The sequence below is a fragment of the Bailinhaonella thermotolerans genome (assembly GCF_003594875.1).
GTDB classification, from domain to species: Bacteria; Actinomycetota; Actinomycetes; order Streptosporangiales; family Streptosporangiaceae; genus Bailinhaonella; species Bailinhaonella thermotolerans.
On sequence record NZ_QZEY01000007.1, the window covers coordinates 1 to 113516 of the forward strand.

Genomic DNA, 113516 nt, shown 5'->3' on the forward strand with positions numbered 1-113516 from the left:
GGAGCCCTTGGTGGACCCGGTCAGCAGCGCCTTCTCACCCTTCACAGCCTTGGCCGCGGCGGCGGCCTTGGCGGCGTGCGCGGGGGCGTGGGCGGGGGTGTGGGCCACAGCGGCGGACGCGGCGGTGGCGGTGCCGAGGCCGGCGGTGAGGGTCAGACCCAGGACGGTGGTGGCAATGGTGCGCTTACGCATGGCGGAACCAGTCCTTACGAGACGGGGGGAAAGCGGGGGAAGCGGGCCGCGCCTCGAAAAAAGGGGGGGATTCGAGGGGCCGGGTTCGGCGCTCTCAGCTCGTCATGGCCGGCGCCGGAGACCGGGGCAAAGACCCCGGTCGATATCGCCCACATGCGGGGCGATGTACCTATCTACAACACCCCACCCACCCCATATGTTCCCCACGCCCACCCCAAACCCCCACGTCAACCACACCCCGCCTACGCACCGCGTCACAGCCGCTACACCCCCACTCCGACGTCGGCGAAGCGCCCCCGCGAGGGTGGACGGCGAGGTTCTACGGGCCTGGCCGAGGCGGCCTCTGGTGGAGGGATCAAGGTCGGGGGCCGCGCCGGCCGTACGAAAAGCTCAGGAGCGGAAAAAGCGAGAGGTTTTCGCGATGGGGACGTGGTTGTTTCTGCCCGCCCGCTTTCGCTCGTCTGGGTCTCGTGTTACGTCTGACGGATGAGGGAGCGGCATGGGGAGCATGACCTCGCGATCGATCCGGTTGCGCGGCGGGTGCTGGAGCGGGCCGAGGTCGAGGGGATCGAGCTCATCCGGTTCCTGTACGCCGATCACGGTGGGGTGATCCGGGGGAAGGCGTCGTCGCGGTCGCGGCTGGCGGAGCGGATCGGCACCGGGATCGGGCACACGGTGGCGATGATGGCGATGTCGATGCTGGACACGCTCCAGGACGTGGAGGGGCTGGGTCCGGTCGGCGAGGTGCGGATCGTGCCGGACCCGTCCACGTTCGTGCCGCTGCCGTACGCCCCGGGGGCGGCGGCGATGCTGGCCGACCTGCGCCTGCCTGACGGCTCGCCCTGGGAGGCGTGTCCCCGGACGTTCCTGAAGGACGCGGTCGCGGAGCTGGCCCGGGAGGGGTACGCCCTGGTGGCGGCGTTCGAGCCGGAGTTCACGCTGGGGCGGCGGCTGCCGGACTCCGCCGGCGGGCCGGACCGGCTGGTGCCGCTGGACGACAGCCTGTGCTACTCGACGACCGGGTTCGACCTCGCGCACGACTACGTGATCAAGCTGATGCGGGCGCTGGAAGCGCAGGGGATGCGGGTCGAGCACTACTACCCCGAGCTGGGGCCCGGGCAGCAGGAGCTGTCGATCCGGCATGCCGCGGCGTTGCGGGCGGCGGACAACCAGGTGCTCTACCGGGAGACCGTGCGCGGGATCGCGTTCCGGATGACGCTGTGGGCCTCGCTCGCGCCCAAGCCGATCCCGGGCCAGGCGGGGAACGGCGCTCACCTGCACCTGTCGCTGTGGGACGTGGGCGAGTCGGGGCGGGCGGGGCCGCACAACCTGTTCAGCGCGCCCGGCGACCGCCACGGGCTGTCGGCGACCGGGTACCACTTCATCGGCGGGCTGCTCGAACACCTGCCCGCGCTCACCGCGCTCACGAGCGGCACCGTGAACGGCTTCCGCCGCCTCGCGCCCCAGACCTGGGCGAGCGCCTACCGCTGCTACGGCCTGGACAACCGCGAGGCCGCCGTCCGCATCTGCTCACCGGTCGGCGCGGGCTCGGTGAACCTGGAGTTCAAGCCGTCCGACTCCTCCGCCAACCCCTATCTCTCCCTCGGCGCGGTGATCCACGCCGGCCTGGACGGGGTGCGCCGCGGGCTGGACCCCGGCGAGCCCATGACCGTGGACCCCGCCACCCTCACCGAGGCCGAACGCGCCAAGCTCGGCGCCACCCGCCTCCCCACCTCCCTGGACGAGGCCCTGGACGCCCTGGAGGCCGACGACCTCCTCATGTCCGCCCTCGGCCCCCTCCGCTCCCGCGCCTACCTGACGGTCAAACGCGCCGAGGCGAAGGCCTTCGCCGCCCACGACACCGCCTACGAGACCTTCCACCACTTCACCAAGTTCTAGGACCCCCGGCCCCACCCACGCGCTCCGCCCTCGCGGACGTTCGGCTCTGGACGAGGCCGCCCCGCCCACGTGCTCCGCGCTCGCGGGCGTTCGGCCCTGAACGAGGCCGCCCCGCCTGGGGCTTGGTCCGCTCATGCCGTACGGCCTCGGCCCGGCGGTGGAGGGCCCTCCGCGTGCCGCGCCGCGCGGCTCCGCTGCCGCGCGGCGGCGTACGACGCGGGGGCCGCGGGGCGGGTGGTGGGGGTGGGACGGGCGGGGAAGGTCACGAGGGAGTGACTCGGGTTACGAGATGTGGGGGTTGGCCGATAGCGTGCGCTCTTTAGTGCGTTTGTTTGGATTTGAGGCTCAAGGACGCTCATGACCAACCCCCCGCAGTTCCCGCCGCAACCTGGCCAGCCCTCTCCGGGGCAGGGGCACCAGCCGCAGCAGCCCTACCCGCCGCAGGGTGGCCAGGGCGGGCAGGGGTACCCTCCACCCGGCCAGCCGTACCCGCCGCAGGCTCCGTACCCGAACCAGGGCGGCCAGCCTCACCCCGGCGGCCAGCAGTACCCCCAGCAGCCCCCGCCGCAGCAGCCGTACCAGCCGCAGCCGCAGCAGGGCGGTTCGCCGTACGGCCCGCAACCAGGCGGCGACCCCTACGGGCCGCAGCAGGGCCGTGATCCGTACGGCCGTCCCCAGGACCCGTACGCGCCCCCGCCGCAGGGGGGCCAGCCTCCCCAGGGCGGTCAGCCTCCGCAGGGCGGTCCCCAGGGCGGGGACCCGTACGCGCGTCCCCCGCAGGGCGGCGATCCCTACGCGCCGCCGCAGCAGGGCTCCGATCCTTACGGCCGCCCGCAGGACCCGTACGCCCGGCCGCCCCAGGACCCGTACGGCCAGGGCGGGGCGCCGTACGGCGGCGCGCCGGGCGGCGGGCCCTACGGCGGGCCGGGTGGACCGGGTGGACCGGGCGGGCCGTACGGGGGGCAGCAGCAGCCGTGGCAGCCCCCGGCCGACTCGGGCCGCGGGCGCGGCGGGGCGCGCGCGGTGAAGTCCGCCGGCAAGACGGTCGCGCTGCGGATCGTCGCGGCCCTGGTCGGCCTGATCGTCGTGGGCGTCGGCGGGTTCGTGATCAAGAACCTGACCGGCGACGCCTCGACCGCCAAGGTCGGCGACTGCATGTCGCGCGAGGGCAGGGACGAGGTCAAGGTCGTCGAGTGCAGCGACCCCAAGGCCGTCTTCACGGTCGGGGCCAAGATCGAGGGCAAGACCGAGACCGAGTTCTCCACCGACGAGCGGATCTGCGCCGCCGCCCCCGGCGCCACCCAGCGCTACTGGCAGGGCAAGCGCGGCCGCGCGGGCTACGTGCTCTGCCTCGTCCCCAAGAAGTGACCCGCGTACGGCTCACGCCCGCCTGACACCGCGCGGCTCGCGTGCGGCACGGCTCACGCCCCGCCGGGCCCTCCGCAGCCGCGCGACGCCGTACGGCTCGCGCTCGGGGATCGCCCGGGCGGCGCGTGCTCAGGTGGTGCCGGGACGGCCCGGGAGCGCGGAGGGCCCGGGTCGGGCGGATGCGGGGTGGGGCAGGGCGCGGGCCTCGTCGAGGGTGAGGGCCGCGCCTTCGGCCGCGAGGCGGGCGTGGTCCTCGTCGCCGGGGGCCGCGCGGGAGCGGGACCGGCGCGGCCTCGCCCTGCCGGTGCGGACCGGGCAAAGATGAGGGAGAATGTCCCTATATGGCCTATTTCGCCTGCCGAGGCTGCCGGCAACCGCTCACCCCGCACCTGGTGGAGGTACGGCTGCCGCCCCTGGTCCCCGGTGAGAACGAGGCGGGCCGGATCCGCCCGCCGCGCGTGCCCCGGGGCGCCTGGGCCCTGAACCTCCACCCGGACGAAGGGCTCTACGAGCCCCGGGGCGTGGTGATCCACCCCGGCGACATCACCGGCACCCGCCGGCACCCCGACCCCGACCGCCTCGGCGTGGCGTGCTGCCGCGGCCCCTCCGGCACGGACGGCCCGAACCTGATCTGCTCCGTGTGCGAGGCCGACGTGGCCGCCGAGCAGGGCGACTGCTGGACCCAGAACCAGGTCGTCCTGGACCTCCCCCGCGTGATCCACTCCTTCACCGAGGACCCGGACCTCTGACCGCCCCGGCCTCCCGTACGACCTGAGTCCCGCCCCCGCACGGCCCAATCGCCGCCATGTCGCGCGGGCCGCCCGCCGTACTAGCCGGGCAGGACGCCGGGGCGGGGCTCGCGCCGCCAGGGCCGGCCGTACGTCGCCGACCGCAGGACCCACTCCACCGGGCCGTGCCGGTGCCGCCGCGTCCACCACGCGCTCACCGCGAGCTGCGCCGCGTAGACGATCACCGCGAGGGCGAGCACCACCACCGGCCTGAGCTGGTCGTACAGCGCCAGGCCGTACCCGGTGAACACCAGCGCCCCGACGACGGACTGCGCGACGTAGTTGGAGGCCGCCAGCCGCCCGGCCGGGGCGAACACCAGCCCGGCCCGGGGACGCCGCCGGACCACGCGCAGCAGCGTCGCGCAGTGGGCGGCGGCCAGCGCCGGCCCGGCCAGCACGTTCACCACCAGCACGGACAGATCGCTCTGGCCCCCCGCCACGATGACCACCGCCGCGGCGGCCCCCGCGGTGAACCCGATCACCTGAGCGCGCCCGAGCCACCGGTCCGGCGTGTCCTCCAGCAGGCGCGCCCGCCCCGCCGCCAGGCCGAGGAAGGCGACCATGAGCACCATGATCACGTTCGACAGGATCCCCGTCGGCAGCCAGGCCGGGTCCGCGTTCGCCAGGAACACGTCGGAGAAGTGCCCCCGGAAGGCGTCGAACGGCTCCGCCGTCTCGGGCGACCAGGGCGGCCCCGCGGCCTCGCCGATCTCGGAGGGCTCCCCGTCCCGGGGCGCGACGAACTCGGGCGTGATGATCTGGTCCTCAGCCGGCCGGTCGGGCACCTCGCCGCCCTCCGCGCCCCCGGCCCCCAGGCACGCGAGGAGCGCGGACCCGCCGGCCAGCCACGCCACCGGCAGGGCGAACAGGACGCCGCCGGTGATCGCCGCCGTCCGCGGCCGCATCCGCCGGGCCACCAGCAGGATCAGGCCCACCACGGCGTACGCCGTCAGGATGTCCCCGTCCCAGATCAGCAGCGCGTGCGCCAGCCCGACCGCGAACAGGGCCGCGCACCGCCGCAGCGTCCGCGCGACCACCGAAGCCCCGTCCCGCGCGGCCGCCTCCATCTGGAGCGCGAAGGAGTACCCGAACAGGAACGAGAACAGCACGTAGAACTTCCCGGTGAACAGCACGTCCACGACCGCCCGCGCCGCGTCGTCCACCGACCCCGGCGACCCGCCCGCTCCCTCGCCCCACTCCGACGTGGCCATGATCTGCAGATTGACCACGAGAATCCCGAACACCGCGAACCCTCGCAGAACATCGAGCTCAAGGATTCTGCGCCCAGGAGGAGTAATCACCGCCCAAATGTAAAGTCAACCCCCACCCCGCGCACCCCCACCCAGCGCCCCCTCCCCGTTACCCCCCATCCAGCGCACCCCACCCCGCACCCCGCTCCCCCGCACACCCATCCCTCGCGGTGATCACCCGATTCGCGCACAAGATGTTCGAAACCCCATGATCACGACGAGGAGCGGCGTCGGCGGCCGGAGGCTGAGGGCCGGTGTGACGGGGGGCGGGTGTCTCGGGGAGTGACACGGGACGGTGCGGTCGCGCAGGTCACCGGTAGCATCTGGGCGTGAGCAAGGAGAGGGCGCGGCGGAGGGCCGAGCGCGAGGCCGAGCGGGCCCGCGCGATGGCCGAGCGCGCCCGCAGGGAGGAGCGCGTCCGGCGGCGCCGGGAGCTGCGCGCCCGCGTGCGCGGCGCGCTGCCGCGGCGCGTGCGCGTGGCCAGGCAGCGCGGGCTGCTGGCGCGGCGGCGCAGGAGCCAGAACGCCGTGGCCGTGGTGCTCTTCCTGTTCGTGCAGGTGGCGGGCTGGTTCCTGCTCGACGGCTGGGCCGCCCGCATCGCCCTGTTCCTGTTCTCGCTGCTGTTGCTCCCGGTGTTCGTCACCCTCGCCTTCGACCGGAGGTCGTAAGAAATGTCGCTTGAGCTCCTGCCCGCCGTGGACGTCGCCGACGGGCAGGCCGTCCGTCTGGTCCAGGGCGCCGCCGGCACCGAGACGTCGTACGGCGACCCGCTCGCCGCCGCGCTCGCCTGGCAGGAGGCGGGGGCCGAGTGGATCCATCTGGTGGACCTGGACGCGGCGTTCGGCCGGGGCTCGAACCGCGAACTGCTGGCCGACGTCGTCGGCAGGCTGGACGTGAAGGTGGAGATGTCGGGCGGCATCCGCGACGACGAGTCGCTGGCGAACGCCCTGGCCACCGGCTGCCGCCGGGTGAACATCGGCACCGCGGCGCTGGAGGACCCCGCGTGGGTCGCCAAGATCATCGCTGAGCACGGCGACAGGATCGCGGTCGGCCTGGACGTGCGCGGCACCACGCTCGCCGCCCGCGGCTGGACCCGCGACGGCGGCGACCTGTGGGAGGTCCTGGCCCGGCTCGACTCCGAGGGCTGCCCCCGCTACGTCGTGACCGACGTGACCAAGGACGGCACGCTGCGCGGCCCCAACCTGGACCTGCTGCGCGAGGTCTGCGCCCGCACCGACAAGCCGGTGGTGGCCAGCGGTGGCGTGTCCAGCCTGGACGACCTGCGCGCCCTTTCGTCCCTCACCCCGATCGGCGTCGAGGGCGCGATCGTCGGCAAGGCGCTGTACGCCGGCGCGTTCACCCTCGAAGAGGCGCTGGAGGCGGTCCGTTGAGCGTCGCCGTACGCGTGATCCCCTGCCTGGACGTCGACGCCGGCCGCGTGGTCAAGGGCGTCAACTTCCGGGGCCTGCGCGACGCGGGCGACCCCGTCGAGCTGGCCCGCCGCTACGACGAGGAGGGCGCCGACGAGCTGACCTTCCTCGACATCACCGCCTCCTCGGGCGAGCGCGAGACGATGTTCGACGTCGTACGGCGCACCGCCGAGCAGGTCTTCATCCCGCTGACGGTCGGCGGCGGCGTGCGCTCGGTCGAGGACGTGGACCGGCTCCTGCGCACCGGGGCCGACAAGGTCTCCCTGAACACCGCGGCGATCGCCCGTCCCGAGCTGCTGTCGGAGGCGTCGGAGCGCTTCGGCGCCCAGTGCGTCGTGCTCTCGGTGGACGCCCGCCGCGCCGAGGGCACCGCGTCGGGCTTCGAGGTCACCACCCACGGCGGGAGGCGGGGCACCGGCATCGACGCGGTGGAGTGGGCCGCCCGCGCCCAGGAGCTCGGCGTCGGCGAGATCCTCCTCAACTCGATGGACGGCGACGGCACCAGGGCCGGCTACGACCTGGAGATGATCCGCGCCGTCCGCGCCGCGGTGACGCTGCCGGTCATCGCCAGCGGCGGCGCGGGCAGGCTGGAGGACTTCCCCCCGGCGGTCGAGGCCGGCGCCGACGCCGTCCTCGCGGCCAGCGTCTTCCACTTCGGCCAGCTCAAGATCTCCGAGGTCAAGGACACCCTCCGCGAAGCGGGCCACCCCGTCCGCTGACGGCGCCCCGAAAACATGTCGTGATCTTGCGATTCCGCCCCGCCGGGGGCACCACCCGGCGCCCGAAGGCGTGGGGCGGGAATCGCAAGATCACGACGAGGGTATCGGCAAGGAGGTCAGAGGGTCCCGAGCCAGTTGCGGAGGAGGGCCTGGCCGGCGTCGCCCGACTTCTCCGGGTGGAACTGGGTGGCCATGAGCGGGCCGTTCTCCACCGCCGCGACGAAGTCCACGCCGTGGTGGGACCAGGTGACCTTGGGCCTGGCGAAGCCGGGGCCGGGTTCGAGCTCCCAGTGGCGTACGCCGTAGGAGTGCACGAAGTAGAACCGCGTCTCCGGGTCCAGGCCCGCGAACAGGACCGAGTCCTCCGCCGCGCGCACGGTGTTCCAGCCCATGTGCGGCAGGACCGGGGCCTCCAGGCGGTCCACCGTCCCCGGCCACTCGCCGCAGCCGTCGGTGACCCGGCCGTGCTCCACGCCCTTGCCGAACAGGATCTGCATGCCCACGCAGATGCCCAGCACCGGGCGGCCCCCCGACAGGCGGCGGGCGATGATCCGGTCGCCGTGGACGCCCTTGAGGCCGTCCATGCAGGCGGCGAACGCGCCGACGCCCGGCACGACCAGGCCGTCCGCCTCCAGCGCCGCCGACATGTCGGACGTGACGGTCACCGCCGCGCCCGCCCGCTCCAGCGCGCGCTCGGCCGAGCGCAGGTTGCCCGACCCGTAGTCGAGCACCACCACGTCAGGTTTCACCATCGGAGCACCCCCGCCACGATCGCCAGTACCGCGCCGAGGCCGAGCACCACGGCGAACAACCTGATCCCCATCCGGATGAACGAGACCACGCCGCCGATCAGGAACAGCCCCAGGAAGATCAGGGCGATGGCGACCCAGTTCTCGGTCACAGCACGCCCTTGGTGCTCGGCACCCCGCTCGCGCGCGGGTCCGGCTCCGACGCCTCGCGCAGCGCCCGCGCCAGGGCCTTGAACTGGGCCTCCACGATGTGGTGGGCGTTGCGGCCGTACGGCACGTGCACGTGCAGGCAGATCGCCGCCTGGGCGACGAAGGACTCCAGGATGTGCCGGGTCATCGTGGTGTCGTACTCCGGCCCGATCATCGGGGCCATGCCCTCGGGCTCGGTGTGCACGAGGTACGGCCGGCCCGACAGGTCCACCGTGACCTGGGCGAGCGACTCGTCCAGGGGGCACGACGCGGACCCGAACCGCCGGATGCCCGACTTGTCGCCCAGCGCCTCGCGGAACGCGGCGCCCAGCGCGAGCGCGGTGTCCTCGATCGTGTGGTGGGCGTCGATGTGCAGGTCGCCCTGGGTCTTCACGGTGAGGTCGAACAGGCCGTGCTTGCCGAGCTGGTTGAGCATGTGGTCGTAGAAGCCGACGCCGGTGGCGACCTCGACCCGCCCGGTGCCGTCGAGGTTCACCTCGACGAGCACGCTCGTCTCCTTCGTCGTCCGCTCGACGCGTCCCGTTCTCACTGGATTACCTCCGTCAGGGCCGCGCGGAACGCGGCCATCTCCTCCGGCGTGCCGATCGTCACGCGCAGCCAGCCCTCCGGGCCGACCTCGCGGATCAGCACGCCGCGGTCGAGCAGGCGCCGCCACACGTCGTGGCGGTCCCCGAACTCGCCGAACAGCACGAAGTTCGCGTCCGAGTCGGCGACCCGGAGCCCCCGCCCGCGCAGCCACTCCACGGTGGCGTCCCGCTCGGCGCGCAGCGCGTCCACCGTGCCCAGCAGGGTCTCGCGGTGGGCCAGCGCCACCCGCGCCGCCGCCTGGGTCAGCGCCGACAGGTGGTACGGCAGGCGCACGAGCAGCAGCGCGTCGATCACGGCCGGGTGCGCGGCGAGGTACCCCACGCGGGTCCCGGCCATCGCGAACGCCTTGGACATCGTGCGGGTGACGATCAGCCGATCATGCCCCGGCAGCAGCGACAGCGCCGAGGCCGTGCCGGCGCGGGCGAACTCGGCGTACGCCTCGTCCACGACCACCATGCCGGGGGCGACCGCCAGCACCTCGGCGATGACGTCGAGCGGCAGCGCCGTGCCCGTCGGGTTGTTCGGCGAGGTCAGGAACACCAGGTCCGGCTCGTGCGCCTCGATCACGGCGATCGCGCGGGCCGGGTCGAGCCCGAAGTCCGCCTCCCGCTCGGCCGCGATCCAGCGGGTGGACGTGGACCCGGCGATGATCGAGTGCATGGAATAGGACGGCTCGAACCCGAGCGCGCTCCGCCCGGGCCCGCCGAACGCCTGCAGGATCTGCTGGATGATCTCGTTGGACCCGTTGGCCGCCCACAGGTTCTCCGCGGTCAGCCCGTGCCCGAGGTAGTCGGCCAGGTCCTTGCGCAGCTCCACCGCGTCCCGGTCCGGGTAGCGGTTCAGGCCCGCCCCGGCCCGCCGTACGGCCTGGGCCAGGTCCTCGACCAGCTCCGGGGTCGGGGGGTATGGGTTCTCGTTGGTGTTGAGCTGCACGGGCACGTCGAGCTGCGGCGCGCCGTACGGCGAGCGACCGCGCAGGTCGTCGCGGATCGGAAGGTCGGACAGACCGGTCACGAAGGGATCTCCCAGTCGAAGCGAGCGCGTACGGCGGCGCCGTGGGCGGGCAGGTCCTCGGCGTCGGCGAGCACGCAGACGTGCGCGGCGGCCTCGGCCAGGGCCTCGCGGGAGTACTCCACGACGTGGACCCCGCGCAGGAACGACTGCACGCTGAGGCCGCTGGAGTGGCACGCGCAGCCGCCGGTGGGCAGCACGTGGTTGGACCCGGCCAGGTAGTCGCCGAGGGAGACCGGCGAGTGCGGCCCGACGAAGACCGCGCCGGCGTTGACCACGCGCGCGGCGACGGCGGCGGCGTCGGCGGTCTGGATCTCCAGGTGCTCGGCGGCGTAGGCGTTGACGACCTTGAGACCGTCGTCGATCGAGGAGACCAGCACGATCGCGGACTGGCGGCCCCCGAGGGCGGCGGCGACCCGCTCGGCGTGCTTGGTGCGGGCGACCTGCTCGCGGAGTTGCTCCTCGACCGCGTCGGCCAGCGCGAGGGAGTCGGTGACCAGCACGGACCCGGCGAGGGTGTCGTGCTCGGCCTGGCTGATCAGGTCGGCGGCGACGTGCACCGGGTCGGCGGTGGCGTCGGCGAGCACGGCGATCTCGGTGGGACCGGCCTCGGAGTCGATGCCGACCCGCCCGCGCAGGTGGCGCTTGGCGGCGGCGACGTAGATGTTGCCCGGCCCGGTGACCATGGTGACGGGCGCGCAGTCCTCGGTGCCGTAGGCGAACATGGCCAGGGCCTGCGCCCCGCCCACGGCGTAGACCTCGTCCACGCCGAGCAGCGCGCACGCGGCCAGGATGGCCGGGTGCGGGGCGCCGGTGTCCCGCTGCGGCGGGGAGGCCAGCGCGATCGAGCCGACCCCGGCGATCTGCGCGGGCACCACGTTCATGACCACGCTGGAGGGGTAGACGGCGAGCCCGCCCGGGGCGTACAGCCCGACGCGCTCGACCGGGATCCACCGCTCGGTGACGGTCCCGCCCGGCACGACCCGCGTGGTCACGTCGGTGCGGCGCTGGTCGGCGTGCACGAGCCGGGCGCGCCGGATCGACTCCTCCAGCGCCGCGCGCACGGCCGGGTCCAGCCCGCCGAGCGCCGCGGCCAGCGCCGCCGCGGGCACCCGTGCCGTCTCCAGGTCCACCCCGTCGAAGCGGGCGGTCAGCTCCCGTACGGCCGCGGCCCCGCGATGATGCACGTCCTCGCAGATGGGCCGCACCTTCTCCAGGGCGGCCTCGACGTCGAAGTCGGCTCGGGGCAGCACGTCGCGCAGGTCCCCGGGCAGGGAGCCGCGCAGATCGATACGGGAAATCACCCAAGTCAGTCTACGGACCCGTCCACGTCCCCGCCGAACCCGTCCGCCATCCGGACCGGACGCGTGTCCGGGGCGGCGCCGGCGGGGGTTCTAAGCTTGGTCTGTGAGCGAGCGGCTGGCGATCTTCCCGTTGGGGACCGTGCTGTTTCCCGGCGTGCCGCTGCCGCTGCACGTCTTCGAGGAGCGGTACCGCCTGCTCGTGCGGCGGTTGCTCGGTTCCCCCGGGCCCCGGCGGTTCGGCGTGGTGTCGATCGTGCTGGGGCACGAGGTGGGGGCGGGCGCGGCGCGGGAGCTGGCGAGCGTGGGGTGCGTGGCCGAGGTCCGCGAGGTGGAGGAGCTGCCCGACGGGCGGTTCCGGGTGTTCGCGGTGGGCGGCGAGCGCTTCCGCGTCGGCGAGGTGGACGCCTCGGGGCCCTACCTCGAGGCCGGGGCGCACTTCCTGCCCGAGGAGGCGGGGCCGGGGGCCGACGAGCTGGCCCGGCGGGTGACCCCGGCCTTCCGGCGGTACTTCTCCGGCCTGGCGCGGGTGCGCGGCGAACCGGCCGTGACGCCGCCGGTGCAGCTGTCCGACGAGGACCTGCCCGCCGACCCGATCGCGCTGTCCTACCTGGTGGGGGCGGGGCTGCTGGTCGGGCGGGCCGTGAAGCAGCGGCTGCTGGCCGCCGGGACAGCGGCCGAGCGGCTGGCCGCCGAGCTGGAGCTGCTCGGCGCGGAGACCCGGCTGCTCACGTCGCTGCCGTCGGTGCCCGTCGCCGACTTCCTCGACAAAGGCGTCAACCCGAACTGAGACGCCGGCGCTGCCGCCGATGCCGCCGCGGGCCCGGCGCCCCGGAGCCCGCACATGATCAAGAAGTCCGCGAACGAAACCTCTCGACCAAGGGAGCCGACCGAGTTGAGCAAGCGCAAGACCGCCGGGGGCACCCCGGCGACCGTGGCCCTGACCGACGCCGGAGCCGAGTTCACGCTGCACCCGTACGAGCACGACGCGTCGGCCCAGGCGTACGGCGAGGAGGCCGCGGACGCCCTCGGCCTGCCGTACGACCGGATCTTCAAGACGCTGGTCACCGAGGTCGAGGGCGAGCTGGTGGTGGCGGTCGTGCCGGTGTCGGCCAAGCTCGACCTGAAGGCGCTGGCCGCGCACCGGGGCGGCAAGAAGGCCATGATGGCCGACGCGGCGAAGGTGGAGCGCGTGACGGGATACGTCGTCGGCGGCATCAGCCCGCTCGGCCAGCGCAAGGCCCTCCCGACCGTCGTGGACGAGTCCGCGCTGAACTTCGAGACGATCTTCTTCTCGGCCGGCCGCCGCGGCCTGCAGATCGAGACCGCCCCGCGCAACCTCATCGACGTCGCGGGCGCCACCACCGCCCCGATCGCCCGCTGACCCGGGAGGCGGGGGGCGGCGGCCCGGCTCAGGAGGCGGGAAGGGGCGGCGGCCCGGCTCAGGAGGCGAAGAACTTCGTCAGGACCGGCGCGATGGCCTGGGGCGGGATGTCGTGGGGCTCGTCCGGCAGGGACACCAGCGTGCAGTCGGGGATCACCTTCGCCAGCTCCCGCACCCCGGTGGCGAGCCAGGGGATGGACCCGCCGACCCCCACCAGGGCGGGCGTGCGCATCCCGGCGAGCAGTTCCCTGGGCATGGTGAAGTCGCCCAGCACGGCGGCGTCGTAGACCAGACCCTGCGCGTGCTCCTCCATCGCCGTCCAGAACGGCTGGCCGCGCATCGGCCCGATGTACTCGGCCGGGACGAGGACCACCTCGGTCATCCAGTATTCGAGCGCGTCGCCCCGCCGCCCCTCGGCGATCATCCCGGCGACCCGCGCGCCCCAGTCGGCGGGCACCGGCGGGCGCGCGTCGCCGACGACGTACGGCGGCTCCCAGGCCGCCACCCGCGTGATCGGCAGGCCGCGGGCGGCGGCCTCGAGCGCCATGCTCCCCAGGCCCGAGCTGCCGTAGACGCACGCGCTGCCGCCCGCCGCCCCGATGACCGCCGCCAGGTCCTCGAACTCGCGGTCCGCCGAGTGCGGCTCGGTGAACCCGCTCTCGCCCCGGCCGCGCCGGTCGTAGACGTACACGCTGAAGCCGCCGGCGAGTTCCCGGGCCAGCGGCAGCTCGCTCTCGTGCGTGGAGGGCCCGCCGCCGATCAGCACGACGGGCGGCCCCTCCCCCAGCCGCTCGTAGGCGATGGGCGTTCCATCCCTGGACGTGACCGTCCGCATGGTTCCTCCGGTGGATCCGATGATCGTCGTCGACCCCCGAGCCCTGCCGTTCTATCCCGGCCCGCCCGGACGCGTCCAGCGCCGGCGGCCGGTACGTCCGGCCGAGGCGCGTCCGAGGTCCCTAGGGCGTCTCGTCCTCGATCCCGTACGGCTTGCGCCGGCGCGACGCCCGGTAGGCCGCCAGCGACTCCAGCGCCCCGAACGTGATCACCGACAGGAGGGACCAGGACAGCAGCACCCCGGTGGCGCGCAGGTCCAGCGGCCCGGGGATCTGCGCGCCGAGCGCGGTGGCCCGCCGTACCGTGGCCTGGTCCACCCACTGGCCCAGCCAGTACGCCACGAAGGCGGCGAGCAGCCCGCCGGCCGTGAGCCCGAGCAGCACCGCGACGGGGCGCTCGCTCAGCCGGTAGGCCACCAGCCCGCACACCAGCCCGGCCAGCCCGGTGATCGCCGCGAACCACCCGTCGGCGGCGATCAGGGTCTGCGTCCCGGGGTCGGCGAGCACCGGCCCGCTCCTCGTCACGACGTACGGCGGGCGCGGCGCCGCCCAGGCCCACAGCGGGCCCGCGACGGTCCCCAGCAGCGTGAGCGTGATCATGGTCACGCCGAAGGCGCGCGCCTGCCGTATCAAAGCCGCCCCATCAGCACCAGAGGTCCCAGAACTGCCCGATCCTATCCAGCTCACCCCGCGTGGCACAGTCGTTCACCCGTGTGTCCCCTCCGCGTGCGCTTATGACCCGCGCGAGCCCAGGCCGTAAGCTCGGGAGCATGGTTGAACCGAGCACGACGACCGAAGAGGTTTGGCGCATCGAGCCCTCGGGCCGCCTTCAGGGGGACGTCTTCGTCCGCGGCTCCAAGAACGCCGTCACCAAGCACATGGTGGCGGCGATGCTGGGCAGGGGCGAGAGCACCATCCACAACGCGCCGGAGGTCGGCGACGTCGGCATCACGTCGGCGATGCTGGAATCCCTCGGCATCGCGGTGGAGGCCAAGGGCGACACGATCAGGATCACGCCGGGGGACACGATCGAGTCGCGGGTGCCGCTCGCGTTCACCGGTTTGAACCGCATCCCGATCCTGATGCTCGGCCCGCTGCTGCACCTGACCGGTGAGGCGTTCGTGCCGCTGGTCGGCGGGGACCCGATCGGGCAGCGCCCCGTCGACTTCCACGTGGAGGCGTTGCGGGCGATGGGCGCGGAGGTGGAGCTGGGCGAGGCCGGGATCACGGCCAAGGCGTCCCGGCTGCGCGGCGCCCGCATCGAGCTGCCTTACCCCAGCGTGGGCGCGACCGAGACGATCCTGCTGTCGGCGGTGCTCGCCGAGGGCAAGACGGTGGTCCGCAACGCCGCCATGGAACCCGAGGTGATCGAGCTGGCGCTGTTCCTGCAGCGCATGGGCGCGCTCATCGAGCTCAGCCCGGACCGCCGCATCGTGGTCGAGGGCGTGCCGCGCCTGCACGGGGCCTCCACGCGGCTGGCCGGCGACCGGCTCGAGGCGTTCTCCTACCTCGTGGCGGGCCTGATCAGCGGCGGCGAGGTCCGGGTGCACGGCTGCCACCAGGACCGCCTGGTCACCGCCATCACGACCCTGGCCCGCATGGGCGCGCAGTTCCACATCACCGACGACTGGATCAGCGCCTCCGCGCCCGAGCGGCTGCGCGGCGCCCCGGTGCAGACCGGCACCCACCCGGGGTTCATGACCGACTGGCAGACCCCGCTGATGGTGCTGTTCACGCAGGCCGAGGGCATGTCGGTGCTGCACGAGACCGTCTTCGACAACCGCCTGGTCTACGTCCCGGCGCTCCAGTCGATGGGCTGCGAGATCGAGGTCTTCTCGGTCTGCCTGGGCGGCCCGGCCTGCCGCTTCCACGACTCCAACTCGCTGCACTCGGCGATCGTGCGCGGCGTGAGCAAGCTGCGCGGCGCCGACGTCACCCTCCCCGACGTGCGCGCCGGGTTCTCCGCCGTCCTCGCGGCGGCGGTGGCCGAGGGCTCGACCACCCTGCGCGGGGTGCGCCACATCGAGCGCGGCTACCACCGCCCGTTCGAGCAGTTCACGTCCCTGGGGCTGCGCATCCAGAAGGACCAGGCGCCGGTCCACGCCGGTTCCTGATCCACGGCCCGCCGCGGCGGCCGCTCCCCGGCGGCCGCCGTCCCGCGCCTGCTCCTGGAGCCCGTCCCGGGCCCACTCCTGGAGTCCGCCCCGCGCCTGCTCCTGGAGCCCGTCCCGGGCCCACTCCTGAGGTCCGTCCCGCGCCTGCTCCTGCGGCCCGTCCCGGGCCTACTCCTGGAGCATCGGGCGGGCGGCCGGGGGCTGGACCTGGGGGTTCAGCGGGCCCAGCGCGGCGTAGCCGGGGTTGCGCGCCAGGTCGTCGCGCCCGATCGCCAGGTACGCCAGGGCCACGGCCGACCACGGCGCCCACGGCCCGGCCAGCCGCAGCGGCGCGTCGCCGTTCGCGAACGTGAACACCACCGAGTAGCTCTGCAACTCCGGCGAGATCTGCACGATCCGCCCGAGCTCGTACCCCGACCAGATCCCGTCCACCAGGCAGATGATCCCCGCCCGCGTGATGAACGTCCGGGCGGCGTACGGCTGCCGCCACTGCGGCGCGGACATCCGCTCGGCCCGCTTCGCGGCGATCTGGTTGCCGATCATGCTGCCGACGGCGGTCGCCATCATCCGCCCCGGGGTGTTCCCCATGATGAACGTCGTCTGCGAGGCCGGCCGCACGTTCGCGGCGTGGAAGCGCGAGTGCATCAGGACCAGGTCGGCGAAGATGTCCACCGGCGCCGGCAGCCGGAGCCCCACCGGCGGCGCCATCACCTGCAGATCGCCCCCGGCCACAAGGTGCCGCCGCAGATCACTGGCAGCTCGCCACCCCTGCTCATGCTCACCCGGCCGCCACACGACCCCTCCCACCGCTGAGAACCGTCCACCCGGAATCCGCGAAATCATAACCACGGTGATCCACGCCGTGAAAGTGATCGGGTACCACCAGCAGGCCGGAGGGGCCGGGTCCTCAGCGCGCCCCGTCGCCGCGCCTCTTCTCCCCGATCCTGGCGGGGCGGTTCCGTTCGCGGGATTTCACGCCGGCGGGGCGGCCGTGGCGGGCCCTGCCGTGACGGTCTCCGGTGCGGTTGGCGGGGCCGGGGGCGGTTGGTGCCTCGTCTTCGCCACCGGGGGCCTGGGCGGGGGTGTCCTGGCCGGGGTCGGCGCCGTCCTGGCCGGTGCCGGGGTCGTCGCCGGTCTCGGTCCGGTCCCGGTCGTCGCGGTCGTCGTCGCGGTCGTCGTCGCGGTCGTCGTCGCCCGCGGCGTCCGAGCGTTCGTCCTCGTCCCGGCGCTCGTCTCCGTCTGCTTCCTCCTCCTTGAGGCCGGGGGTGTGGCCGCCGCCGAAGCGGGACTGGTTCGGCGGGTGGAAGCCGGTGGCGGGGGTGCCGGCCAGGGCCTCGCGCATGGAGTCGAGCCAGATGGGGCCGGGGAGGGAGGAGCCCTGGACGTTGCCGTAGTGCCGGCCGCCGATGGTGACGTCCACCAGGGGATGGCGGTAGGCGCCGCGGATGTCCCCGACGGCGACGGCCGCGGCCAGGTCGGGGGTGTAGCCCGCGAACCAGGCCGAGGTGTAGCCGTTGTTGGTGCCGGTCTTGCCCGCCGCGTCGCGGCCGAGGTCCTGCCCCTTCATCGTGCCCTTGTCGAAGACGCCGCGCAGGACGTGGCTGACCGCGTCGGCCACCTCCGGGTCCATGGTCTGGCGGCAGTACGGCGGCACGCGCGTGCGGCGGCCGTCGCGTTCGACGATCTCGGTGATGGCGGAGGGGGCGCAGTACCTCCCGCGAGCGCCCAGGGCGGCGAACGCGGACGCGACGGTGAGCGGGTCCATCTCGTTCGAGCCGAGGGTGAAGGTGGGGACCTCGGACAGCGGCGCGCCGTCCGGGCGGCGGATGCCGAGGGAGCGCGCAGTCCTGACCGTGTCGCAGAGGCCGACGCGGCGTTCCAGCTCCATGAAGAAGACGTTCACCGACTTCCAGGTGCCGGTGGAGAGGCTGTGGGGGCCCGCGTCGCCCTCGCCCCCGGCGTTCTTGATCACGACGCCGGGGGCGTTGACCTTGCGGCCCCGGCAGTTCGTGAAGCCGTGCGAGGGCACGAACCCGGCGGACGTCGTGAACCCCTGGTTGAAGCGCCACCCCTCGGCCAGCGCCGTGGCCAGCGTGAACACCTTGAACGTGGACCCGGCCTGGAAGCCCTGCCCGCCGCCGTGCGCGGCGTCGGCCGGCAGGTTGTAGGTGGTGTACGGCCCGTCGTTGCGGTTCTGGCTGTTCAGGCCGTACCGCTTGCTCCCCGCCAGCGCCAGCACGCGCCCGGTGCCCGGCTTGACCATGGCCTCGGCCGCGACCACCGTGTCGGACGCGTGCACCCGCTCGCGGATCGCGCGCTCGGCGGCCTTCTGCGTGCGCCGGTCGAGCGAGGTCCGCACCACCAGCCCGCCCTGCCGGAACCGCTGCCGCCGGTCCTCCGGGGTCCGCCCGAACGCCGGGTTGGTCAGCAGCTCCCGCTGGACGTACAGGCAGAAGTACGGGAACTCGCTGCGGGCGCACCCGCCCGGCTGCCGCGTGATCCGCAGCCCCAGCGGCGCCCTCCGCGCCCGGTCCTCCTCCGCGCGTGAGATCCACCCCAGCTCGGCCATGCGGCCCAGCACGAGGTCGCGCCGCTCCCGCAGCCGCGTCCGCTGCCTGTCCCCCAGCGTCGGGTCGGTGAGGAACGGCTGGCGCACGGCCCCCGCGATCGCCGCCGCCTGGGGCAGGTCCAGCTCGCTCGCGTCCCGCCCGAAGAACCGCTGGGCCGCCGCCTGCACCCCGAACGCGCCCCCGCCGAAGTAGGCGATGTTGAGGTACCGCTCCAGGATCTGGTCCTTGGTGAGCTCCCGCTCCGTGGCCAGGGCGTACCGCAGTTCGACGACCTTGCGCGAGAGCCTGGGCGCGGTCGCCTGGGCGCGTTCCTCGTCGGTCCGCGCGCTCTCCAGCAGCACGTTCTTGACGTACTGCTGGGTCAGGGTGGAGCCGCCCTGCCGGATCCCGCCCGAGGTCAGGTTGCTGATGCCGGCCCGCAGCAGCCCGCGGTGGTCGAGCCCGCCGTGCTCGTAGAACCGCGCGTCCTCGATCGCCAGCATCGCGCGCCGCATCACCGGCGCGACCAGCCGCAGCGGCACCGACTGGCGGTTCTGGTGGTAGAACTGCGCGAACTGCCGCCCGTGCGCGTCCAGCAGCCGGATCCGCTCCGACACCCGCCGGGCGCTCAGGCTGACCCCGGGATCGATCATCGCGCGGGCCCCGTCCCGCGCCACCACGCCGCCCGTGACGAGCCAGGGCGCGACCAGCGCGGCCAGCAGCAGCCCGGTCCCGCCCGATAGCAGGACCAGCCGCCCCAATCCGCCCGGAAACCCCCGGCTCCCCCGCCGTTCCACAGCGTCAGCCTAGGCCCGCCCGCTGCCCCCCACCTGCCCATCCCGTGACCTCATCAGGCCCTTGACCAGCCCTTCCCCCAACCCGCCGCAAACCCTCCCCCCTCTCCCCCGCCCCCCGCGTGCCCCGCCCCCGGCCGAACCCCGCCCGAGATTTTCCCCATTCCGGATTGCCAACCTCTCGCCTGATTCACCCCACAAAGAACCAGCCCGAGGGAGACCTCCCGTGATCCCGCGATCGCGCGCCGCCGTCGCGTCCGCCGGGGTCCCGGGCATGGGGCGCGATCGCGAGATCATCGGCACGCGGAGAGTGCCCCCTCCCGGGCGCGGGCATGCGGATGCCGTACGGCCCGAGCGGGGGGCTCAGGCCGTACGGCGGGGCGGTGGGGTCAGCCGGCCTCGGCCTCGGGTTCCTCGTCCAGGTCCGGGGCCGGGTCCGCGGTCCGGTCTCGCTTGGCGGACTTGCGGGGCCGGCCCCGGCGGGGGATGCCGCCGGCGTTGTCCGGGAGGCGGTTGGCCTCGGACAGGGCGCGGCGGAGGAGGAACTCGATCTGGGCGTTGGTGCTGCGGAGCTCGTCCCCCGCCCAGCGCGCGAGGGCGTCGTGGATCGCGGGATCCAGGCGGAGGAGGACGCTCTTACGTTCAGCCACGATCAGTGGTACAGCGATCCGGTGTTGACGACGGGCTGGGTCGCGCGGTCCGAGCACAACACGACGAGGAGGTTGCTCACCATGGCCGCCTTCCGCTCCTCGTCCAGCTCGACGATGTCCTGTTCGGCCAGGTGGTCGAGAGCCAGCTCGACCATGCCGACCGCGCCCTCCACGATACGCTTCCTGGCCGCCACGACGGCGCTCGCCTGCTGCCGCTGGAGCATCGCGCCGGCGATCTCCGGAGAGTACGCCAGGTGGGTCAGCCGCGACTCGATGATCTTCACCCCGGCGGACTCGACGCGCGCGCCGATCTCGGCGGAGAGGCGCTCGGTGATCTCCTCGGCGTTGTCGCGCAGCGACAGCTTCTGCTCGTCGTCGTGGGAGTCGTAGGGGTAGCTGGTCGCGATGTGGCGGACCGCCGTCTCGGTCTGGATGCCGACGAACTCCAGGAAGTCGTCCACCTCGAAGACCGCCTGGGCGGTGTCCTCGACCCGCCACACGACCACGGCGGCGATCTCGATCGGGCTGCCGTCGGCGTCGTTGACCTTCATGACCGCGGTCTCGTGGTTGCGGATCCGGGTGGAGACCTTGCGGCGCACGGTGAACGGGTTGACCCACCGCAGGCCCTCGGTGCGGATCGTGCCGGTGTAGCGGCCGAGGAACTGCAGCACCCGCGCCTCACCCGGCGCGACCTGGGTGAGCCCGGCCCCGACCAGGACCGCCGCGGCCAGCAGCAGCACGCCGACCACCATCAGCCACAGGCCCATCGGGGCGGACCCGCCCGCGAGCACGGCCACGCCCCAGACCAGGAGCGCGATCGCCACGACGGCGGCCACGGCGACGAGCCCGAACACCGGCAGCCCGGAGGTGCCGAAGGCGGCCCGCTCCCGGATGCGGGGGCGCGGCATCTCGACCGGGACGTCGGGGGCGTCCGTCACGCTCATCGTTTTCTCCTTCTTGTCGAACCTGTTAGCGCGAGCCTAGCATTGTGATATCACTTTTTCCAAGCACCCGCCCGACGCCGACGAGAGGGGACGGGGATGCACCTCGCACAAGCCGAACACGTGACCTGCCGATTCGGGGCCGTGACGGCCCTGGACCGGGTGTCCGTCGAGATCCCCGAGGGACAGTTCCTCGGACTGCTCGGGCCCAACGGCGCGGGCAAGAGCACGCTGATCAACCTCTTCGCCGGCCTGCGCCGCCCCACCTCGGGCCGGGTACGGCTGGGCGGCCGCGACCCGCGCCACCCCGCCGCCCGCAGGCACACCGGGACGACGCCGCAGGAGACCGGCCTGCCCGCCGCGCTGCGGGTGGGCGAGTGCGTGGACTTCGTCGCCGCGCACTACCCCGACCCGATGCCGCGCGGCGAACTGCTGGAGCGGTTCGGCCTGACCGGGCTGGAGCGCCGCCAGACCGGCGGGCTGTCCGGCGGGCAGCGGCGGCGGCTGGCCGTGGCCCTGGCGTTCGCCGGGCGGCCCCGCCTGGTATTCCTCGACGAGCCCACCACCGGCCTGGACGTGGAGGCCCGCCACGCGCTGTGGGAAGGGGTGCGGGCGTACCACGCCGAGGGCGGCACGGTCGTGCTCACCAGCCACTACCTGGAGGAGGTGGAGGCGCTGGCCGAACGCGTGCTGATCCTGGACCGGGGCCGGGTCGTCCGCGACGGGACCGTCGAGGACATCCGCGACGCCGTACGGATCCGGAGGGTCACCCTGCGCGGGGTCTTCCCGCTGCCGCCGCTGTCCGGGCTGGCCGGGCTGGAGCAGGAGGGCGACGTGACGACCCTGCTCACCGCCGACGTGGACGCCCTCGTCCGCGAACTCGTCGCCGCCGGCGTGCCCCTGGCCGACCTGCGCGTGGACGCGGGCTCCCTGGAGGACGCCTTCCTCGCCATCACCAGAGCCGAATCGGAAGGGATCTCATGACCTCCCTCGCCCTCGCCCACGCGAAGTACGGCCTGCTCGAAGTGCTCCGCACGCCCGCCCTGCTCGCCGTGATCCCGGCCGGGCCCGCCGCGGGCATGTTCTTCTTCGTCGTGCCGAACGTCGGCGGCGACCCCGCCGCCGCGACCGCCATCTCCGGGTCGATGGCGACCTTCACCGCCCTGATCACGTGCCTGGTGTACCTCGGCATCCAGATCTCCGAGACCAGGAACGGCCCGTGGTACCCCTACCTGCGCACCCTGCCCGCCGGGCCCGCGCCCGGGTTCGCCGGCCTGGCCGCCGTCAGCCTGGTCCTGGTCGTGCTGCTCGCGGCGATTCCGGTCGGGCTGATCGCGGCGCTCTTCACCCCCGCGACCGCCTCCCCCGCGCGGCTGCTCCTGGCGCTCGGCGCGCTCACGCTCGGCACGGTCCCGTTCGCGCTCCTGTCCCTCGCCATCGCCCACGCGCTCCCGCCCAAGGCCGCGACGGCCGTGGCCAACGTCGTGATGATCCCGCTCGCGTTCGGGGGCGGCCTGTTCCACGATCCGCGCCACCTGCCGGAGTTCATCGAGACGATCTCCCCCTACCTGCCGACCCGCAGCGCGGCCGAACTGGTGTGGAGCGCCCTCCTGGGCACCCGCCCCGCGGCCGTCCCCCTGATCAGCCTGGCCGCCTGGACCCTCGCCCTCGCCGCCGCGGCCCTGTGGGCCCACCGCCGCGACGAGACCCGCCGCTTCCGCTGACCCGGGCCGAAAGGGAGAAGGGGGCGCCCTGGGCGGGCGCCCCCTTCCGGGTCAGCGGTCCTTGCGGAGCCAGCGGGTGATGCCGAGGGTCTCCAGGAACGGCAGGTCGTGGCTGACCACGACCAGCGCTCCCCGGTAGGCCGACAGCGCCTGGGAGAGCTGGCGGACGCTGGCCATGTCGAGGTTGTTGGTCGGCTCGTCCAGCAGCAGGAGCTGCGGGGCGGGCTCGGCCGACAGCAGCGCCGCCAGGACCGCGCGGAACCGCTCGCCACCCGACAGGGTGCCCGCGAGCTGGACCGCCCGGTCACCCCGGAACAGGAAGCGCGCCAGCCGCGCCCGGACCTCGGTCACCGGGGCGTCCGGGGCGAACCGCCGCACGTTGTCCAGCACGCTCAGCGACTCGTCCAGCAGGTCCAGCCGCTGCGGCAGGTACCGCACCGGCACCGCCGCCTCGGCCCGCCCGATCACCGGAGCCCCGTCCCCCGGCGTTCCGTCGCCCGGCGTTCCGTCGCCCGGCGTTCCGTCGCCCGGCGTTCGGCGCTCCCCGCCGGGCTCCGCCGCGCCGTACGGCCCGCCGCCGGGCGCCGTGCCGTACGCGGACATGATCGCGCGCAGCAGCGTGGTCTTCCCGGCGCCGTTGGGGCCGGTCAGGGCCACGCGCTCCGGGCCCCGCAGGACGAGCTCCTCGATCGCCTCGGCCTCGGAGTCGGGACCGCCACGCAGCTCGGACAGGCCCGGCACCCCCGCGAGGGTGAGGACCGTGCGTCCCGCGGGGACCTCGGTCTCCGGCAGGGACACGCGGATCTCGCGGTCGTCGCGGAGCGCCAGCTCCGCCTCGCTCAGGCGCTCGCGCGCCTGGTCGAGCTTCTCGGCGTGCATGTTCTTGTGCTTGCCCGCCGCGACCTGCGCCTGCCGCTTCCGCTCCTGCATGACGATCTTCGGCTCGCGCTTCTGGGCGTACATCTTGTTGCCGTAGCGAACCCGCCGCGCCAGCTTGACCTGGGCCTCCTCCCACTCGCGCTTCTGCCGCTTCACGTCGCCCTCGGCGACCCTGACCATGCGCTCGGCCGCCTCCTGCTCGGCGGCGAGCATCTCCTCGTACTCCGACAGGTTCCCGCCGAACACGCGGACGTCCCCGTCGCGCAGGTCGGCGATCTGGTCCACCAGGTCGAGCAGGGCGCGATCGTGGCTGACCACCACCAGCACCCCGGTCCAGGACTCCACCGCGGCGTACAGCCGCCGCCGGGCGTCCAGGTCCAGGTTGTTGGTCGGCTCGTCGAGCAGCAGCACCTCCGGCCGCCGCACGAGCAGCGCCGCCAGGCCCACCATGACGATCTCGCCCCCGGACAGCGTGTCCGCCGTACGGTCGAGCCCGACGTGGTCCAGGCCGAGCCGGTCCAGCTCGGCCCGGGCGCGCTCCTCGACGTCCCAGTCGTCGCCGATCACCTCGAAGTGGGCGGGCGAGACGTCCCCGCTCTCGATCGCGTTCAGCGCGGCGCGCTTCTCGCTGATCCCGAGCAGGTCGGACACGTCGCGGCCGGTGGTGAGGGGCAGGTTCTGCGGCAGGTAGCCGACCTCGCCCGCCACGCTGATCGACCCGGAGGACGGGCGCAGCTCCCCGGCGATCAGCCGGAGCAGGGTCGACTTGCCGGAACCGTTGACGCCCATGAGGCCGGTACGGCCGGCGCCGAAGGCGACGTCGAGGCCGGACAGGACCGGGGTCCCGTCGGCCCACTCGAAGGACACGTCGTCACAGACGATGGAAAAAGACATAAGGGCGGCTCCTCACCGTGTCTGGAAGTTTCAGGACACGTGGAGACACCGCGCGCGCAGGCCGCCGTACCGGATGGCCGGGAAGAGGATCGGGCGCCGTCCGCGGGAAGCGGAGAGAACGAGGCGTGGACGATCGTCTGAGGTCGGGCGTGCGCACAGCAAGGGGGCGCGGCGTCTCGGCCTCAGATCTCCAACAGATTCACCTCGTAGGACGGCGACAAAGCTCGATCAACGTACTCTCCAACCGCCGACCCGTCAAGAGCATTCCCCGAAATTCTCCAACCCTCGCCGTGATCACGCGGTTCTGAACACACGCTGTGCGTGAAACCGCATGATCACGGCGCGGCGGACCACGCGAACGACGCGCCCGGGAGCGGGGGTCAGGCGCCCAGGCAGGCGGGGCCGAGGAGTTGCTTCAGGTCGCCCATGAGGGCGGGGGACGGGGTGACGCGGAGGCGGTCATCCAGGCGGACGACCGTGGTCTTGGCCCCGTTGTGGAGCTGGAGGTGGACCTCCGTCGTGCCGGGATGGGTCGTCAGGACCTCCTTGAGACGGCCGACGACCGGCGGGGTGCAGCGCGCCGTGGCCAGGCTGACGACCAGCGGACCGCCCGCCTCCTGCGAGAGGTCGGGCGCCGTCATCTCCATCGCGATCAGCTTCGGGGTGTCCTCGCGCTTGTCCAGGCGGGCCTTGACCAGCACGATCGCGTCCTCGGCGAGCACCGTCGCGCAGAGCTGGTACGCCGAGGGGAAGATCATCAGGTCGATCGCGCCTTCGAGGTCCTCCAGGGTCACCATGACCCAGGTGTCGCCCTTCTTGGTGACCTTGCGCTGCAGGCCCGACAGGATGCCGCCCACGGTGACGATCTGCCCGTCGGCGCGGCCCTCGTCCTGGAGCGAGGCGATCGAGCAGTCGGCCGCCTTGGCCAGGATGTGCTCCACGCCGAAGAGCGGGTGGTCCGAGACGTACAGGCCGAGCATCTCCCGCTCGAACGCCAGCAGCGTCGTCTTGTCCCACTCCCCCGGCGGGATCTGCACGTCGAAGGTGGCGTCCTCGGAGCCCTCCACCGCGCCGAACAGGGAGTCCTGGCCGATGGCCTCGTTGCGCTTGATGTCGATGATCGCGTCCACGGCCTGCTCGTGCACCATGATCAGGCCCTTGCGGACGTGCCCGAGCGAGTCGAACGCGCCCGCCTTGATCAGCGACTCGATGACGCGCTTGTTGCAGACGATCGGCGGCACCTTGCGCAGGAAGTCCTTGAAGTCGGCGAACCGGCCCTTCTCGGTGCGCGCCGCGATGATGCCGTCCACCACGTTGCCGCCCACGTTGCGTACGGCCGAGAGCCCGAAGCGGATCTCGTCGTCGCCGCGCGGGGCGAAGTTGAACTCCGACTCGTTGACGTCCGGCGGGAGCACCTTGATGCCCATGCGGCGGCACTCGTTGAGGTAGAGGGCCGACTTGTCCTTGTCGTCCTTGACCGAGGTGAGCAGGGCGGCCATGTACTCGGCCGGGTAGTTCGCCTTGAGGTAGGCGGTCCAGTACGAGACGAGGCCGTATCCGGCGGTGTGCGCCTTGTTGAACGCGTAGTCGGAGAACGGCAGCAGGATGTCCCACAGCGCCTTGATCGCGCCGTCGGAGAAGCCGTTCTCCTTCATCCCCGACTCGAAGGTGGCGAACTGCTTGTCCAGCTCGGCCTTCTTCTTCTTGCCCATCGCGCGGCGGAGCAGGTCCGCGCCGCCGAGCGAGTAGCCGGCGACCTTCTGCGCGATGGCCATGACCTGCTCCTGATACACGATCAGGCCGTAGGTCGTGTCGAGGATCTCCTTGAGCGGCTCCTCCAGCTCCGGGTGGATCGGGACGATCTCCTGCTGGCCGTTCTTGCGGAGCGCGTAGTTGGTGTGGGAGTTGGCGCCCATCGGGCCGGGCCGGTAGAGCGCCAGGACCGCGGAGATGTCCTCGAAGTTGTCGGGCTTCATCAGCCGCAGCAGGCCGCGCATGGGCCCGCCGTCGAGCTGGAACACGCCCAGGGTGTCGCCGCGCGCCAGCAGCTCGTAGGTCGGCTTGTCGTCCAGCGGGAGCTTGAGCAGGTCGAGCTCGACGCCCTTGTTCCTGGCGATCGCCTTGAGGGCGTCGTCCATGATCGTGAGGTTGCGCAGGCCCAGGAAGTCCATCTTGAGCAGGCCGAGCGTCTCACACGTCGGGTAGTCGAACTGCGTGATGATCGCGCCGTCCGCCTCCCGCTGCATGATCGGGATGTGGTCGGTCAGCGTCTCGGCCGACATGATGACGCCGGCGGCGTGCACGCCGGTCTGCCGGATCAGGCCCTCCAGGCCGCGCCCGAGGTCCATGACCTGCTTGACGTCCACGTCCTCTTCGTAGAGCCGCCGCAGCTCGCCCGCCTCGGCGTAGCGCGGGTGGTCCTTGTCGAAGATGCCCGAGAGCGGGATGTCCTTGCCCATGACGGCGGGCGGGAACGCCTTGGAGACGCGGTCGCCCAGGGCGTACGGGAAGCCCAGGACGCGCGAGGCGTCCTTGATCGCCGCTTTCGCCTTGATCGTGCCGAAGGTGGCGATCATGGCGACCTTGTCGGAGCCCCACTTCTCCGTGACGTACCGGATCACGTCACCGCGCCGGCGCTCGTCGAAGTCGATGTCGATGTCGGGCATCGAGACGCGCTCGGGGTTGAGGAAGCGCTCGAAGATGAGGCCGTGGGGCAGCGGGTCCAGGTCGGTGATCCCCATGGCGTACGCCACCAGGGAGCCGGCGGCGGAACCACGGCCGGGGCCGACGCGGATGCCGTTGTTCTTGGCCCACATGATGAAGTCGGCGACGACGAGGAAGTACGAGGGGAACCCCATCTGGAGGATGACGTCCATCTCGTACTCGGCCTGGCGGCGGTGCTCCTCGTCGTAGCCGTCGGGGAAGCGCCGGTCCATGCCCGCCCAGACTTCCTTGCGGAACCAGGACTCCTCGGTCTCGCCCTCGGGCACCGGGAAGCGCGGCATGAGGTTCTTGAACTCGAACATGCCGCCCGTGTCGACCTTCTCGGCCACGAGCAGCGTGTTGCGGCAGCCCTCGGCCCAGATGTCGGAGGAGTCCACGCCCCGCATCTCGTCGGCGCTCTTGAGGTAGTAGCCGGAGCCGTCGAAGCGGAAGCGGTCGGGGTCGGAGAGCTGCTTGCCGGTCTGGATGCACAGGAGAGCGTCGTGGGCCGCGGCCTCGCTCTCGTGCGTGTAGTGCGAGTCGTTGGTGACGATCGGCGGGATGCCGAGTTTGCGGGAGATCTCGATCAGGCCGTCGCGCACCCGGCGCTCGATGTCCAGGCCGTGGTCCATCAGCTCCAGGAAGTAGTGCTCCTTCCCGAAGATCTCCTGCGCCTTGGCGGCGGCGGCCAGCGCCTTGTCGAACTGGCCCAGCCGCAGCCGGGTCTGCACCTCGCCGGAGGGGCAGCCGGTGGTGGCCATCAGGCCCCCGGCGTGCTCGGCGATCAGGTCCAGGTCCATCCGGGGGTACTTGACCGCGTAACCCTCGGTGTAGGCGCGCGAGGTCAGCCGGAACAGGTTGTGCAGGCCCTCGTTGTTCCGCGCCCAGATCGTCTTGTGGGTGTAGAGACCGCCGCCGGAGACGTCGTCGCGCTTCTGGCTCGGCTCGCCCCAGTGGACGCGGGCCTTGTGCATGCGCGACTCGGGCGCGACGTAGGCCTCGATCCCGATGATCGGCGTGACCCCGGCGTCGCTCGCCTTCTTCCAGAAGTCGTACGCCCCGTGCATGTTGCCGTGGTCGGTCATCGCGATCGCCGGCATCTTCTGCCGTTCGACCTCGGCGAACAACTGCTTGAGCCTGGCCGCGCCGTCGAGCATCGAATACTCGGTGTGAACGTGCAGGTGCACGAACGACTCGGCCATGTGGGCGACCCCTCCTCTGGTACCGCGCTCCGCTGCCCCCGAAGCCTAATCCGAACCGCGGGCCGCCGCGCCCGGCGACGCGCATTGGAACAAGTTCCACTCCAGCCCCGCGGGCCCCGGCCGCCCGGCCGCTTCGCGGTTCCCGCTGGACTCACGAACCCGCACGTGACAACGTGTTCCACTCGGGGTGCCGGGGCAGGGGTTCACGGGATTCACGAGGGGGCACGGGGTGGCGGAGGGGCGGAGCGACCGGGTCGCGCTGACGGTCCTCGGGGCGTTCGCGGCGTTGTCGGGGCTGCTGTGCCTGGTGGAGGCGGGCGACGCGGGCGTGGGCTATCTCGGGCCGCTCGTGCTCGCCGTGGGGATCGGCGCCGGCTGGCACGTGGCGGGCGTGCGTCAGCGCGTCGCCGCGCGGGAGAGGAAGGGCACGGCCTGGATCCTGCCCGTCGTCGTGTGGACGGGCGCGGCGCTGGGGATCGCCGCGGTCCTCATCCGGTACGCCGTGCCAGCGCCGGAGGGCATGAACCCGCGCGACGTGGCCAACCGGCTGCCCCAGCCGTACGGCGGGTACGCCCGGGCGCTGGGGTTCGCGCTGGGCGCGCTGTTCTGGCACTTCGTCCTCGGGGCGTACCTGCGGAGCCGCCGCCTCGCCGCCGCGGGCCCGGACGGCCCGGGCCGCCGGGGCCGCGCCGGCGACCCGGACGACCCGCACGACCCGGACGACCCGGACGACCCGCACGACCCGCACGACCCGCACGACCCGGACGACCCGCACGACCCGGACGATTCGGGTGGCCCGGACGATTCGGGTGGCCCGGGCGGCTCGCGGGCCGTACGGCGGGGCGCGGCGGCGGAGCCGGGGCGGGCGGTCAGGAAGAGGCGCGGAGGGACTGGACGTGCCAGCGGCCGTCGAGGTGGTGGACCCGCAGGGGGCGGCCGAAGCAGGCGCTGAGGCCCTCGTCCGTGATGGTCTCGTGCGCCTTGCCCGCCGCCAGGACCCGGCCCCCGCGCAGCAGGAGGGCGTGGGTCGTGGTGGACGGGACCTCCTCCAGGTGGTGGGTGACCGTGATCGTGGTGAGGTCGGGCCGGGACCCGGGCAGCGCCTGGAGTGAGTCGAGCAGGTCCTCGCGGGCCGGCAGGTCGAGACCGGCGAACGGCTCGTCCAGGAGCAGCAGCGCCGGGTCGGGCATGAGCGCGCGGGCGACGCGGACGCGGGCGCGCTCGCCCTGGGAGAGCACCCGGAAGGGCCGCTCCGCCAGCGCGGCGCACCCCAGGTCGGCCAGCAGGCGGCGCGCCCGGTCGCGGGCGGCGTCGTCGTAGCGGTCCCACAGGGGCAGGCTGGTGCCGGTGTGCCCGGTGAGCACGACCGTGTGCGCGGTCGCCCCCTCCCCTTCGAGCAGTTCCTCGTCCACCAGGCGCTGACTGGCCGCGACCAGCCCGATGTGGCTGCGCAGTTCCCGCAGGTCCACCCGGCCGAGGCGGCGGCCCAGCACCTCGGCGGTCCCCGACGAGGGGTGGCGCACGGCCGAGGCCACCGACAGCAGGGTCGTCTTGCCGGCGCCGTTGCCGCCCAGCACCACCCAGTGCTCGCCGTACTCCACCCGCCAGGTGATCTCGTGGAGGAGGGTGCGCCCGGTCACCCGTACGGACACGCCGGCCAGGTCGAGGGCGGGGCCCGAGGGGGAGCCGGAGGGAGGACTGCCGAGATTTGGTGGGTTTTCCAGCATGCGCCGATCTTATTGACGGCACAGTGGGTAATGTCCCCGTCGCGAAGCGTCATGGCGAGGGGGGATCCGATGAAGAACGAGCCGGTCGCGGCCACCGACCGGGGGTACGCTCCCGCCCTCGGCAACCGCCAGGTGCAGATGATCGCGATCGGCGGGGCGATCGGCGTCGGCCTGTTCCTCGGCTCCGGCGGCCGGTTCCAGCAGGCCGGGCCGGGGCTCGTCCTCGCGTACGCCATCGCCGGGTTCGCCGCGTTCTGCGTGATGCGGGCGCTGGGCGAGCTGGTGCTGCACCGGCCCACCTCGGGCAGCTTCGTCGAGTACGCCTACGAGTTCATCGGCCCGTGGGCGGGCTTCGCGGCGGGCTGGATGTACTGGGTGAACTGGGCGTTCACCGGGGTCGCCGAGCTGACCGCCATCGGGATCTACGTCCACAAGTGGCTGCCCGACCTGCCGCAGTGGATCACCGCCCTGGTGGCGCTGGTCGCGGTGCTCGCGGTGAACCTGCTGTCGGTCAGGCTGTTCGGCGAGCTGGAGTTCTGGTTCTCGGTCCTCAAGGTGACCGTCATCGTGCTCTTCCTGGTCACGGCCGTCTTCCTGGTCGTCACGACCGCCAAGGTGGACGGCGGCTCGGCGGGCGTGTCCAACCTGACCTCCCACGACGGGTTCTTCCCGCTCGGCCTGGCGCCGGTCCTGATGAGCCTGCAGGCCGTCGTGTTCGCCTACTCCGCGATCGAGATGGTCGGGATCGCCGCCGGGGAGACCAAGGACCCGCGCAAGGTCCTCCCCCGCGCGATCAACGGCGTGATCTGGCGGATCGCCGTCTTCTACGTCGGCTCCATCCTGCTGCTGGCCATGGTCCTGCCCTGGACGCTGTACGGCGAGGCCGAGAGCCCCTTCGTCACCGTGTTCTCCCGGCTCGGGGTGCCGCACGCGGGCGACGTGATGAACCTCGTGGTCATCACCGCCGCCGCGTCCTCCTGCAACTCCGGCCTGTACTCCACCGGGCGCATCCTGCGGGCCATGGCGCTGCGCGGCGAGGCGCCGAGGCTGACCTCCCGGGTCGGCTCCCGGCACGTGCCGTACGGCGGGATCCTGCTCACCGCCTGCGTCTACGTCGGCGGCGTCGTGCTGTACTACCTGGTCGGCCCCGACACCTTCCACATCGCGACCGCGGTGGCCTCGCTCGGCGTGCTGTCCACGTGGGGCACGCTGGTGTTCTGCCAGATGCGGCTGCGCAAGGCGGCGCTGCGGGGGCAGCTCCAGCGCCCTTCCTTCCGGCTGCCGGGCGCGCCGGTGACCGCCTGGCTGACGCTGGGCTTCCTGCTGCTGGTGCTGGTGCTCATGGCGTTCGCCGACCTGCCCCAGCGCATCGCGTTCTGGTCGCTGCCGGGCCTGGCCCTGGTCATCGCGATCGGCTGGCGCGTGGTCTCCGCCCGCCGCGCCACCGCCGAGGCGGCCGGGTCCTCCGGGCGGCCCGGGCGGCCCGGGCGGGCCCGGCGGCCTGCCCGCCCGGCTCGACGGCACGGCCCTGGACGCCGCCAACCCCGCCAAGCCCCCCGAGGGCGACGCCCTGGCCTGACCCGGCACGCCGGGCCGGCCGATCCCGTACGGCTCGCGCCGCCACCCGCCCCGGCGCGGCACGGCCGCGGCGCGGCACGAGCGCGGCGCGCCGACCGTACGCCGGTGCCGGGGCGCGCCGGCCGTACGCCGGGGCGGGGGAACGCGGACGGAACGCGGACCGGGCGCGGGCGGGGCGCGGGCGGGGCGGTCAGGCGGCGGGGCCGGACTCGGCGAGGTCGAGGCCGGCCTCGATGACCGCGTTCATGATCGGGGCGAGGCGGCGGACCCCGAGGCGGGGGGCGCGGACGGCCATGGCCTCGACGAGGCGGCGCTCGCGGTCCATGTCGCGCCCGGCGAAGCCGCCCACCGGCTTGAGCCGCTGCACCACGCCCGCCAGCTCGGCGCGCCGCTCCAGCAGCGTGGCCAGCGCGGCGTCCACCCGGTCGATCGCGCCCCGGGCGGCGAGCACGGTGGCGGGGGCCTCGGGCCGGGCGAGCGCGCCGAGCACGGTCACCGCGTCGCGGGCGGGGGCGGCCGGGACCCCGGCGGACAGCAGCAGCCCGTCGGCCCCCGCGGCGATCGCGGCGGCGGCCAGGGCCGCGTCGCCGTCGAGGCGGGCCAGCACCGGGCGGCCGGAGCGCTCGCGGGCCGCGCGCAGCAGCGCCAGGTCCAGCGCCACGTGGGCGTGGTGGGTGCGGGTGCCGCTCTCGCAGAGCACCACCCGGTCGTTGCCCTCGGCCACGCAGTACTCCACGATGGCGAGCCACTCGTCCAGGGTCGCCGCCGGGCCGCGCTCGACCAGCACCGGCAGCCCGAGCCGGGCGACGGCGCGCACGAGCTGGAAGTCCTGCATCCAGGCGGCTCCGATGACGACGCCGTCGGCGAGGTCGGCGATCGCGGGCAGGTCGGCGGCCGAGAACGGCTCGGCCAGCAGCGGCCCCGCCCAGCCCGTGCGGGCCGCGCGGATCGCCTCCTCCGCGCTCACCCCGCCGTGGTGGTCGCGGAGGCTGAGCCAGAGCGCGTCGCCGCCGCCCGCCGCGCCGGGCAGATCCCCGGCGATCACGACGGCGGGCCCGTCTCCGCCCACGGCGAGCGTTCCCAGGCGTACGGCGGCGCGGTCTGTCTCGACTGCGGAAGGCGCTGTAGACATCGGATCCTCTTTCGGGGGACGGCCGGCTCCCCTGACCGGAGCCGGCTCTGGACACATTCGCTGGAAACAGTCCTGAGAAACACGAAGGGCAGAGGCGTTCTCGCCTCTGCCCTCAGCCGGCTCCGGGTGGTCGTCAGCTCACGTTCGCACGACCGGCTCTCCCGGAGCCGGCCACATAAACGCGAAGTAACGGGTCACGACAGCCACTCTAGGCCACCTCCCCGCGTGTCTGCCACTTGCTGGTACACCTGTCCCAGAATATGAACGCCCGTCGTCGCCGCCGTTCGGCAGGCGGCCGTGGGTATGGGACGATTCTTACCGTTCCTTACTAGTCCTTGGTTCTTCATGGCCTGAGGGGGTACACGGCCGGGTGATGTCCGAGTCTCGGATGGACGGGCGCGTCGTCGCCGGTCGTTACCGCCTCGCCGAGCCTCTCGGCAGGGGCGGGATGGGCGTGGTCTGGCGGGCCCACGACGAGGTCCTCGACCGCGTGGTCGCGGTCAAGGAGCTGCTGATCCCTCCCCAGATCACCGACGAGGAGCGGAGCAACTTCAACCGGCGCACGCTGCGCGAGGCGCGGGCCGCCGGCCGGCTGAACCACCCCGGTGTGATCGTCGTGCACGACGTCATCGAGGAGGACGGCCGCCCCTGGATCGTGATGCAGCTCGTCGACTCGCGGTCGCTCGGGCAGATCCTCAAGGACGAGGGGCCGCTCCCGCCGGGGAAGGTCGCCGACATCGGCCTGCAGGTGCTGGGCGCGCTCAAGGCCGCCCACGACTCGGGGGTGCTGCACCGCGACGTCAAGCCGGAGAACGTGCTGATCTCCGAGGACGGCCGGGTGGTGCTGACCGACTTCGGCATCGCCACGATGGAGGAGGAGACCTCCCTCACCCGCACCGGCACCCTGCTCGGCACGCCCTCCTACATCCCGCCCGAGCGGGTCAGGGGCGGCGCGGCGCAGCGCGAGTCGGACCTGTGGTCGCTGGGCGCGACGCTGTACGCCGCCGTGGAGGGCCGCCCGCCGCACGACCGGGGCAGCCCGCTGCCGACGATCGCGGCGGTGCTGAACGACGAGCCCGACCCGCCCAAGCTGGCCGGTCCGCTGGCGCCGGTGCTGATGGGGCTGCTGCGCAAGGACCCCGAGCAGCGCATGGAGTTCGCCGAGGCCGCGCGCCTGCTCGCGCTGGCCCGGGGCGACTCCCCGCAGCGCGCCACCCGGCCGATCTCCGCGCCCGCGCCCACGTCGGTGCTGCCCGGGGCCGGGGAGGAGGCGCGCAAGCGTCCCCTGCTCGCGCCGTGGCGGCGCGCCCCCGAGGCGGCCGCCCCCGCCGCCGCCTCCGCCGCGGCGGCGTCCGCCGCGCCCGCCCCGCCGTCCCCCGCGCCGGAGGCCGCTCCCGGCGACGCGAAGCCGTACGGCGAGACGCCCGCCGCGCACCGCGAGTCGCCGACCCGCCCGAGCCCGCGCGGGGAGGAGGAGTCCCCGGCGAGGCCCGCCCCCGAACCCGCGCGGGCGACGCCGCCCGCCCCCGCCGTACGGCCGGAGAAGGCGGCCGACGAGCCGCCGGCGCGCCGCGACACGCCGCCGGAGCCCGTGGAGCCGCCGGAGCGCACGGGCGCGAGCCCGCTGCGGCGCGGCCTGTGGGTGGCGGTCCCGGCGGCCGTGCTGGTCGCGGTCATCGCGGGGTACCTCGGCGTGAAGTCGGCCCAGGAGCAGCCGCGGAGCAACGCGACCCAGCCGGCGGCGACGAGCCCCGCCCAGCAGCCGCCCGCCGGGGGATCCCCCTCGAGCCAGGCGGCCCAGACCGCGTCCCCCGCGCCCACGCCGACCCCGTCGCCGAAGGACGAGGGCGTCCCCGAGGGCTGGCGGATCCACAAGGACCGGACCTTCTCGGTGGCGCTCCCCAAGGACTGGCGGGTCTGGAAGCGCAGCGGGCCGCAGACCTTCTTCCGCGACCCCGATGACACCAGCCGCTACCTGCTGATCGAGTACACCACGAACGTCAAGTCCGACCCCGTGAAGGACTGGAAGGACCAGGAGCCGGTCGCCCGGCCCCGGTTCCCCGGGTACAAGCGCATCCGCATCGACCGCGTGGACTACATGAAGGAGGCGGCCGACTGGGAGTTCACCTTCGACGGCCGCGGCGGCCGCACGAGGGTGCTCAACCGGGGCTTCGTGGCCAACGACACGTACGGCTTCGCGATCTACTGGAGCGCGCCCGAGCGCACGTGGGAAGAGGACTACCACCACTTCGAGACGTTCGCCCGCACGTTCAAGGCGGCGGGCGACTGAGCCGTGGCCGACTCGGCCAGGTACTGGCGGCACCCCGGGGTCCCCGGGGTCGATCTGCTGCGCGCCCGGTACGTCACCCAGGTCTTCGGGCGGCACACGCACGACACGTTCGCGATCGGGTTCATCGAGTCCGGGGTCGAGGAGTTCGCCTACCGGGGGACGACCCACCGCGCCCCGCAGGGCAGCGTCGTGCTGGTCATGCCCGACCAGGTGCACACCGGCCACGCCGGGACCCCGGACGGCTGGCGCTACCGCATGCTCTACCCGTCCGTCGAGCTGATCGCCTCGATCGCGGGCACGCGCGGCGTGCCGTACTTCCCTGACGCGGTGGCCCACGACCCGGCCACGGCGCTGCTGCTCGGCTCGGCTCACCGCGCGGCCGAGGTCGGCGACCGGCTGGCCGCCTCCACCCTCGTGCGCGGCGCGTTCGCCGAGCTGCTGCGCCGCCACTCCGCGCACCCCCCGCCCGCCGAGGCGCGCCGCCCGGGCTCGCGGGCCGTACGGCTGGCGCGCGAGCTCCTGCACGAGCGCCTGGTCGCGCCGCCGTCGCTGGAGGAGCTGGCGTCGAGCGTGGGCGCGCGGCCGTTCCCGCTGCTGCGGGCGTTCAAGGCGGTCACCGGGCTGCCCCCGCACGCCTACCTCAACCAGCTCCGCGTGCGGCGGGCCCGCGAGCTGCTGGACGCGGGCCTGCCGCCCGCGCGGGTCGCGGCGGAGGTGGGGTTCGCCGACCAGGCGCACCTGACGCGGCACTTCAAGCGGGCGCTGGGCGTGCCGCCGGGGGCCTACCAGCGCAATATCGTTCAAGACGGGCTTTCCGGGCGTCCGTAACCTGCGGGTATGAGTGAAGTCTCGTCCGCGCGGCGGGACGGCATCGGAGTCGGCGTCGCGGTCGGCGTGTCAGGGGTCGCGTTCGGCTCCGCCGCCGTGACCGCCGGGCTCGATGTCGCCCAGGCCTGCGTGCTCAGCCTGTTCGCGTTCACCGGGGCGTCCCAGTTCGCGCTGGCCGGGGTGGTCGGCGGCGGGGGGAATCTGGTCGCGGGCACCCTGGGGGCGCTCCTGCTCGGGGCGCGCAACACCTTCTACGGCCTGCGCCTGGCCGACCTGCTCGCGGTGCGCGGGCCCCGGCGCTGGTTCGCCGCGCACGGGGTGATCGACGAGACCACCGCCGTGGCCACCGCCCAGCGCACCCCCGAGGGCTCGCGGGCGGGGTTCTACGCCACGTTCGCGGGGGTCTACGTGTTCTGGAACCTGACGACGCTGGCCGGGGCCGCGTTCACGCGCCAGATGGCCGACCCGTCCCTGCTCGGGCTGGACGCGGTCGGGCCCGCGACGTTCCTGGCGCTGCTGTGGCCCCGGTTCCGGGAGCCGGGCACGCGGCAGATCGCGGTGCTGGGCGCGGGGATCGCGCTGCTGTCCACCCCGTTCCTGCCGCCCGGCGTGCCCGTGCTGCTGTCGGCGGTCGCCGTGCTGGCCGGGTTCCTGAGGAGCGGGACGCGGGGCCCCGGGCGGGACCTCGCCGAGAAGGAGTCGGTGTGAACCTCTGGATCGCCGTCATCGCGACCTGCGTCGGCTGCTACGCGCTCAAGATCGCGGGGCTGGCCGCGCCCCGCCGGCTGCTGGACCACCCGGGCGTGCGGCGGTTCGCCGCGCTGGTGCCGATCGCGCTGCTGTCGGCGCTGATCGTGGTGCAGACGTTCGGCCAGGGCCAGTCGCTCACGCTCGACGGGCCGCGCCTGGCGGGGCTGGGGGCGGCGGTGGCCGCCCTGCTGCTGCGCGCGCCGTTCCTGGTCGTGCTGCTGGTGGCGGCCGCCGTCACCGCGGCCGTCCGGCTGCTGGTCTGACACCCCGGCGCGGACCCCGGCGCGGGCGGGCCCGCGGTCAGAGCTCGCGGGAGTCCTCGGCGGCGCGGAAGGCGGTGTCGAGGGCGGCCCGCAGCCGCGCGTCGCCGGGATGGTGGCCGGCCACCGTCGGCCCGTCCTCCAGCGTGATGTGCAGGTGCCGGCTCGCCATGAGCACCCGCACCGGCCGGGCCAGCAACTGCCCCGCCAGGTGCGCGGCCTGGTTCAGCACGACGTACTGCTCATGCCCGGCGTATCCGGCGCAGACGCCGCCGCTCCGGTCGAGCTCCCGGGCGAGGAGGCGCGCGAGCGCTCCGCACTGCTCCACCGTGCCCTCCGACATGTCCGTGCACGATCCGGCCACGCGGTCACCTGGCACTCCCGGCCCCTCGCCCCGGTGCCACGGCTCCGGGCACGGGCGTGGCCGGACGCGCGGCGGCGGCGTGAGGGGTGGCGCTCCGGGGCGTACACGCGCACCGGTTGGACACCCGACGTTACGGCATGAGCACTACTCGTGAAAAGCCCCCGACCAGCGGCGGGCTACGATTCGTCGCGCACGAGTTCCAGCGCGCGGGCCAGGTCGGCCGGGTACGGGCTCTCGAACGTGACCGGCTCCCCGGTCGCGGGGTGGTCGAAGCCGAGGCGTACGGCGTGCAGCCACTGCCGCGTCATGCCGAGGCGCGCGGCCAGCGTGGGGTCGGCGCCGTACTGCAGGTCGCCCACGCAGGGGTGCCGCACCGCCGACATGTGCACGCGGATCTGGTGGGTGCGGCCGGTCTCCAGCCCGATCTCCAGCAGCGACGCCGCCCGGAACGCCTCGACGGTGTCGTAGTGCGTGACGGACGGCTTGCCGCCCGCCACCACCGCGAACCGCCCGTCGCCCGACGGGTGCCGGTCGATCGGCGCGTCGATCGTGCCGCGCAGCGGGTCCGGGTGCCCCTGCACCAGTGCGTGGTACCGCTTGGAGACGGTCCGCTCCTTGAACGCCCGCTTGAGCCGGGAGTACGCCGTCTCGCTCTTGGCCACCACCATCACGCCGGTGGTGTTCGCGTCGAGCCGGTGCACGATGCCCTGCCGCTCGGCCGCGCCGCTGGTGGCGACCCGGTGGCCCGCGCCCAGCAGCCCGCCGAGCACGGTCGGCCCGGTCCAGCCCACGGTGGGGTGCGCGGCCACGCCGATCGGCTTGTCCACCACCAGGATGTCGTCGTCCTCGTACAGGACGGTCATGCCCGGCACCGGCTCGGGCACGGCGACCACCGGCGCGGGCGGCGGCGGCAGCGTCACGTCCAGCCACGCCCCGCCGGACACGCGGTCCGACTTCGAGCTCGGCACGCGCCCGTCCACGAGCACGTCCCCGGCGGTGATCAGCTCCGCCGCACGGGTCCGCGACAGCCCGAACAGCCGGGAGAGGGCGGCGTCGAGCCGCTCCCCCTCCAGTCCGTCGGGCACCGGAAGGCTACGGTGATCGCTCAAAACTCTCCGCTCGTCTTTCCCTCGGCACGGCTCGCGCCGCGCCCGGGCGCGCCGTCCGCGCCCGCCTCGTCCGTACGGCTCGCGCCCGGCCCCTCCCCCGGCGCACGGCCCGGGGCGGCCTCCCCGGCCGCGCGGCCCGCGTCGTCCCCGGCGGCGGCGCCGTCGCCCGCGCCGGGCGCGCCGTCACCGTCGCCGGTGTCGCGGGTGCCGTCGAGCTGGTAGCCGCGCCAGGCCAGGAAGACGGCGAGCACGCCGCCGCAGACGATCGCCGAGTCGGCCAGGTTGAACACCGGCCACTTCGGCAGCTCGATCCAGTCCACCACATGTCCCTGGAACGGCGACGGCGGACGGAAGATCCGGTCCACCAGGTTGCCGACCGCCCCGCCGAGCAGCAGGCCCAGCGTCAGCGCCCAGGGCAGGCTGCGCAGGTTGCGGGCGTAGCGCAGGATCGCGATCACGACCCCGATCGCGATCAGCGTGAGCACCAGCGTGAAGCCGGTGCCGATGCTGAACGCCGCACCGCTGTTGAAGGTCAGGGTGAGCTGGAGGATCTCCCCCAGCACGGGGATCCGCTCGCCGGGCTCGACGTTCGCCAGCACGATCTCCTTGCTGGTGAAGTCGAGCGCCAGGGCGACGGCGGCGGTGACGCCGAAGACGCCCAGGCACCGGCGCCGCTTCGAACGCGGCCCGGTGCCGGCGGAGTGCGGCCCGGGGGCTTGCGCGCCCGGGCCCTGCGTGGTCGTGTCCTCGCTGTTCAGCGGCGTTCCTCTCGTTGCTTGCAGGATACGCACAGCGTCGCCCTGGGGAACGCCTGCAGGCGCTCCTTGGCGATCGGATTGAGGCACGACTCACAGGCCCCGTAGGTGCCGGCGAGGATGCGCTCGATCGCGCGCTCGTTCTGGGCGCGCAGCTCCCGCGCGTTGAAGGCGAGCGAGATCTCGTGCTCCCGCTCGAAGGTCTTCGCCCCCGCGTCCGCCTGGTCGTCTCCGGCGCCCTCGGTCATGTCCCCCGACGCGATCCCGGATTCCGCCCGCGCGATCTCTGCGTTGAGCTCGGCGATCTCGACTTCGAGACGAGACCGCACCTCCGCGAGCTCCTGCTCGGTCCACCCCGATGCGGTGCCCTCGTTCACCGTAGTGGCCATGATGTCCCCCTTGTTGCTGATCACGCCGCTTGGCAGTGCGGGCAGCATAAGTCGCCCCGAAATGCTACGGCAAACGACTCGCCCGCGGCTTCGTCGGCGGCCCCCCGATCACCCGCGCGGGCCCTCGACCCCGACTATTTCTCCCGCATATGACGTCGGAAACCCTCTCTTCCCGCCCGCCTCCGCGCCCCCCGCGGCGGGTCCCGGGAACGGCGGGCGGGCTCACGCCGTACGGCCGCCGGGACGGGACACGCGCGGATCGGGGGGATATGGGGAAGCGGCGGGCTCGCGCGTGCGTTATCGTCTCTGGGGTAAGACTGCAAGGCGTTGATGGGGACGAGTACCTCTCGAACAGCCGCCACGAGCGATCCGGGGACGGTGTGAGCCCGGAGGCCGGCCCGGGAGGGAAGATCACCCCGGAGCCGCTGGGAGAACGGCGCGCCACGCGCTCAGTAGATCCGGCAGCAGGCGCACTCAAACGAGTGGGCGGGGCGGCAGCCCCGTCAAGGAGGGTGGTACCGCGGGAACGGCTGGTCTCCTCGGAGAACCAGGCGCTCTCGTCCCTCCGGGTCCACGGCACATCACCAGTGGAGGGTCCACCCGTCATATGTCAGGTCAGTATTTCCGCCCGCTTCCCGCGCAGGTAGACCTGCCCGCGCTCGAACGCGAGACGCTGGAGCGCTGGGACGCCGACAAGGTGTTCGAGCGCTCGCTGGAGCGGACCGCCGGCAACTCCCCCTGGGTCTTCTACGAGGGCCCGCCCACCGCGAACGGCATGCCCGGCGTGCACCACGTCGAGGCGCGCGTCTTCAAGGACCTGTTCCCCCGCTACAAGACCATGCGCGGCTACAGCGTGGCCCGCAAGGCCGGGTGGGACTGCCACGGCCTGCCCGTCGAGGTCGCCGTCGAGAAGGAGCTCGGCCTCTCCGGCAAGAAGGACATCGAGGAGTACGGCGTCGCGGAGTTCAACGCCCGCTGCCGCGAGTCCGTCCTGCGGCACGTGGACGCCTTCGAGGCCCTCACCCGGCGCATGGGCTACTGGGTGGACATGTCCCAGGCGTACAGGACGATGGACCCCGAGTACGTCGAGGCCGTCTGGTGGTCGCTGAAGGTCATCTTCGACCGGGGCCTGCTGGTCCGCGACTACCGCATCACGCCGTACTGCCCGCGCTGCGGCACCGGCCTGTCCGACCACGAGCTGGGCCAGCCCGGCGGGTACGAGACGGTGACCGACCCGTCCGTGACCGTGCGCATGCCGGTCAGGACCGGGCCCGTCGAGGGCGCGGACCTGCTCGTCTGGACCACGACGCCGTGGACCCTGGTGTCCAACACCGCGGTCGCCGTGCACCCGGACGTCACCTACGTGGTGGCCGAGCGGGACGACGCCGACGAGGACGAGCGGCCCGTCGTGGTCGCCGAGCCGCTGTTCGCGCAGGTGCTCGGCGAGGGCTGGAGCGTGCAGCGGCGCCTGCCCGGGCGCGAGCTGGAGGGCTCCTCCTACGAGCGCCCCTTCGACTTCGTGGAGATCCCGGACGCCCACCGGGTCGTGCTCGCCGAGTTCGTCACCACCGAGGACGGCACCGGCCTGGTGCACATGGCCCCGGCCTTCGGCGCCGACGACATGCAGACCGTGCGCCGCTACGGCATGCCCGTGGTCAACCCGATCGCCGCCGACGGCACCTTCCTCCCGGACGTGCCGCTGGTGGGCGGGCAGTTCTTCAAGAAGGCCGACCCGCTGCTGGTGGAGAGCCTGCGCGAGCGCGGGAAGCTGTTCCGGGCCAAGACCTACGAGCACTCCTACCCGCACTGCTGGCGCTGCCACACTCCGCTGCTCTACTACGCGCTCCCGTCCTGGTACATCCGCACGACGCAGCTCAAGGAGCGGCTGCTCGGCGAGAACGAGCGCACCAACTGGTTCCCCGCCACGGTCAAGGAGGGCCGGTACGGCGAGTGGCTGCGCAACAACGTGGACTGGGCGCTGTCCCGGTCGAGGTACTGGGGCACGCCGCTGCCGCTGTGGGTCTGCTCCTCCGACGAGTCCCACATCACCTGCGTGGGCTCGCTGGCCGAGCTGGGCTCGCTCGCCGGCCGGGACCTGTCCGCGCTCGACCCGCACCGGCCGTACGTCGACGACGTGGTCTTCCCGTGCCCGAGCTGCGGTGAGGAGGCCAAGCGCGTCCCGGACGTGATCGACGCCTGGTACGACTCGGGCTCGATGCCGTTCGCCCAGTGGGGGGCGCCGCTGCGCAACGCCGAGGCGTTCGACAACGCCTACCCGGCGCAGTTCATCTGCGAGGCCATCGACCAGACGCGCGGGTGGTTCTACTCGCTCATGGCCGTGGGCACGCTGGTGTTCGACCGCTCGTCCTTCGAGAACGTGCTCTGCCTGGGCCTGATCCTGGCCGAGGACGGCCGCAAGATGAGCAAGCACCTGGGCAACGTGCTGGAGCCCATCCCGCTCATGGACAAGCACGGCGCCGACGCGCTGCGCTGGTTCATGGCCTGCTCCGGCTCCCCCTGGGCGCCGCGCCGCGTGGGCGACGCGATCCTGGAGGAGGTCGTCCGGAAGGTCATGCTGACCTACTGGAACACCGCCTCGTTCTTCGTGCTCTACGCCAACGCCACCGACGCGGCCGACCCGGACGCCCGCCCGTGGACGCCGACCCGGCTCGCCGAGGCCCCGCCGTACGCCGAGCGGCCGCTGCTGGACCGCTGGATGCTGGCCGAGCTGCACCGCACGATCACGGTGGTCACCGAGGCCCTGGACGCGTTCGACACGGTGGCGGCCGGGCGGCGGCTGACGGAGTTCATCGACGACATGTCGAACTGGTACGTCCGGCGCTCGCGGCGGCGGTTCTGGGCCGGGGCCGCGTCGGCGGACTCCCTGTCGGCGTTCGCGACGCTGTACGAATGCCTGGAGACCGTGACGAAGCTGATGGCCCCGATCGCGCCGTTCACCACCGACTACGTGTGGGACGTGCTGCGCGGCGTGGACGCCCCCGCCTCGGTGCACCTGGCGACGTGGCCCGAGGCGAACCCCGAGGCCCTGGACCCGGAGCTGTCCGAGCGGATGGCGCTGGTGCGCCGCCTGGTGGAGCTGGGCCGCGCCGCCCGCGCCACCTCCGGCGTCCGCACCCGGCAGCCGCTGGGCCGCGCCCTGGTCAGCGCGCCGGGCTGGGACACCCTCCCGGAGTCGCTGCGGGCCCTGGTCGCCGACGAGCTGAACGTGGCCCGGCTCGACGACCTGTCCCAGGTCAGCGCGGACCTCGTGACGTACACCGTCAAGCCCAACTTCCGGGCGCTGGGCAAGCGCTTCGGCAAGGACACCAAGCAGGCCGCCGGCGTGATCGCGAACGCCGACCCGGCCGCCGCCGTGCGCGCGCTGCGCACGACGGGCACGCTCATCGTGGGCGAGCTGGTGTTCACCCCGGAGGAGGTCGTCGTCACCGAGCAGCCCCGCGAGGGCTGGGCGGTGGAGACCGCCGCCGGTGAGACCGTGGCGCTCGACCTGGCGATCACGCCGGAGCTGAAGGCCGCGGGCCTGGTCCGCGAGGCGATCCGCCTCATCCAGGACGCCCGCAAGTCCAGCGGCCTGCACATCACCGACCGCATCGCCCTGTGGTGGACCGCCACCGACGGCGAGCTGGCCGCCGCCCTGCGGGCGCAGGCGCGGACCGTCGCCGCCGAGGTCCTGGCCACGGTGTTCGAGGAGGGCCGCCCGGCGGGCGAGTCCCCCGAGCCGCTGTACGAGCACCACGACCAGGAGGCGGGCCTCACGTTCCGCTTCCGCCGCAACCCGGCCTGACGGCCACCCGGAGGCCCCGGTCACCCACGCGGTGACCGGGGCCTCCGCGCGTCCCCGCCCATCCCCACGCCGGCCCCGCCCGCGCCGTACGCCGGGACGGCGGACGGCGGCCCGCTCATGCCGTACGGCGGGGCGGGGGCGGCCCGCTCGTGCCGTACGGCGGGAAACGGGACAGCCCCGCACAGGCGAACCTGTGCGGGGCTGTGCCGCGCTCTCGTGAACCGGACGGTCCATGTGCCGGGCTCGGGGGCGTCCGCGTCCCACCCCGACGCGGAATCCCCTCTGGGCCGGGTGATTCCTCCCCTAGCCGACCTTGGCCCGGTCGTTCTGGCAGACGGAGCACTGGCTGAAACCCTCGGCCAGCGCCTTCTCCAGCGGCATGGACTGCACCTTGTCCTCGTCGGCGCCCTTGAGGAGGGCGCAGCCGAGATTGTGGTACCGGCGCGTTCCGGTGATGATGCGCACCGTGTCGTCCGGCTCCTCCGGCTTCTCCGGCTCCGCGGCCTTCTCCTCCCCGGGGAGGTCGGCGGCCGTGTCGCCGTCGTCGCTGATCCGGTCGCCCGGTCCGGAGACCTCGTCCCCGTGGTCGGACTCCGCGGCGTCCCGGCTGGGCGCCTCGTCGTCGGGGACCTGGGATGCGGGGTCCTGGACGTCCCGGTCGTCCCGGTCGTCCTGGTGTTCGTCGCGGGCGGTGGCGTCCGGGGCGGACCCGGACTCCACGGCGGCTCCGGAGACCCCCTCCTGTGCCTCCGCCTCCGCCTGCTCGGGCTCTCGGGCGTCACCCCGGTGCCCTTCGCCGTCCCGCGAACCGTCCTCGGCCTGGACGCCGGTCCCGGCCTCGGCCGGCCTCCCCGCCTGGGCGTCGGTCTCGACCTCGGGCCGGGCCTCTGCCCTGGCCCCGGTCTCGGACCGATCCCCCGGCTTCTCCTCCGCCTCGCCCGCCGGAGTCTCCTGCGAGACCTCGGCGCGCTCGCCGGCCCGTCCGATCGCGTCGACCACCTGGGTCTCCGCGGCCGCCTCGTCGGCCTGCGGCGCCGGTGTCTCCACCGCCGCGGGCACGGCAGGGGGCGGCACCACGGGAGGCGCGCTCCTGCGCGGCATCGGAGCCGGGCGGCGGACGGCCGCCGGGTTCGAGCCGAGCACCGAGTCGGGGTGGCACGCCGTGCAGGCGCTGAACCCCTCCTCGATCGCCTCCTCGTAGGTCAGCTCCTCGTGATCCCGTCCGGACAACTGACGGCAGGTGTCCACGTGGTAGCGCTTGCGTCCCGGGATGACCAGCACGATGGCGTCCGGGGGCACGGGGCCCGCCGGAGCCGGCGCGGGCGCCGGGGCGGCCTGTCGCGGTGGCATCGGCTCCGCCGCCGGAGGCGGGCTCACCACGGTGGCGGTGGCCGGAGGCAGGCTCGCGGGCACCGGCACCACGGTCGCCGGCGGGGGCATCGGAACCGCCTGGGGGGCGGCTTTCTGCCCGTTGCCGAACAACTCGCCACGACGGAGGAAGGCGCCGATCAACAGGAACATCGACGACGCCACGCTGACCGCGATGGAACCGATGACGAGGAAGGGCTTCCCCATCAGGACGCCTGCGATCAGCAGACCGATCGCCGCCACTACGAGGACCGCGCTGATAAGGATCACGGGGGGCTCCAGGAACGGGTCTGTCTACGAAGCGGTTGACCCGATACCTTACCGGCGATCGTGCGGCGGGTTGTCGGCCGTCTGGAAGGCGCCGGTGTGCTGCGGAGGCTCGGTCACGAACGGGTTCGGGCCGCCGGGAAGCGAACCCTGGCCGTTGCGCGCCTCGGGGTGCTGCAGACCGCCCTGCATCGACGGACCGCCGTGGCCGAAGCCGGAGTCGGCGCCGCCCGCCTCGAGCTCCCGGAGCTGCGTCTCGAGGTAGACCTTCAGCCGGGCGCGGTACTCGCGCTCGAAGGCGCGCAGTTCCTCGACCTTGCGCTCGAGCTCGTCGCGGGTCTGCACCAGCGAGCCCATGGCCTGGCGGTGACGCTCCTGCGCGTCGCGCTCCAGGGTCTCGGCGCGCCCTCGGGCGTCACCGATGATCTGCTCGGCCTGGCGGCGGGCCTTGCCGAGGATGTCGTCGGCCTCGCGCCGCGCGCGGGTCACGGTCTCGTCGGCCTCGCGGCGGGCGTCGGCGATCGCCTGGTCGGCGGTCTGCTGGGCCAGGGCGAGAACGCGGGCGGCCGTGTCCATGTTGTCCTCGGCCGGCGGCATGCCCATGCCGACCGGAACCGGCTCGGGCGCCTTCATGGGCTCCGGAGCCTTCATCGGCTCGGGGGCCTTCATCTCGGGCTTGGGCTCCACCACGGGGGCGGGCGCCATGCTCATGCCGCCGGGGACCTTGCCCCGGAGGCACTCGGCGAGCTTGGCCCGGAGTTCCTCGTTCTCCTGGATCAGGCGGTCGAGCTCGGCCTCGACCTCGTCGAGGAAGGCGTCAACCTCTTCCTCGTCGTACCCCGGCCTCAGCCGGGTGGTACTGAACTGCTTGTTCCGCACATCGGCGGGGGTCAGCGGCATGTTGGTCTCCTTGGCGCGCTCGGAGGTTACCGAAGCGACGGTACCCGATCAGAGCGCGGACACGACTTGGATCATGACCAAGACCACAATGAACAGCACTGTGAAGCTCAGGTCAAAGGCCACCGTACCCAACCGTAGCGGCGGAATGAAACGGCGGAGGAACTTCAGCGGAGGATCGGTCACGGTGTACGTGGCCTCGGCCAACACCAGGACGCCACCCCGAGGACGCCAGGCGCGCGCGAACGCCTGGACGGTTTCGAAGATCATCCTTCCGATCAGCAGCAGAAGGTACATGTAGAGGAGGAAGACCAGGATCTGTACTACAACGCCCACGGTCGTGCCCCGCCTCCGATGCCCTGCCGCCGCCCCTGTGGCTGGTCGCTGCTCATAGATGGAACTCTAGCTCTGATTGAAGAAGCCGCGTTCCGCGATACGGGCTTTGTCCTCGGCGGTCACCTCGACATTGGCTGGGGACAACAGGAACACCTTGTTGGTAACACGTTCAATGCTGCCATGTAGGCCAAAGACAAGACCTGCCGCGAAATCCACGAGCCTCTTCGCGTCGCTGTCCACCATCTCGGTGAGGTTCATGATCACCGGGGTGCCCTCGCGGAAATGCTCGCCGATGGTCCGCGCCTCGTTGTAGGTGCGCGGGTGCAGCGTGGTGATACGCGCGAGATCGGTCGTACGCCGCTCCAGGGTCGCCGTGGCCCGCCGCTCGACGGGCATGACGGTTTCGGGGGACTCCTCGTGCACCTCGGGCACGCGCACGACGTCGTCGCCGAGCCGCCGCGACTCGTCGTACTTCTCGTAGTCGTCGTACTCGTCGTATTCGTCGAACTTGTCGTAGCGGTCGTCCTCCACGAGACCGAGATAGACCGCCATCTTGCGCATCGCGCCTGGCATCGTGCTCGTCCTCCGTCGTCTGTCTCAGCCTGAACCTGGGCGGCCCAGCGGACACCACTACTTGGATACGAAGCCTCCAAGGTCCCCTTGGACGGACATTACCTGACGAACGGCTTGCGACGGCCGAGCAACGCCGTACCGATTCTCAGGTGTGTCGCGCCGTGGGCCACGGCCTCTTCCAGGTCCCCGCTCATCCCCGCCGAAATGACCCGCGCGCCCGGGTGCTCCTCCCGTACGGCCCGCGCCACCTCGGCCAGCCGCCCGAACGCCTTGCCCGGGTCGCCGCCGAGGGGGGCCACCGCCATCACCCCGCCCAGGGCCAGGCCCTCGGCGCGCGCGATCGCGCCGGCCAGCCGGAGGGCGTCCTCAGGGCGCACGCCACCGCGGTCCGGGTCGTCGTCGAGCGCGACCTGGACCAGGCAGCGCAGCTCACGTCCCCCGTGACGCCCCGCCGACACCGCGGCCCTGCTCAGGGCCCCGACCAGCCGTTCCCGGTCCACAGAGTGCACCACATCGGCGTAGGAAGCCACTGAACGCGCCTTGTTGCTCTGTAACTGGCCCACGAAATGCCAGGTGAGCGGGAGATCGGCGCACTCGGCGGCCTTCGGCGCGGCCTCCTGGTCGCGGTTCTCCCCCACGTCGGTCACGCCGAGCCCGGCGAGGAGCCGTACGTCGGACGCGGGATAGGTCTTGGTCACGGCGATCACCGTGACCTCCTCGCGGGCTCGCCCGGCCGCCGCGCAGGCGGCGGCGACGCGGTCTTCCAGGGCGGCGAGGTTGCGGGATAACTCGTCTCTTCTCACTTTTCCAGCCACACGTATCCGGCGAACCGCCCGGTGAGGCGGTCGCGCCGGTGGGAGTACAACTCGGGTGACTCCATCGTGCAGCGTGCGTCGTGAGAGATCTCACCCACCCCCGCCTTGGCGAGCTGCTCGGCGACCCCGGCCCGGATGTCCAGGCCCGGCGTCCCCGCGCGGGTGGTGGCCCAGGCGGCGGGCACGGCCCGCGCGACGTCCTCGCGCATCTCGGCGGAGACCTCGTAGCAGTCTCCGCAGGCGCAGGGACCGATCACGGCGATCATCCGCTCGGGGCGGGCCCCGGCGCGGACCATCTCCTCGACCAGCGCGGGCGCCACCCCGGCGGCCATGCCGACGCGCCCGGCGTGGGCGGCACCGACCACCCGGGCCACGGGGTCGGCGGCGAGCACGGGCGCGCAGTCGGCGGCCAGGCTGCCCAGCGCCAGGCCGGGCTCGGTGGTCACCACCGCGTCCACCTCGCCGGGGCTCGCCGTGCCGTCCACGCGGACCGCGTCGGCGCTGTGGATCTGGCGCATCCACACGACCCGCGCGGGGTCCAGGCCGTGCGAGGCGGCCGCCCTGCGCCGGTTCTCCAGCACGGCCTCCGGGTCGTCGCCGACCGATCCGCCGAGGTTCAGGCTGTCGTACGGCGGCGCGCTGACCCCGCCGTGCCGGTCCGTGAAGAACGCGCCGACCCCCGGTCCCAGGTAGACCACCCGCGGCCTACTTGAGGAAGTCGGGGACGTCGAGGTCGTCGTCCTCCTCGAACACGACCGGGCGGCGGCGCGCGGGCTCGGCCGGGACGCGGCTGCCGCCGAGGGGCGACTCGCCGGTGGCCGGGCGCGGCACCGAGGCGTGCGCCGTGTGCGTGGTGTGGGCGGGCTGCGTCTCGGCGGGCTTGGCCTCGGCGGGCTCCGGCTCGGGCGCGGGCGTGGTCTTCAGCTCCGGCTCGGCCTCGGGCTCGGGCTCGGCGACCGGCGACGGCGCGGCGGCGAGGTTGCCGGTGACCGGCAGGCCCGGGCCGCCGTGGGCGGACGGGCCTGACGGGCCTGACGGGCCGGACGCCTGCGGCGAGGACGGCTGCGGCAGCGGCGACACCGAGGACACCGGCGCGGCGGGCTGCGGCGCGGCCCGGAACGGGCCCGCCTGCCCGGTGGCGGGCTGGGCGGGCTCGTGGCGGACCGGCTCGGGCTTGTTCACCGGGGCCGAGACGGACGGCGCGGGCGGAGCGGCGGCCGCGCGCGGGGCCGGCGCCGAGGGGCGGGTCTCGCGCAGCGGCGGCATCACGGTCTTGACCGGGGCCACGTCGTCGAAGCCGGCCGCGATCACCGTGACGCGCACCTCGTCGCCGAGGGCGTCGTCGATGACCGCGCCGAAGATGATGTTGGCGTCGGGCGCGGCGGCGTTGGACACGAGCTGGGCGGCCTCGTTGATCTCGAACAGGCCCAGGTCGGACCCGCCGGAGATCGACAGCAGCACGCCGTGGGCGCCGTCGATGCTGGCCTCCAGCAGCGGGCTGGAGATCGCCATCTCGGCCGCGGCCACGGAGCGGTCGTCGCCGCGGGCCGAGCCGATGCCCATGAGTGCCGAGCCCGCCCCGGACATGACCGACTTCACGTCGGCGAAGTCCAGGTTGATCAGGCCCGGCGTGGTGATCAGGTCGGTGATGCCCTGGACACCGGACAGGAGGACCTGGTCGGCCGCCTTGAACGCGTCGAGCACGCTGACCTGGCGGTCGCTGATCGACAGCAGGCGGTCGTTCGGGATGACGATGAGGGTGTCCACCTCGTCGCGCAGTGTCTCTATGCCGGCCTCGGCCTGCATCGCGCGGCGCTTGCCCTCGAAGCTGAAGGGGCGCGTCACGACGCCGATGGTCAGCGCGCCGAGGCTGCGGGCGATGCTGGCCACGACGGGCGCGCCGCCGGTGCCGGTGCCGCCGCCCTCCCCGGCGGTGACGAAGACCATGTCGGCGCCCTTGAGCACCTCTTCGATCTCCTCCCGGTGGTCCTCGGCCGCCTTGCGGCCGACCTCCGGGTTCGCGCCCGCCCCGAGCCCGCGCGTGAGCTCCCGGCCGACGTCGAGCTTGACGTCGGCATCGCTCATGAGCAGCGCCTGGGCGTCCGTGTTTATCGCGATGAACTCGACGCCCTTGAGGCCCTCCTCGATCATCCGGTTGACGGCGTTGACTCCGCCGCCGCCGATGCCGACGACCTTGATGACCGCGAGGTAATTCTGCGGTGCTGCCACGACGAGGGGCCTTTCCGCTAGCTAACTATCAATACGTACAAGGTGCGGTTCACCGGGCGGTGGGCCGCACCCCGAAGGTCTTTGGTCCGTCTGATTCTCAACTCTCACCCTCAAGTTGAGATTTAGAGTTATGTCAACCTGAGGATTGATACGGACAGTAGGGTTGCCGCCTCCCCAGGGTCAACTAACCACGCACGAACCGCCCCGGCGTGTCGCGGACTGCCCTCTTTGCGGACTCACCCGAAACCCCCGTCGCCAGGTGCCGAATCGCCGTCTCCACGCGGCTCCCGCCGCCCTCGGGCCCGGCGGGGACCCGCGGGGCGCTCCATGCCGGCCCGGTGGTTCACCGTACCGACACGACCTCGGGAGCGCTGACGTCGAACGTGCGGCCCCGGTGACCCAGGAGCCGCGACAGGATGCGCAACTTCTCCTCCGCGCGCTCGGCGCCGCCCCAGACCACGGCCCTGCCGTCCCTGAGGACCAGCCTGACGCCCTCTGGAGACGGTACCTGGATCTCGTCCACCCGCGCACTGAAATCCCTTGGCAGAGAGGCGATGACGGCCAGCCCGGTCCTGGTCTCGGCGCTCTCCGGGGAGAGCCGCGGCACCACGAGCGCGGGGAACGGCGGGCGCACCTGGCGGACCTCCAGGACCACGCCGAACCGGTCCACCAGCCCGTACCGGTCGCTGATGCGCGTGGTCAGGACCGGGGTCCGCTCGCGTACGGCGATGCGCACGGTGCCCGGCCAGCGCCGCTCGACGCCGACCTCCTCCACGCGCCGGATCCCGGCCACCCTCCGGCCGATCTCGGCGGTGTCGAGCCAGACCATCGGGGTGCCCGTGGCCACCCCGGAGGCGCGCACGACCTCCTCGCGCGCCAGCCGGTCCAGCCCGCTCACCTCCACGGCGCGCACGGCGAGCAGGTCCGAGAAGCACACCGCCCACACGATCGCCCCGGCGGGCACGAGCACGGCCAGGATCCCGAGCGCCCACTTCAGCCGCCGCCCCACGCCCGCCTCCCCTCACCGTCCGCCCCCGCCGCCGGTCGCCCGCTCTCCGCCCGCGCCGGGGCGGGCCGGAGCCGCGCGACCGGCGCGCGGGGGGTTCGTCGTCCACGAAACCGCATCCGGGCGAGTCAGCGGGCGAGCGCCTCGACGATCAGCGGGCCGAGGTCGGTGACGTCGCCCGCGCCCATGGTGAGGACGATGTCGCCCTCCCGCGCCAGCCCGGCGACCGTCTCCGGCACCCGCGCGCGGTCCGGGACGTAGGTCACCCGGTCGTGCGGGACCTTCTCGGCCACCAGCGCGCCGCTGACGCCCGGCTCGGGGTCCTCGCGCGCGCCGTACACGTCCAGCACCACGGCCTCGTCGGCCAACCCCAGGGCGGCCCCGAACTCCTCGGCGAAGAACCGCGTGCGGCTGTACAGGTGCGGCTGGAAGACCGCGACCACCCGCCCGGCGTCCCCCACCACGTCGCGGGCGGCCCGCAGGTCCGCCGACAGCTCCGTGGGGTGGTGGGCGTAGCTGTCGTAGACCGACACGCCCGCGGCCGAGCCCTTGGCCTCGAACCGCCGCTTGGCGCCCGTGAACGCCGCCAGGCCGTCCCTGATGCCCTCGAACGGGAAGCCCAGCTCCACGGCCACGGCGACCACGGCGGTGGCGTTGACGGCGTTGTGGCGGCCGGGGACGGTGAGCGAGAAGTCGCCCAGCCCCTCGATCGCCGCCGACACCCCGAACCCGCGCGGCGCGACGCCGGTCACGCGGTAGTCGGCGCCGGGGCTCTCGCCGTACGTCCTGACCGTGAGGCCGCGCGCGCGGCCGACGTCGGCCAGCGCGGCCGAGCCCGGGTCGTCGGCGCAGACCACCAGCAGGGAGCCGACCCGCTCGACGAACCGCTCGAAGCTCGCCACCACGGCCGACACGTCGCCGTAGTTGTCCAGGTGGTCGGCCTCGACGTTGGTCACCACCGCGGCCTCGGGGGCGAGCATGAGGAACGAGCCGTCGCTCTCGTCGGCCTCGGCCACGAACACGTCGCCCGCGCCCTCGTCGGCCCCGAGCCCGGTCGTCACGAGCTGGCCGCCCACGACGTAGGACGGGTCGGCCCCGCACTTCTGGAGCGCCACGGTGAGCATCGAGGTCGTGGTGGTCTTGCCGTGCGTGCCGGCGATCGCCACGCCGCGCCGTCCGGCCATGACCGAGGCGAGCGCGGCGGCCCGGGGCAGCACCCGCAGGCCGCGCCGCAGGGCCTCGCCCAGCTCGGGGTTGGAGTCGCGGATCGCAGTGGAGACCACGACCGTGTCGGCGTCGCCGACGTGGGAGGCGGCGTGCCCGACGTGGGTGACCGCGCCGAGGGAACGCAGCTCGGCCAGGACGGCGGACTCGCGGGCGTCGCTGCCCGAGACGAAGACGCCGCGTTTGAGCAGGATGCGCGCGATGCCGGACATGCCCGCGCCGCCGATGCCGACGAAGTGCACCCGGCCGAGTTCCTCGGCGGGCACCGGGCCCACCAGCTTGACCAGGCTCATCGGTGGTTCACCACTCCTCGTGTGCTCATGGGGAGCGACCGGCTCATCCGCCGGCCCGGCCCGCCCGGACGATCTCGATGACGCGCCGGGCGAGCGCCACGTCGGCGTCGCGGCGGCTCATGCGCGCGGCGGCGTCGGACATGGCGGCCACCCGCTCCAGGTCGGCCAGCACCGGCACCAGCTCGTCGCGGACCCAGTCGGGCGTCAGGTCGGCGTCGTCGACCATCAGCCCCGCGCCCGCCTGCACGATCGGCATGGCGTTGAGCTTCTGCTCGCCGTTGCCGTGGGGCAGCGGGACGTAGGCCGCGGGCAGCCCGACGGCGGTCAGCTCCGCGCAGGTCATGGCCCCGGCGCGGCACACCGCGAAGTCGGCTGCGGCGTAGGCCAGGTCCATGCGGTCGATGTAGGGCAGCGTGACGTACTGCGGGCCGCGGCCGGTCGGCAGCGGCTCCTCGACGGTGTTCTTGGGGCCGACGACGTGCAGCACCTGCACCCCGGCCTGGCGGAGGTACGGCGCGGCGCCCAGCAGCGCGCGGTTGAGCGAGCGGGCGCCCTGGGAGCCGCCGAACACCAGCAGCGTGGGCCGGTCGGTGTCGAGCCCGAAGTAGGCGCGGGCCTTGTCGCCCATGGAGAGCCGGTCGATCCCGGCGATCTCGCGGCGCAGCGGGATGCCGATGTACTCGGCGTGGGGCAGCACGGCGTCGGGGTGGCCGGTGAACACGTGGTCGGTCAGCCGGGCGCCGAGGCGGTTGGCCAGGCCCGGCCGGGGGTTGGCCTCGTGGACGACCAGCGGCACGTGACGGCGGCGCGCGCCCAGGTAGGCGGGGGTGGCGACGTATCCGCCGAAGCCGACCAGGACGTCGGCCTCCACGCGGTCGAGCACCCCGGCGGCGGCGTTGATCGCGCCGGCGAGGCGCCCGGGCACGGCGAGCAGCCGCGGGGTGATCGCGCGGGGCAGGGGGACGGCGGGGATCAGCGCGAGCTCGTAGCCGCGGGCGGGCACCAGGCGGGTCTCGAGCCCGCGCTCGGTGCCGAGGCAGGTGATGCCGATCCCGGGGTCCTCCCGGCGCAGCGCGTCGGCCAAAGCCAGCGCGGGTTCGATGTGTCCAGCCGTCCCGCCGCCGGCGAGGACAACCCTCATTTGGGGCTCCCTGTTCTCTGGTTACTCGGTTTCTGCTTTCCCAGGCCCAGCCAGCTTAGAGCCCGCAGCACCGGTCCGGGTGCACGAGCGGCAAGAGCCTCCTGGGCCCCGGGCTCGCGTTTGGCGAAGGAGAGCAGCATGCCGAGGGCGGCCAGGGTGGGGAGCAGGGCGCTCCCGCCGTACGACACGAGCGGGAGCGGGATGCCGGTGACGGGGAAGACGCCGATGACCGCGCCGATGTTGACGATGGCCTGCCCGGCGATCCACGCGGTCGCGGCGGCGGCGGCCAGCCGCATGAACGGGTCGTTGACGCGCTTGGCGACGCGCAGGCCGGTGTACCCGAGCAGGCCGAACAGCCCGACGACGATGAGCGTGCCCATCAGGCCCAGCTCCTCGCCGATGATCGAGAAGATGAAGTCGCTCTCGGCGTGCGGCAGGTAGTTCCACTTGGCGCGGCTGGCGCCCAGGCCGGTCCCGAACCAGCCGCCGGAGCCGAGCGCGGTCAGGCCCTGGACGAGCTGGTATCCCTCGTCCGTGGCGACCGCCCAGGGGTCCCAGAAGCCGGTGAGCCGGTCCATGCGGTACGGCTCGACGACGATCATCGTGGCGGCGGCCAGGGCGAGCACGCCGAGGATGCCGGCGAAGATCCGGATCGGCGCGCCGACGACCCACAGCAGCGACAGGAAGATCAGCATGAGCACGAGCGTGGTGCCCAGGTCGCGGCCGAGCATGACCAGCACGGCCAGCAGCCCGGCGCCGGGCATGAGCGGGATCAGCAGGTGCCGCCACTCCCCCAGCAGGCCGAGCTGCTTCTTGCGGGCCAGCAGGTCGGCCCCCCACAGCACCAGGCCGAGCTTGGCGGGCTCGGAGGGCTGCACGTAGATGGGCCCGAGGTCGATCCAGCGGGTCGCGCCGAGCGCGGTCGTGCCGACCCCGGGGATCAGCACGAGCACCAGCGCGAAGATCGCCAGCGCGATCACCGGGTAGGCCACCATGCGGAAGACCCGGACCGGCAGGCGCGAGCAGATCCACATCAGCGGCACGCCGAGCGCCGCCGAGAACGCCTGCTTGGTGAACATGGCGAACGGCGACTGCGCCCGCTCCATCGACGGGATGCTGGAGGCCGACAGCACCATCATCAGCCCCAGCCCGAGCAGCAGCGCGCTGCACCCGACGATGAGGTAGTACGACGTCAGCGGCCGGTTCATCAGCTCGCGGAGGGTCGCGACCTGCTCCCGCCAGCCGGGCCTGCCGCCGCGCGCCACCGCGCTCATGCGGTCTCCGCGGCGCCCGTCTCCCCGCCCGCCGGCGCCGGCCCTTCCTGGAGTCTCCGCACGGCCCCGGCGAAGGCGTCCCCGCGCGCGCCGTACCCGGGGAACATGTCCATCGACGCCGCGGCGGGCGCGAGAAGGACGGTGTCCCCGGGGGAGGCGAGCCGGGCGGCCTCGATCACGACACGATCCATCGCCCCAGTGTGGGTCTCCGCGACCTCGATCACGGGGACATTCGGGGCGTGTCTCTCCAGAGCCTCGCGAATCCGCTCCCGGTCGGCCCCGAGGAGCACCGCGCCGCGCAGCCGGGGCGCGGCGTCGCGGACGAGGCCGTCCACGTCCGCGCCCTTGAGCAGTCCCCCGGCCACCCACACGACCGAGGGGTACGCGGCCAGCGAGGCCGCCGCCGCGTGCGGGTTGGTGGCCTTGGAGTCGTTGACGTACGCCACCTCGGCGACCTCGGCGACGTGGGCGACGCGGTGCGGGTCGGGCGTGAAGGCGCGCAGGCCCTCGCGCACGGCCTCGGGCGGCACGCCGAAGGCGCGGGCCAGGGCGGCGGCGGCCAGGGCGTTGGCGACGTTGTGCGGCGCGAACGGGCGCACGTCCGACAGGCTCGCCAGCTCCTCGGCGGTGCTGACCGGGTCGGGCGTGAACGCGCGGTCCACGAGCAGGTCCTCCACGACCCCGACCTGGCCGGGCGCGGGCACCCGCAGCGTGAACCCGACCGCCCCGGCGTACGGCGCGGCCAGCTCGGCCACCTGCGGGTCGTCGGCGTTGTAGACGACCGTCCCGGCGCGCTCGTAGACGCGGGCCTTGGCGGCGGCGTACGCCTCCGGGGAACCGTGCCAGTCCAGGTGGTCGGGCGCGAGGTTGAGGATCGCGGCGGCGCGGGGCGCGAGACTGGCGGACCAGTGGAGCTGGAAGCTGGACAGCTCGACGGCGAGGACGTCGTGGGGCTTGCGCACCGCGTCGACGATCGGGGTGCCCACGTTGCCGACGGCGACGGCGTCGTGCCCGGCGGCGGTGAGCATGGCGGTGAGCATGCGCACGGTGGTGGTCTTGCCGTTGGTGCCGGTCAGGGCCAGCCAGGGGGCGGCGCCGGGACCGCGCAGCCGCCAGGCCAGCTCCACCTCGCCGATGACCTCCACGCCCCGGTCCCGCGCCTCGCGCAGCAGCGGGGTGTCCGGCCGCCAGCCGGGGGAGGTGACGACCAGGTCCGTGTCGTCCGGCAGCCCGGTGGCGTGCTCCACGCCCAGCTCGCGGGCCCGCTCGGCGGCGTCGGCCCGGTCGTCGAAGGCGCGGACGACCGCCCCCCGCTCGGCGAGCAGGCGGGCGGCGGCCGTGCCGGAGACGCCGAGGCCGGCCACGAGCACGCGGCGGCCGGCCAGTGGGTCGTGCGTCACTTGGGCATCCACTCCACGTAGAAGGCGCCGAGGCCGATGGCGGCGCACAGGGCGGCGATGAGCCAGAACCGCACGACGATCGTGGTCTCGGCCCAGCCGGACAGCTCGAAGTGGTGCTGGAGCGGGGCCATCTTGAACACGCGCTTGCGGGTCATCTTGAAGAAGCCCACCTGGATGATCACCGAGGCGGTGATGATCACGAAGAGGCCGCCCAGGATGAGCAGCAGGAGCTGGGTGCGGGTGGTGACCGCCAGGCCGGCGAGCACGCCGCCCAGGGCCAGCGAGCCGGTGTCGCCCATGAAGATCCGGGCGGGGGGCGCGTTCCACCACAGGAAGCCCACGCAGCCGCCGAGCACGGCCGCCGCGACGACGGCCAGGTCGAGCGGGTCGCGCACCCAGTAGCAGTTGGGGCCGAGCACGGCCTCGCAGCTGTTGCGGAGCTGCCAGTTGCCGATGAGCACGTAGGACGCGAGCACCATGACCGCCGCGCCCGACGCCAGTCCGTCCAGGCCGTCGGTCAGGTTCACGGCGTTGGAGATGCCCGCGATCAGGATCAGCGCCCAGATCACGAACAGCGCCACGCCGATCGGCGGCCCGAAGTCGCGCAGGAACGACAGGTACGGCGCGGCCGGCGTGGTCCCGTAGGAGTTCGGGAAGCGCAGCACCAGGATCGCGAAGACGACGCCGACGAGCACCTGGCCCATCAGCTTGGCGCCGCTGCGCAGGCCCAGGCTCCGCTGCTTGTAGATCTTGATGAAGTCGTCGAGGAAGCCGACCGCGCCCAGGCCCGTCATGAGGAACAGCACGAGCAGGCCCGACGCCGTGGGCGGGGTGCCCGAGGCTAGGTGCGCGACGCCGTACCCGATCAGCGACCCGACGATGATCACGGTGCCGCCCATGGTGGGCGTGCCGCGCTTGTCGTGGTGGCCGGACGGGCCCTCCTCGCGGATCATCTGGCCGTATCCGCGGCGAGAGAACAGCCGGATCGCGAGCGGCGTGCCGATTAAGGCGAGGACGAGCGCCACCGCCGCCGCGATGAGGATGTCCCTCACTGACCGACCTCCAACAGACTCTGGGCGACCCGTTCCAGGCCCGCGACGCGGGGGCCCTTCACGAGCACGACATCACCGGGACGCAGTCTGCCGGAAATCTCGGCGGCGGCCGACTCGACGTCGGGGACGTGGACGGCGTCCGGGGCCCCCGCGAGCATCGGCTCCGCGCCTTCCCCCACGATGAACAGCGCCTCCAGGCCCTGGGCCGCGGCGTGCGCGGCCACCTCCTCGTTGAGGGCGTCGGCCTCGTCGCCGAGCTCCTGCAGGGCGGCGAGGACGGCGTACTTGCGGCGGTCGCCCGCGATGCCCTGGAGCGCGGCGAAGGCGGCGCGGACCGAGTCGGGGTTGGCGTTGTAGGCGTCGTTGATCACGGTCACGCCGTCGGGGCGCTCGCGCACCTCCATGCGCCAGCGGCTGCGCGGCTCGGCCTCCGACAGCACCGCGGCGATGTCGGGAGCGGCCATGCCCAGCTCGTGCGCCGCGGCGGCGGCCGCGAGGGCGTTGAGCACCGCGTGGGAGCCGTGCAGGCGCAGCGTGACGGGCGCGCGCCCGCCGGGAGTGACCAGGGTGAAGGAGGCGCACCCGCGGGCGTCCAGGGTCTCGTCCTCGGCGCGCACGTCCGCCTCCGGGGACCGGCCGAAGTACGTCACGCGGGCGCGGGTGCGCGAGGCCATGGCGCGGACGAGGTCGTCGTCGTGGTTCAGCACGGCGGCGCCGTCCTCGGGCAGGGCCTCGACCAGCTCGCCCTTGGCGCGCGCGATCTGCTCCTTGCCGCCGAAGACGCCCAGGTGGGCGGTGCCGACGTTGAGCACCACGCCGACGCGCGGCGGGGCGATGCGGGCCAGATAGGCGATGTGGCCGACGTTGCGGGCGCTCAGCTCCAGCACCAGGTAGCGGGTGTCCGCGTCCGCGCGGAGCACGGTCAGCGGGTGCCCGATCTCGTTGTTGAACGAGCCGGCGGGCGCGATCGCCGGGCCCAGGCGCTCGGTGAGCTGGGCGAGCAGGTCCTTGGTGGAGGTCTTGCCGGCGGACCCGGTGACGCCCACGATCGTGACCTCGGGCAGCTCGCGGACGACGGCCGAGGCCAGCGCGGCCAGCGCGGCCTGGACGTCCTCGACGACCACGCAGGGCACGCCGACCGGGCGCGTGCACAGCACGCCCGCCGCCCCGGCCGCCACCGTCCCGGCGGCGAAGTCGTGGCCGTCCACGCGGGCGCCCTTGATCGCGACGAACAGCGCGCCCGGCGCGGCCTCGCGCGAGTCGATCACGACGGGACCGGTCACGAGGACGCCGGGGTCCTCGGTGACGCCTCCCGTGACCTCCGCGATCCGGCCCAGCGTCAACGGGATCACCTGGACATCCTCCTTTGAATCGATTCGCGGACGACCTCCCGGTCGTCGAAGGGCAGCACCTCGCCGGCGACGTACTGCCCCTGCTCGTGGCCCTTGCCCGCGACGACGATCACGTCGCCGGGGCGCGCCCGCTCCACGGCCAGCTCGATCGCGGCGCGCCGGTCGGGCTCGACCACGATGTGCGCGCGCTCGCCCTCGGGCACCTTGGCCGCGCCCTCCAGCATGCTCGCCAGGATCTCCAGCGGGTCCTCCGAGCGCGGGTTGTCGCTGGTGAACACCGCGCGGTCGGCCAGCCTGGCCGCGGCCTCGCCCATCAGGGGGCGTTTGCCGCGGTCGCGGTCGCCGCCGCAGCCGAGCACGATCACCAGCTCGCCCGCGGTCACCTCCCGCAGCGAGTTCAGCACCGACTCGACGGCGCCGGGCTTGTGAGAGTAGTCCACGACCGCGGCGAAGTCCTGGCCGGCGTCCACCCGCTCCATGCGGCCGGGCACCCCGGCCAGCGAGCCCACGCCGGTGACGGCGGTCTGGAGCGGGATCCCGGCCTCGACCAGCGCCACGATCGCGCCGAGGGCGTTGGCGACGTTGAAGGGGCCGGGCAGCGCGATCGACGCGTCGGCCTCGACCCCGCCGGGGCCCACGACGCGGAAGGTGCTGCCGTCGGCGCCCAGCCGCACGTCCTCGGCCCGCCAGTCGGCCTCGGGGTCGCCGGTCGCCGAGATCGTGGTCATCGGGATCTCGGCGACGCGCTTGAGCTGCCGGCCGTGCGCGTCGTCGATGTTGGTGACGCCGCAGCGGGCGTGGCCCAGCTTGAACAGGCGCGCCTTCGTCTCGAAGTAGTCGCGCAGGTCCTTGTGGAAGTCCAGGTGGTCCTGGGAGAGGTTGGTGAACAGCGCCACGTCGAAGGAGACGCCCGCGACCCGGCCCAGGGCCAGCGCGTGGCTGGACACCTCCATCGCGGCGGCGGTCACCCCCTCCTCGCGCATCCGGGCGAACAGGCCGTACAGGTCGCACGCCTCGGGCGTGGTCAGCGAGCTGGGCACGCGCTTGCCGGCCACCCGCATCTCCACGGTGCCGACCAGGCCCGTCTCGTGCCCGGCGGCCCGCAGCCCGGCCTCCAGCATGTACGCGGTGGTGGTCTTGCCGCTGGTGCCGGTCGCCCCGATCAGCAGCAGGTCCCTGGCGGGATCGCCGTACACCCAGCGGGAGACGGAGCCGATCACGGCGCGCGGGTCCGGCACGACGAGCACCGGCACGCCGGTGGCCTCGGCGGCGGTGCGGCCGGCCTCGTCGGTGAGGATCGCGGCGGCGCCGGCCCCGACGGCCTGCGCGGCGAAGTCGGCGCCGTGCGCGTTGCTGCCGGGCGCGGCGATGTAGAGGTCCCCGCGCTCGACGCGGCGCGAGTCGATCGTGACCCCGGTCACGGCGCCGCGGGGCAGGGCGGATATTCCGAGCACTCCCGCGAGGCCCGACAGCGGGCGGGCCGGAGTGGTGGACGGTCGTAGTGGCGAGGGCGGTTGCACGGCGGAGAGCGTACCCCTAGTCGTCAGCGGGCGGCGTGAATGCGCAGGGGTGGCGCGGCGGTTCCCGTGGGGGGAATTTTCCTGGTCTTGAGCGCGAACGACGTCACGTCCCGGAACACCGGGGCGGCGACGTCCCCGCCGTAGTAGCCCTTCTTGGGATCTTGGAGTACGACGAGCGTGACCAGGCGCGGGTCGTCCGCCGGGGTGAAACCGGCGAACGAGGCGGTGTACCCGTGGTAGCCGCCGCGATCACTGTCGTACCGCTGGGCGGTGCCGGTCTTGCCGGCGATGCGGTAGCCGGGGATGCGCGCGGCGGCGCCCGTGCCCTCCGAGGAGTCGGTGACGCCCTCCAGCATGCGGGCGATCTCCCTGGCCGTGCGCTCGCTGATCACCCGGTGCCGCTCGGCGGCCGGGGCGGGCGTGAACCGCTTCCTGCCGTCCACGGTGCCGGCGACGAGCTGCGGCTCCACGCGCACGCCGCGGTTGGCGATCGTCTGGTAGACGCTCGCCATCTGCATCGCCGTCACCGACACGCCCTGCCCGAACGCGACCGTGCAGACCTGGCTGCCCGACCACGTCTCGGGCTTGGGCAGCAGCCCGGCGGCCTCGCCGGGGAAGCCGAGCCCGGTCTTGCGCCCGAACCCGAACTTGCGCATGAAGTCGTACAGGCCCTGCTTGCCGACGCGCTCGGCCGCCTGGAGCGTGCCCACGTTGGACGAGGTGGCCAGCACCCCGGCGAACGTGAGGTGCTGCACCGGGTGCGGGTGGGAGTCCCGCAGCACCCGGTCGGCGCACTTGTAGCGGTCGGGTACGACGAACGTCGTCTCGGGCCGCACGCCCGCGGTCTCCATCGCGGCCGCGGCGGTGATCACCTTGTTGGTGCTGCCGGGCTCGAACACCTCGGCCAGGGCGCGGTTGCTCAGGCTCTCGGCGGGCGCCTTCTCCCAGTGCTCCAGGTCCAGCCCGGGGGCGTTGGCCAGGGCGAGCACGTGGCCGGTGCGGACGTCCATGACGATCACCGTGCCGCTGCGCGCCTGGGTCTTCGCCACCTGCTCGGAGATCGCGCGCTGGGCCTCCCACTGGATGTCCCGGTCCACGGTCAGCCGGACCTCCGTGCCGGGCACGGCGGCCTGCTGGCTGCTGCGGGTCATCGGGATGCGGTGGCCCTTCTGCCCCTGCTCCACGCTCTGGCGGCCGTCCTGGCCGCGCAGGGTGCTGTTCCAGGCCGCCTCGATGCCGCCCAGGCCCGTGCCGTCCTGCCCGACGTAGCCGATCAGGTCGGCGGCGAGCTTGCCGTCGGGGTAGACGCGGCGGTAGGTCGGCTCCGAGCCCACGCCCCGGATCTTGCGGGAGATCAGCGCGCTGGCCACGCCGGGCTCGACGTTCCTGGCCACGACCTGGTACTGGCTCTCGGTCCGGCCCAGCTTCTCCAGGATCGGGCCCGGCGGGATGTTCAGGGCGCGGCTGAGCAGCGCGGCGACGGCCTGCCGCTTGTCCGCGCTCACCATGGTCGGGTCCACGAAGATCGTGCGGGCGTCGGCCGTCATCGCGAGCACGTTCCCGCCGGCGTCGCTGATCGTGCCGCGGCGCGCGGGCACCACGGCCTCGGTGTTGCGCTGGCGCTCGGCCCGGTCGGCGTACACCTTGGAGTCCAGCCCCTGGAGCTGCACGAGCCGCCCGGCGAACAGGCTCAGCACGAAGGCCATGGCGAGCATGCCGGCGTTGATCCGCCGATGCGAGCTGCCCAGCCGCAGCACCGGCCTGCGCTTCGGCGGCCTGGGGGGCTTCGGCGGCTTCGGCGCCTTGCCGGGAGGGGGCGTGCGGCGCCCGCCGCCCTGTCCCCCGCCGCCCTGTCCCCCGCCGCGCGAACCCCCGCGGGGCGCGGCCGTACGCGAGCCGTCGCGCGGGGAGCCGCCGCGGGACGAGCCCGCCGGGTCGCGGCGTGAGGCGCCGGGGCCCTCCCGCCGGGGCGGGTCGGCGGGCGGCTGCCGCCGGGGCGGCTCCGGGCGCGCGGAATCGCCCCGCGGGTCCCGGCCGGAATCACGGCCGCCCGGATCACGGCCGGGGTCGCGGCGCGGGGGCTCGCGGCGCGGCGGGGCGCTGCGGGGCCTGCGGCCGCCGGGCGGGCCCGACGCGCCTCCGCCCCGGCCCGGCCCCGAGCCGCGCCCTCCCGGATCCCTCACGGGCCGGTGACCCTCTCGGGCGCGCCGCCGTTCCCCGTCGTGCCGGCGCCGCCGGTCGCCCGGGTGGCGGCCCGGCCCTGGTCGTTCTTCACGCCGTCGTTCTTCACGCCGCCGATCTTCTCGCCGGTCCGCCCGTCGACGAATTGCGGGGGCGTCTTGGCGCTGGGCCGCAGGCCGGACTCCAGCGCCTTGTCGGCGATCCGCTGCGAGGTGTTCAGCTTGTCGTTGTCCTGCTGGAGCTTCTGCTGCTGGAGGCCGAGCTGGTGCACCTCGCGCGCGAGGTTCTGGGCGCGGATGGAGTCCTGCGCCAGCACGGTGTTGATCAGGAGCAGGCTGACCAGCCCGCCGCCGAGCAGCCCGAGCAGCAGCAGCACGAACGGCGTGCGGGGCGAGCCGCCCCGGCCGGGCCGCGACGTCCCGTCACCCGCGGCGCCCCGCCGCGTGGCGTCGCGCCGCTTGGCCGGGCGGGTGACCGTGGTCTCGGCGGGGGCCTCGGCGACCCCGGCCCGCGACCCGAGCATCGACGCGGACGACGACCGCCTGCGCGCGGCCGTCTCGCGGGCCCCGGTCTCGGCCGCGGAGTCGGCCCGCGCGGCCGTACGGCGCGGCGCGGCGGCGGCCGGCCGGCGGCGCGCGGCCTCCTCCGGCGCGGCGGAGCGGGCCGCCGAGCGCGCGGACGGCGCGCGCCGGGACGAGGCCGTCGTCTTGTTCTCCCCTTCGGCGCGGCGCGGCGACGCGGCGGGCGCGCGGCGGAGCGGCGAGGAGCCCCCGGCCGGGGCCGCGGCGGAGCGGCGCTCGGCGGAGGCGGGCGCCGGGGAGTTCCCCCGGCGCGCGGTCCCCTCGGCCGGCGTGCGGCGGGACGACGCGGCCTGCGGCGCGGCGCGGCGCGGCGTCGCCTCACGCGAGGACGCCGGCGCCCCCGGGGTCCCGGCGGACGCGGCCGGCGTGCGGCGGGACGCTCCCCCGGCCGGGACGCGCCCGGCGGACCCGGTGGACTTGGCGGACCCGGTGGACCTGGTGGACCCCGTGGACCTGGCGGACCCGGAGCCGCCCGTCGCGGCGGCGTCCGCGGACCTGGCGGCGGCCGTACGGCGCGGCGCGGCCTCGGCCGCCCGGCGCTGGGACGGGACCTCGGGAGGTTCGGAGCGCGTGCGCGCCTGGCGGGGCACGCGGCCGGCCACGTGGCCGCCCTGCTGGGCGCGGGGCACGGCGCGGCGGGGCCGCGCGGCGGCGCGCCTCGCGCCGGTGTCCGAGGCGTTGTCCAGGTCGGCGTCCAGGTCCATGTCCACGTCAATCACGAATCCTCTCGGCGGCCCGCATGCGGGCCGAGGCCGCGCGCGGGTTGCGCTCGACCTCTTCCTCGCTCGGCGGCTCCGCGCCCCGGGTGAGGAGGCGGAACCGCGGCTGGTGCTCAGGCAGGGGGACGGGGAGCCCGGGCGGGCTGGTGTCACGGGTGCGGGCGGTGAGGACCTGCTTGGTGATGCGGTCCTCCAGGGAGTGGTAGGAGAGCACGACGACCCGGCCGCCCACGGACAGCGCGTCCAGGGCGGCGGGCAGGGCGCGCTCCAGCGCGGTCAGCTCGGCGTTGACCTCGATGCGCAGCGCCTGGAACGCCCGCTTGGCGGGGTGGCCGCCGGTGCGGCGCGTCGCGGCCGGGATGGACTCGCGCACGATGTCGGCCAGGCGCGCGGTCGAGGTGATGCGCTCGCGGGAGCGTTCGCGCACGATCGCCTGCGCGACGCGGCCGGCGAAGCGCTCCTCGCCGTACGTGCGCAGGACGCGCGCCAGCTCCCCCGCCGGGTAGGTGTTGACGACCTCCTCGGCGGTGAGCGGCTGCGTGCGGTCCATGCGCATGTCGAGCGGCGCGTCGTAGGAGTAGGCGAAGCCGCGCCCGGCCTCGTCGAGCTGCGGCGAGGAGACGCCCAGGTCGAACAGCACGCCCTGGGCGCGGCGCCCGCCGAGGATGTCGGGCAGCTCGTCGGAGACCGCCTTGACGATCTCGACGCGGTCGCCGTACGGCGCGAGGCGCTCGGTGGAACGTTCGATGGCGAAGTCGTCGCGGTCGATGCCGATCAGGCGCAGCCGCGGGTGGGCGCGCAGGAGGGCCTCGGCGTGGCCGCCGAGGCCGAGATTGGCGTCTACGAGGAGCGGACCCGCCCCCGGTGAGTCGTCGGCGGGCGGGCCCGCGCTGAGCGCGGGGTCGAAGAGGTCGAGGACGCGGTCGAGCATGACCGGAACGTGGCTGGCCCCGTTCGAGTCGTCACCGGTGCTGGCGTGCATTGATTACCCCCTTTCGCCGCCGTGCTCGCGGAAATGCGGCCTCCCGCGCCGTCGGCTCGATCCGAAAATGTCTGGGCCCCCACCCCGCCGCCCGGCCAGGTCCCCATCCGCGTCCCCGTCTCGTGTCGCCACCTGACACCGGGGAAGGTGCATCAGGAGGCACGTGAGCGCGGGTGGAGACCTCGCCGAACGACGTCGAACCGACGAGCGGTGTCTCAAAGAACCCCGGGCAGCACCTCCTCGGACAGATCGGCGAACGCCTGTTCCTGGTCCGAGAGATAGGCCTCCCACGCCTGGGCGGCCCAGATCTCCAGCCTGGTGTTGGCGCCGATGACGGCGCAGTCACGGGTGAGCCCGGCGTAGTCGCGCAGGCTCGGCGGAATGGTGACACGTCCCTGCTTGTCGGGCTTCTCATCGGAGGCGCTGGCGAAGAAGACGCGGCTGTAGTCACGGACCGCCTTGGCGGTGACCGGAGCCGTGCGCAGGGCGTCGGTGATGCGCTGGAACTCCTCCACGGGGAAGACGTAGAGGCAACGCTCCTGCCCTTTGGTGATCACAAGTCCCTCCGACAGCTCCTCGCGATATTTCGCCGGCAGGAACAGCCGTCCCTTGTCGTCCAGGCGCAGGTTGTGCGTGCCGAGAAACATCGGCAACACCTCCCGCGCCTCGTGGAGCAGTCAGCGCATGTGTCCCCTGTCCTCCACTGCGCACCACCATACTCCACTCTCCCCCACCGTCAACCAATCAAACGCCCCGGCGTGGCCGTACTGGTCCGGAAAAGTGCAGGTCAGAGGCGGTGGAGCGAAGTGGAGCGGCCGGAGGCCCCGGCGCGTCGCGAATAGCGCGATATCGGGGAGTTCGCCGTGAAACCCGTCACAACGTACTGTCGGTACACACAATTGATAGAGACGGATCTCCGCGACGCCATCGCGCGCACGGAATTGCACCCCCCAGGAGGCCTGGTGGCAGTCGGCTCACAGGACGGCACGCCTCACCTGAACGCCCCGGCGCATCTGAATGCCCCCATAAGCGCGCCGGGCCTGGGCGGCCCGCTGGACGAGCTCGCGGACACGGCACGGCGCATCCACGACGCGATCGAGTCGGTGATCGAGGGCAAGAGCGCGGCCGTACGGCTCACGCTGACGGTGCTGCTGGCCGAGGGGCACCTGTTGATCGAGGACGTGCCCGGGGTCGGCAAGACGATGCTGGCCAAGGCGCTGGCACGTGCCATCGACTGCCCCGTGCGGCGCATCCAGTTCACGCCCGACCTGCTGCCCAGCGACATCACCGGAGTGAGCGCCTACAACCAGCAGCTCCGGGAGTTCGAGTTCAAGCCCGGCCCGGTGTTCGCGAACATCGTGGTGGGCGACGAGATCAACCGGGCCTCCCCCAAGACCCAGTCGGCGCTGCTGGAGTGCATGGAAGAGCACCAGGTCACCGTGGACGGCGTGACCTACGAGCTGGAAGCCCCCTTCATGGTCATCGCGACCCAGAACCCCATCGAGATGGAGGGGACGTACCCGCTGCCGGAGGCGCAGCGGGACCGCTTCACCGCCCGCATCGCGATGGGGTACCCCGAGCCGGCCGCCGAGCTGGAGATGCTCGACGTCCACGGCTCCTCCTCCCCCCTGGACAAGCTCCAGCCGGTCGCCACCTCCGCCGAGGTCTACCGGCTGATCGAGGCCGTGCGCGGGGTGTACGTCGCGCCGGGCATCCGCCGGTACGCCATCGACCTGGTCACCGCGACGCGGCAGACGCCCGAGCTGCGGCTGGGCGCCTCCCCGCGAGCCACGCTGCACCTCGTGCGCGCCGCGCGGGCGCACGCGGCGCTGTCCGGGCGCGACTACGTCATCCCCGACGACCTCCAGGACCTCGCGGTGCCCGTGCTGGCCCACCGCCTGCTGCCCAGCTCCGAGGCGCAGGCCGGGCGGCGGCACCCCGAGCAGGTCGTCGTCGACCTGGTGCGCCGCGTCCCGGTGCCCGAGCGGTCATGAAGGCCGGGCTCGGCGCCCTGACCGTCCGGGGCCGCTCGTTCCTGGCGGCCGGCGTCGCCGCCCTGGCCTCCGCGTTCATCCTGGGCGAGCAGGACCTGCTGCGCATCGCCGTGCTCATCGTCGCCCTCCCGCTGCTCGCGGCCCTGACCGTGGTGCGCACGCGCTACCGGCTGGGCTGCGGGCGGCGGCTGGAGCCCGCGCGCACCCCGGTCGGCACGGAGACGACGGTGACGCTGCGGCTGGACAACGTGACGCGGCTGCCCACCGGCCTGCTGCTCATCGAGGACCAGATCCCGTACGCCCTGGGCGGCCGCCCCCGGTTCGTGCTCGACCGGATCGAGCCGCTGGGCACGCGCGAGATCTCCTACCGGGTCCGGTCGGACGTGCGCGGCCGGTTCCGGATCGGCCCGCTGACCGTGCGCATCGCGGACCCGTTCGGGCTGGTCGAGCTGGTGCGGTCGTTCAGCGTGACCGACGACCTGATCGTCACGCCGGAGGTCGTCCCGCTGCCGCACGTACGGCTCAGCGGGGAGTGGACCGGCGGCGGCGAGAGCCGTACCCGCAGCGTGGCCGCGGCCGGGGATGACGACGTGGCGCCCCGGGAGTACCGGCAGGGCGACGACCTGCGGCGGGTGCACTGGCGGTCCACGGCGCGGCACGGCGAGCTGATGGTGCGCCGCGAGGAGCAGCAGTGGCAGAGCCGGGGCGCGCTGCTGCTGGACACGCGCCGGCACGCGCACCGGGGCGAGGGCCCGGGCTCGTCGTTCGAGGTGGCCGTCTCGGCGGCGGCCTCGATCGGGGTCCACCTGTCGCGGGAGAGCATGGGCATGCGGTTCGTCACCGACGCCGGGGGGGTGCACCTGCCGGACACCCAGCCGGGCGGGGCGCTGCTGGACACGCTCGCCGTGGCGCGGGCCTCCGGCAACCGGGACCTGTCGGCCGGGATCGCCGCGCTGCGGCAGGGCGGCGGCGACGGGCTGATCGTGGCGGTGCTCGGGCAGCTCGGCGCCGAGGAGGCGCGGGCGCTGGCCCGGGTCCGGCACGGGACGATCACCGGCGTCGCGGTGCTGCTGGACGTGCTCACCTGGTCCGACCGCGCCGGGCAGCACGGGTCGCACGAGATCGCGGCGACCGTGCTGCGGGACGCCGGGTGGCGCGTGGTGGAACTGTCCGCCGGCGTGCCGCTGGCGTCGGTGTGGGCCGCGGCGGGCGGTGACGGGCGCGTCTCCTCCGCCCCGTCCGGGTCCCCGCTGGCGGGCGGCTCGCCGTACACCGATCTGGGGAGCGCGCGATGAGGTTGCCGATCACGGCCGGGGTGGCGACGGCGGCGGTCGCGCTCTCGTTGTATCCCCTGTTCGACGGGTGGAACTGGCTGTGGTCCGCGCTCGGCGCGATCGTCGCGGTGATCGCGGCCGCCACGCTGACCGCCCGCGCGCCCGTGGCCGCGCCGTTCGCGCCGATCGCCGGGGTCGCGGGGCTGCTCCTCTACCTGACCGCCTCGTTCACGGCCAAGCACGCCTTCCTGGTGTTCGTGCCCACGCCGTCGTCGCTGCGCGCGCTCGCCCGCATAGCGGCGGCCGGGTTCCAGGACATCCAGCGGTTCGCCGCGCCGGTGCCGGAGAAGACCGGCGTGGTGCTGATCGCCGCGGCGGGCGTGGGCCTGATCGCGCTGCTCGTGGACATGTGCGCCGTACGGCTGCGCCGGGCCGCGCTGGCCGGGCTGCCGCTGCTGGCGCTGTTCACCGTGCCGGCGGCGGTCCTGCCGGACGCGGTGCCGTGGCCGGTGTTCGTGTTCGGCGCGGCGGGGTTCATCGCCCTGCTGATCGCCGACGGGCGCGAACGCCTGGGGCAGTGGGGCCGGCCGGTGCTGCTGCACCGGACCCACCGCGCCGAGCGGGCCGACTCCACGCCGCTCGGGGTCGCGGGCAAGCGCATCGGGTTCGCCGCCGTCGGCCTGTCGCTGGCGGTGCCGTTCCTCACGCCCGCGCTGGAGCCGAGCCCGCTGTTCGGCTTCGGCGTCGGCGGCTCCGGGCCCGGCGGGAACACGATCACTATCCCCAACCCGATCGTGGGGCTGCGCGGCACGCTCACGCTCCCGGCGAGCGCCACGGTCCTGACGTACAAGTCCAGCGACAACAAGCCCCGCTACCTGCGCATGCACTCCCTCGACAAGTTCGACGGGGTGAACTGGACGATGACGCCCGCCGACGGCCGCGCCGAGCACCGGGTCGCCGACTCCGACGTGCCGGAGCCCGAGGGCCTGAGCACGCAGGTCCCGGTCACCCCCGTGACCACCGAGGTGAAGGTCGCGGACCAGGTGCCCGAGCTGCGGTTCCTGCCCCTGCCGTACCCTCCGCGCCGGGTGCGCGCGGACGGGGACTGGCGCGCCGACCCCCGGACGCTGGTGGTGTGGTCCTCGCGCGCGGAGGCCGGCGGGATGACGTACCAGGTGGAGAGCCTGGACGTGAAGCCGACCGCCGAGCAGCTCCGCGCCGTCGGGCGGCCCCCGCGCGACGTGCAGCGCAGGTACTCCTTCACCCCGGAGGTGTCGGAGGAGTTCCGCGCGCTCACCAGGAGGGTGGTCGCCGACGCGGAGACGCCGTACGAGCAGGCGATGGCGCTCCAGCGGTTCTTCACGGGCTCCGGCGGCTTCACCTACAGCCTCCAGGTGCCGGAGGGGCACAACGCCTCGGCGCTGGAGGAGTTCGTGATGCGCAGCCGCACGGGGTACTGCGAGCAGTTCGCATCGGCGTTCGCGCTGATGGCGCGGCTGCTGCACATCCCCAGCCGGGTGGCGGTGGGCTACACCGGCGGCTCGCTCGCCGGGGGCGTGTTCGAGGTGCGGACGCACGACGCGCACGCGTGGCCGGAGCTGTACTTCGACGGCATCGGCTGGCTGCGTTTCGAGCCGACCCCGAGCGGCGCCACCGGCCAGGGCACGGCGAGCCCGCCGGACCACTCCCTGCCGGTCACGCCGACCGGCGACGCGACCTCCTCCCCCACCACGCCGGAGGACACGGCGAGCGCCGCCCCCGCGACGCCCGGCGTCCCCCGGGGCGACAACGACCCGGACGCGCGCCGGGGCCGCGACGACCGCGGCGACGGCCTGCTCGGCCAGGACGCCCTCCAGGAGGAGGGGCTGCCGGTCGCGGCCCAGGTCGGCCTCGGCCTGCTCGCGGTGCTGCTGGTCGCGGCCCTGCCCATCCCGTTCCGGCTGGCCGTACGGCAGCGCCGCAGGCTCGCCGGGACGGTGCACGCGGCCTGGGACGAGCTGCGGGACACGCTGGAGGACCTGGGGATCGCGCGGGAGCCCAACGAGAGCCCGCGCGCCCTGGCCCGCCGGCTGACGGAGGCCCTGGGCCTGGACTCGGACGCGGCGGACGCCCTGCGCCGCCTCGCCGAGGCGGAGGAGCGCCTGCGCTACGCCCGCGCGGGGATCCCGCAGCGCGTGGCCCCGGGCGACCTCCCGCTGGTCCGCGCCGCGCTTCTCGCGGCGGCGACCCGCTGGCGCCGGGCGCGGGCGTTCGCCGCCCCCGCCTCGACCCTGCGCCGTCTCCGGGGCCTGGGCACCTATCTCCTGGACGCCTTCGACCGCCTCGACAACATCCGCATCCGTCCCCGCCGCACCTGACCCCTCTTCGCGGTGATCATGCGGTTTCGAGCACATCATGTGCGCGAAACCGCAGGGTCACGGCGAGGGGGGCTGGCGCGTCCGCCGTCTCGCCGCCGCCAGGTGGGACCGATGGCCGCCGTACGGCCGAAGGCCCCCGCCTTCTCTCTTTGTGAGAGGGCGGGGGCCTTCGGGGTGGTTCGCGGGCCGGGGATCGTTCCGGGACCCCGGCGGGTGACGACGCTCGCGCCCGCCGTACGGGAGGGAGGCCCGGGGGCCGCCGCGCGGGGGGCGCGCTCGGTTTGGGGGGATATGGGAGAGTGGCCGCGGGGTTAGGCGCGGAAGAGCGCGGTCCGGCGGAGATCGTCTCCGGGGAGACGGTCCGCCGGATCACAGATGGCGGTCAGCGCTCCTCGTGGCGGCGCCGCCAGCGCTCCTCCATGCGTTCCATGAAGCCTGGGCGCTGGGCGCGCTGGCGACCGCCGGGCTGGCGCGGCTGGTCCGCCGCGTCGGCCCCGAGGCCGTTCATGCGCTTCCAGCTGGACAGGCCCCACAGACAGCACACCAGCATGACCACGAAGCCGCCGACGCCGAGCGGGATGTTCTGCACGACGACGCCCACCATAAGAATCACAACGCCCAGCACGAAGCCGATCGACGCCTTCACGAGCCGGCGCTTGTAGTGGTGGTGCGGGTCGGTCACCCGAACCGCGTTGGCGAACTTCGGGTCCTCGGCATAGAGGGCCTGCTCGATCTGTTCGAGCAGACGCTGCTCGTGCTCAGACAGCGGCACGGCGCCTCCCAAGGACGGCCCCTGGACGGGGAACACGGTGACGGACAGGGTGCGTCCGAACCTCGCGGTCGGTTAATCCCCAGAATACGGGCCCGTAGACACCCGCGAAAGAAAACCTCTGACAACCGGCCGACACCGGTCCAAGCCCCCGCAACCTAGAAGTCATCCCCGCCCCAGCCGTGGTTCGTCGTCACCCTCGCGACGGACGAGCGCCGCCGGCCGTACGATGCCCGCGCCGAAGCGGCGGACGGCCTGGTCGACGGCGAGTTCGGCCTCGCGCCAGCCGGCCTCCCGCTCGCCCAGCGCGAGCTGGCGGGCGGAGTGCTCGGCGGGGACGAGGTTCTCCACGCGGACGCCGACGAGGCGCAGGCGCACGCGCTCGAGACCGGCGGCTTCGTACAGGGCGCAGGCGGCAGAGTAGATCTCCTTGGCGATGTCTGTCGGTTCCCGAAGCGTACGCGATCGATTGATGGTGGAGAAATCGGATCGTCGCAACTTCACACTTACGGTCCGGCCGACATGGCCCGCGGCGCGCATGCGGGCGGCCACGCGCTCGGAAAGCCGCAGCAGCTCGCGGCGGATCGCCTCGGGGTCGTCCACGTCGTAGGAGAACGTCTCCTCGGCCCCGATGCTCTTGTCCGGCTGGTGCGGCGTGACGGGCCGCTCGTCCCTCCCCCAGGCGAGCGCGGCCAGGTGGCTGCCCACGGCGACGCCCAGCTCGCGCTGGAGCGTGGTGGGCGGGATGCGGGCCAGGTCGCCCACGGTCTTGATGCCGAGGCGGCGCAGGGCCTCCTCGGTGCGCTCTCCCACGCCCCACAGCGCCGCGACGGGCAGCGGGTGGAGGAAGTCCACGACGCCGTCCGCGGGGACCACGAGCATGCCGTCGGGCTTGGCCTGCCCCGAGGCCAGCTTGGCGACGAACTTGCTGCTCGCCACCCCCACCGAGCACGTGATGCCGAACCTCTCTGCCACCTGCGCCCGGATGAGCGCCCCGATCCGGGCCGGGGAGCCCAGCCGCCGCCGCGCGCCCCCCACGTCGAGGAACGCCTCGTCGGTGGAGAGCGGCTCCACCTCCGGCGTGATGGACCGGAAAATCTCCATCACGCCTTTGGAGATCTCTCCGTATTTGCCATGACTCGGGGGAATTATCACCGCATGAGGGCACATCCGACGCGCCCTGGTCATCGGCATCGCCGAGTGCACGCCGTAGGCCCGGGCCTCGTAGGTCGCGCTCAGCACCACCCCGCGCACGCCCGGGGACCCGATGATCACGGGCCGCCCCTTCAGCTCGGGGCGCTCCAGCAGCTCCACGCTCGCGAAGAACGCGTCCATGTCGACGTGCAGGATGTGGCACCCGGTGTCGTCGGCCGGCCGCCCCCCGGCGGGGCCGAGCCGTGGCACCTGCTGCTTCCGCGACATGCCCCCAGTCTAGAACACGCGTTCGATGCTCAGGAGATGGTCCACTCCCGGACCTTCCCGTCCGCGCCGCCCGCGATCAGGGTACGGCCGAGCTGCCCGAACGCCAGGGACGTGACCGGCGACGGGTTCGTGACCGGGGCGTAGGCGGCCCCCTGGGAGTCCGTGCCCCGGAACCGGACGACCTTCTCCCCCTCCGCGGCGGCGGCCAGGCCGTTGCCCCACGCCAGGGCCCGCACGGGCCGGCCGTGCTCCCTGCCCTCGCTGACCGGCGCGCCGTTCCGGTCCCACACCCGCACCGACCCGTCCGCCCATCCGGCGGCCACGTGATCCTCCGACACCGCCAGCGCCAGGGCCGCCCCGCCGCCCCCGGTCAGGGTGCGGTGACTGCTCCGGCGGGCGAGGTCCGGGCGCCGCTCGAAGCCCTCGCGGGTGTCCTCCACGTTCCAGAACCGCACGGTCCCGTCGTCGCTCGCGGCCACGAGCACGGAGGAGGACCGGTCGAACGCCACCGCGCGGACCGCGCCCCGGTGTCCCCGGAGGTCGGCGATCCGCTCGTGGGTCCGCACGTCCCACAGGCTCACGGTCCCGTCCTCGCGGCCCGCGGCCACGACGCCGCCGTAGGCGTTCACGGCCACCGCGCGCACGCGCGCGCCCTGGACGACCCCGAGGGAGCGCCCCGCCGGGGTCTCCCACAGGCGGATGTCGCCCCGGCTGTCGGCCGAGGCCAGGATCTTGCCGCCCCCGCCGAACGCCACGGCGACGACGGCTCCGGAGTGCCCGGGGAGGACGGCCACGGGCGGGCTCCCGTCCCTCACCCCGTCCCACAGCCGAACCGTGCGATCGTCGCCGCCGGTCGCGACCGTGGAGCCGTCCGCCGCGACCGCCAGCGCCCGCACCTGCCCGTCGTGGGCGTCGGCCGTACCCGTGAGCGTCCAGGTCCGGGGCCGGGGCGAGGAGGACCGGCCCGGCGACGGCGAGGCCGCGCTCCCGCCGCCTCCGCCGGGCTCGCGGCGCAGGAAGATCCCCACCGGGACCCCCACCGCCGCCAGCGCCGCCAGTCCCCCGGCGATCAGCACCCCGCGTCGGGACCGCCGCTCCTCCTCTTCCGGGAGGGCCTTGGTGACGTGCGCCGTCGGCTCGGCGACGACCGTGGGCGCGGGGCCCGGCCGCCCGCCGGAACCGCCGGCGGGCGCGCCGGCTGAGGGCGCGCCGGGGGGCGCCGGCCCGGGAGCGCCGCCGGACCGGCCGCCCTCGACGTCCCTGGACCCGGCAGGGCCTCCGCCCGCACGCGGTACGGCCGGAGCGGCGTCCGCCTCGCCCCCGGCGGATTCCGCGGGGACGGCGGGTCCGGCGGACGCCGTGGGCGTGGCGTCCGGGGCGGTGGGCGTGGTCGCGGCGGGCGCGCCGGGGACGGAGGCGTCCGGAGCGGGGCGGGCGGCGATCGGGGCGGCGCGGGTGACGGGCGCGGTGGGGGCCGGGGCGGGCCGGGTGGAGGGCATGGGGGCGGTCCCGGCGGGGGCGGTCCCCTCGGCGGCGTCCGGCCGGGGCGGGGTGATCGCGGGAAGGGCGGCGAGGGCCTGGCGGGCCGTGAGGCGTTCTCCGGGGTCCTTGCGGAGGAGGCCCCGGAGGAGCGGGGCCAGGGGGCCGGCGTGGACCGGCGGGTCGGGCTCGCGGCCCATCAGGGCGGCGATGGCGGCGATCGGGTTGGCCGCGTCGTACGGCGGGCGGCCCTCGACCGCGGCGTACAGGGTGGCGCCCAGCGACCACAGGTCGGCGGGCGGGCCGACGTCACGCTCGCGCACCTGTTCGGGGGCCATGAACGCCGGGGTGCCCATGAGCGCGCCCGAGAGGGTCAGGGTGGTGTCGTCGGTGAAGCCGGCGATCCCGAAGTCGGTGATCACGGCGCGCCCGTCCACGAGCAGCACGTTGGCGGGCTTGAGGTCGCGGTGCACGATCCCGGCCTCGTGCGCGCGCTCCAGGGCCTCCAGCAGCATCCGGGCGATCGCGGCCACGCGGTCCGGCGGCAGGCGGCCCTCCCGGGCGATGGCCTGGGCCAGGGAGGGCCCGCGCAGGAGTTCCATGACGATGACGGGAGAGGAACCGCGCATGATCACGTCGTGGACGGTGACGATCCCCGGATGGTTGAGCCGGGCCGCCGCGCGGGCCTCGCGGAGGGCCCGCCGGGAATACGCGTCGCGCTCCTCGGCCGTCAGTTCCGGCGGGAAGAGGATCTCCTTGACCGCGACGTCGCGTCGCAGGAGTTCGTCCCGGCCCCGCCAGACGCGCCCCATGCCGCCCTGCCCCAGAACCTCGGCCAGTCGGTAGCGCCCGGCCAGCGGTTCCTCCTCCGCCTCCGTCACGATCACGACGATAACCGGACGACTCCCGCCGAGGCAGGGCGAAACGGAGACTGGTCTCTTCCCGCCTCATCCCCCGCACGGTCACGCGCGCCCCGCGCCCCCGCGGCCCGCACGCCGTACGGCCTGAGCGGGCGGCACGCGAAGACGCCCGCGCGCGGGAGGCCGGGCCGTGCGGCCCGAGGCGGGGTCAGGGGGTGGCGAGGACGTGGAGCTGGGCGGCGATCTGGCGGAGGGCGGGGTGGGTGGCGGCGGACCTCTCCAGGGCCACCAGGGAGTCGGTGGCGCGGGGCTCGCCGTCCACGAGGCCGCTCGGGAGGAGGTCGGCGAAGACGCGGACGCCGTGGACCTCGGCGGGGCGCAGCCCGGCCTCGGTGATGATCGCGAGGAGGGTGTCGGCGGTGAAGCGGCGGGGCAGCGGGTCGCGTTCGCCCCAGCGCCCGGCCGGGTCGGACAGGACGCGCAGGGCCTCGTCGAAGCGGCCGGTCACGGCCCGGTTGATCACGGCGGCGACCTGGTTGGGGACGAGCACGCTCACGGCGGCGCCCTCCCTGAGCAGGCCGCGGACCGCGCCGAGCGCCGCCGCCGGGTCCTCGACGTATTCCAGCACGTTGTGGCAGAGCACCAGGTCCGCGCCCTCGGCGGGGACCAGCTCGGCCAGGTCGCCGGCGTCGCCCTGGATGGCGTGGACGGAGACCCCGGCCTCGGCGGCGCGGCGTTCGAGCGCGGCGAGGGAGTCGGGGCTGGGGTCCACCACGGTCACGGCGTGGCCGAGCCGGGCCAGGGGCACGGCGAAGCCGCCGGTGCCTCCCCCGGCGTCCACGATGTCGAGCCGGTCGCGCCCGGTCTCGCGGGAGCGGCCGTCCAGCACGCCCCGCAACGCCTCCCACACGACCGCGTCGCGTACCGCCCGCTGTCCGACCTGAGCCACTGCCTCTCCTCGCCCCGTCCTCAACCGCGGCCCGGCGGCCACGGCAGCGCCCAGCTTAGGGGCGCGGGGCGCCCTCCGGCCACGCGCCCGTCCGGCCTGGCCCCCCGCCGTACGGCGCGAACGCGGCGGAACCCGGGCGGAAACGCGGCGCGACCCCCGGCGGAGTCCCGCTGGCAGCCCCGGCGCGACCCCGCTGGCAGCCCCGGCCCGACCCCGCTGGCAGCCCCGGCCCGACCTCGGTGGAAACGCCGCGCGCCGGCCACGCGCTCTCCGCCCCCGGCGGTGGGGGCGGGGCCGCGTGGACGGCGCGGGAGGAGGAACCCCGGGTCAGAGGGTGAGCTGGGGCTTGAGCTGCTTGAAGCGGCCGAGGAGGCCGTTGACGAACGTGGCGGACTCGTCGGTGGACAGCTCCCCGGCCAGGGCGACGGCCTCGCTGATGGCCACGCCCTCGGGGACCTCGCCCCAGAACAGCTCGTAGGCGCCGACGCGCAGGATGTTGCGGTCGACCACGGGCATGCGGTCGAGGGTCCAGCCCTCGGCGTACGTCGAGATCAGGTCGTCGATGCGGGCGCGGTGCGCCTGCACGCCGTCGACCAGGGCCCGGATGTAGGGGTTGAGCGGGGGCCCCTCGGTGCGCCGGACCCGCGCGGCGAGGATGTCGGAGGGGTCCTCGCCGCGGACCTCGGCCTCGTAGAGGACCTCGACCGCGCGTTTGCGCGCCTTGGAGCGGGCCGACACCTCAGGCCCGGCCGAGGTAATCGCCGGTGCGCGTGTCGACCTTGACCCGCTCGCCGGTGGTGATGAACAGCGGCACCTTGATCTCGGCGCCGGTCTCCAGCGTGGCGGGCTTGGTGCCGCCGGTGGAGCGGTCGCCCTGCAGGCCCGGCTCGGTCTCGGCGATCACGAGCTCGACGGCCGCGGGCAGGTCGACGTAGAGCGGGTTGCCCTCGTTGAACGCGACCGTGGCGGTGCCGTTCTCCAGGAGGTAGTTGGCGGCGTCGCCGACGGTCTTGCTGGAGACGTTGACCATGTCGTAGGTCTCGGTGTCCATGAAGACGAAGTCGTCGCCGTCGCGGTAGCTGTAGGTCATCTCACGCTTGTCGACGTTGGCCACGTCGACCTTGACGCCGGCGTTGAAGGTCTTGTCGACGACCTTGCCCGACAGGACGTGCTTGAGCTTGGTGCGGACGAACGCGCCGCCCTTGCCGGGCTTGACGTGCTGGAACTCCACGACGGACCAGAGTTCGCCGCCGTCGAGCTTCAGCACCATGCCGTTCTTGAGGTCGTTCGTCGTCGCCACGTGGGTCTCCCGCGTACGGCCGCTCGGCTAGAGAACGAGCAGCTCCTTGGTCGTCTTTGTGAGGAGCTCCGGCCCGTCGGGGCGCACCACCACCGTGTCCTCGATGCGGACCCCGCCCTTGCCGGGGAGATAGACCCCGGGCTCGATGGTGATCGGAACTCGGTCTTCGAGTGTACCGGCCTTGTGGGGGCCCAGGAACGGAGCCTCGTGGATCTCCAGGCCCACGCCGTGCCCCAGGCCGTGCTCGAAGTGGTCGCCGTAGCCCGCGTCGGCGATCACCGAGCGCGCGGCCGCGTCCACGTCGTGCGCGGACGCGGCCGGGTGCGCGGCGCGCCGGCCGGTGGACTGCGCCTGCCGTACCAGCTCGTAGATCTCCCGCTGCCAGGCGGCGGGCTCCCCGAGCGCGACGGTCCGCGTCATGTCGGCGTGGTAACCGCGGTAGACCGCGCCGAAGTCCATGGTGATCAGGTCGCCGCGCCGCACGGGCCGGTCGGACGGCGAGTGGTGCGGGATGGCGCCGTTGGGGCCGGAGGCGACGATGGTGTCGAACGCGGTCCGCTCCGCGCCCAGCTCCATCATGCGGAACTCCAGCAGCCGCGCGATCTCCCGCTCGGTCACCCCGGGCGCGATCCGGGCGACGGTGTCCTCCAGCGCCCGGTCGCTGATCTCGCAGGCGGCGCGCAGCAGCTCGATCTCGGCGTCGTCCTTGACGGCGCGCAGCCCCTCGACCGTGCGCACCTGCGGGATGAGCTGGAGCGGGCCGGCCTGCCTGGTCATCTCGCCGTGCAGTTCCACGGTCACCGCGTGCGCCTCGAACGCCAGGCCGCCCGCGCCGCCCTTGCGCGCCCGCTCGATCAGCGTCGCGGCCACCGCGCGGTCCTCGACGAGCGGGAGGTCGGCCGCGACCTGCCGGGCCGTCCCGGCGTACCGCGAGTCCGTGGCGAGCACCGCGCGCCCGTCGTCGTACACCAGTACGCCGGCGTTGCTGCTGGCCAGGCCGGTGAGGTAGCGCACGTTGACCGGGCGCATGACGAGGATCGCGTCCGCTCCGCCCAAGGAGAGCTCGGCCGCCAGACGGGCACGCCGCGCCGCGTAGGGGCTTTCGGCGATGTTCGAGGCCATGTGCATGACTGTACGGCCATCGCCCCCATTTGACCGAACCGAACAACCGCGAACATTGGATCTTGCCCGGTCCTGACCAGCTTTCATACCTTTCCGCCACATTTGCGGCACCCTTCCCTTCCGTACGGCTCGCGCGCCGGATCACCCCCGCGGCGTACGGCTTGCGCCGCGACCCGGCCGGCGGAGACACGTCTTCCGCCGTCCCCCGCCCCGCACCGTACTTCTTCCACCCGCCGGTCCGCCCGCCCCCGCCGGAACATCCACCCGTCCGGAGCCGGTACGGCGTGAGCCCCGCCCCCGCCCCGCCCCCGCCGCGCCGCCCCCGCCGTGCCGCCGCCGGCGGGCTCCGCGGCACCCGGGGCCGCCCGGGGCTAACCGGGGTCGTCCGCGTGCGGGAGGCTCGCGGTGACCACCAGGCCGCCGCCTTCGCGGGGACGGGCGCGCAGGTCGCCGCCGTGGGCGCGGGTGATGGACCGGGCGATGGACAGGCCCAGTCCGGCGCTCGGGGCGGTGACGACGCGGTCGGCGCCGTACCTGCGGAACGGCTCGAACAGGCCCGGCACCTCGTGCCCGGGGACCTCCGGCCCGGTGTTGGACACCTCGACCTCCACCCGGCCGCCGCCCGCCGTACGGCTGCGCACGCGCACCCAGCCCCCGGCGGCGTTGTGCCGCACCCCGTTCTCGACCAGGTTGTGCACCAGCCGCTCCAGCAGCAGCGCGTCCCCCCGCGACGGGGCGGGCCCGGCGTCCTCGTGCACGGCGACCCCCGCCCGCGCGGCCTCGTCCGCCGTCTGCGCGACCACGTGCGCCACCAGGTCCGCCAGGTCCACCGGGGACCGGTCGGCGACCTCGCGCTCGGAGCGGGCCAGGGTCAGCAGGCCCGCGATGACGCGCTCGTGGCGGGCGTTGACCTGCAGGAGGTCCTCGGCCAGCCGCCGCAGGTCCGCGGAGGCGCCCTTCCGGTGCAGGGCCATCTCGATCAGCGCGCGGGTCAGCGTGAGCGGGGTGCGCAGCTCGTGGGAGGCGTTGGCGACGAAGCGGCGCTGCCCGTCGAAGGACCGGTCGAGCCGCGTGACCATGGTGTCGAACGCGTCGGCCAGGTTCTTCACGTCGTCGGGCGGGCCGGGGAGGGCGATGCGCTCGTGCAGGACGCGGTCGGCGTCGGGCGCGGCGGCGATGCGGCGGGCGGTCTCGGTGACGCGGTGCAGCGGCGCGAGCGCGCGCCCCGCGACCAGCCAGCCGGCCCCGGTGGCCAGGCCCGCGACCAGGGCGAGCGCGATCGCGCCCTGGGTGAGCAGGGAGGTCGTCGCCGCGTCGCGCAGCCCGGCCTGCTGCTCCTCCATCCAGCGGATGGCCGCCTTCCCCGTGAGCGTGTCCCCGTCCCGCGTCTTGATCAGCACGTCGCGCCCGGGCCGGGGGGTGCCCCCCGCGAAGAACTGGTCGAGCTGCTGGTGGAACAGCACGTACGTGACGCCGAGCAGGGCCAGGCTCCCGGCGAGGAAGAGCCCGCCGTACACCAGCGTCAGCCGGGCCCGCAGCGTCCGCGCCCTCACGGGATCCGGTACCCCACGCCCGGGGCGGTCTCCACGACCGGCGGGTCGCCCAGCTTGCGGCGCAGCTTGAGCACGGCCAGCCGGACCGCGCCGGTGAACGGGTCGGCGTGCTCGTCCCACGCCTTCTCCAGCAGCGTCTCGGCGGACACGTACGCCCCGTCCGCGCGCATCAGCTCCATCAGGACGGCGAACTCCTTGCGCGACAGCGGGACGTACCTCCCGTCGCGGTACACCTCACGCCGCGCCGGGTCGAGGGTGATCCCCGCCCGCCGCAGCACCGGGGGCATCGCGGGCCTGGCCCGCCTCCCCAGCGCCGTCACCCGCGCGGCCAGCTCGTGGAACGCGAACGGCTTGGTCAGGTAGTCGTCCGCCCCCAGCGTCAGCCCGGTCACGCGGTCCCCGATCCCGGCGGCGGCGGTGAGCATCAGCACCCGGGCGTCCGCCTCCGAGGCCACCAGTTCCCGGCACACGTCGTCGCCGTGCACCCGGGGCAGGTCCCGGTCCAGCACCACCACGTCGTACGCGTGCACGCCGATCCGCTCCAGCGCCGCCGCCCCGTCGTGCGCGACGTCCACCGCGTGCGCGTCCTCACGCAGCCACTCGGCGATGGCCCCCGCCAGCACCGCCTCGTCCTCCACCACCAGCACTCGCATCCCGCGCGAACCTCCACGAACCGCCTCGGTCGGAGCCGATCGTGACGCATGCGCCGTGTGGTCCGCGTAAGGACGCGCGAGCGCGGCGGGACGACCCGGCCCCCGCCGCGCCGCCGTCCCGCCCGGCCCGCCGTACGGCGGGGGCGCGCGGCCTGCCGTACGGCCCGCGGTACGGCACGGGCCGGGCGGCGGGATGGAAACGCCGGGGAAACGCGGGGACCCGTTCCATGACGTTCCGGGCGGTAGGCCACCCGGTGGCCGCCGCACGAGACGACGAGGACGAGACGGGGAGACGGCCCGATGCGGTTGACGACGATGAGAACGACGAGGAAGCGGGCGGGACGGCTCGGCGCGCTGGCGGCGGTCCCGCTGGCGTTCACGCTGGCCCTGGGCGGCTGCGGGGGCGGCGGAGGGGAGGGTGGCGACGTGCCCTCCGCCGGCGGGAGCGGCGGGAAGCCGGCGGCGGCCGCGCCCACGCCGACGCAGGACCAGCACGACCTGGGGCTCAAGTACGCCCAGTGCATGCGGGAGAACGGGGTGGAACTGCCCGACCCCGAGCCGGGCAAGCCGTTCACGATGCGGTTCGACGGGAGCGTCCCCCGGGAGAAGGTCCAGAAGGCGATGGACGCGTGCAAGCGGTTCGCGCCGTTCAAGGAGGGCGCCGCCAAGGACCCGAAGCGGGCGGACGCGATGCGCGCGATGTCGCAGTGCATGCGGGACAACGGGGTGGAGAAGTTCCCGGACCCGACCGACGCGGGCGGCATCCAGATCGGCCCCGAGGTCGGCGACGACCCCGACTTCCAGGAGGCGCAGAAGAAGTGCCAGCGGGACTTCCCCGCCCCGGGGGCGTCCTGATGGGGTCCGCGACGCTGGAGGAACGGCCGGGCGCGGAGGCCTCCCCCGCCCGGCCGCGCCGCCGCCGGGGCCGGGCGCGCAAGGTCGCCGGGGCGCTCGCCGCCGTGGTGGTGACCGGGGCCGCCGCCGCGACGGCGTACGGCCTGGACGGGCTCGGCGGGGGCGCCCCCGGGGCCACCCCGGCGGCCGCCGCGCCGCCCGCGACCGCGAAGATCACCCGCGAGACGCTGCGGGACACGCTGGACGTGGACGGCGAGCTGGGGTTCGGCCCGGACAACACCGTGACCGGCCGGAGGCCGGGCACGATCACCTGGCTGCCGGCCGGCGGGGCGACCGTCAGCCGGGGCAGGTCCCTCTACCGGGCCGACAACGACCCGGTGGTGCTGATGTACGGCACGATGCCCGCCTACCGCGACCTGAAGCCGGGGGCGGAGGGCAAGGACGTGCGGCAACTGGAGGAGAACCTGCGCGCGCTGGGGTACGACGGGTTCACGGTGGACGACGAGTACACCTGGGAGACGGCCGAGGCGGTCGAGGAGTGGCAGGACGACCGGGGGCTCACCGAGACCGGGGTCGTCGAGCTGGGGCGGGTGGTGTTCGCGCCGGGCAAGGTCCGCGTGGACGCCGTGCACGCCGAGGAGGGCCAGCCCACCGGCCCGGGGCAGAAGGTCCTGACGTACACCCGGACGAGCAAGATGGTCACGGTGCGGCTGGACGCGACCGAGCAGCGGCTCGCGAAGACGGGGGCGAAGGTGACGGTCGAACTGCCCGGCGGCACCCGCGTGAACGGCAGGGTGACCGAGGTGGCCACGGTGATCGAGCCCGGCCAGGGCCAGGGCGCCGAGCCCGAGACCAAGATCGAGGCGCTGATCTCGATCGAGCGGCAGAAGGCGGCGGCTGGGCTCGGGGCGGCGGCGGTGGAGGTCACCTTCACCGCCTCCACGCGCGAGGACGTGCTCACGGTGCCGGTCGCGGCGCTGGTCGCGCTCAAGGAGGGCGGCTTCGGCGTCGAGGTGGTCGAGGGCGGGCGGTCCCGGTTCGTCCCGGTGAGGACCGGGCTCTTCTCCGGGGGCCGGGTCGAGGTCGGCGGGGACGGGCTCGCCGAGGGCATGACCGTGGGGATGCCGAAATGATCTCACTGACCGACGTGACCAAGTCGTACGCCGGAGGGGTGACGGCGCTCGACGGGGTGTCGCTGGAGATCGAGCGGGGCGAGCTGGTCGCCATCGTCGGCCCCTCGGGCTCCGGCAAGTCCACGATGCTCAACATCGTCGGCACGCTCGACCTGCCCACCTCGGGCACGGTGCGCATCGACGGGTTCGACGTCTCGGACCTGTCCGACAACCAGCTCTCCGGGCTGCGGGCGGCGACGATCGGCTTCGTGTTCCAGCAGTTCCACCTGGCGGCCGGGGTGTCGGCGGTGGACAACGTGGCCGACGGGCTGCTGTACTCCGGCCCCGCCCTCGGCGAGCGCCGCCGCCTGGCCGCCGCCGCGCTGGAGCGGGTCGGGCTCGGCCACCGCCTCCACCACGAGCCGCACGAGCTGTCCGGCGGCGAGCGCCAGCGCGTGGCGATCGCGCGGGCCGTCGCCGGGGACCCGCCGCTGCTGCTGGCCGACGAGCCCACCGGAGCGCTGGACTCGGTCTCCGGCTCCGGCGTGATGTCGCTGCTGCGCGACCTGAACGCCGCAGGCACCACCGTGGTGATCATCACGCACGACCGGGAGATCGCCGCCGCCCTCCCCCGCCAGGTGCGGATGCGCGACGGCCGCCTGGTCGAGGACTCGGCGGCCCGCCGTACGGCCGGCGCGGGGGTCGGGTGATGGCCGTGAGCACGCGCCCCGCGCCGCGCCCGGAAGCCCGGCGCCCGAAGCCCTCGGCGTCGCGGCTGCGGCCCCGGGACGTGGCGCGGGTCGGCGCGGTGGGGCTGCGGACCCGCCCGCTGCGGGCGTTCCTGTCCGCGCTGGGCATCGCGATCGGCATCTCGGCGATGGTCGCGGTGGTCGGGATCTCGTCCTCGTCCGGGGCCGAGCTGGACCGCACGCTGTCGGCGCTGGGCACGAACCTGCTCACCGTCGGCCCGGGGCAGACCATCCTGGGCGAGGCGGCGAAGCTGCCGACGGACGCCGAGGCGATGATCGAACGGCTCCCGCCGGTCAAGGCGGTCTCGGCGGTGGGCAAGGTGCCCGACGCGAAGGTGTACCGCTCGGAGGAGATCCCGGAGGCGCAGACCGGCGGGATCAGCGTGCTCGCCGCCCGCGAGGACCTGCCGGCCACCGTCGGCGCGACCGTGCGCGGCGGGACCTGGCTCAACGGCCTCACCGCCCGCTACCCCGCCGTCGTGCTGGGGGCGAGCGCCGCCGAGCGGCTGGGCGTGAGCGGGGCGGGCCCGGACGCGCAGGTGGTCGTGGGCGGCCGGAGGTTCACGGTGGTGGGCGTCCTCGCCCCGGTGCCGCTCGCGCCGGAGCTGGACCGCGCGGCCCTGGTCGGCTGGCCCGCCGCCGAGTCCGAGCTGGCCTTCGACGGCCACCCCACCACCATCTACACCCGCTCGGACGAGGCGCGGCTGGAGTCGGTGCGCGCCGTGCTCGGGGCCACGGCCAACCCCGAGGCGCCCAACGAGGTCGAGGTCTCCCGGCCCTCCGACGCGCTCGCCGCCAAGCAGGCCACGAGCCAGGCCTTCAACGGGCTCCTCCTGGGGCTGGGCGCGGTGGCCCTCCTGGTCGGCGGCGTGGGCGTGGCCAACACCATGGTCATCTCCGTGCTGGAGCGCCGTCCCGAGATCGGCCTGCGCCGCGCCCTCGGCGCGACCAGGGCGCAGATCCGCACCCAGTTCCTGGCCGAGTCCCTGCTGCTGTCGGCCCTCGGCGGCGCGGGCGGCCTGGTCCTCGGCATCGGCGTGACGCTGGGCTACGCGGTGTACCGGGGCTGGCCCGCGGTCGTCCCCGCCTGGGCCACGGCGGGCGGGCTCTGCGCCACCCTGGTCATCGGCGCCGCGGCCGGCCTCTACCCGGCCGTCCGCGCCTCCCGGCTCTCCCCCACCGAGGCCCTGGCGTCCCGCTGACCCCCGCCCCGCCGTACGACCCCGCCCGGGCCGTACGGCGGGGCGCCTGGCGTGCGGCGGGGCGCCGTGTCACCGGGTCACCGGGTCACCGGGTCACCGGCGCGGGCGGCGCGGGAGCCGTGCCAGCCGGGCGAAGTTGACCGAGTAGCCGATCCCGAAGGCGTGCGGCTGGATCAGGGGCCCTTCCGGGTTCCACACCGCCCGGCGCAGTCTGGCGGGCGTCGGCGGCCGGAAGTCGTACGGCAGGCCGGCCACCCGCCCGTGCCACTCCCGCTCCCGGGAGGGCTTGCGCAGTTCCCTGACCACGGCCGCGGCCACCAGCCCGGCACCCGCCGCCATCGCGGCACGCCTGAATCGTCCAGCCATGACTCGAACCTACGCCCGGCGTCCGGAGCGGAGGAGACCGCCCCCGGATCCCGCCGGGGCCGCCGCCGGCCGGCGTGCGAGGGCGGGGGCGAGGGCGCGGGGCAGCGGAAGGCGGGGGCGCGCGGGGGCGGGAGGTGGGTGGTCCGCGAGGCCGAGGCGCCGGCGGAGGCGGGCCAGGGGCGCCGGGGCCCACCAGTTGGCCGGGCCGGTCAGGCGCATGAACGCCGGGACCAGGAGGCCGCGCACCACGGTGGCGTCCACGAGGACGGCCAGGGCCAGGGCGAAGCCGTTGACCTGGAGCACCGCCACGCTCGCGAAGACCAGCGACCCCACGGTCACGGCCACGATGAGGGCCGCTGCGGTGACCAGGCGGCCGGTCCTGGCGATCCCGGCGACGACCGAGGCGGTGTGGTCGCCGGTGGCGAGGTACGCCTCCCTGATCCGGTCCAGCAGGAAGACCTCGTAGTCGATGGACAGGCCGAAGGCGACGGTGAGGGCCAGCAGGAGGGTGTTGGCCTCCAGCAGGCCGGCCACGTCGCCGGTGAGGGCGGACAGCCGGCCGTCCTGGTAGACCGCGACGACCGCGCCCAGGCCGGCGGTGAGGCTCAGCAGGCCCAGGAGCAGCGCCTTCAGCGAGGCCAGCAGGCCGCCGGTGAACAGGAACAGCATCACCAGCGTGGTCCCGGCGACGACGAGCAGCGCCGCCGGGAGGGCGTCGCCCACGGCGGACAGCGTGTCCACGGCCTGGGCCGCGCGCCCGGTGACCAGGCGGCGGCCCGGGGCGGGCAGGTCGCGGACGCGTTCGACGAGGCGTTCGGCCCGGCGGGACTGCGGGTCCGCCGCGCCCGAGACCGTGATCATGGTGGCGTCGCGGACCGCGAGGGCGGCGTGCGCGGGGCCGGGCGCCTCCACCCGCTCCCCGCGGGCGTATCCGCCGGTCGCCGTCCTGACCAGGAGGACGTCGGGCACGGCGGAGATCCACCGGGCGTACTCCCCCGCCCGCTCCGGCGGGACGCGGCCGGGGAGCACGACCACGAGGTCCCGGTCCACCGGCCGGTCGAAGTCGCGCCGCAGCCGGTCCGCCGTCGCGTGCGCCTCGGCGTCGCGCGGCAGCACCCGCTCGTCCAGGACGCCGAACCTCGCGTGGGCGAACGGCGCCGCCAGCAGCACGAGCAGGAGGGCGCAGCCCCCGCCCAGCGCCACCGGCCGCCGCGTCGCCGCCGTCGCCAGCCGCCGCCAGAACGCGCTCTCCTCGCGGTGGCCGTCCCGCTCCAGCCGGAACGGGGCCCACCCGCCCCGCGCCCGGCGCACCCGCCACGGGAACGCGCGCCGCGCCAGCCGTACGGCCAGCGGCGGGCGCGGCGCGGGGCGGCGCAGGCGGGCGAAGGGGTCGAGCCGGTCGATCCGGTCCCCGATCACGGCGAGCATCGCGGGCACGACCACGACCGCCGAGGCGGCGGCGGACAGCACCAGGATGATCGCGGTCCAGGCCAGCGAGCGCAGCGCCTCGACCGGGAACACCAGGAGCCCCGACAGCGCCACCGCGACCGTCGCCGCCGAGAACAGCACCGCGCGCCCGGCCGAGCGCATGCTCTCCTCCACCGCGCGCGGCACCGGCCGGCCCCGGGCGATCTCCTCCCGGAACCGGGTGACCAGGAACAGGCTGTAGTCGATCGCCAGCCCGAACCCGAGCGCGGTGGTCAGGTTGGGCGCGACCGCGGGGACCGCCATCGCCGACGACAGCAGCCGCAGCGCGGCCAGGGTCGCGGCGACGGCCAGCACCCCGATCACCGCGGGCACCAGCGCGGCGAACACCGACCGGAACGCGATCAGCAGGATCACCACCGTCAGCGGCGCGACCACGAGCTCCGCCACCCGCTGGTCGTCCCGGCTGCGCTCGATGATCTGCACGGTGGCCCAGGTCGGGCCGGCCGCGCTCACCCGCAGCGGCGGGGCCCGGCGGGCCACCGCGGGCACCAGGCGCTCCGCCGTGCGCGCGGCCGCCGCGGGGTCCCCGCCCAGGTCCACGGTGATCAGCGCGCCCCGCCCGTCCTTCGAGCGCAGGTCGGGCCGCCCCGTCGTCCAGTAGGACCGTACGGCGTCCACGCCGCGCCAGGCCGCGACGCGCCGCGTCAGCTCCCGGCCCGCCCGCGCCGTCCCGGGGGCGTCCACGGGCCCGGGCGCCCTGGCGTACAGCAGCAGGTCGGGCGGGCGGGCGCCGAACCGCTCGGCCAGCAGGCCGTCCGCCTCGCCGGACTCGGTGCCGGACGCGGTGACCTCGCCGTTGGACAGCCGCTCGTCGAGATCCGCGCTGAGCGCGCCCAGCGCGAGCCCGGCGAGGGCGGACACCGCCAGGAGCGGGACCGCGTGCGCGACCGACCAGCGGGCGAAGGCGGCGAGCGTCCCGGGCGCGCGCCGCCTCACGCCCGGGACGGCGCGAGCGCGGCGAGCGTGTGGGCCTCGTCGGCGAACGCGTCCGCCAGCGGCGAGAGGTACGGCCGGTGGGCCCCGTCGCCGGTCAGGCACAGGGTGTAGGCGTCGCGGTAGCGCATGAGGACCTGGAGGAAGCCCATGCGCGGGGTCAGGCAGCTGAACCCGCTCACCTCGCGGAGCACGGCCCCGCCCATGGTCATCGGCCGCGAGACCGGGACGTGCGAGCACAGCGTGGACCACAGGTGCGGGGCGGCGGCCCGCGCGGCGACCAGGGGCTGCGCGCGGGGCCCCAGGCGGGCGCCCAGGGCCAGGATGTCGGCCATCCCCGCGCTCGCGTCACGCTCCTTCAGGCGCGTGGTCGCCGCGTGCACCGCCCGCAGCCGCTCGACCGGGTCGGCCACGTCCACCGGCAGCCGCACGCGCAGGGTCGTGATCAGGTTGCCCACGGTGTTGTGGGCGTCCAGCGGCCGGATGTCGGCGGGCATGGCGCAGTGGACGCGGTCGTCGCGGTGCGGCGGGCCGAGCGCGCCGCGCACGCGCCGCAGCGCACCGGCCACGCAGGCGAGGTAGGCGTCGTTGGGCAGCGCCTTCACCCCGGGCAGGGCGCGGGCGGCGGTGTCGAGCACCTCGCGCGGCACCCGGGACCGGGCGACGGCGCGGTCGCCGTCCACGGGCCGGGTGCAGCGGTACGGCGCGGCGGGGACGGACAGCTCGGCCAGCACCGCCGCGGCCCGCCGCACACGCGTGGCCAGGGGCGCCGCGGCGGCGGGCAGGACGGGCACGTCGGAACGCGGCGGGCCGGGGGGCCGGTCGCAGATCTGCCGCACCAGCGTGACGAGCGAGATGCCGTCGAGCAGGGCGTGGTGCGCGAGGAGGATCAGCGTGAACTCGTGCCCGGCCGGGGCGGGCACGAGGTGCAGCCGCCACGGCGGCAGCCCGGGCAGCTCGGGCAGGGTCTGGGAGAGCAGGCGGCCGAGCAGGTCCTCCAGGGTCGCGCCGTCCGGGATCGGCGTCTCGACGACGCACCGGTCGAGGTCCGGCGCGGGCCCCTTCTCCCAGGCGTACGGCGGGCGGCCGCGGACGGGCCGGGCCATGCGCAGCCGCAGCCGGGGGATGCCCGACCAGCACCGGCCGACGTGCTCCCGCAGCTCCTTCAGCTCGGGGGGAACGCCGTCGAAGCCCAGGACGATGCAGATCGTCGCCGGGCTGCCGAAGCGGTCCTGGAACGCGGTCAGGATCGCCTCGGGCGTCGTCATCGGGAGGAGGCTACTGGGGGGCACGGGGCTCCTTCACTGGCCGGTGGCTGGATCGGGGACGTCCGGGAGGCCGGGGACGCCGGGGCTGTCAGGGATGTCGGGGCTGCCGGGGCCGCCGGGGCCGCCGGGCAGCAGGGGGATGACCTCGTCGAGGTGGTCCACGGTGCGCCAGGCGTAGGTGGCCAGCGGCTCGTTGCCGGGGCGGCGCACCAGGACCCCGTTGTCGGTGCCGGCGAACAGGCCGAGGTCGTGCTCGGAGTCGCCGACGACGAGCACCTCGCCGGGGGTCAGGCCGCGGCGGCGGCAGAAGGCACTCAGGTGACGGCACTTGGCCTGGCCGGGGTCCGGCTCGAACACGATGTCGGCCAGGCGGCCGTCCGCGTCGAAGCGGGCCGAGCAGCCGCTGTACCAGTCGCCGATGCCCAGCCGCCGGGCGATCGCGCGGGCGTAGACGTCCATGGAGGCGGTGATGAGGCAGATCGGCCAGCCCAGGGCGCGGGCGTGCCCGACCAGCCGGGACGCCTCCGGCCGGAAGGGGACGTACCGGAAGATCCCCTCCATGAGCTCGCGGGTCGCGCGCTCGCGGTCGGGCCACGACCGCATGAGGTCGGCGCGGACGCGGTGGTAGTCCATCTCCGGCGGTTCGGAGCCGCGCAGGTTGCGGAAGAAGACGGCGATCGCCTCGTCCCGCATGCCGAGGGCGCGCAGGATCAGCGGGTAGTAGTCGCCCTCCGTCAGCGTGCCGTCGATGTCCAGGGCGAGGCCGCGGAGCCGTCTCGCCCCGCGCGGCGCCCGCTCCGCCGCCGTTTCCCGGTCTCCCCCGATGACCTCGTGACGAGTCACGCGCTGCTCCTTCCCCTCGGGCGCGACTGGCGTGATGAGACGGAGCACGGCCGGACCACCGGCCTCCCCCGCGACCATCCCATTACCCACGGTCATCAATAGTAAACGGAAAGTAATCTCAACCTCATGCGCAACCCATGAACGCGCGTGTCGGCGAGGTCGAAACCCCCACGCGATCAGGGATGATGGCGGTACGTTACCAATCCATTACCGTGCCGTTACCGTCCGCCACGCTTCCTTCCGGAGGTCACCCGTGCGTGCCCACCCCGGCGTCGCCGCCGTCACCGCCGCCGTCTGCGGGGCCCTGCTCCTCGCCCCCGCCCGCCCGGCCCGCGCCGAGGACCCGCCGCCCTCCGGCAAGCCGCTCGCGAACTTCCCCGCGACCGTCGCGCTCTCGATGACCGACCCCGAGCGCTCGCCCGCGGGGGCGAACGACTGGTCCTGCCGGCCGACGCCGCGCCACCCGGAACCCGTCGTGCTCGTCCACGGGACCTGGGCCAACGCCTACAACTCGTGGAGCTACATGGCCCCGGCCCTGCGCCGCGCGGGCTACTGCGTCTTCGCGCTGAACTACGGCGCGCCCCGGGGCCGCGTCTTCAAGGCCACCGGCGACATCCGCCGCTCCGCCGCCGAGCTCGGCCGGTTCGTGGACCGCGTGCGGACCGCCACGGGCGCGCGCAAGGTCGCGCTGGTGGGCCACTCCCAGGGCGGCATGATGCCCCGCTGGTACCTCCGGTACGGCGGCGGCGCGAACCCCGCCGACCCCTCCCGCAACAAGGTCTCCCAGCTCATCTCGCTCGGCGCGAGCCACCACGGCACGTCGCTGAACGGGATCGGCAACCAGTTCCAGATGCTCGGCCTGGAGCGGCCCACGGGCGCGGCGCTGGGCACGGCCGCCCGCCAGCAGCTCGCCGGCTCGCCCTTCCTCGTCGAGCTCAACAAGGGCGGCGACACCGTGCCCGGCGTCCACTACACCGCGATCGCCAGCCGCTACGACGAGGTCGTGAACCCCTTCCGCCTGGCGTTCCTGTCGGCCGGGCCCGGGGCGACGGTGGACAACATCCTCCTGCAGGACGGCTGCCCGGCGGACCTGGCCGACCACCTCGACCTGATGTACGACCCGCGCGTGCTCCACCACGTCGAGCGCGCCCTGGCCGCCCGCGGTCCCCTGCCCCGCGGGTCCCGCGACGCCGTCTGCCGGCCCTTCCTCCCCGTCGCCGGCGTGCCGCTCCACTGACCGCTCTTCCCTCGGCGTACGGCCTGGGCCCGCCCTCCCCTGGGCGTACGGCGTGAGCGGGTCTTCTCCGGAGCGCACGGACCGGGGCGGCGGGGTCCGGGCATGAGAAAGCGGGAGGACCGCCCCGTGGGGGCGATCCTCCCGCTCTCCGGTGCGGCGGGACCAGGCCGTGCGCCGTGGCCGGTCCCGCCGGGCCCTCGTCAGGCGAGGGCGGGTTCCTTGCGCTTGGTCCCGGACTCCTGGCCGGCGTCCCCCGCCGGGGTGTCCAGGGTGTCGGCCGGGGCCTCGTCCAGGGCCTTGGGCGGCGCGTTGAAGATCGCGTCGTCCAGCAGGCCGTCGGAGCGGGCCACCAGGACCGGGACGACCGCCTGGCCGGTGACGTTGACCATGGTCCGCATCATGTCGATGACGCGGTCGATCGCGATCAGGTAGCCGATGGCCTCCAGCGGCAGGCCCGCCGTGGTCAGGGTCAGCGTGAGCGCCACGATGGCCGGGCCGGGGGTGCCGCCGGTGCCGAGCTGGCCGATGACGGCGGCGAGCGCGATCAGCAGGTACTGGCCGAGGCCGAGCTCGATGCCCTGGTACTGGGCGATGAAGACCGCCGCGACCGCCGGGTAGATCGCGCCGCAGCCGTCGAACTTGATCGTCGCGCCGAGCGGCACGGCGAAGCTGGCGTACGACCGGTCCACGCCGTTGCGCTCGACGGTGACGCGCTGGGTGATCGGCAGGGTGCCCAGGCTGGAGGCGGACACGAACGCGAACTGCATCGCGGGCCAGGAGTTGCGGAAGAACTTGACCGGCGAGACGCGGCCGAAGACGCGCAGCAGCACCGGGTAGCCGACCAGCAGCATCAGCGCGCCGGCGATGTAGATGGCCACGATGAACTTGGCCAGCGGCGCCAGGGACTCCGGTCCGTACGTCCCGACGACCCAGGCCATCAGGAAGAACGAGCCGATCGGGGTGAGCCGCACGACCCACCAGACGATCTTGCCCATGACCGCGTAGAAGTCCTCGAACAGGGCGGTCAGGCGGGCGCCGCGCTCGCCGACGGCCACCAGGGCCGCGCCGAGGATGGCCGCGAAGACCACGACGCCGAGCACGTTGCCCTCGGCCATGGCCTTGACGATGTTGGAGGGCGCCAGGTTCTTGAGCACCTGGACCCAGGTGACGGTCTCCGGCTCGGTGGTCTCGACGGCGAGCTTGCCGACGCCGGTGCCGGGCTTGAGGATCAGCGCCGTGGCCAGGCCGATGGCGACCGCGATCGCCGAGGTGATCACGAACCAGCCGAGGGTCTTGAGCGTGAGCCGGGCGACGTTGCCGACGTTGCGGAGCCGTCCGACGCTCACCACGATCGCGGTGAACACCAGCGGGACGACGACGAGCTTGAGCAGGCTGACGTAGACGTCGCCGATGGGCTTGAGCCAGTCGGTCGCCGCCTCGTCGCCGAAGACCGGGCGGATGACGGCGCCGACACCGGCGCCGAGCACGAGCGCGAGCACTGCCTGCTGCCAGAACGGCAGCTTCCAGACGCGAAGGTTCACTGAGGGAACTCCGAGGAGAAAAGGGGGAAATGGCGTCGAGGGAGGATGAATCCCGGACCATCGCCAGATGTACGGCGGCGCGACGCGGACGCGATCACGGTCAGGTGAACGGGTCGCACGGACCTCGATCAGCGTGAGCCGGTCACGTGAACCCGGTCACGTGGACTCGGTCACGCGGACGCGGTCACGGGGACCTGGTCCGCCGCGGGCACACCGTACAGAAGGAGAACCGCCGCGAACGGGACGGGGCGGTGCGAGAGAGGGCCCGGGCCGGAAACCCGCGCCGGAGAACTAGAGGCCGGCGTTCGGGTGGGAGGCTCGACACAGCACGCTGGCGACGCGGCACAGATCGACGTGCCGCCGCTCAACGAGCCAGACGCTCACCACGGAAAACCTCACGAGTAGATCCAACACCATCTCGCGCGGTGAATGTTCCCCAAACCACCCCAAATCAGGTCACAAAACGCACACAATCCCCCGAAGCCCTCGGACCGGCGAGCCCGTCTCCCTGGCCCGTCCCCGGACCGCGGCCTTCGCGGGGGGGCGGGCGGGCCCCGGGCACGAGGTGCGACGGGCCCCGCCGGACCCGCCCTCACCGGGCCCGGCGGGGCGGAACGGTGATCAGCGGGCTGAGATAGCCCGGCGGAGACGCCTCGCCGACGGGCAGGCCCTCCGCCTCGACCCAGGCGTGCGCGCCGAAGGGCGGCTTCGCCCGGACGCCGGCGCACCAGGTGGGCCACACGCCCCACATCCGGCAGAGCAGCGCGGTGGCCAGCGATCGGGGGAGGCAGCCCTGCGAGCCCAGGCAGGCCAGGCTCACCGCCAGCACGGCGTCCCTGGCGGCCTCGGCCCGGGCGTGGTCCGCGGGCCGGGCGCCCCGGCTGACGAGCGCGAGCACCGCGCGCAGCCGGCGGGGCGGCAGCCGGCTCAGCGGGAACGCCAGGCTCACCGCCGCCCGGGCCGCCAGCCGCCGCCGGAACGGCACGCCGTCCGGGCGTTCGAGCGCGCCGGGGACGCTCACGACGTGACCAGCCCGGCGGCCCGCAGTTCCTCCAGCAGGTCGCGCACGTCCGCCGCCGCCTCGCCGAGCCCCACCCCGAACTCCTCGGCCAGCGCCGCCGCGGCGCGCTCGGGCGGGTCCCCGGCCAGCAGCCGCCGCACGACGAGCGCGCCGGTCGGGTTGAGCTGCCAGTAGTCGCCGCTGCGCTGGTCCAGCAGCACCATTCCGTAGTCGGTCTCGGCGGTGGTCACGTCGGCGCCCAGCCGCAGGCTCATCGCGCCGCCTCCTTCCCGGCGTGCTCCAGGGTCCGCAGCCAGACCTCGCAGCCGATGGTCGAGTAGAGGACGGCCTGGCGCAGCTCCGGGGCGTCGGGGCGGCCGGCCAGGTCGCGCAGCGGGGCGGGGTCCACCAGCCCGAGCCGGGCCAGCCGGGAGTCCTCCCACAGGACCCGCAGGTCGGGGGCGTGGCGGCGCAGCCCGTCGGCGGCGTCGAGCGCGGCGGCCGCCTTCGTCGCGCGCCGCAGGCACTCGCCGGGCACGACATCGCGCATCGCGGCCGCCAGCAGCGGCTTGTAGCGCCACGGGCTCACCCGGTCCCCGGGGCGTACGGACAGGCACGCCTCGATCACGCGGTCGTCGAGGTACGGGGAGGTGAGCGGCAGGCCCGCCCGGGCACTGGCCTGCTCCCACTGGCGGATGACGCGGGAGCAGTCGTGGATGGAGTGCAGGTCGGCGTGGGCCCCGCGGTCCGGCGCCAGCGGCTCCGCCCCGGCCGCGGCCTCCGAGATCGCCTCGGCGGCCAGCCGTACGGCCTCGGCGGTGACCCAGCCGAAAAGGCGCGGGGGCGCGCCCCAGCCCAGCGCCCCGGTCACGGGAGGGGGCAGGGGGGCGCGCAGGTCGGCGGCCGAGTCCACCAGCCAGCGGCGGTAGGGACGGGAATCGGCGAGCGCCCGCGCCATCGGCCCCGCGGGCCAGTGGAACAGCGCCCGGAACCCGCGCAGCCGCCCGAGCGCCCACAGCGGACGGCGGCGCAGCAGCCCGTGGTAGGCGGCCTCGGAGCACCACGCCACGTGGTCGCCGCCGATCCCGGTGACGTGCAGCCTGCTGCCCATGGCGGCCAGCCGCGGCGCGTGCGCCAGCACCCGGGCCCGGTCCATCACCCCGATCGTGGGCTCGTCGAGCGTGTCGTCGATCTCCAGCAGGCCCGCGTAGACCAGCGGGGACTCCTCGGGGGGCCAGACGACGTGCTCGACGCCGGGCAGGCGCGCCGCCGCGCGCCGCGCCCACTCCAGGTCGTCGTCGGCGGGGTCCCGGCCGGGCCAGGTGGAGGCGATGAGCCGCGCCTCCCGCCGGGCGGCGGCCAGGAAGCACAGCGAGGTGGAGTCCAGGCCGCCGGACAGGTCGAGGCTGACCGTCCCCCCTCCCCGGGTGCGCACGGCGACCGCCTCGTCGAGCGCGGCGCGGACGCCGGGGGCGGCCTCCGCCAGAGTCCGGACCGGCTCGGGCGGAGCCCACCAGCGGCGGTGCCGGGTGGTGCGCCCGTCACGCTCGACGAGCAGGTGATGACCCGGATCGACCGCAGTGACACCGTGCCACAGCGGCGTCCGGCCCAGGGGGTGCGGCACCGGCCAGAGCAGGCGCACGGCGACCTGGCGCTCGTCGAGCCCGGCGCCGATCGCGGCGGCCAGCACGTCGGCCCGGTCGGCGGCGACCGCGAGGCCGTCCACGAGCGCGTGGAACACCAGCCGCAGCCCGGAGGCGGTGCCCTGGACCCGGCACCGGCCGCCGAGCGCGGCGACCAGATGGAAGCAGCCGGGCAGGGTGAGCGCGAGGGCGTCCAGGGCCGCCAGGTCGCGCAGCCGTGCCGCCTCCGCGGCCAGCCGTCCGGCCGCGGCCGGGCAGCGGCCGATCACCGCCAGCCGGGCGTCGCCGGCCTCGGCCACCGCGATCTCGTCGTCGGGCCAGCGGCCGACCAGCCAGGGCCGCCCGGAGGGGTGGCGGAGGACGCGGGTGTCCGGGCCGCTCAGCACGGTGGCCACGGCGGGGCCGGGCGCGCGGTCGGGAAGGACCGCGAAATAGGCCCCGCCGTGGCCGGGCCGGCTCAGCACGCCCACCGGCGTGGCAGCCGGGTCACGGGGATCGCCTCAGTTCTTGCTGAGGATCAGCCGGTCGTTGCCGCTCCGCTGCAGCAGGCCGGTGACCTTGCGGAAGGAACCGGCCGGTGTCAGGCGGGGCTTCTCGTAGCGCTTCATGTGCTCCCTTTCCGTCGAACGGGCGGCGGCGATGTCCGCGCATCACGCCTGGTGCCCGGCGCCGCCTGAGCCGGGCGGCGCGATCGCGGAACCGGGTCGATTCTCACGCCGCCACCCAGCCGCGGTCGAGCGTGCCGACAATTCACGAAAGGGCATGGAAAGGGAGCGATATATGGTTTCAATTTCGGCCGGATAATCGCCGTGAAACGTACGATCAGAGCGGCCGGCGGCGAGCGAAGTGTCACCTGTCGGCGACAGTCGCCCGTCAGCCGGGGCCCACGGTCAGGAGGCCATCTCCTTGACCTTCTCGATGAGGCGGATGCGCTCCTCGTGCGTGCCGGCGACGGGGGTGACGTTGAGGGTGGTGACGCCCGACTCCTTCATGGCGGCGATGCGGTCGCGCACGAAGCCCTCGGAGCCGACCAGGGACATCTTCTCCAGCAGCTCGTACGGCACGAGCTTGGCGGCCTCGTCCTTCTTGCCCTGGAGGTAGAGGTCCTGGATCCGCTCGGCCTCCTTCTCGTAGCCGTAACGGCGGGCGAGGTCGTTGTAGAAGTTCTTGCCCTTGGCGCCCATGCCGCCGATGTACAGCGCGAGCATCGGGCGGCCGAACTCCAGGTACCCGGACACGTCGTCGCCGATGGCGAGCGTGGCCTGGGCGACCACGTCGAGCTCGCCCAACTCCGGGTCGCGCTTGGCCTTGCCCGCGGCGAGGGCGTCGCCCCACACGTCGGCGGCCTTCTCCGGGACGTAGAAGATCGGCTCCCAGCCCTCGGCCAGCTCGGCGGTCATCTCCACGTTCTTCGGGCCGATCGCCGCGACGATGATCGGGATGCGCTCGCGCACGGGGTGGTTGATGAGCTTGAGCGGCTTGCCCAGGCCGGTGCCCTGCCCGGCGGGCAGCGGGATCTGGTACTGCCTGCCCTCGTGGACCAGGCGCTCGCGCTTCCACACCTTGCGGCAGATCTCGATGATCTCGCGGGTGCGGCCGAGCGGGGCGGTGTACGGCACGCCGTGGAAGCCCTCGATGACCTGCGGCCCGGACGCGCCGAGGCCCAGCACGAACCGCCCGTCGGACACGTAGTCCATGCCCGCGGCGGTCATCGCGGTCAGGGTCGGCGTCCGCGTGTAGATCTGCAGGATGCCCGAGGCGATCTGGAGCCGCTCGGTCCGCGCGGCGATGTAGCCCATCTGGCTCACGGCGTCGAAGCTGTACGCCTCGGCCACGAAGACGATGTCGAGCCCGGCCTTCTCGTAGTCGGCCAGCTCGTTGACGGTCTCCTTGAAGCCCCCGGAGTAGTTGAGAGCCATCCCGATGCGCATCCGCGACTTCCTTCCGCCCGGGCCAGAATCTTATTCGGTTTCCTGTGCCACGAAGCGTATCGCGCCCGCGCCGCGCTGCCAACGAACGCCGGGCGTGCCGTACGCCACCCTCCCGCCCCAGCTCACGCCGTACGGCTCGCGCCGGCCGCTCATCACGGCTCACCGCCGGCGCGGCTCGTGCCGTACGGCTCGCGCGAAGGCCCGGCGGGGCGCGGCGGGTGTGAGGGGCGGGGGCCGGCGGGCATACGGGAGGGGGGTTCGGGCGGGTTGTCCACAAGTGGGGCCGGGCGATTCGACGGCCCGCGGGCCGGACGCCTAGCCTTCCAGGACGGGGTCGGGGAAAGGAGCGGACATGCACAGGGGTCCCCTCATCGGGGTGGTCGCGGGCCTCCTGACGCTCGTGCTGGTCGGTCACGGCATGCTGCCCGCGCTCAACGGCGTGACGACGGTGATCGAGAGCTTCCTGCCCTGGCTGGGTCTGCTGGTGCCGGTGCTGCTGGCGGCCGCGATCCACGCCCGCTCGGGGGCGGCCCTGGCGATCGTCGCGGTGTCCGCGCTGGTCTGGGGGGTCATGTTCGTCCCCGACATGCTGCGCGGCGAGCGCGGCGGGCCTTACGACGTGCGCGTGGCGACCGTCAACGTCGGTGCGGGCAACAAGGACCCGCGCGCGACGGTCCGCGCCGTCGCCCAGGACAAGCCGGACATCCTCGCGGTCCAGGAGATCACCGCGGCCTCCCGCGAGCCCGTCCACAAGGTCCTGGAGAAGCGTTTCCCGCACCACTACTCGGTGGGCACCGTCGGCCTCTGGAGCCGCTGGCCGCTGCGCCAGACCCAGCGCGTGGACCTCGGCCTGTCGTGGACCCGCGCCGTCCGGGCCGAGGTCGCCACGCCCAAGGGCCCCGTCACCGTCTACTCCGTGCACCTGGCCTCGGCCCGCCCCGGCGAGACCGCCGACCGCGACAAGACGCTGACCGCCGCCGCCCGCCACGTGAAGGCCGACAAGAGCGCGCGCCTCATCCTCGCCGGCGACCTCAACACCGCCACCACCGACCGCCGCCGCGCCGACCTGGTCCCCCCGCTCAAGGACGCCCAGGAGGAGTCCGGCACCGGCCTCGGCTTCACCTGGCCCGCCGCCTTCCCCATGACCCGCCCCGACCACATCCTCTACCGGGGCCTCGCCCCCGTGAGCGCCAAGGTCATCAAGGCCCCCAACACCGACCACCGAGCCCCCATAGCCGACCTCCGCCTCACCTGACCCCGCCCGCCCCGCACAGGCCGGGCCGAGGGATCACCACGCCTCGTGATGACGCGGAGGCCGATCGTGGCCTGACCGAGACGGACGGCTGGCCCGAATCGAATCGCGGGCAAATCGCGAGCATGTAGATTTACTCCAGATTTGTCCGGATTTCACCAGGTCGGTCTTAGCCAAGAGAGGGACATGCCGCCCTTCCTCGTCGCCGTCATCGCCTTCGTCATCGCCACGATCCTCCTCATGGCAGGGGTCGTCGCCCTGGGGGCGCTCGTCGGACCGGTCGAACTGTCCCTCATCCCGTTGATCTCGCTCGCCGTGGCCGTCGTCGCCGCCCGGCGCACCCGCCGCTCCCAGCGATAACCCCGGCGAACCGGCGCGCCCCGCAGGGCCATGCCACCCGATCGCGCGCCCCCGAGACCGGCGCAACAGACAGTCCCACAACCTCCGGCCCGGCCCCTCGACCAGCAATGACCCAAGCACCCCCAAGCGCCCCCTCTCCTCGCCGTGATCATGCAGTTTTAATCACACCCTGTGCGCAAAACTGCATGATCACGACGAGATGAGCGGACCGCCGCGCCCCCGCACGAGGTTGGTGGGTTATGTGTTGAGGGCCTTGCCTTGCTTGATCGCTTGCACGAAGGCTTGCCACTCGTGCCTGGTGTAGGACAGCACCGCCCCGCCGGGATTCTTGCTGTCCCGTACGGCGACTCCGCCCGCCTGCCATGCGATCTCGACGCACTGGTCGGCCTCGCCGCTGTACGAGCTCTTAACCCACACGCGCTCTTTCGGCTCCTGGCTCATTTGACGTCCCCTTCCGAACCAGCTGATGGGTATGTCCGGCGAGGTGGTCGCGGTCGAATCAGCTCTCCTTGATCACCCGCAGGAAGGCTTGCCACTCGTGCTTCGTGTAGGACAGCACCGCCCCGCCGGGATCCTTGCTGTCCCGTACGGCGACGCCGGCCCCGGGACAACGTGACCACGACGCAGCCCTCGGTCTCGCCGCTGTAGGAGCTCTTCATCCAGGATTCTCTGGCCACTCGCGGCGAAGTCAAGGTGTGTTTCGTTCCGTCCGCGAGTCTTGTCGCATCATCGCTAGGCGTTCTCGGTCGAACTCGCCCTCCTTGACCGAGCGTACGAACACATCCCACTCATGATCCGTATACGCCAGCACGGCCCCGCCGGGATTCTTGCTGTCGCGTACGGAAACGCCGTCCTCGGTCACCGTCACCTCGACACAGCCCCCCGAGTCTCCGCTGTAGGAGCTCTTCACCCAGACACGATCCTGCGATCCATGGCTCACGCGACGTCTCCCTCCGGCACCGGTCAGAGCTCATCGGCTTTGGCCTGGATCAGCTCTGCCGACCGCTCAGGCGAGAGTGCGATCCCGGCCAGTTGGCCGAACATAAGCGTATATCGGCGCACATCATCAGGGTCTTCCAGCGCGAGACCGCTCGTGGCCTGTTCCAGGTAGACCACATCCGCGTCATCGGGATCGGGAAACTGCATGATCGAGAAGTCACCTTCCATCGACGCGTGGGCGCCTGCGGTGAACGGCAGTACCTGAATCGTGATGTTGGAGTGCCGGCCAAGACGCAGGAGCTGGTGGAGTTGCTCCCGCATCACCTCCGGACCACCCACCCTGCGGGCGAGCACGGCCTCGTCGATGACGACCCACAGATGAAACCGCTTCTCGTCGACAAGTCGCCGCTGCCGCACCTGCCTGACACGGACGCGCTCGTCAACCTGCTCTTCGCCCAGGGTCAATTCGATGGCGCGGATCACGGCCCGGGTGTACTCCTCCGTCTGAAGCAGGCCGGGGACGAGTTGGCTGTGATACTTCCGAACCGCCTCCGCCTCGGACTCAAGGCCGAGGTAGACGCCGAAGCCGCTCTTCAGCGCCATTCTCATCGGCCACCACCAGCCTCGCTGCCGAGCGTCTTTCGCCAGAGTCATCAGGTGTTCTCGCTGCTCGTCGCCCACCTGGTAGATGTCCAGCAGCACCCGCAGGTCGGCAGGGCGTGGGATGCGATCCCCGCTCTCGTATCGCGCGACCGTCGAGGCGTTGAACGCTTTCCCCGACCGGGCCACTACCTGTTCCAGGGTCAGGCCGTGCCTGTCCCGCAACTGGCGGAGCTGCTGCCGTAACCGTCGAGCGCGAACAGTGGGACTTGACCTGTCGGCCATGGGAAACCTCCGGGGCGACGCCTGCTCCGCGGGAGCCAACCACTAGAAAGTGGGAACTTTCCAAGTTGGCTTGCTCCATGTGTTTACGGTGTGCATGCTTATGGTGCCACTCCGTGACAGCGATGCGTCGCGGTTATGGGAATCTTCCAGGCACTGCCGCTAACGACGCCGAGGGAGGCGCAGCATGCAGCCCGCCAGCAGCCCGGTTCTTCCGATGATCAGTCCATCTCCTCCCCTGCCCTTGGACGAGGAGTTGCACATCATGGTCAGGCCCCTTCTTCCGGGTACGGCGGCGCGGGAGGCTCGGGGGGTGGTGCGGGGGGAACTGGAGCGGGAGGGGATTCCGCCTGACGCGGTGTCGGACGCGGAGACGGTGGTGGCGGAGCTGGCGGGGAACCTCGAACTGCACGGCGCGCCGCCGTACGAGATGCGGGTGCTCAGGCTCGGCCGGATCCCGGCGTGGTGCGAGGTGGTGGACAGCGATCCCGACCTCGGCGAGATCCCGCGCATCCTGGCCCGGCTCGGGGCGCCGGGGCCGCCGGACCTGCTCACCGAGTCGGGGCGGGGGCTGCTGCTGGCGCACGCCCTCACCGCCGGGCACTGCCGGGCCTACCGGACGCGCACGGTGTCGCGGGACACTCCGGCGAAGGCCGTGGCCTTCTCGCTCCCGACCGCCGCCGGCCCCCGCGTGCTCTGCCCGCCCCTCCTCGACTTCGGGCGGCGCCTGCTCCGCTTCGCCTGATCGGCGACCGCCGCGCCGGGCCGTCGCCCGCCGCCGCGCCGCGCTCACGCCGCGCAAGGGACGGGACGCCGCCGCGCCTCCCGGCGTCGGATGCCACCGTGCCGCGCCCCGCCACCTCGGCCGCGCCCCCGCCACCTCGGCCGCGCCCCGCCACCTCAGGGCACGGGACGCCGCCGCGCCTCACCCACGTCGGATGCCCCCGGGAGGGGGTGCTCGCCGGGGGTCAGCTCGCGGCGGTGGTGAGCTCGGCGATGGCGTGGAGGGCGAGGCGGTAGGACATGAGGCCGAAGCCGGCGATCGTGCCGGTGGACACCGCCGCCACGACCGAGGTGTGGCGGAACTCCTCGCGGGCGTGGGGGTTGGAGATGTGGACCTCGATGAGCGGGGCCGTGCGCTGGGCGATGGCGTCGCGCAGGGCGTAGGAGTAGTGGGTGAACGCGGCGGGGTTGAGGACGACCGGGGTCTTCCCGTCGATGGCCTCGTGGATCCAGCGGACCATCTCGGACTCGTCGTCGGTCTGCCGGACGTCCACGGACAGGCCCAGCCCGCGGCCCGTCTCGCGGCACATCTCGGCCAGGTCCGCGAGCGTCTGCGAGCCGTAGACCTCGGGCTCGCGCAGGCCGAGGCGGCCCAGGTTGGGGCCGTTGAGCACAAGGACCCGGGTCATCGCGCGATCTCCTGGTAGGCGGCCTCCAGGAGGGACTCGGCGGGGTCCTCCAGGCGGCCGGGGCGGGCGAGGTCGTCGAGGACGACGAAGCGGAGCATCGCGCCCCGGTTCTTCTTGTCCACGCGCATGTGGTCGCGGAGCGACGGCCAGGCCGCGCCGCCGTACGCCGTGGGCAGGCCGACCGAGGTCAGCGCCTTGCGCTGGCGTTCGACCAGGTCGCCGGGGGTACGGCCGGCGAGCAGGCCGAGGTTGGCGGCGTACGTCATGCCGATCGCGACCGCCTCGCCGTGCCGCATGCGGTAGTCCTCGGCGCGCTCGATCGCGTGGCCGAGGGTGTGGCCGTAGTTGAGGATCTCGCGCAGGTCGCTCTCGCGCAGGTCCTCACCGACGACGTGGGCCTTGACCCGGATCGAGCGCTCGATCAGCTCCCGGGTGTGGCGGCCGTGGGGGACGCGCGCCCCCTCGGGGTCGTCCTCGACCAGATCGACGATCGCGGGGTCGGCGATGAACCCGGCCTTGATGATCTCGGCGAGACCCGCGACGTAGTCGGCGCGCGGCACGGTCTCCAGCGTGGCGAGGTCGCACAGGACCCCGGCCGGGGGGTAGAACGCGCCGACGAGGTTCTTGCCCTCGGGCGTGTTGATGCCGGTCTTGCCGCCGACCGCCGCGTCCACCATCGCCAGCAGCGTCGTGGGCACGAGCACGACGCGCACCCCGCGCAGCCAGGACGCGCCGACGAACCCGGCCAGGTCGGTCGTCGCTCCCCCGCCCACGCCCACCACGGCGTCGGTCCTGGAGACCCCGTGCCTGCCCAGCTCGGACCAGAGCGCGCCCGCGACCTGGAGCGACTTGGCCGCCTCCCCGTCAGGGACCGGCAACGGGACCACGGTGTGGCCGGCGGAGGCCAGCGCCTCGCACACCGGCCGCGCGATCATGCCCAGCCCCTCGCCGTGCACGACCGCCACCGTGCGCACGCGCTCGCCGAGCAGGGACGGCAGCTCGCCCAGGACCCCGGTCCCGACGACCACGTCGTACGGCCTCTCGCCCCGCACGGTGATCCGCGTGGCGCTCACATCAAGCTCCTCGAAGGTTGGGGTAGGGACGGCTCGCGCCCGGCTCAGGCGAGGGCGTCGGCGACGGCCTCGGGGGTGAGCCCGTCGGTCTTGACGGTGATCGTGGCCAGCCGCTCGTAGATGGGGCGGCGGGCGTCCATGAGCCGCTTGAGCTGGCTGCGCGGGTTGAGGACCAGGAGCGGGCGGGCGCTGCCGAGGCCGACGCGCTGGACGGCGTCGGACAGGCCGACCTCCAGGTAGGCGACGCGGTGCCCGGCCAGGCGGGCCTGGGTGTCCTCGTTCAGGACGGCGCCGCCGCCGAGGGCCAGGACCCCCGGGTGCTCCTCCAGGGCCCGGCGTACGGCCTCGGCCTCCAGCTCGCGGAACCGCTCCTCGCCGTCCTCGACGAAGATGTCGCTCACCGGCTTGCCGGCGACGGCCTCGACGTCTTCGTCGGTGTCGCGGAACGGCACGCCGAGGCGCTCGGCCAGCAGCCGGCCGACGGTGGACTTGCCGGAGCCGGGGGCCCCGATCAGGACGAGCGCGGGGCGGGTCACTTGATCACCCATGTCACTTGATCACCAGGGAGGACAGGTAGCCGGACAGGTTGCGGGCGACCTCCTCGACGGAGTCGCCGCCGAACTTCTCGACCGCCGCGTCGGCGAGGACCAGGGAGACCATGGCCTCGGCGACGACGGCGGCCGCGGGGACCGCGCACACGTCGGAGCGCTGGTTGATGGCCTTGGCGGGCTCGCCGGTGAGGACGTCGATCGTGGACAGCGCGCGGGGCACCGTCGAGATGGGCTTCATCGCGGCGCGGACGCGCAGCGGCTCGCCGTTGGTCATGCCGCCCTCGACGCCGCCCGCGCGGTTGGTGATCCGGCGGACGCCCTCGGGGGTGTTCTCGATCTCGTCGTGGGCGGCCGAGCCCCGGCGGCGGGTGGTCTCGAAGCCGTCGCCGACCGCGACGCCCTTGATCGCCTGGATGCCCATGAGCGCGGCGGCCAGGCGGGAGTCCAGGCGGCGGTCCCAGTGGACGTAGCTGCCCAGGCCGGGCGGCAGGCCGTACGCCAGCACCTCGACGACGCCGCCGAGCGTGTCGCCGTCCTTGCGGGCGGCGTCGATCTCCTCGACCATGCGCCTGGACGCGTCGGGGTCCACGCAGCGCACCGGGTCCTCGTCCACGGCGGCCAGGTCGCCCGGGCCGGGCACGACGCCGTCGGGGGCCTCGGCCGTGCCGATCGACACCACGTGGCTGACCACGGAGACGCCGAGCGCCTGGTGGAGGAACCGGCGGGCCACCTCGCCGAGCGCGACGCGGGCGGCCGTCTCGCGCGCGGAGGCGCGGTCGAGGATCGGGCGGGCGTCGTCGAAGCCGTACTTCTGCATGCCGGACAGGTCGGCGTGCCCGGGGCGGGGCCGCGACAGCGGGGCGTTGCGGGCCTGGCTCGCGAGGACCTCGGGGTCCACCGGGTCGGGCGACATCACCGTCTCCCACTTGGGCCACTCGGTGTTGCCCACGCGCACCGCGACCGGGCCGCCCTGGGTGCGGCCGTGCCGGACGCCGCCGACGATGCTCACCTCGTCGCGCTCGAACTTCATCCGCGCGCCCCGGCCGTAGCCGAGACGGCGGCGGCGCAGCGCCTCGTCGATGTCGGCCGTGGTCACCCCGACCCCGGCGGGCAGCCCTTCGAGAATCGCGACGAGTTCAGGGCCATGCGACTCACCCGCGGTCAACCAGCGCAGCATGGGACAAGTCTGCCAGCAGCGGGGAGCGCCCCGTGCCCGGCGTTCATCAGGCGAGATGCGCGCCGCGGCGTCGTGTGGCTTTTGTCACTGTTCGCCATAGGCTTCCCCGCACCCGGTGGCGATAGTTGGGCGGGGGCGGCAGGACTGGAAGCTGGGGGCGTATGCGTTTTCGCGTGCTCGGCCCGCTGGAGGCCATCGGCCCGGCGGGCGCCGCGGACCTCGGAGGACCCAAGCAGCGGGCGGTGCTCGCGCGGCTGCTCGTCGCCGGGGGCCGGGCCGTCCCGCTGGACCGGCTGATCGACGACGTCTACCGGGGCGCGCCGCCGGGGAGCGCGGTGGCCACCGTGCAGGGGTACATCTCCCACCTGCGCCGCGCCCTGGAGCCGGACCGGCCGCCGCGCGCGCCCGCCCGGCTGCTGGTCAACCGCGCCCCGGGGTACGCCCTGCTCGCCTCCGACGTGGACGCCGCCGCGTTCGCGTCCGCCGTGGCCGAGGCGGGCCGGCTGCTCGCGGAGGGCGCGGCCGAGGGGGCGCTCGCGCTGCTGACCGAGGCCCTGGGCACGTGGCGCGGCGAGCCGTACGCGGAGTTCGCCGGGGAGCCCTGGGCCGTGGCCGAGGCCGCGCGCCTGGCCGAGCTGCGGCTCACGGCCCTGGAGCACCGCGCCGACGCGCTCCTCGCGACCGGCCGTCCCCGGCTGGCGGCCGGGGAACTGGACGGCCTCACGCGGCGTCATCCGCTCCGCGAGGGCCTGTGGCGGCGGTACGCCCTGGCGCTGTACCGCGCGGACCGGCAGGCCGACGCCCTGGCCGCGATCCGCCGCGCCGGGCGGCACCTGACCGCCGAGCTGGGCCTGGCCCAGTCGCCCGGGCTCCGCCGCCTGGAGCACGAGATCCTCACCCACGCGCCCTCGCTGGCCCGGTCCCCGCTCCGGCCCCGGGCGGCCGGGCCACCCGCCGACATCCCGGCGCCCATACCGCCCGCGGATCACCCGGCGGCCCATCCGCTCGCGGATCACCCGGTGGCGGAACCGCCCGCCGGTCCCCCAGGGCGCGCCCGGGCCCGCGTCGGGGCGGCGGGCGAGCGGCTGGGCGCGGCGGGCGAGCGGCTGGTCGTGGGGCGGGAGGACGCCCTGTCCCGGCTCGCGGGGCTGGCCGCGGCCGCCGATTCCGGCCGTACGGCCGTGGGCGTGCTGCGCGGGGAGGCGGGGATCGGCAAGACCTGGCTCGCCGAGGCGTTCGCGGAGGCGTGGGCGGCGCGCGGCGGGCGCGTCGTGTGGGGGCGGTGCGCGGAGACGGAGGGCATCCCGGCGCTGTACCCGTGGCGGCTCGTCCTCGGCGAGCTGGGCGTCCCCCCGGACGACGCCCTCGCCCCCCTCCTCGGCCCGGCCGCCCCCGGCGTCCCCGGTCCCCCCGGGCCTGCCGTACGGCGGGGCGGGGCCGGTCGGGGCGCGGCGGCCGTACGGCGTGAGCCGCGCGAGGACCCGGCGCGGGCGGCGCGGCGGCCCACCGGCCCGGCGGCCGGGTGGGATCGTTCGGCGGCCTGGTGGGATCGGCCGGGGGTGCGGCCGCACGGGGCCGGGGCGCGGCTGGCGCAGCACCGGGCCGTGGCGGCGGCGCTGTCCGGCGCGGCGCGGGAGCGGGCGCTGCTGGTCGTGCTGGACGACCTCCAGTGGGCGGACCCGGACTCGCTGGACATGCTGGCCGACGTGGCGGAGTTCGCCCGGGGGCCGGTGGCGGTGCTGGCGGCGTTCCGGGCCGCCGAGGAGACGGCGGCGCTGCGCGGGCTGCTGGGGCGGCTCGCGCGGCTGGACCCGGTGCGGCTGACCCTGCGGGGCCTGGACGCGGAGGCGGTCGTCGGGCTGGCGCGGCACCTGGGCGTGGCGCTGGACCGGGACGCGGCCCGCGCGCTGACCGAGCGGACCGGGGGGAACCCGCTCTTCGTCCGCGAGTCCCTGCGGCTCGCGGCGGCGGAGGGGACGACACGGGCGCTGGCGACCGTGCCCGAGAGCGTCCGGGACGTGCTGCGCAGACGGGTGGCCGCCCTGCCCGAGGGGGCCGCCGGAATCCTGGGCGTGGCGGCCGTGGCGGGACGCGTGGTCGATCCCGCCCTGGTGACCGAGGTCGCGACCGCCGCGGCGTGCCCCGGGCCCGCGAGCACGACGAACGCGGCGGATCCAGCGGGTCCGGCGAGCACGGCGAGTCCGGCGAGTCCAGCGAGTCCAGCGAGTCCAGCGAGTCCAGCGGGCACGGATCGCTCGGCCGACGCGGTGTACGACGTGCTGGACGCCGCCGTCGTGGCCGGGCTGCTCGTGCCCGGTGAGCGCGGGGGGCTGCGGTTCGCGCACGACCTGGTGCGGGAGACGCTCTACGAGGACGTCCCGCCCCTGCGGCGCGCCCGCCTCCACCACCGGTTCGCCCGGGCCCTCGCCGTACGGCCGGGCAGCGACGTGGCCCTGGTCGCGCGGCACGCGGTCGAGGCGGGCCCGGCGGCGTACGCCGAGGCGGTGCGCTGGGCGTCGGCGGCGGCCGAGGACGCGGCGCTGCGGCCGGCCTACATCGAGGCGGCGGCCTGGTGGGCGCGGGCGGTGGAGGCGCACGGGGCGCTGTCGGGCGATCCGGCGCGGCACGTGGAGATGCTGCTGCGGCAGGTCCGCGCCCAGCTCGACGCCGGTGACCTGCTCGGGGCCCGGGCGACCCGGGCGGCGGCGATCCGCGCGGCGGACGCGACGGCGGACCCGGAGCTGACGGCGCGGGCGCTGACCCCGCTGGACGCCCCGGCGATCTGGACCCTGCGCGACCCGTACGAGGCCGTGGAGCCACGCCTGGTCCACCGCTTCGAGCGCGCCCTGGCCGCGGCGGAGGACCCGGCGACCCGCTGCCGGCTGCTGTCGGGCCTGGGCATGGAGCTGTACGACGGCCGTGACGACCCCCGCTGCGACACGCTGACCGCCGAGGCCGTACGGCTGGCGCGGCGCACCCGCGACCCCGGGCTGCTGGCGGCGGCGCTGAACGCCCGCTACCTGGCCCTGCCCCAGTCCGTGCACCTCGACGAGACCGTGCGCATCGCCGACGAGCTGCTGAACCTCGCGGAGGCGCACCGGCTGCCCGCCGTGGAGCTGCTGGCCTGCATGCTGCACACGCACACCTTCACCGAGCGGTTCGACCTGGTGGCCGCCGACCGGTGGGCCCGGCGCTGCGACCTGCTGCTGGAACGGCTGCCGCTGCCCTGGCCGCGTTTCCAGCACGTCCTGTGGCGGGCGGCCCGGCTCACCTTCGCCGGCCGGTTCGACGAGGCCGAGGAGGCGTACGGCGTGGCCGGGCGCGCGGCGGAGGACATCGGCATGTGGCACCCCGCGCAGGTGGTGGCCTCGGGCCGGATCTGCCTGCGGTACCAGGCGGAGGCGATGGCGGACGCGGGCGGCCTGGTCGAGACCATGCGGACCGCGCACCCGACCGTGGCCCACGACTTCGCGATCCTGGTCGCCGAGGCGCGGGGGCTGCCGTGCGCGCCGGGCGTGTGGCCCGAGGGGCGGACGCCGGGCGCGTGGCCGGAGGTGCCGCGCGACTGGTCGTGGCTGGCGGCGACCTGCGTGCAGGCGGCGGCGCAGGTCGCGGCGGGCGACGAGGCGGCGTGCCGGGAGACCTACCGGCGGCTGCTGCCGTTCGCCGGGCGGCTCTGCCTGGGCGTGGGGATCACGCCGATCGGGCCGGTGGACTGGTTCCTCGGCCTGCTCGCGGGCGCGGTGGGCGACCCGGGGGCGCGGCAGGCCCACCTCCGCGCCGTCGCGCGGCGGGCGGCCGCCGCGGGCATGACGGCGTGGCGCGCGCGGGCCGAGGCGGAGTTCATCCGGGACCGGCCCACAGCACGGCGCCGAGTGTCCCTAGGAGCATGAAGGGCCCGAACGGGAAGTCGCTCTTCAGCGTGCCGCGCCGGGTGGCCAGCAGCCCGGCGGCGTACAGCGCGGCGAGCAGGTGCCCGCCGAGCGCGCCGGCCACCCACGCCTGCGCGCCGAGCGCGCCCAGCGCCATCCCGAGCAGCCCGGCCAGCTTGACGTCGCCGAAGCCCAGGGAGTCCGGCCGGGCGAACCACAGCGCCCCGTAGAGCAGGAGCGCGGCGGCCCCGCCCAGCAGCGCGGGCCAGAACCGGGGCCCGGCCAGCAGCGCCGCCAGGACCGGGTACGCCGGGAGCGTCAGCGCGTCGGGCAGCCGCCGCGTCCGCGCGTCCACCACGCCCAGCGCGACGCCCGTGACCGCGAGGAACAGGAAGGCGGGGTCGGCGCCGGTCCGCCAGGCCACCAGCCCGAGGACCGCCGCCGTCAGCGTCTCGGTGTACGGCGGGGCGTGCGGCACCGGGAGCGTCCGCAGCCGCCCGAACGCCTCGCGCGCCTCGGCCCGGGTGTCCGGCGGATCGGCGCGGAAGCCGCGCGCCAGCTCCCTGACGTACACCCCGAGCAGGAACCCCAGCCCGGCGGCGACCAGGGCGGCCACGGGCGAGGGGGGCCGGCTCAGGGGGGCCGCCACCAGGGCTGCCGCGGTGAGGGGGGTCATCGGCCGGTCGCGGCGGCGGCCAGCTCGGCCGACAGGCGCGCGATGTCCGGGGGACGGCCCGCGACCAGCGCCCGGTGCACCTCGCGCCGGAACACCTCGCTGAACCGCTGGTAGGACGGCAGCGCCGGGCGCGCCCGCGCGGCGTCCACCTCGCGCCACACCTCGCGCAGGAACGCCTCCCACTCCTGGCAGGCGGCGGCGGTGTGGCTCGCCTCGGTGCACCTCTCCAGCACCGGCAGCGCGCCCGCGTTCCTGGGCTGCCCGTCCGCGGCGTTCCCGCCGCAGCCGGACACCTCGCCCCACGGATAGTCGTAGACCGAGTGCCGTGTCGGCGCGAACCCGCCCTCGCGCATCAGCCGCCGCTGGCAGTGCTGCCCGGTCAGGAACCGGATCAGGTCGATCGCGTCGTCGCGCCGGGGCGAGCCCTTGGCCACCGCCAGGTTCTGCCCGCCGAGCGCGGTCGCCGACGGCCGGGCGGCGGTGCCCAGGCCCTGCGGCGGGCGAGGCAGCGCGGCGACCTTGAACGGCGGGGCCTTCTCGTCGCCCCGGAGCACGTGGTAGGCGTACGGCCAGTGGCGCAGGAAGGCGACCTTCCGCTCGGCGAACATCCGCAGCCCGTCGGCCTCGCGGTGGTCCAGGACCTCCCGGGGGATCGTGGTCCCGATCTGCGCGGCCAGCGCCTTCAGGGACTCCTCGTTGCGCGGGCCGGACAGGACCACCTTCCCTCCCGCGAGCACGTCGCCGCCCCCGCCCCAGATGATCTCCAGGGCGTTCACGGTCAGCCCCTCGTACTCGGCGAACTGCCCGGCGTACCCCGCCTCCAGCTCCGGGTGCTCCGCCTTCAGCCGCCGCGCCGTCTCCCACAGCTCCGGCCAGCTCCGGGGCGGCGACTCCACCAGGTCGGAGCGGTAGTAGAGCAGGCCGGTGTCGGCGTTGAACGGGTAGGCCATCAGCGCGCCGCCGTACCGCGCGGCCTCCATGGGGCGGGCGAGGAAGTCCTGCCCGTCCTGGCCCTCCGGCTCGGGAAGCTCCTCCAGCAGCCCGGCGGCGGCGAACTCGGCGGTCCACATCGTGTCGAGGTTGTAGACGTCGTACTCGCCGCGCGCCCCCGCCATCTGGCTGCGCTGCAGGTCGGCGACCGGGCTCAGCTCGACGATGCGGGCCTGGCGGTGGCGGTTGCCGGGCATGGCGTTCCAGGCGTCGATGAGCTGCTGGCGGATGCGGACCGGCGAGACGTCGGCCCCGCTGGCGACCACGATCGCGCGCGGCTCCTCCGCCGTGCACGCGGCCATCCCGAGCGCCGCGACCATGGCCAGGACCAGCGCCGCCGCCCTGGCGCGGGCGCGGCGCGCCCGGGGGGAACCCGCCGGCCCTCGCGCGCGCGTCATCAGCTCACCCCCCACACGGTCCGCAGCATGTCGCCCACCGCGTCGTCCAGGGTGTTCACCGTGACGTTGCGGCAGGTCACCTCGGGCGCGCCGGTGAGCCCCACCTTGTCGCAGGGCCGGTCGCCGAGCACGGCCAGGAAGACGCGCGGCGCGACCCCCTGCTCGCGCAGCCGCGCCAGCTCGTCGAGCACGGCGGCCACGTCGCGCCCGCCCTCGGCGTCGTTCACCCCGTCGGTGAAGACCAGCAGCGTCCGGACCGGCGGCGGAGCGCCGGGCTCGCGGGGCGCGGACCTCGCGAGCTCGCGGCTGCCGTCGGCGATCGCGTCGTACAGCGGCGTCCACGGGGCCCGCGCCGAGACCCCGGCGAGCGCGCGCTCGAACCGCGCCCGGTGCCCGGGGAGCTGCGCGGCCCTGGCGGGCCCGATGGGGACCAGCTCCCGGTGGCTCGCCGGCCCCTTGCCCGGGTCGGAGAACGACCACAGCCCGGTCTGGTCGCGCGGCCCGACCTGCCGCATCATCGACCGGGCCCCGAGGACGGCCACGCTCAGCCTGCTCGTCCCGCCCCGCATGACCTCGCGCATGCTCTCGGACGCGTCGATGGCGACCAGGATCCGGGCGGGCCGCCGCGCCCCCGCCAGCCGGTCCAGCGTCTTCAGCAGTTCCCCGGCGGCCGGGGCCGCCGTCGCGTGCGGCACCGCCCGCTCGACGTCGCCGGACGGGCCGGGCGAGCCGGACAGGTTGCCCTGCGGGTCGCGCAGCCCGGGCGGCGGCTCGCTGAGCCGCGTCCACTCGCAGAACGCCTCGGCCCAGCCCCGGCGCACCTCGTCCTGCCCGTACGGCGGGGCGGGCACGCACGGGAAGTCGAGCCGGGCCACGTCGCGCGGGTAGTAGGCGACCAGGCGCGGCGGGGACCCCTCGGCCACGCGCGGGCAGGAGCCGATGGCCTCGCCCCGGTTGTAGGCGAGCATGAGGTACTCCGGCACGAGCGCGGCCACGTCGTCCCGGCGGCGTTCGCGCAGGTCGCACAGGAGCGCCCCGGCGTCGGCGGTGTTCAGGTCGGTCCGGCCGAGCCGCCGCTCGAACGCGGCGGGCTCGTCCCCGAGCATCCCGGCGTACACCCCCTGGGTGTGGAGCAGGGCCGAGGTGGAGGTGACCGGGTCCGGCCGGGCGAGGCCCACCCCGGTCTCGCCGAGGCGGGCGAGCAGTTCCGCGATCGTCGCGCCGGTGTGATCGGGCCCCATCGCCTGGGCGGCCCGCTCGGGCACGGCGAGCACGAGCGGCGAGGATCCGAGGCTCCCCGCCGGGTTCAGCGCGCGCCCCGCCGGGGTCTCGCGGCCGACCAGCCGCAGGTCGGCGGCGGAGTCGGGGAGCACCAGGTCCGGCCGCGGCCCGATCAGGGCGAGGTGCGCCTCCGGCCAGCCCTCCCGCAGCGCGTCCCGCGTCTGGGCGCCGCCGGGCGCGGCGTAGACGGTGAACCGCACCTTGCGGCACTCCCCCGGCCGCTGCCGCGTGTCCGCGAACCGGTCGGCCGCCGCCCGCGCGACCTCCAGGTTCTCCCGGGAGGCCAGCACCCGGACCTCCTCGGGCGGCGCGCACACGGCCGCCGCCCCGGCCCCGACGAGCGCCGCCGTGGCGACCGACCCGACCAGGACGAACATCACGGCGGCCGTGAACAGCGCGAACCGCGAGATCGGGATGCCGATCACGCTCCCGGGCAGCCTGCGGCGGACCGCGGCGGCCGTGCGGCGCAGCCCCCGCGGCAGGCGCAGGCCGTCCACCTCGCGCGCGGTGGCCAGGATCAGGATCACCACCGCCACGCCGATGATCGCCCAGGCGGCCTCGCGCGGGAGTTCGAGCACGTCGTCGAGCTGGGAGTTCGCGACGGCGTAGATCACCGCGGAGGTGAACGCGAGGATGGCCAGATAGACGCTCGAAGCGCGCTTGGGCTTGTCGTCGTTCGGCCACGGCATGACGCGTCGGATCACCTGTACCCGGGTCGCTTTACCCGGGGATCATAACCCCATGTGACCTGGACCACTCGTCCGTGCCCCAACTCGGACCCCCGGCGCGCCCCCGCCCCTGGTCGCGTTCGCGCGCTTTCCCGCACCAAAACAGCATGATCGCGGAGAACAAGGGGCGGCGGAGCGACCTTGGCGGCGTCAGGCGGTGTCGGGGCGGATCTCGATGCCGCGGGTGAGGCGGCCAGACAGGCGCCCGGACAGCGCGGCGCCGAGGCGCTGGGCGACGTCCGCCGGGTCCGCGCCGTCCGCGACGCGCAGCCGTACGGCGAGATCGCCCTCGTAGCCAGGGCCGAGGCGCACGGAGACGACCTCGGGGACGGTGTCCACGGCCTCCTTGACCAGGCCGAGCACCTCGGGGTCCTCGTGGAGGCCGGGGGCCGAGGCGGCGGCGCCCAGGGCGGCCAGCGGCGCGCCCTCGATCACGAACGGGATCGGCCCGGCGACGTCCAGCACGACGGCGGCGGCCTTCTCCCCCAGCGCGGCCTCGCAGACCTGCTCGGTGGTCACCTGGATCGGGCGCGCGTCCGCCCGCCACCGGGCCAGCGCCTCGGCCGAGGTGAACGCGGGGACGGCCTCGCGCCCGTCGTTCCCGACGAGCTTGGGCAGGGCCATCTCGCTCTCCTTCTCCTGCCGCAGGCCGTGCTCGCCCACCTCGGAGGAGGTCAGCAGGGCGACGACGGGGACGAGCAGGCGGGTGCGGCTCAGCGCGGCCAGCACGTCGCTGGCCGAGGCCGTGCCGGCGGAGAAGGACGTGAGGGCGGCGGCCACGCCGGAGTCGGCGCGGCCGTCGTCCTCAGGGACCAGAGGCTGCGGAATCGAAGGCACGAACCCCGAGGTTATCGGAGTCCGGGCCGCGGGGCCCGCGCACGCGCGGGGCTCACCCCAGCGGCACCCTGGCCGTGTAGATGTCCTGGTCGTTGGCGAAGCGGGCGTTGGGCGCGGAGGCCGTGCACAGGCGGGGCGGGCCCCCGCCGGGGCACGGGAACAGCGCGCGGGCGCGCGTGTCCACCCAGACCGGCAGCGCGTGCGTCGCCGTGGCGGTGACCGCGATGTAGTCGCCGTAGAACGCGGTCGGGTCGAACTGCGTCGGCGGCGGCATGCTCGACGAGGTCACCCGGCGCGTGTCGAACCCGGCGCCCCGCCGTACGGACATGGACAGGTCGGAGAAGCCGGTCGTGGCGTCGTCGCCGTACTGCCGGTCGTAGTAGGCCACGGCCAGCCTTCCGGTCGGGCTGTAGTCCAGGCCCTGCCACCACTGGTCGGTGCGGCGCTGCCCGGCCTCCTCGCTCACCACGGGCAGCTCGCGCACGTCGGTCGCGCTCCCGGTGAACGTCGCGCCGCCGTCGGCCGACTCCGACAGGACGATGTCGTTGTTGCAGCCGCCGGTCTTGACCCCGTCGTACAGGTTGATCCCGGTCACGGGCGAGAAGCCGGCGGGCGCGCAGCCGGAGGCCTCCCGGGAGTGGCGGCCGATGTAGGAGCCGTACGTCACGACGACGTGGCGGGGGTTCTTCGGGTCCACGACGCCGTACGGGTAGTTGGCGGCGCGGAAGAAGGAGTTCGCGGTGGGGCCCTTCTCGGGGACGCAGGCGACCCCGGCGTTCTTGCCCTGGTACGTCAGGCAGTCCGGCAGGTCGTAGAAGT

Annotated in this window: 102 protein-coding genes and 2 pseudogenes (1 of these 104 running past the window's edge); 30 read left to right on the forward strand and 74 right to left on the reverse strand. The window is 74.3% G+C overall.

Translation table 11 applies throughout. The features are described from left to right. Positions 1-192, reverse strand: a 192-nt coding sequence (locus D5H75_RS41720) for a hypothetical protein (RefSeq protein WP_202638312.1), incomplete at its 3' end; no start/stop codon positions are given. Between the two features lie 486 nt (positions 193-678). Between D5H75_RS41720 and D5H75_RS19205 the strand changes: the two genes are divergently transcribed. The 3 genes from D5H75_RS19205 (at position 679) to D5H75_RS19215 (ending at position 4208) form a co-directional block, all read left to right on the forward strand. Beyond that, positions 679-2091, forward strand: coding sequence for a glutamine synthetase family protein (locus tag D5H75_RS19205; protein WP_119927880.1), 1413 nt, complete (start codon positions 679-681; stop codon positions 2089-2091). 357 nt (positions 2092-2448) lie between these two features. Continuing rightward, on the forward strand, positions 2449-3459 hold the full coding sequence (locus D5H75_RS41725; RefSeq protein ID WP_202638313.1) for an LppU/SCO3897 family protein: 1011 nt from the start codon (positions 2449-2451) through the stop codon (positions 3457-3459). Positions 3460-3800: 341 nt separating this feature from the next. Further along, a complete protein-coding gene (locus tag D5H75_RS19215; RefSeq protein ID WP_119927882.1) occupies positions 3801-4208 on the forward strand; it encodes a hypothetical protein in 408 nt (135 codons plus the stop codon). Between the two features lie 80 nt (positions 4209-4288). Here the strand turns inward: D5H75_RS19215 and D5H75_RS19220 are convergent, their stop codons facing one another. Continuing rightward, positions 4289-5491: a DUF418 domain-containing protein gene (locus D5H75_RS19220; protein WP_119927883.1), complete on the reverse strand. Its 1203-nt coding sequence runs from the start codon at positions 5489-5491 to the stop codon at positions 4289-4291. A gap of 335 nt (positions 5492-5826) precedes the next feature. Between D5H75_RS19220 and D5H75_RS19225 the strand changes: the two genes are divergently transcribed. From D5H75_RS19225 to hisF, 3 genes are read left to right on the forward strand one after another with little or no spacing between them, the layout of a single operon-like run. Continuing rightward, positions 5827-6165 (forward strand): hypothetical protein, encoded by a 339-nt coding sequence (locus D5H75_RS19225; protein WP_119927884.1) that lies wholly within the window; start codon positions 5827-5829, stop codon positions 6163-6165. 3 nt (positions 6166-6168) lie between these two features. Beyond that, positions 6169-6888, forward strand: a complete 720-nt coding sequence (priA, locus tag D5H75_RS19230) for a bifunctional 1-(5-phosphoribosyl)-5-((5-phosphoribosylamino)methylideneamino)imidazole-4-carboxamide isomerase/phosphoribosylanthranilate isomerase PriA (protein ID WP_119927885.1) — start codon at positions 6169-6171, stop codon at positions 6886-6888. Next, positions 6885-7646 carry an imidazole glycerol phosphate synthase subunit HisF gene (gene hisF / locus D5H75_RS19235; protein ID WP_119927886.1) on the forward strand — a complete coding sequence of 254 codons (762 nt, stop codon included), beginning with the start codon at positions 6885-6887 and terminating at the stop codon, positions 7644-7646. Before priA ends, hisF begins: the two co-directional genes overlap by 4 nt. 116 nt (positions 7647-7762) lie before the next feature. On the opposite strand, the gene hisH is transcribed toward hisF, so the two are convergent. The 5 genes from hisH to hisD are packed head-to-tail and all read right to left on the reverse strand — an operon-like array spanning position 7763 to position 11508. Further along, positions 7763-8395, reverse strand: a complete 633-nt coding sequence (gene hisH, locus D5H75_RS19240; RefSeq protein WP_202638336.1) for an imidazole glycerol phosphate synthase subunit HisH — start codon at positions 8393-8395, stop codon at positions 7763-7765. Then, positions 8392-8547 carry a hypothetical protein gene (locus tag D5H75_RS41730; protein WP_202638314.1) on the reverse strand — a complete coding sequence of 52 codons (156 nt, stop codon included), beginning with the start codon at positions 8545-8547 and terminating at the stop codon, positions 8392-8394. The genes hisH and D5H75_RS41730 overlap by 4 nt, the downstream gene beginning before the upstream one ends. Further along, positions 8544-9134: an imidazoleglycerol-phosphate dehydratase HisB gene (gene hisB, locus D5H75_RS19245; RefSeq protein ID WP_119927888.1), complete on the reverse strand. Its 591-nt coding sequence runs from the start codon at positions 9132-9134 to the stop codon at positions 8544-8546. Before hisB ends, D5H75_RS41730 begins: the two co-directional genes overlap by 4 nt. Further along, the gene (locus D5H75_RS19250) at positions 9131-10207 is read right to left on the reverse strand and encodes a histidinol-phosphate transaminase (RefSeq protein WP_119927889.1); all 1077 of its coding nucleotides are present in this window, start codon (positions 10205-10207) and stop codon (positions 9131-9133) included. Before D5H75_RS19250 ends, hisB begins: the two co-directional genes overlap by 4 nt. Further along, complete coding sequence (gene hisD / locus D5H75_RS19255) at positions 10204-11508, reverse strand: histidinol dehydrogenase (RefSeq protein ID WP_119927890.1); 1305 nt, start codon at positions 11506-11508, stop codon at positions 10204-10206. Before hisD ends, D5H75_RS19250 begins: the two co-directional genes overlap by 4 nt. A gap of 103 nt (positions 11509-11611) precedes the next feature. On the opposite strand from hisD, the gene D5H75_RS19260 reads away from it, so the two are divergent. Then, on the forward strand, positions 11612-12295 hold the full coding sequence (locus D5H75_RS19260; protein WP_119927891.1) for an LON peptidase substrate-binding domain-containing protein: 684 nt from the start codon (positions 11612-11614) through the stop codon (positions 12293-12295). A 105-nt stretch (positions 12296-12400) separates the two neighbouring features. Then, entirely contained in the window at positions 12401-12889 is a 489-nt protein-coding gene (gene ybaK / locus D5H75_RS19265; RefSeq protein ID WP_242454365.1) for a Cys-tRNA(Pro) deacylase, read from the forward strand. Between the two features lie 58 nt (positions 12890-12947). On the opposite strand, the gene D5H75_RS19270 is transcribed toward ybaK, so the two are convergent. Together D5H75_RS19270 and D5H75_RS19275 are read right to left on the reverse strand one after the other, a co-directional pair. Further along, complete coding sequence (locus D5H75_RS19270) at positions 12948-13724, reverse strand: alpha/beta fold hydrolase (protein ID WP_119927893.1); 777 nt, start codon at positions 13722-13724, stop codon at positions 12948-12950. 121 nt (positions 13725-13845) lie between these two features. Beyond that, positions 13846-14355: a hypothetical protein gene (locus D5H75_RS19275; RefSeq protein WP_242454366.1), complete on the reverse strand. Its 510-nt coding sequence runs from the start codon at positions 14353-14355 to the stop codon at positions 13846-13848. Between the two features lie 137 nt (positions 14356-14492). Here D5H75_RS19275 and murA point away from each other — a divergent pair, with 137 nt between their 5' ends. Then, on the forward strand, positions 14493-15836 hold the full coding sequence (gene murA, locus D5H75_RS19280) for a UDP-N-acetylglucosamine 1-carboxyvinyltransferase (protein ID WP_119927894.1): 1344 nt from the start codon (positions 14493-14495) through the stop codon (positions 15834-15836). A gap of 168 nt (positions 15837-16004) precedes the next feature. Here the strand turns inward: murA and D5H75_RS19285 are convergent, their stop codons facing one another. The 4 genes from D5H75_RS19285 to D5H75_RS19300 all read right to left on the reverse strand — a co-directional run bounded on the left by D5H75_RS19285 (position 16005) and on the right by D5H75_RS19300 (position 20773). Beyond that, positions 16005-16532, reverse strand: a complete 528-nt coding sequence (locus D5H75_RS19285; RefSeq protein ID WP_147425218.1) for a hypothetical protein — start codon at positions 16530-16532, stop codon at positions 16005-16007. Positions 16533-16743: 211 nt separating this feature from the next. Then, the gene (locus D5H75_RS19290; protein ID WP_242454367.1) at positions 16744-19182 is read right to left on the reverse strand and encodes a transglycosylase domain-containing protein; all 2439 of its coding nucleotides are present in this window, start codon (positions 19180-19182) and stop codon (positions 16744-16746) included. A gap of 386 nt (positions 19183-19568) precedes the next feature. Then, entirely contained in the window at positions 19569-19829 is a 261-nt protein-coding gene (locus tag D5H75_RS19295) for a type II toxin-antitoxin system antitoxin (protein WP_119927896.1), read from the reverse strand. Positions 19830-19831: 2 nt separating this feature from the next. Beyond that, positions 19832-20773, reverse strand: a complete 942-nt coding sequence (locus tag D5H75_RS19300) for an SPFH domain-containing protein (protein WP_119927897.1) — start codon at positions 20771-20773, stop codon at positions 19832-19834. 96 nt (positions 20774-20869) lie between these two features. Here D5H75_RS19300 and D5H75_RS19305 point away from each other — a divergent pair, with 96 nt between their 5' ends. Together D5H75_RS19305 and D5H75_RS19310 are read left to right on the forward strand one after the other, a co-directional pair. Then, entirely contained in the window at positions 20870-21754 is an 885-nt protein-coding gene (locus D5H75_RS19305) for an ABC transporter ATP-binding protein (RefSeq protein ID WP_119927898.1), read from the forward strand. Next, entirely contained in the window at positions 21751-22494 is a 744-nt protein-coding gene (locus D5H75_RS19310; RefSeq protein WP_119927899.1) for an ABC transporter permease, read from the forward strand. Before D5H75_RS19305 ends, D5H75_RS19310 begins: the two co-directional genes overlap by 4 nt. A gap of 51 nt (positions 22495-22545) precedes the next feature. Here D5H75_RS19310 and D5H75_RS19315 read toward each other — a convergent pair whose 3' ends face one another. Continuing rightward, entirely contained in the window at positions 22546-24267 is a 1722-nt protein-coding gene (locus D5H75_RS19315; protein WP_119927900.1) for an ABC-F family ATP-binding cassette domain-containing protein, read from the reverse strand. 380 nt (positions 24268-24647) lie between these two features. Beyond that, on the reverse strand, positions 24648-28172 hold the full coding sequence (dnaE, locus tag D5H75_RS19320; RefSeq protein WP_119927901.1) for a DNA polymerase III subunit alpha: 3525 nt from the start codon (positions 28170-28172) through the stop codon (positions 24648-24650). 229 nt (positions 28173-28401) lie between these two features. Between dnaE and D5H75_RS19325 the strand changes: the two genes are divergently transcribed. Further along, complete coding sequence (locus D5H75_RS19325) at positions 28402-29124, forward strand: hypothetical protein (RefSeq protein WP_119927902.1); 723 nt, start codon at positions 28402-28404, stop codon at positions 29122-29124. On the opposite strand, the gene D5H75_RS19330 is transcribed toward D5H75_RS19325, so the two are convergent. After that, positions 29042-29899 carry an ABC transporter ATP-binding protein gene (locus D5H75_RS19330; RefSeq protein ID WP_119927903.1) on the reverse strand — a complete coding sequence of 286 codons (858 nt, stop codon included), beginning with the start codon at positions 29897-29899 and terminating at the stop codon, positions 29042-29044. The genes D5H75_RS19325 and D5H75_RS19330 overlap by 83 nt on opposite strands. 69 nt (positions 29900-29968) lie before the next feature. Here D5H75_RS19330 and D5H75_RS19335 point away from each other — a divergent pair, with 69 nt between their 5' ends. Continuing rightward, complete coding sequence (locus tag D5H75_RS19335) at positions 29969-31714, forward strand: amino acid permease (RefSeq protein WP_119927904.1); 1746 nt, start codon at positions 29969-29971, stop codon at positions 31712-31714. Here the strand turns inward: D5H75_RS19335 and D5H75_RS43240 are convergent. Beyond that, positions 31668-31973, reverse strand: coding sequence for a chorismate mutase (locus tag D5H75_RS43240; protein WP_422674043.1), 306 nt, complete (start codon positions 31971-31973; stop codon positions 31668-31670). The genes D5H75_RS19335 and D5H75_RS43240 overlap by 47 nt on opposite strands. 117 nt (positions 31974-32090) lie before the next feature. Beyond that, a pseudogene (locus D5H75_RS43245) lies at positions 32091-32666 on the reverse strand (hypothetical protein); the annotation flags it as partial. Between the two features lie 316 nt (positions 32667-32982). Here D5H75_RS43245 and D5H75_RS19345 point away from each other — a divergent pair. The 4 genes from D5H75_RS19345 to D5H75_RS19360 are packed head-to-tail and all read left to right on the forward strand — an operon-like array spanning position 32983 to position 36740. After that, a complete protein-coding gene (locus D5H75_RS19345) occupies positions 32983-34899 on the forward strand; it encodes a serine/threonine-protein kinase (RefSeq protein ID WP_119927906.1) in 1917 nt (638 codons plus the stop codon). A 3-nt stretch (positions 34900-34902) separates the two neighbouring features. Continuing rightward, on the forward strand, positions 34903-35727 hold the full coding sequence (locus D5H75_RS19350; protein ID WP_119927907.1) for an AraC family transcriptional regulator: 825 nt from the start codon (positions 34903-34905) through the stop codon (positions 35725-35727). A 9-nt stretch (positions 35728-35736) separates the two neighbouring features. Further along, complete coding sequence (locus D5H75_RS19355; protein WP_119927908.1) at positions 35737-36435, forward strand: AzlC family ABC transporter permease; 699 nt, start codon at positions 35737-35739, stop codon at positions 36433-36435. Then, on the forward strand, positions 36432-36740 hold the full coding sequence (locus D5H75_RS19360; protein WP_119927909.1) for an AzlD domain-containing protein: 309 nt from the start codon (positions 36432-36434) through the stop codon (positions 36738-36740). Before D5H75_RS19355 ends, D5H75_RS19360 begins: the two co-directional genes overlap by 4 nt. Positions 36741-36777: 37 nt before the next feature. Here the strand turns inward: D5H75_RS19360 and D5H75_RS19365 are convergent, their stop codons facing one another. The 4 genes from D5H75_RS19365 to D5H75_RS19380 all read right to left on the reverse strand — a co-directional run bounded on the left by D5H75_RS19365 (position 36778) and on the right by D5H75_RS19380 (position 39354). Beyond that, positions 36778-37080: a hypothetical protein gene (locus D5H75_RS19365; protein WP_119927910.1), complete on the reverse strand. Its 303-nt coding sequence runs from the start codon at positions 37078-37080 to the stop codon at positions 36778-36780. Positions 37081-37277: 197 nt separating this feature from the next. Then, entirely contained in the window at positions 37278-38210 is a 933-nt protein-coding gene (locus tag D5H75_RS19370) for an RluA family pseudouridine synthase (RefSeq protein WP_119927911.1), read from the reverse strand. Beyond that, the gene (gene lspA, locus D5H75_RS19375; protein WP_242454368.1) at positions 38207-39001 is read right to left on the reverse strand and encodes a signal peptidase II; all 795 of its coding nucleotides are present in this window, start codon (positions 38999-39001) and stop codon (positions 38207-38209) included. Before lspA ends, D5H75_RS19370 begins: the two co-directional genes overlap by 4 nt. Next, positions 38965-39354 carry a TraR/DksA family transcriptional regulator gene (locus D5H75_RS19380; RefSeq protein ID WP_119928142.1) on the reverse strand — a complete coding sequence of 130 codons (390 nt, stop codon included), beginning with the start codon at positions 39352-39354 and terminating at the stop codon, positions 38965-38967. The genes lspA and D5H75_RS19380 overlap by 37 nt, the downstream gene beginning before the upstream one ends. 607 nt (positions 39355-39961) lie before the next feature. On the opposite strand from D5H75_RS19380, the gene ileS reads away from it, so the two are divergent. Then, positions 39962-43159, forward strand: coding sequence for an isoleucine--tRNA ligase (gene ileS, locus D5H75_RS19385; protein ID WP_119927912.1), 3198 nt, complete (start codon positions 39962-39964; stop codon positions 43157-43159). 303 nt (positions 43160-43462) lie between these two features. Here ileS and D5H75_RS41735 read toward each other — a convergent pair whose 3' ends face one another. The 19 genes from D5H75_RS41735 to mraZ all read right to left on the reverse strand — a co-directional run bounded on the left by D5H75_RS41735 (position 43463) and on the right by mraZ (position 65016). After that, positions 43463-44797: a hypothetical protein gene (locus tag D5H75_RS41735; RefSeq protein WP_202638315.1), complete on the reverse strand. Its 1335-nt coding sequence runs from the start codon at positions 44795-44797 to the stop codon at positions 43463-43465. Positions 44798-44845: 48 nt separating this feature from the next. Beyond that, a complete protein-coding gene (locus D5H75_RS19395; RefSeq protein WP_119927913.1) occupies positions 44846-45694 on the reverse strand; it encodes a DivIVA domain-containing protein in 849 nt (282 codons plus the stop codon). A 48-nt stretch (positions 45695-45742) separates the two neighbouring features. After that, positions 45743-45988: a YggT family protein gene (locus tag D5H75_RS19400; protein ID WP_422674038.1), complete on the reverse strand. Its 246-nt coding sequence runs from the start codon at positions 45986-45988 to the stop codon at positions 45743-45745. 105 nt (positions 45989-46093) lie between these two features. Continuing rightward, the gene (locus D5H75_RS19405) at positions 46094-46600 is read right to left on the reverse strand and encodes a cell division protein SepF (RefSeq protein ID WP_119927915.1); all 507 of its coding nucleotides are present in this window, start codon (positions 46598-46600) and stop codon (positions 46094-46096) included. 98 nt (positions 46601-46698) lie between these two features. Further along, positions 46699-47403 (reverse strand): YggS family pyridoxal phosphate-dependent enzyme, encoded by a 705-nt coding sequence (locus D5H75_RS19410; protein ID WP_119927916.1) that lies wholly within the window; start codon positions 47401-47403, stop codon positions 46699-46701. After that, a complete protein-coding gene (gene pgeF, locus D5H75_RS19415; RefSeq protein ID WP_119927917.1) occupies positions 47400-48113 on the reverse strand; it encodes a peptidoglycan editing factor PgeF in 714 nt (237 codons plus the stop codon). Before pgeF ends, D5H75_RS19410 begins: the two co-directional genes overlap by 4 nt. Before the next feature lie 7 nt (positions 48114-48120). Continuing rightward, a complete protein-coding gene (gene ftsZ / locus D5H75_RS19420; RefSeq protein ID WP_119927918.1) occupies positions 48121-49644 on the reverse strand; it encodes a cell division protein FtsZ in 1524 nt (507 codons plus the stop codon). A gap of 343 nt (positions 49645-49987) precedes the next feature. Further along, entirely contained in the window at positions 49988-50653 is a 666-nt protein-coding gene (locus tag D5H75_RS19425; protein WP_119927919.1) for a cell division protein FtsQ/DivIB, read from the reverse strand. 125 nt (positions 50654-50778) lie between these two features. Beyond that, the gene (murC, locus tag D5H75_RS19430; RefSeq protein WP_119927920.1) at positions 50779-52167 is read right to left on the reverse strand and encodes a UDP-N-acetylmuramate--L-alanine ligase; all 1389 of its coding nucleotides are present in this window, start codon (positions 52165-52167) and stop codon (positions 50779-50781) included. A 43-nt stretch (positions 52168-52210) separates the two neighbouring features. Continuing rightward, complete coding sequence (gene murG / locus D5H75_RS19435; protein ID WP_119927921.1) at positions 52211-53308, reverse strand: undecaprenyldiphospho-muramoylpentapeptide beta-N-acetylglucosaminyltransferase; 1098 nt, start codon at positions 53306-53308, stop codon at positions 52211-52213. Further along, a complete protein-coding gene (gene ftsW, locus D5H75_RS19440; RefSeq protein WP_119927922.1) occupies positions 53305-54582 on the reverse strand; it encodes a putative lipid II flippase FtsW in 1278 nt (425 codons plus the stop codon). Before ftsW ends, murG begins: the two co-directional genes overlap by 4 nt. After that, positions 54579-55982 carry a UDP-N-acetylmuramoyl-L-alanine--D-glutamate ligase gene (gene murD / locus D5H75_RS19445; protein WP_119927923.1) on the reverse strand — a complete coding sequence of 468 codons (1404 nt, stop codon included), beginning with the start codon at positions 55980-55982 and terminating at the stop codon, positions 54579-54581. Before murD ends, ftsW begins: the two co-directional genes overlap by 4 nt. Beyond that, positions 55979-57034 carry a phospho-N-acetylmuramoyl-pentapeptide-transferase gene (mraY, locus tag D5H75_RS19450; RefSeq protein WP_119927924.1) on the reverse strand — a complete coding sequence of 352 codons (1056 nt, stop codon included), beginning with the start codon at positions 57032-57034 and terminating at the stop codon, positions 55979-55981. Before mraY ends, murD begins: the two co-directional genes overlap by 4 nt. Then, the gene (locus tag D5H75_RS19455; RefSeq protein WP_119927925.1) at positions 57031-58386 is read right to left on the reverse strand and encodes a UDP-N-acetylmuramoyl-tripeptide--D-alanyl-D-alanine ligase; all 1356 of its coding nucleotides are present in this window, start codon (positions 58384-58386) and stop codon (positions 57031-57033) included. The genes mraY and D5H75_RS19455 overlap by 4 nt, the downstream gene beginning before the upstream one ends. Further along, a complete protein-coding gene (locus D5H75_RS19460; protein ID WP_202638316.1) occupies positions 58383-59906 on the reverse strand; it encodes a UDP-N-acetylmuramoyl-L-alanyl-D-glutamate--2,6-diaminopimelate ligase in 1524 nt (507 codons plus the stop codon). The genes D5H75_RS19455 and D5H75_RS19460 overlap by 4 nt, the downstream gene beginning before the upstream one ends. 23 nt (positions 59907-59929) lie before the next feature. After that, on the reverse strand, positions 59930-61663 hold the full coding sequence (locus tag D5H75_RS19465; RefSeq protein WP_242454369.1) for a peptidoglycan D,D-transpeptidase FtsI family protein: 1734 nt from the start codon (positions 61661-61663) through the stop codon (positions 59930-59932). Positions 61664-62085: 422 nt separating this feature from the next. Further along, on the reverse strand, positions 62086-63387 hold the full coding sequence (gene ftsL, locus D5H75_RS19470; protein ID WP_147425219.1) for a cell division protein FtsL: 1302 nt from the start codon (positions 63385-63387) through the stop codon (positions 62086-62088). After that, entirely contained in the window at positions 63380-64369 is a 990-nt protein-coding gene (gene rsmH, locus D5H75_RS19475) for a 16S rRNA (cytosine(1402)-N(4))-methyltransferase RsmH (protein ID WP_119927929.1), read from the reverse strand. The genes ftsL and rsmH overlap by 8 nt, the downstream gene beginning before the upstream one ends. A 215-nt stretch (positions 64370-64584) precedes the next feature. After that, positions 64585-65016 (reverse strand): division/cell wall cluster transcriptional repressor MraZ, encoded by a 432-nt coding sequence (gene mraZ, locus D5H75_RS19480; RefSeq protein ID WP_119927930.1) that lies wholly within the window; start codon positions 65014-65016, stop codon positions 64585-64587. Between the two features lie 378 nt (positions 65017-65394). On the opposite strand from mraZ, the gene D5H75_RS19485 reads away from it, so the two are divergent. The 3 genes from D5H75_RS19485 to D5H75_RS19495 are packed head-to-tail and all read left to right on the forward strand — an operon-like array spanning position 65395 to position 69994. Further along, the gene (locus D5H75_RS19485; RefSeq protein WP_119928143.1) at positions 65395-66363 is read left to right on the forward strand and encodes an AAA family ATPase; all 969 of its coding nucleotides are present in this window, start codon (positions 65395-65397) and stop codon (positions 66361-66363) included. Next, positions 66360-67658 carry a DUF58 domain-containing protein gene (locus D5H75_RS19490; protein ID WP_119927931.1) on the forward strand — a complete coding sequence of 433 codons (1299 nt, stop codon included), beginning with the start codon at positions 66360-66362 and terminating at the stop codon, positions 67656-67658. The genes D5H75_RS19485 and D5H75_RS19490 overlap by 4 nt, the downstream gene beginning before the upstream one ends. After that, positions 67655-69994 carry a transglutaminase TgpA family protein gene (locus tag D5H75_RS19495; RefSeq protein ID WP_119927932.1) on the forward strand — a complete coding sequence of 780 codons (2340 nt, stop codon included), beginning with the start codon at positions 67655-67657 and terminating at the stop codon, positions 69992-69994. The genes D5H75_RS19490 and D5H75_RS19495 overlap by 4 nt, the downstream gene beginning before the upstream one ends. Before the next feature lie 382 nt (positions 69995-70376). On the opposite strand, the gene D5H75_RS19500 is transcribed toward D5H75_RS19495, so the two are convergent. The 9 genes from D5H75_RS19500 to D5H75_RS19540 all read right to left on the reverse strand — a co-directional run bounded on the left by D5H75_RS19500 (position 70377) and on the right by D5H75_RS19540 (position 80101). Then, on the reverse strand, positions 70377-70766 hold the full coding sequence (locus D5H75_RS19500) for a DUF3040 domain-containing protein (RefSeq protein WP_119927933.1): 390 nt from the start codon (positions 70764-70766) through the stop codon (positions 70377-70379). 162 nt (positions 70767-70928) lie between these two features. Then, positions 70929-72185, reverse strand: coding sequence for a DNA polymerase IV (locus D5H75_RS19505; protein ID WP_119927934.1), 1257 nt, complete (start codon positions 72183-72185; stop codon positions 70929-70931). 29 nt (positions 72186-72214) lie between these two features. Continuing rightward, positions 72215-74545, reverse strand: a complete 2331-nt coding sequence (locus D5H75_RS19510) for a WD40 repeat domain-containing serine/threonine protein kinase (protein ID WP_147425220.1) — start codon at positions 74543-74545, stop codon at positions 72215-72217. 187 nt (positions 74546-74732) lie between these two features. Further along, complete coding sequence (locus tag D5H75_RS19515) at positions 74733-75473, reverse strand: class I SAM-dependent methyltransferase (RefSeq protein ID WP_202638317.1); 741 nt, start codon at positions 75471-75473, stop codon at positions 74733-74735. 327 nt (positions 75474-75800) lie between these two features. Next, positions 75801-76211: a transcription antitermination factor NusB gene (gene nusB, locus D5H75_RS19520; protein ID WP_119927937.1), complete on the reverse strand. Its 411-nt coding sequence runs from the start codon at positions 76209-76211 to the stop codon at positions 75801-75803. A 1-nt stretch (position 76212) separates the two neighbouring features. Beyond that, the gene (gene efp / locus D5H75_RS19525) at positions 76213-76773 is read right to left on the reverse strand and encodes an elongation factor P (protein WP_119927938.1); all 561 of its coding nucleotides are present in this window, start codon (positions 76771-76773) and stop codon (positions 76213-76215) included. A gap of 27 nt (positions 76774-76800) precedes the next feature. Then, positions 76801-77895: a M24 family metallopeptidase gene (locus tag D5H75_RS19530; protein WP_119928144.1), complete on the reverse strand. Its 1095-nt coding sequence runs from the start codon at positions 77893-77895 to the stop codon at positions 76801-76803. A 371-nt stretch (positions 77896-78266) separates the two neighbouring features. Next, positions 78267-79448, reverse strand: a complete 1182-nt coding sequence (locus tag D5H75_RS19535; protein ID WP_119927939.1) for a sensor histidine kinase — start codon at positions 79446-79448, stop codon at positions 78267-78269. Next, positions 79445-80101, reverse strand: coding sequence for a response regulator transcription factor (locus D5H75_RS19540; protein WP_119927940.1), 657 nt, complete (start codon positions 80099-80101; stop codon positions 79445-79447). The genes D5H75_RS19535 and D5H75_RS19540 overlap by 4 nt, the downstream gene beginning before the upstream one ends. A gap of 315 nt (positions 80102-80416) precedes the next feature. Between D5H75_RS19540 and D5H75_RS19545 the strand changes: the two genes are divergently transcribed. The 4 genes from D5H75_RS19545 to D5H75_RS19560 are packed head-to-tail and all read left to right on the forward strand — an operon-like array spanning position 80417 to position 84019. Further along, positions 80417-80956 carry a hypothetical protein gene (locus D5H75_RS19545; protein ID WP_119928145.1) on the forward strand — a complete coding sequence of 180 codons (540 nt, stop codon included), beginning with the start codon at positions 80417-80419 and terminating at the stop codon, positions 80954-80956. Further along, a complete protein-coding gene (locus tag D5H75_RS19550; protein WP_119927941.1) occupies positions 80956-82089 on the forward strand; it encodes an efflux RND transporter periplasmic adaptor subunit in 1134 nt (377 codons plus the stop codon). Before D5H75_RS19545 ends, D5H75_RS19550 begins: the two co-directional genes overlap by 1 nt. Further along, entirely contained in the window at positions 82086-82778 is a 693-nt protein-coding gene (locus tag D5H75_RS19555; RefSeq protein WP_119927942.1) for an ABC transporter ATP-binding protein, read from the forward strand. The genes D5H75_RS19550 and D5H75_RS19555 overlap by 4 nt, the downstream gene beginning before the upstream one ends. Further along, complete coding sequence (locus D5H75_RS19560) at positions 82778-84019, forward strand: ABC transporter permease (protein ID WP_119928146.1); 1242 nt, start codon at positions 82778-82780, stop codon at positions 84017-84019. The genes D5H75_RS19555 and D5H75_RS19560 overlap by 1 nt, the downstream gene beginning before the upstream one ends. Positions 84020-84112: 93 nt before the next feature. On the opposite strand, the gene D5H75_RS19565 is transcribed toward D5H75_RS19560, so the two are convergent. The 4 genes from D5H75_RS19565 to D5H75_RS19580 are packed head-to-tail and all read right to left on the reverse strand — an operon-like array spanning position 84113 to position 88917. Then, positions 84113-84385 carry a hypothetical protein gene (locus D5H75_RS19565; RefSeq protein ID WP_119927943.1) on the reverse strand — a complete coding sequence of 91 codons (273 nt, stop codon included), beginning with the start codon at positions 84383-84385 and terminating at the stop codon, positions 84113-84115. Between the two features lie 9 nt (positions 84386-84394). After that, positions 84395-86809 (reverse strand): MMPL family transporter, encoded by a 2415-nt coding sequence (locus D5H75_RS19570; RefSeq protein WP_202638318.1) that lies wholly within the window; start codon positions 86807-86809, stop codon positions 84395-84397. Then, complete coding sequence (locus tag D5H75_RS19575; RefSeq protein ID WP_119927945.1) at positions 86806-88074, reverse strand: WS/DGAT domain-containing protein; 1269 nt, start codon at positions 88072-88074, stop codon at positions 86806-86808. The genes D5H75_RS19570 and D5H75_RS19575 overlap by 4 nt, the downstream gene beginning before the upstream one ends. Positions 88075-88107: 33 nt before the next feature. Continuing rightward, positions 88108-88917, reverse strand: coding sequence for an HAD family hydrolase (locus D5H75_RS19580; protein WP_202638319.1), 810 nt, complete (start codon positions 88915-88917; stop codon positions 88108-88110). A 253-nt stretch (positions 88918-89170) separates the two neighbouring features. Here D5H75_RS19580 and D5H75_RS19585 point away from each other — a divergent pair, with 253 nt between their 5' ends. Beyond that, on the forward strand, positions 89171-90154 hold the full coding sequence (locus tag D5H75_RS19585; protein WP_202638320.1) for an esterase/lipase family protein: 984 nt from the start codon (positions 89171-89173) through the stop codon (positions 90152-90154). A gap of 200 nt (positions 90155-90354) precedes the next feature. Here the strand turns inward: D5H75_RS19585 and D5H75_RS19590 are convergent, their stop codons facing one another. The 7 genes from D5H75_RS19590 to D5H75_RS19615 form a co-directional block, all read right to left on the reverse strand. After that, a complete protein-coding gene (locus D5H75_RS19590; RefSeq protein ID WP_119927948.1) occupies positions 90355-91695 on the reverse strand; it encodes a dicarboxylate/amino acid:cation symporter in 1341 nt (446 codons plus the stop codon). A gap of 291 nt (positions 91696-91986) precedes the next feature. Further along, positions 91987-92112, reverse strand: a complete 126-nt coding sequence (locus tag D5H75_RS44625) for a putative leader peptide (protein ID WP_422674039.1) — start codon at positions 92110-92112, stop codon at positions 91987-91989. Positions 92113-92287: 175 nt separating this feature from the next. Further along, positions 92288-92716, reverse strand: a complete 429-nt coding sequence (locus tag D5H75_RS19595; protein WP_119927949.1) for a lasso peptide biosynthesis B2 protein — start codon at positions 92714-92716, stop codon at positions 92288-92290. After that, complete coding sequence (locus D5H75_RS19600; RefSeq protein WP_119927950.1) at positions 92713-92970, reverse strand: lasso peptide biosynthesis PqqD family chaperone; 258 nt, start codon at positions 92968-92970, stop codon at positions 92713-92715. Before D5H75_RS19600 ends, D5H75_RS19595 begins: the two co-directional genes overlap by 4 nt. After that, positions 92967-94802 (reverse strand): lasso peptide isopeptide bond-forming cyclase, encoded by a 1836-nt coding sequence (locus D5H75_RS19605; RefSeq protein WP_242454371.1) that lies wholly within the window; start codon positions 94800-94802, stop codon positions 92967-92969. The genes D5H75_RS19600 and D5H75_RS19605 overlap by 4 nt, the downstream gene beginning before the upstream one ends. Positions 94803-94838: 36 nt before the next feature. Continuing rightward, positions 94839-94946 (reverse strand): keywimysin-related RiPP, encoded by a 108-nt coding sequence (locus tag D5H75_RS19610; RefSeq protein WP_119927952.1) that lies wholly within the window; start codon positions 94944-94946, stop codon positions 94839-94841. Between the two features lie 282 nt (positions 94947-95228). After that, positions 95229-96269 (reverse strand): LLM class F420-dependent oxidoreductase, encoded by a 1041-nt coding sequence (locus D5H75_RS19615; protein WP_119927953.1) that lies wholly within the window; start codon positions 96267-96269, stop codon positions 95229-95231. A 352-nt stretch (positions 96270-96621) separates the two neighbouring features. Here D5H75_RS19615 and D5H75_RS19620 point away from each other — a divergent pair, with 352 nt between their 5' ends. Both D5H75_RS19620 and D5H75_RS41740 read left to right on the forward strand, forming a co-directional pair. Then, positions 96622-97524 carry an endonuclease/exonuclease/phosphatase family protein gene (locus tag D5H75_RS19620; RefSeq protein WP_119927954.1) on the forward strand — a complete coding sequence of 301 codons (903 nt, stop codon included), beginning with the start codon at positions 96622-96624 and terminating at the stop codon, positions 97522-97524. 183 nt (positions 97525-97707) lie between these two features. Continuing rightward, on the forward strand, positions 97708-97881 hold the full coding sequence (locus tag D5H75_RS41740) for a hypothetical protein (RefSeq protein WP_202638321.1): 174 nt from the start codon (positions 97708-97710) through the stop codon (positions 97879-97881). Between the two features lie 237 nt (positions 97882-98118). On the opposite strand, the gene D5H75_RS19625 is transcribed toward D5H75_RS41740, so the two are convergent. The 4 genes and pseudogenes from D5H75_RS19625 to D5H75_RS19640 all read right to left on the reverse strand — a co-directional run bounded on the left by D5H75_RS19625 (position 98119) and on the right by D5H75_RS19640 (position 99705). Then, complete coding sequence (locus D5H75_RS19625) at positions 98119-98322, reverse strand: DUF397 domain-containing protein (RefSeq protein ID WP_119927955.1); 204 nt, start codon at positions 98320-98322, stop codon at positions 98119-98121. A 58-nt stretch (positions 98323-98380) separates the two neighbouring features. After that, positions 98381-98479, reverse strand: a pseudogene (locus tag D5H75_RS44630) (DUF397 domain-containing protein); the annotation flags it as partial. A gap of 90 nt (positions 98480-98569) precedes the next feature. Then, entirely contained in the window at positions 98570-98821 is a 252-nt protein-coding gene (locus D5H75_RS19635) for a DUF397 domain-containing protein (RefSeq protein WP_119927956.1), read from the reverse strand. Positions 98822-98844: 23 nt separating this feature from the next. After that, positions 98845-99705: a helix-turn-helix domain-containing protein gene (locus tag D5H75_RS19640; protein ID WP_119927957.1), complete on the reverse strand. Its 861-nt coding sequence runs from the start codon at positions 99703-99705 to the stop codon at positions 98845-98847. A gap of 262 nt (positions 99706-99967) precedes the next feature. Here D5H75_RS19640 and D5H75_RS19645 point away from each other — a divergent pair, with 262 nt between their 5' ends. After that, positions 99968-100447 carry an ATP-binding protein gene (locus D5H75_RS19645; RefSeq protein ID WP_147425221.1) on the forward strand — a complete coding sequence of 160 codons (480 nt, stop codon included), beginning with the start codon at positions 99968-99970 and terminating at the stop codon, positions 100445-100447. Between the two features lie 223 nt (positions 100448-100670). Here the strand turns inward: D5H75_RS19645 and aroQ are convergent, their stop codons facing one another. Genes aroQ through aroC form a run of 4 tightly spaced genes read right to left on the reverse strand, consistent with a single transcriptional unit; the run spans position 100671 to position 103915 of the window. Then, complete coding sequence (gene aroQ / locus D5H75_RS19650; RefSeq protein ID WP_119927959.1) at positions 100671-101114, reverse strand: type II 3-dehydroquinate dehydratase; 444 nt, start codon at positions 101112-101114, stop codon at positions 100671-100673. Further along, positions 101111-102187: a 3-dehydroquinate synthase gene (gene aroB, locus D5H75_RS19655; protein ID WP_119927960.1), complete on the reverse strand. Its 1077-nt coding sequence runs from the start codon at positions 102185-102187 to the stop codon at positions 101111-101113. Before aroB ends, aroQ begins: the two co-directional genes overlap by 4 nt. Before the next feature lie 44 nt (positions 102188-102231). Next, on the reverse strand, positions 102232-102735 hold the full coding sequence (locus D5H75_RS19660) for a shikimate kinase (RefSeq protein ID WP_119927961.1): 504 nt from the start codon (positions 102733-102735) through the stop codon (positions 102232-102234). 1 nt (position 102736) lies between these two features. Then, positions 102737-103915, reverse strand: coding sequence for a chorismate synthase (gene aroC / locus D5H75_RS19665; RefSeq protein ID WP_119927962.1), 1179 nt, complete (start codon positions 103913-103915; stop codon positions 102737-102739). Positions 103916-104076: 161 nt separating this feature from the next. Here aroC and D5H75_RS19670 point away from each other — a divergent pair, with 161 nt between their 5' ends. Further along, a complete protein-coding gene (locus D5H75_RS19670) occupies positions 104077-107808 on the forward strand; it encodes an ATP-binding protein (protein WP_119927963.1) in 3732 nt (1243 codons plus the stop codon). Here the strand turns inward: D5H75_RS19670 and D5H75_RS19675 are convergent. From D5H75_RS19675 to D5H75_RS19695, 5 genes are all read right to left on the reverse strand, one after another. Next, complete coding sequence (locus D5H75_RS19675; protein ID WP_119927964.1) at positions 107759-108463, reverse strand: prepilin peptidase; 705 nt, start codon at positions 108461-108463, stop codon at positions 107759-107761. The two genes, D5H75_RS19670 and D5H75_RS19675, sit on opposite strands and share 50 nt — an antisense overlap. Further along, complete coding sequence (locus D5H75_RS19680) at positions 108460-109851, reverse strand: extracellular solute-binding protein (protein WP_119927965.1); 1392 nt, start codon at positions 109849-109851, stop codon at positions 108460-108462. Before D5H75_RS19680 ends, D5H75_RS19675 begins: the two co-directional genes overlap by 4 nt. Beyond that, a complete protein-coding gene (locus D5H75_RS19685) occupies positions 109851-111821 on the reverse strand; it encodes a vWA domain-containing protein (RefSeq protein ID WP_119927966.1) in 1971 nt (656 codons plus the stop codon). The genes D5H75_RS19680 and D5H75_RS19685 overlap by 1 nt, the downstream gene beginning before the upstream one ends. A 189-nt stretch (positions 111822-112010) precedes the next feature. Then, on the reverse strand, positions 112011-112697 hold the full coding sequence (locus tag D5H75_RS19690; RefSeq protein ID WP_119927967.1) for an SseB family protein: 687 nt from the start codon (positions 112695-112697) through the stop codon (positions 112011-112013). Between the two features lie 52 nt (positions 112698-112749). Further along, on the reverse strand, positions 112750-113516 hold the 3' portion of the coding sequence (locus tag D5H75_RS19695) for a sialidase family protein (protein ID WP_119927968.1). 1108 nt of this gene lie beyond the right edge of the window; the window shows 767 of its 1875 coding nt (coding positions 1109-1875); the start codon falls outside the window, past its right edge — the gene reads right to left on this strand; the stop codon is at positions 112750-112752.

What these genes read in the sequence shown, in the direction of transcription:
- D5H75_RS19675 (WP_119927964.1), bottom strand. Translation starts at nt 108,463, where the DNA reads ATGACCCCCCTCACCGCGGCAGCCCTGGTGGCGGCCCCCCTGAGCCGG.
- D5H75_RS19300 (WP_119927897.1), bottom strand. Translation starts at nt 20,773, where the DNA reads ATGAGCGTGACGGACGCCCCCGACGTCCCGGTCGAGATGCCGCGCCCC.
- D5H75_RS19610 (WP_119927952.1), bottom strand. Translation starts at nt 94,946, where the DNA reads ATGAAGCGCTACGAGAAGCCCCGCCTGACACCGGCCGGTTCCTTCCGC.
- murG (WP_119927921.1), bottom strand. Translation starts at nt 53,308, where the DNA reads ATGAGGGTTGTCCTCGCCGGCGGCGGGACGGCTGGACACATCGAACCC.
- D5H75_RS19615 (WP_119927953.1), bottom strand. Translation starts at nt 96,269, where the DNA reads ATGCGCATCGGGATGGCTCTCAACTACTCCGGGGGCTTCAAGGAGACC.
- D5H75_RS19540 (WP_119927940.1), bottom strand. Translation starts at nt 80,101, where the DNA reads ATGCGAGTGCTGGTGGTGGAGGACGAGGCGGTGCTGGCGGGGGCCATC.
- D5H75_RS19680 (WP_119927965.1), bottom strand. Translation starts at nt 109,851, where the DNA reads ATGACGCGCGCGCGAGGGCCGGCGGGTTCCCCCCGGGCGCGCCGCGCC.
- D5H75_RS19310 (WP_119927899.1), top strand. Translation starts at nt 21,751, where the DNA reads ATGACCTCCCTCGCCCTCGCCCACGCGAAGTACGGCCTGCTCGAAGTG.
- D5H75_RS19270 (WP_119927893.1), bottom strand. Translation starts at nt 13,724, where the DNA reads ATGCGGACGGTCACGTCCAGGGATGGAACGCCCATCGCCTACGAGCGG.
- murC (WP_119927920.1), bottom strand. Translation starts at nt 52,167, where the DNA reads ATGAGCCTGGTCAAGCTGGTGGGCCCGGTGCCCGCCGAGGAACTCGGC.
- mraZ (WP_119927930.1), bottom strand. Translation starts at nt 65,016, where the DNA reads ATGTTTCTCGGCACGCACAACCTGCGCCTGGACGACAAGGGACGGCTG.
- D5H75_RS19505 (WP_119927934.1), bottom strand. Translation starts at nt 72,185, where the DNA reads ATGTCGCGGAAGCAGCAGGTGCCACGGCTCGGCCCCGCCGGGGGGCGG.
- priA (WP_119927885.1), top strand. Translation starts at nt 6,169, where the DNA reads ATGTCGCTTGAGCTCCTGCCCGCCGTGGACGTCGCCGACGGGCAGGCC.
- aroC (WP_119927962.1), bottom strand. Translation starts at nt 103,915, where the DNA reads ATGCTGCGCTGGTTGACCGCGGGTGAGTCGCATGGCCCTGAACTCGTC.
- D5H75_RS44625 (WP_422674039.1), bottom strand. Translation starts at nt 92,112, where the DNA reads ATGGTGTTGGATCTACTCGTGAGGTTTTCCGTGGTGAGCGTCTGGCTC.
- D5H75_RS19660 (WP_119927961.1), bottom strand. Translation starts at nt 102,735, where the DNA reads ATGGGTGATCAAGTGACCCGCCCCGCGCTCGTCCTGATCGGGGCCCCC.
- D5H75_RS19305 (WP_119927898.1), top strand. Translation starts at nt 20,870, where the DNA reads ATGCACCTCGCACAAGCCGAACACGTGACCTGCCGATTCGGGGCCGTG.
- ftsW (WP_119927922.1), bottom strand. Translation starts at nt 54,582, where the DNA reads ATGAGCGCGGTGGCGCGCGGCGGCAGGCCCGGCTGGCGGGAGCAGGTC.
- ileS (WP_119927912.1), top strand. Translation starts at nt 39,962, where the DNA reads ATGTCAGGTCAGTATTTCCGCCCGCTTCCCGCGCAGGTAGACCTGCCC.
- D5H75_RS19640 (WP_119927957.1), bottom strand. Translation starts at nt 99,705, where the DNA reads ATGGCCGACAGGTCAAGTCCCACTGTTCGCGCTCGACGGTTACGGCAG.
- D5H75_RS19495 (WP_119927932.1), top strand. Translation starts at nt 67,655, where the DNA reads ATGAGGTTGCCGATCACGGCCGGGGTGGCGACGGCGGCGGTCGCGCTC.
- D5H75_RS19400 (WP_422674038.1), bottom strand. Translation starts at nt 45,988, where the DNA reads ATGTACCTTCTGCTGCTGATCGGAAGGATGATCTTCGAAACCGTCCAG.
- D5H75_RS19670 (WP_119927963.1), top strand. Translation starts at nt 104,077, where the DNA reads ATGCGTTTTCGCGTGCTCGGCCCGCTGGAGGCCATCGGCCCGGCGGGC.
- D5H75_RS19645 (WP_147425221.1), top strand. Translation starts at nt 99,968, where the DNA reads ATGGTCAGGCCCCTTCTTCCGGGTACGGCGGCGCGGGAGGCTCGGGGG.
- D5H75_RS19215 (WP_119927882.1), top strand. Translation starts at nt 3,801, where the DNA reads ATGGCCTATTTCGCCTGCCGAGGCTGCCGGCAACCGCTCACCCCGCAC.
- aroQ (WP_119927959.1), bottom strand. Translation starts at nt 101,114, where the DNA reads ATGACCCGGGTCCTTGTGCTCAACGGCCCCAACCTGGGCCGCCTCGGC.
- D5H75_RS19405 (WP_119927915.1), bottom strand. Translation starts at nt 46,600, where the DNA reads ATGCCAGGCGCGATGCGCAAGATGGCGGTCTATCTCGGTCTCGTGGAG.
- D5H75_RS19335 (WP_119927904.1), top strand. Translation starts at nt 29,969, where the DNA reads ATGAAGAACGAGCCGGTCGCGGCCACCGACCGGGGGTACGCTCCCGCC.
- D5H75_RS19380 (WP_119928142.1), bottom strand. Translation starts at nt 39,354, where the DNA reads ATGGCCACTACGGTGAACGAGGGCACCGCATCGGGGTGGACCGAGCAG.
- D5H75_RS19620 (WP_119927954.1), top strand. Translation starts at nt 96,622, where the DNA reads ATGCACAGGGGTCCCCTCATCGGGGTGGTCGCGGGCCTCCTGACGCTC.
- D5H75_RS19560 (WP_119928146.1), top strand. Translation starts at nt 82,778, where the DNA reads ATGGCCGTGAGCACGCGCCCCGCGCCGCGCCCGGAAGCCCGGCGCCCG.
- murA (WP_119927894.1), top strand. Translation starts at nt 14,493, where the DNA reads ATGGTTGAACCGAGCACGACGACCGAAGAGGTTTGGCGCATCGAGCCC.
- D5H75_RS41725 (WP_202638313.1), top strand. Translation starts at nt 2,449, where the DNA reads ATGACCAACCCCCCGCAGTTCCCGCCGCAACCTGGCCAGCCCTCTCCG.
- D5H75_RS19685 (WP_119927966.1), bottom strand. Translation starts at nt 111,821, where the DNA reads ATGCCGTGGCCGAACGACGACAAGCCCAAGCGCGCTTCGAGCGTCTAT.
- D5H75_RS19530 (WP_119928144.1), bottom strand. Translation starts at nt 77,895, where the DNA reads ATGGCCTCGAACATCGCCGAAAGCCCCTACGCGGCGCGGCGTGCCCGT.
- D5H75_RS19490 (WP_119927931.1), top strand. Translation starts at nt 66,360, where the DNA reads ATGAAGGCCGGGCTCGGCGCCCTGACCGTCCGGGGCCGCTCGTTCCTG.
- rsmH (WP_119927929.1), bottom strand. Translation starts at nt 64,369, where the DNA reads ATGCACGCCAGCACCGGTGACGACTCGAACGGGGCCAGCCACGTTCCG.
- D5H75_RS19625 (WP_119927955.1), bottom strand. Translation starts at nt 98,322, where the DNA reads ATGAGCCAGGAGCCGAAAGAGCGCGTGTGGGTTAAGAGCTCGTACAGC.
- D5H75_RS19345 (WP_119927906.1), top strand. Translation starts at nt 32,983, where the DNA reads ATGTCCGAGTCTCGGATGGACGGGCGCGTCGTCGCCGGTCGTTACCGC.
- D5H75_RS19205 (WP_119927880.1), top strand. Translation starts at nt 679, where the DNA reads ATGAGGGAGCGGCATGGGGAGCATGACCTCGCGATCGATCCGGTTGCG.
- D5H75_RS19550 (WP_119927941.1), top strand. Translation starts at nt 80,956, where the DNA reads ATGGGGTCCGCGACGCTGGAGGAACGGCCGGGCGCGGAGGCCTCCCCC.
- D5H75_RS19565 (WP_119927943.1), bottom strand. Translation starts at nt 84,385, where the DNA reads ATGGCTGGACGATTCAGGCGTGCCGCGATGGCGGCGGGTGCCGGGCTG.
- D5H75_RS19600 (WP_119927950.1), bottom strand. Translation starts at nt 92,970, where the DNA reads ATGAGCCTGCGGCTGGGCGCCGACGTGACCACCGCCGAGACCGACTAC.
- D5H75_RS19355 (WP_119927908.1), top strand. Translation starts at nt 35,737, where the DNA reads ATGAGTGAAGTCTCGTCCGCGCGGCGGGACGGCATCGGAGTCGGCGTC.
- D5H75_RS19395 (WP_119927913.1), bottom strand. Translation starts at nt 45,694, where the DNA reads ATGCCGCTGACCCCCGCCGATGTGCGGAACAAGCAGTTCAGTACCACC.
- D5H75_RS19555 (WP_119927942.1), top strand. Translation starts at nt 82,086, where the DNA reads ATGATCTCACTGACCGACGTGACCAAGTCGTACGCCGGAGGGGTGACG.
- D5H75_RS19315 (WP_119927900.1), bottom strand. Translation starts at nt 24,267, where the DNA reads ATGTCTTTTTCCATCGTCTGTGACGACGTGTCCTTCGAGTGGGCCGAC.
- D5H75_RS19575 (WP_119927945.1), bottom strand. Translation starts at nt 88,074, where the DNA reads ATGACGACGCCCGAGGCGATCCTGACCGCGTTCCAGGACCGCTTCGGC.
- D5H75_RS19330 (WP_119927903.1), bottom strand. Translation starts at nt 29,899, where the DNA reads ATGCTGGAAAACCCACCAAATCTCGGCAGTCCTCCCTCCGGCTCCCCC.
- D5H75_RS19545 (WP_119928145.1), top strand. Translation starts at nt 80,417, where the DNA reads ATGAGAACGACGAGGAAGCGGGCGGGACGGCTCGGCGCGCTGGCGGCG.
- D5H75_RS19365 (WP_119927910.1), bottom strand. Translation starts at nt 37,080, where the DNA reads ATGTCGGAGGGCACGGTGGAGCAGTGCGGAGCGCTCGCGCGCCTCCTC.
- D5H75_RS41740 (WP_202638321.1), top strand. Translation starts at nt 97,708, where the DNA reads ATGCCGCCCTTCCTCGTCGCCGTCATCGCCTTCGTCATCGCCACGATC.
- dnaE (WP_119927901.1), bottom strand. Translation starts at nt 28,172, where the DNA reads ATGGCCGAGTCGTTCGTGCACCTGCACGTTCACACCGAGTATTCGATG.